General features: G+C 64.3%; 113 protein-coding genes and 2 pseudogenes (2 of these 115 running past the window's edge). 59 read left to right on the forward strand and 56 right to left on the reverse strand.

The genetic code is table 11. From position 1 onward, the window contains the following. The 7 genes from NLY33_RS10240 to NLY33_RS10270 all read left to right on the forward strand — a co-directional run. Positions 1-391, forward strand: the 3' end of a protein-coding gene (locus tag NLY33_RS10240; protein WP_023704221.1) for a M20/M25/M40 family metallo-hydrolase. The gene continues 995 nt to the left of window position 1, outside the view; 391 of the gene's 1,386 nt are visible here — the last part of the coding sequence; the start codon falls outside the window, past its left edge; it ends in the stop codon at positions 389-391. A gap of 77 nt (positions 392-468) precedes the next feature. Then, positions 469-1,089, forward strand: a complete 621-nt coding sequence (locus tag NLY33_RS10245; RefSeq protein ID WP_023698188.1) for a ribonuclease D — start codon at positions 469-471, stop codon at positions 1,087-1,089. Between the two features lie 81 nt (positions 1,090-1,170). Next, positions 1,171-1,377 (forward strand): hypothetical protein, encoded by a 207-nt coding sequence (locus NLY33_RS10250; protein WP_023704220.1) that lies wholly within the window; start codon positions 1,171-1,173, stop codon positions 1,375-1,377. 105 nt (positions 1,378-1,482) lie between these two features. Next, entirely contained in the window at positions 1,483-1,737 is a 255-nt protein-coding gene (locus NLY33_RS10255) for a GlsB/YeaQ/YmgE family stress response membrane protein (protein ID WP_023704219.1), read from the forward strand. A gap of 77 nt (positions 1,738-1,814) precedes the next feature. Beyond that, positions 1,815-1,961 (forward strand): hypothetical protein, encoded by a 147-nt coding sequence (locus NLY33_RS10260; RefSeq protein WP_023686592.1) that lies wholly within the window; start codon positions 1,815-1,817, stop codon positions 1,959-1,961. 204 nt (positions 1,962-2,165) lie between these two features. Next, the gene (locus NLY33_RS10265) at positions 2,166-4,442 is read left to right on the forward strand and encodes a transglycosylase domain-containing protein (RefSeq protein ID WP_023704218.1); all 2,277 of its coding nucleotides are present in this window, start codon (positions 2,166-2,168) and stop codon (positions 4,440-4,442) included. Between the two features lie 130 nt (positions 4,443-4,572). Further along, positions 4,573-5,325 (forward strand): SDR family NAD(P)-dependent oxidoreductase, encoded by a 753-nt coding sequence (locus tag NLY33_RS10270; protein ID WP_023669777.1) that lies wholly within the window; start codon positions 4,573-4,575, stop codon positions 5,323-5,325. A gap of 15 nt (positions 5,326-5,340) precedes the next feature. Here NLY33_RS10270 and NLY33_RS10275 read toward each other — a convergent pair whose 3' ends face one another. Beyond that, a complete protein-coding gene (locus NLY33_RS10275; RefSeq protein WP_023704217.1) occupies positions 5,341-6,261 on the reverse strand; it encodes a zinc-binding dehydrogenase in 921 nt (306 codons plus the stop codon). A 111-nt stretch (positions 6,262-6,372) separates the two neighbouring features. Between NLY33_RS10275 and NLY33_RS10280 the strand changes: the two genes are divergently transcribed. Then, positions 6,373-7,182 carry an AraC family transcriptional regulator gene (locus NLY33_RS10280; protein WP_023704216.1) on the forward strand — a complete coding sequence of 270 codons (810 nt, stop codon included), beginning with the start codon at positions 6,373-6,375 and terminating at the stop codon, positions 7,180-7,182. 21 nt (positions 7,183-7,203) lie between these two features. On the opposite strand, the gene NLY33_RS10285 is transcribed toward NLY33_RS10280, so the two are convergent. From NLY33_RS10285 to NLY33_RS10295, 3 genes are all read right to left on the reverse strand, one after another. Further along, entirely contained in the window at positions 7,204-8,994 is a 1,791-nt protein-coding gene (locus tag NLY33_RS10285) for a cation:proton antiporter domain-containing protein (RefSeq protein ID WP_023704215.1), read from the reverse strand. 187 nt (positions 8,995-9,181) lie between these two features. After that, a complete protein-coding gene (locus NLY33_RS10290) occupies positions 9,182-9,631 on the reverse strand; it encodes a baeRF12 domain-containing protein (RefSeq protein ID WP_023704214.1) in 450 nt (149 codons plus the stop codon). A 165-nt stretch (positions 9,632-9,796) separates the two neighbouring features. Next, positions 9,797-10,051: a hypothetical protein gene (locus tag NLY33_RS10295; protein ID WP_155923307.1), complete on the reverse strand. Its 255-nt coding sequence runs from the start codon at positions 10,049-10,051 to the stop codon at positions 9,797-9,799. Between NLY33_RS10295 and cysG the strand changes: the two genes are divergently transcribed. The 5 genes from cysG to NLY33_RS10320 all read left to right on the forward strand — a co-directional run bounded on the left by cysG (position 10,050) and on the right by NLY33_RS10320 (position 14,887). Next, entirely contained in the window at positions 10,050-11,501 is a 1,452-nt protein-coding gene (gene cysG, locus NLY33_RS10300; RefSeq protein ID WP_023704213.1) for a siroheme synthase CysG, read from the forward strand. The genes NLY33_RS10295 and cysG overlap by 2 nt on opposite strands. Beyond that, positions 11,498-11,791, forward strand: a complete 294-nt coding sequence (locus tag NLY33_RS10305) for a DUF2849 domain-containing protein (protein WP_023669771.1) — start codon at positions 11,498-11,500, stop codon at positions 11,789-11,791. Before cysG ends, NLY33_RS10305 begins: the two co-directional genes overlap by 4 nt. A gap of 35 nt (positions 11,792-11,826) precedes the next feature. After that, a complete protein-coding gene (locus tag NLY33_RS10310) occupies positions 11,827-13,497 on the forward strand; it encodes a nitrite/sulfite reductase (protein WP_023704212.1) in 1,671 nt (556 codons plus the stop codon). Further along, entirely contained in the window at positions 13,472-14,236 is a 765-nt protein-coding gene (locus NLY33_RS10315; RefSeq protein ID WP_023704211.1) for a phosphoadenylyl-sulfate reductase, read from the forward strand. Before NLY33_RS10310 ends, NLY33_RS10315 begins: the two co-directional genes overlap by 26 nt. 117 nt (positions 14,237-14,353) lie before the next feature. Continuing rightward, positions 14,354-14,887 carry a DUF934 domain-containing protein gene (locus NLY33_RS10320; RefSeq protein ID WP_023669768.1) on the forward strand — a complete coding sequence of 178 codons (534 nt, stop codon included), beginning with the start codon at positions 14,354-14,356 and terminating at the stop codon, positions 14,885-14,887. Between the two features lie 317 nt (positions 14,888-15,204). Here the strand turns inward: NLY33_RS10320 and NLY33_RS10325 are convergent, their stop codons facing one another. Both NLY33_RS10325 and NLY33_RS10330 read right to left on the reverse strand, forming a co-directional pair. After that, positions 15,205-16,227 (reverse strand): fatty acid desaturase, encoded by a 1,023-nt coding sequence (locus NLY33_RS10325; protein WP_023669767.1) that lies wholly within the window; start codon positions 16,225-16,227, stop codon positions 15,205-15,207. 84 nt (positions 16,228-16,311) lie between these two features. After that, entirely contained in the window at positions 16,312-16,512 is a 201-nt protein-coding gene (locus NLY33_RS10330) for a hypothetical protein (RefSeq protein ID WP_023669766.1), read from the reverse strand. A gap of 259 nt (positions 16,513-16,771) precedes the next feature. Between NLY33_RS10330 and grpE the strand changes: the two genes are divergently transcribed. Further along, on the forward strand, positions 16,772-17,401 hold the full coding sequence (gene grpE / locus NLY33_RS10335) for a nucleotide exchange factor GrpE (protein WP_023691975.1): 630 nt from the start codon (positions 16,772-16,774) through the stop codon (positions 17,399-17,401). A 117-nt stretch (positions 17,402-17,518) separates the two neighbouring features. Further along, positions 17,519-18,151, forward strand: coding sequence for a trimeric intracellular cation channel family protein (locus tag NLY33_RS10340; protein ID WP_023683056.1), 633 nt, complete (start codon positions 17,519-17,521; stop codon positions 18,149-18,151). A gap of 128 nt (positions 18,152-18,279) precedes the next feature. On the opposite strand, the gene olsB is transcribed toward NLY33_RS10340, so the two are convergent. The 6 genes from olsB to NLY33_RS10370 form a co-directional block, all read right to left on the reverse strand. Continuing rightward, a complete protein-coding gene (olsB, locus tag NLY33_RS10345; protein ID WP_023683057.1) occupies positions 18,280-19,155 on the reverse strand; it encodes a l-ornithine N(alpha)-acyltransferase in 876 nt (291 codons plus the stop codon). 276 nt (positions 19,156-19,431) lie between these two features. Continuing rightward, complete coding sequence (locus NLY33_RS10350) at positions 19,432-21,720, reverse strand: response regulator (protein WP_023698195.1); 2,289 nt, start codon at positions 21,718-21,720, stop codon at positions 19,432-19,434. A 142-nt stretch (positions 21,721-21,862) separates the two neighbouring features. Next, positions 21,863-22,852, reverse strand: a complete 990-nt coding sequence (gene acuI, locus NLY33_RS10355; protein WP_023704210.1) for an acrylyl-CoA reductase (NADPH) — start codon at positions 22,850-22,852, stop codon at positions 21,863-21,865. A gap of 105 nt (positions 22,853-22,957) precedes the next feature. Next, positions 22,958-23,446, reverse strand: coding sequence for a signal peptidase II (gene lspA, locus NLY33_RS10360; RefSeq protein WP_023683060.1), 489 nt, complete (start codon positions 23,444-23,446; stop codon positions 22,958-22,960). Further along, positions 23,443-24,300, reverse strand: coding sequence for a TrmH family RNA methyltransferase (locus NLY33_RS10365; protein WP_023704209.1), 858 nt, complete (start codon positions 24,298-24,300; stop codon positions 23,443-23,445). Before NLY33_RS10365 ends, lspA begins: the two co-directional genes overlap by 4 nt. A gap of 18 nt (positions 24,301-24,318) precedes the next feature. Further along, the gene (locus tag NLY33_RS10370; RefSeq protein ID WP_023704208.1) at positions 24,319-25,401 is read right to left on the reverse strand and encodes an RsmD family RNA methyltransferase; all 1,083 of its coding nucleotides are present in this window, start codon (positions 25,399-25,401) and stop codon (positions 24,319-24,321) included. Between the two features lie 127 nt (positions 25,402-25,528). Between NLY33_RS10370 and NLY33_RS10375 the strand changes: the two are divergent. The 4 genes and pseudogenes from NLY33_RS10375 (at position 25,529) to NLY33_RS10390 (ending at position 27,702) form a co-directional block, all read left to right on the forward strand. Beyond that, positions 25,529-26,226: pseudogene (locus NLY33_RS10375) on the forward strand (helix-turn-helix transcriptional regulator). A 91-nt stretch (positions 26,227-26,317) separates the two neighbouring features. Next, positions 26,318-26,728 (forward strand): VOC family protein, encoded by a 411-nt coding sequence (locus tag NLY33_RS10380; RefSeq protein ID WP_023698200.1) that lies wholly within the window; start codon positions 26,318-26,320, stop codon positions 26,726-26,728. Further along, entirely contained in the window at positions 26,725-27,159 is a 435-nt protein-coding gene (locus NLY33_RS10385) for an EVE domain-containing protein (RefSeq protein WP_023704207.1), read from the forward strand. Before NLY33_RS10380 ends, NLY33_RS10385 begins: the two co-directional genes overlap by 4 nt. A gap of 120 nt (positions 27,160-27,279) precedes the next feature. Further along, positions 27,280-27,702 carry a VOC family protein gene (locus tag NLY33_RS10390; protein WP_023704206.1) on the forward strand — a complete coding sequence of 141 codons (423 nt, stop codon included), beginning with the start codon at positions 27,280-27,282 and terminating at the stop codon, positions 27,700-27,702. On the opposite strand, the gene lhpI is transcribed toward NLY33_RS10390, so the two are convergent. The 4 genes from lhpI to sppA form a co-directional block, all read right to left on the reverse strand. After that, positions 27,692-28,657 carry a bifunctional Delta(1)-pyrroline-2-carboxylate/Delta(1)-piperideine-2-carboxylate reductase gene (gene lhpI, locus NLY33_RS10395; RefSeq protein WP_023704205.1) on the reverse strand — a complete coding sequence of 322 codons (966 nt, stop codon included), beginning with the start codon at positions 28,655-28,657 and terminating at the stop codon, positions 27,692-27,694. The genes NLY33_RS10390 and lhpI overlap by 11 nt on opposite strands. Before the next feature lie 31 nt (positions 28,658-28,688). Beyond that, entirely contained in the window at positions 28,689-29,033 is a 345-nt protein-coding gene (locus NLY33_RS10400; protein WP_023704204.1) for a lipopolysaccharide assembly protein LapA domain-containing protein, read from the reverse strand. A gap of 53 nt (positions 29,034-29,086) precedes the next feature. Next, entirely contained in the window at positions 29,087-29,371 is a 285-nt protein-coding gene (locus NLY33_RS10405; RefSeq protein WP_006200394.1) for an integration host factor subunit beta, read from the reverse strand. An 80-nt stretch (positions 29,372-29,451) separates the two neighbouring features. After that, the gene (gene sppA, locus NLY33_RS10410; protein WP_023704203.1) at positions 29,452-30,408 is read right to left on the reverse strand and encodes a signal peptide peptidase SppA; all 957 of its coding nucleotides are present in this window, start codon (positions 30,406-30,408) and stop codon (positions 29,452-29,454) included. 295 nt (positions 30,409-30,703) lie between these two features. Between sppA and lptC the strand changes: the two genes are divergently transcribed. The 6 genes from lptC to ptsN all read left to right on the forward strand — a co-directional run bounded on the left by lptC (position 30,704) and on the right by ptsN (position 36,097). Then, a complete protein-coding gene (gene lptC, locus NLY33_RS10415) occupies positions 30,704-31,417 on the forward strand; it encodes an LPS export ABC transporter periplasmic protein LptC (RefSeq protein WP_023704202.1) in 714 nt (237 codons plus the stop codon). Further along, complete coding sequence (locus NLY33_RS10420; RefSeq protein ID WP_023683069.1) at positions 31,404-31,988, forward strand: LptA/OstA family protein; 585 nt, start codon at positions 31,404-31,406, stop codon at positions 31,986-31,988. The genes lptC and NLY33_RS10420 overlap by 14 nt, the downstream gene beginning before the upstream one ends. After that, entirely contained in the window at positions 31,985-32,803 is an 819-nt protein-coding gene (gene lptB, locus NLY33_RS10425; RefSeq protein ID WP_023700100.1) for an LPS export ABC transporter ATP-binding protein, read from the forward strand. The genes NLY33_RS10420 and lptB overlap by 4 nt, the downstream gene beginning before the upstream one ends. A gap of 212 nt (positions 32,804-33,015) precedes the next feature. Beyond that, positions 33,016-34,542 carry an RNA polymerase factor sigma-54 gene (gene rpoN / locus NLY33_RS10430; protein WP_023707572.1) on the forward strand — a complete coding sequence of 509 codons (1,527 nt, stop codon included), beginning with the start codon at positions 33,016-33,018 and terminating at the stop codon, positions 34,540-34,542. A 397-nt stretch (positions 34,543-34,939) separates the two neighbouring features. Then, complete coding sequence (gene hpf / locus NLY33_RS10435) at positions 34,940-35,524, forward strand: ribosome hibernation-promoting factor, HPF/YfiA family (RefSeq protein WP_023704200.1); 585 nt, start codon at positions 34,940-34,942, stop codon at positions 35,522-35,524. Between the two features lie 108 nt (positions 35,525-35,632). Further along, on the forward strand, positions 35,633-36,097 hold the full coding sequence (gene ptsN / locus NLY33_RS10440; RefSeq protein WP_023669743.1) for a PTS IIA-like nitrogen regulatory protein PtsN: 465 nt from the start codon (positions 35,633-35,635) through the stop codon (positions 36,095-36,097). Positions 36,098-36,168: 71 nt separating this feature from the next. On the opposite strand, the gene NLY33_RS10445 is transcribed toward ptsN, so the two are convergent. Further along, the gene (locus NLY33_RS10445) at positions 36,169-36,426 is read right to left on the reverse strand and encodes a BQ00720 family protein (RefSeq protein ID WP_023683072.1); all 258 of its coding nucleotides are present in this window, start codon (positions 36,424-36,426) and stop codon (positions 36,169-36,171) included. 64 nt (positions 36,427-36,490) lie between these two features. After that, positions 36,491-36,916, reverse strand: a complete 426-nt coding sequence (locus NLY33_RS10450; protein ID WP_023669741.1) for an Hsp20 family protein — start codon at positions 36,914-36,916, stop codon at positions 36,491-36,493. Between the two features lie 144 nt (positions 36,917-37,060). Between NLY33_RS10450 and NLY33_RS10455 the strand changes: the two genes are divergently transcribed. After that, a complete protein-coding gene (locus NLY33_RS10455; RefSeq protein WP_023698210.1) occupies positions 37,061-38,002 on the forward strand; it encodes a nucleoside hydrolase in 942 nt (313 codons plus the stop codon). A gap of 202 nt (positions 38,003-38,204) precedes the next feature. Here the strand turns inward: NLY33_RS10455 and NLY33_RS10460 are convergent, their stop codons facing one another. From NLY33_RS10460 to NLY33_RS10475, 4 genes are all read right to left on the reverse strand, one after another. Beyond that, positions 38,205-38,819: a LysE family translocator gene (locus NLY33_RS10460; protein ID WP_023704199.1), complete on the reverse strand. Its 615-nt coding sequence runs from the start codon at positions 38,817-38,819 to the stop codon at positions 38,205-38,207. A 97-nt stretch (positions 38,820-38,916) separates the two neighbouring features. Beyond that, the gene (locus NLY33_RS10465; protein WP_031196010.1) at positions 38,917-40,377 is read right to left on the reverse strand and encodes an amidase; all 1,461 of its coding nucleotides are present in this window, start codon (positions 40,375-40,377) and stop codon (positions 38,917-38,919) included. Beyond that, on the reverse strand, positions 40,374-41,282 hold the full coding sequence (locus tag NLY33_RS10470; protein WP_023704197.1) for a ribokinase: 909 nt from the start codon (positions 41,280-41,282) through the stop codon (positions 40,374-40,376). The genes NLY33_RS10465 and NLY33_RS10470 overlap by 4 nt, the downstream gene beginning before the upstream one ends. A gap of 141 nt (positions 41,283-41,423) precedes the next feature. After that, positions 41,424-42,329, reverse strand: a complete 906-nt coding sequence (locus NLY33_RS10475) for a methylated-DNA--[protein]-cysteine S-methyltransferase (RefSeq protein ID WP_023669734.1) — start codon at positions 42,327-42,329, stop codon at positions 41,424-41,426. A 115-nt stretch (positions 42,330-42,444) separates the two neighbouring features. On the opposite strand from NLY33_RS10475, the gene NLY33_RS10480 reads away from it, so the two are divergent. Next, positions 42,445-43,260: a class I SAM-dependent methyltransferase gene (locus NLY33_RS10480; RefSeq protein ID WP_023704196.1), complete on the forward strand. Its 816-nt coding sequence runs from the start codon at positions 42,445-42,447 to the stop codon at positions 43,258-43,260. Between the two features lie 10 nt (positions 43,261-43,270). Here the strand turns inward: NLY33_RS10480 and NLY33_RS10485 are convergent, their stop codons facing one another. Further along, the gene (locus tag NLY33_RS10485) at positions 43,271-43,765 is read right to left on the reverse strand and encodes a DUF2244 domain-containing protein (protein WP_023669732.1); all 495 of its coding nucleotides are present in this window, start codon (positions 43,763-43,765) and stop codon (positions 43,271-43,273) included. Positions 43,766-43,787: 22 nt separating this feature from the next. Between NLY33_RS10485 and nth the strand changes: the two genes are divergently transcribed. Next, positions 43,788-44,621, forward strand: coding sequence for an endonuclease III (nth, locus tag NLY33_RS10490; RefSeq protein WP_023707573.1), 834 nt, complete (start codon positions 43,788-43,790; stop codon positions 44,619-44,621). On the opposite strand, the gene NLY33_RS10495 is transcribed toward nth, so the two are convergent. From NLY33_RS10495 to NLY33_RS10510, 4 genes are all read right to left on the reverse strand, one after another. Then, positions 44,581-46,089, reverse strand: coding sequence for a tripartite tricarboxylate transporter permease (locus NLY33_RS10495; RefSeq protein WP_023683079.1), 1,509 nt, complete (start codon positions 46,087-46,089; stop codon positions 44,581-44,583). The two genes, nth and NLY33_RS10495, sit on opposite strands and share 41 nt — an antisense overlap. Positions 46,090-46,098: 9 nt before the next feature. After that, on the reverse strand, positions 46,099-46,572 hold the full coding sequence (locus NLY33_RS10500; RefSeq protein WP_023686558.1) for a tripartite tricarboxylate transporter TctB family protein: 474 nt from the start codon (positions 46,570-46,572) through the stop codon (positions 46,099-46,101). Positions 46,573-46,666: 94 nt separating this feature from the next. Further along, entirely contained in the window at positions 46,667-47,644 is a 978-nt protein-coding gene (locus tag NLY33_RS10505) for a tripartite tricarboxylate transporter substrate-binding protein (protein ID WP_023704194.1), read from the reverse strand. A 178-nt stretch (positions 47,645-47,822) separates the two neighbouring features. After that, positions 47,823-48,278 carry a DUF2214 family protein gene (locus NLY33_RS10510; protein ID WP_023704193.1) on the reverse strand — a complete coding sequence of 152 codons (456 nt, stop codon included), beginning with the start codon at positions 48,276-48,278 and terminating at the stop codon, positions 47,823-47,825. A gap of 141 nt (positions 48,279-48,419) precedes the next feature. On the opposite strand from NLY33_RS10510, the gene NLY33_RS10515 reads away from it, so the two are divergent. The 3 genes from NLY33_RS10515 to NLY33_RS10525 all read left to right on the forward strand — a co-directional run bounded on the left by NLY33_RS10515 (position 48,420) and on the right by NLY33_RS10525 (position 50,553). Beyond that, on the forward strand, positions 48,420-48,650 hold the full coding sequence (locus tag NLY33_RS10515) for a YdeI/OmpD-associated family protein (RefSeq protein WP_023683083.1): 231 nt from the start codon (positions 48,420-48,422) through the stop codon (positions 48,648-48,650). Between the two features lie 142 nt (positions 48,651-48,792). After that, entirely contained in the window at positions 48,793-49,332 is a 540-nt protein-coding gene (locus tag NLY33_RS10520; RefSeq protein WP_023686555.1) for a GNAT family N-acetyltransferase, read from the forward strand. A 120-nt stretch (positions 49,333-49,452) separates the two neighbouring features. After that, positions 49,453-50,553: an OmpA family protein gene (locus NLY33_RS10525; RefSeq protein ID WP_023704192.1), complete on the forward strand. Its 1,101-nt coding sequence runs from the start codon at positions 49,453-49,455 to the stop codon at positions 50,551-50,553. Here NLY33_RS10525 and NLY33_RS10530 read toward each other — a convergent pair. Next, positions 50,540-51,313, reverse strand: coding sequence for an IclR family transcriptional regulator (locus tag NLY33_RS10530; protein WP_023686553.1), 774 nt, complete (start codon positions 51,311-51,313; stop codon positions 50,540-50,542). The two genes, NLY33_RS10525 and NLY33_RS10530, sit on opposite strands and share 14 nt — an antisense overlap. Positions 51,314-51,519: 206 nt before the next feature. On the opposite strand from NLY33_RS10530, the gene NLY33_RS10535 reads away from it, so the two are divergent. The 5 genes and pseudogenes from NLY33_RS10535 to NLY33_RS10555 all read left to right on the forward strand — a co-directional run bounded on the left by NLY33_RS10535 (position 51,520) and on the right by NLY33_RS10555 (position 56,743). Then, positions 51,520-52,497, forward strand: a complete 978-nt coding sequence (locus NLY33_RS10535; RefSeq protein WP_023686552.1) for a Bug family tripartite tricarboxylate transporter substrate binding protein — start codon at positions 51,520-51,522, stop codon at positions 52,495-52,497. Between the two features lie 125 nt (positions 52,498-52,622). Beyond that, the gene (locus tag NLY33_RS10540) at positions 52,623-53,159 is read left to right on the forward strand and encodes a tripartite tricarboxylate transporter TctB family protein (protein ID WP_023683087.1); all 537 of its coding nucleotides are present in this window, start codon (positions 52,623-52,625) and stop codon (positions 53,157-53,159) included. A 4-nt stretch (positions 53,160-53,163) separates the two neighbouring features. Next, positions 53,164-54,687 carry a tripartite tricarboxylate transporter permease gene (locus tag NLY33_RS10545; RefSeq protein WP_023686551.1) on the forward strand — a complete coding sequence of 508 codons (1,524 nt, stop codon included), beginning with the start codon at positions 53,164-53,166 and terminating at the stop codon, positions 54,685-54,687. Between the two features lie 15 nt (positions 54,688-54,702). After that, a pseudogene (locus NLY33_RS10550) lies at positions 54,703-55,880 on the forward strand (CaiB/BaiF CoA transferase family protein). Beyond that, positions 55,877-56,743, forward strand: a complete 867-nt coding sequence (locus tag NLY33_RS10555) for a citryl-CoA lyase (RefSeq protein WP_031196006.1) — start codon at positions 55,877-55,879, stop codon at positions 56,741-56,743. Before NLY33_RS10550 ends, NLY33_RS10555 begins: the two are co-directional and overlap by 4 nt. Before the next feature lie 6 nt (positions 56,744-56,749). Here NLY33_RS10555 and NLY33_RS10560 read toward each other — a convergent pair whose 3' ends face one another. Next, positions 56,750-57,226 (reverse strand): NUDIX hydrolase, encoded by a 477-nt coding sequence (locus NLY33_RS10560; protein ID WP_023669717.1) that lies wholly within the window; start codon positions 57,224-57,226, stop codon positions 56,750-56,752. A gap of 120 nt (positions 57,227-57,346) precedes the next feature. Next, on the reverse strand, positions 57,347-57,649 hold the full coding sequence (locus NLY33_RS10565) for a hypothetical protein (protein WP_023704190.1): 303 nt from the start codon (positions 57,647-57,649) through the stop codon (positions 57,347-57,349). 218 nt (positions 57,650-57,867) lie between these two features. Here NLY33_RS10565 and NLY33_RS10570 point away from each other — a divergent pair, with 218 nt between their 5' ends. Next, positions 57,868-58,458 (forward strand): invasion associated locus B family protein, encoded by a 591-nt coding sequence (locus NLY33_RS10570; RefSeq protein WP_023669715.1) that lies wholly within the window; start codon positions 57,868-57,870, stop codon positions 58,456-58,458. A gap of 15 nt (positions 58,459-58,473) precedes the next feature. Here the strand turns inward: NLY33_RS10570 and NLY33_RS10575 are convergent, their stop codons facing one another. The 6 genes from NLY33_RS10575 to NLY33_RS10600 all read right to left on the reverse strand — a co-directional run bounded on the left by NLY33_RS10575 (position 58,474) and on the right by NLY33_RS10600 (position 66,679). After that, entirely contained in the window at positions 58,474-59,166 is a 693-nt protein-coding gene (locus NLY33_RS10575; RefSeq protein ID WP_023704189.1) for a response regulator transcription factor, read from the reverse strand. Beyond that, the gene (locus NLY33_RS10580) at positions 59,163-61,895 is read right to left on the reverse strand and encodes a DUF4118 domain-containing protein (RefSeq protein ID WP_286439732.1); all 2,733 of its coding nucleotides are present in this window, start codon (positions 61,893-61,895) and stop codon (positions 59,163-59,165) included. Before NLY33_RS10580 ends, NLY33_RS10575 begins: the two co-directional genes overlap by 4 nt. 67 nt (positions 61,896-61,962) lie before the next feature. Beyond that, positions 61,963-62,529: a potassium-transporting ATPase subunit KdpC gene (kdpC, locus tag NLY33_RS10585; protein ID WP_023704188.1), complete on the reverse strand. Its 567-nt coding sequence runs from the start codon at positions 62,527-62,529 to the stop codon at positions 61,963-61,965. A gap of 12 nt (positions 62,530-62,541) precedes the next feature. Beyond that, positions 62,542-64,635, reverse strand: a complete 2,094-nt coding sequence (gene kdpB, locus NLY33_RS10590; RefSeq protein WP_023704187.1) for a potassium-transporting ATPase subunit KdpB — start codon at positions 64,633-64,635, stop codon at positions 62,542-62,544. 232 nt (positions 64,636-64,867) lie between these two features. After that, on the reverse strand, positions 64,868-66,571 hold the full coding sequence (gene kdpA, locus NLY33_RS10595) for a potassium-transporting ATPase subunit KdpA (protein ID WP_023699137.1): 1,704 nt from the start codon (positions 66,569-66,571) through the stop codon (positions 64,868-64,870). A gap of 18 nt (positions 66,572-66,589) precedes the next feature. Next, a complete protein-coding gene (locus tag NLY33_RS10600) occupies positions 66,590-66,679 on the reverse strand; it encodes a K(+)-transporting ATPase subunit F (protein WP_023669708.1) in 90 nt (29 codons plus the stop codon). A 402-nt stretch (positions 66,680-67,081) separates the two neighbouring features. On the opposite strand from NLY33_RS10600, the gene NLY33_RS10605 reads away from it, so the two are divergent. Next, on the forward strand, positions 67,082-68,872 hold the full coding sequence (locus tag NLY33_RS10605) for a flavin-containing monooxygenase (protein ID WP_023704186.1): 1,791 nt from the start codon (positions 67,082-67,084) through the stop codon (positions 68,870-68,872). A gap of 155 nt (positions 68,873-69,027) precedes the next feature. On the opposite strand, the gene NLY33_RS10610 is transcribed toward NLY33_RS10605, so the two are convergent. Both NLY33_RS10610 and NLY33_RS10615 read right to left on the reverse strand, forming a co-directional pair. Then, on the reverse strand, positions 69,028-70,254 hold the full coding sequence (locus NLY33_RS10610) for an amidohydrolase/deacetylase family metallohydrolase (protein ID WP_023707575.1): 1,227 nt from the start codon (positions 70,252-70,254) through the stop codon (positions 69,028-69,030). 103 nt (positions 70,255-70,357) lie between these two features. After that, the gene (locus tag NLY33_RS10615; protein ID WP_023707576.1) at positions 70,358-70,723 is read right to left on the reverse strand and encodes a RidA family protein; all 366 of its coding nucleotides are present in this window, start codon (positions 70,721-70,723) and stop codon (positions 70,358-70,360) included. A 175-nt stretch (positions 70,724-70,898) separates the two neighbouring features. Between NLY33_RS10615 and NLY33_RS10620 the strand changes: the two genes are divergently transcribed. Beyond that, on the forward strand, positions 70,899-71,384 hold the full coding sequence (locus NLY33_RS10620; protein WP_023669704.1) for a hypothetical protein: 486 nt from the start codon (positions 70,899-70,901) through the stop codon (positions 71,382-71,384). 131 nt (positions 71,385-71,515) lie between these two features. Here the strand turns inward: NLY33_RS10620 and NLY33_RS10625 are convergent, their stop codons facing one another. Beyond that, positions 71,516-71,746, reverse strand: a complete 231-nt coding sequence (locus tag NLY33_RS10625) for a hypothetical protein (protein WP_023669703.1) — start codon at positions 71,744-71,746, stop codon at positions 71,516-71,518. A 146-nt stretch (positions 71,747-71,892) separates the two neighbouring features. On the opposite strand from NLY33_RS10625, the gene NLY33_RS10630 reads away from it, so the two are divergent. The 3 genes from NLY33_RS10630 (at position 71,893) to NLY33_RS10640 (ending at position 75,267) form a co-directional block, all read left to right on the forward strand. After that, positions 71,893-72,534, forward strand: a complete 642-nt coding sequence (locus tag NLY33_RS10630; RefSeq protein WP_023707577.1) for a glutathione S-transferase family protein — start codon at positions 71,893-71,895, stop codon at positions 72,532-72,534. Positions 72,535-72,670: 136 nt separating this feature from the next. Continuing rightward, on the forward strand, positions 72,671-74,173 hold the full coding sequence (locus tag NLY33_RS10635) for a helicase HerA domain-containing protein (RefSeq protein WP_023707578.1): 1,503 nt from the start codon (positions 72,671-72,673) through the stop codon (positions 74,171-74,173). 128 nt (positions 74,174-74,301) lie between these two features. Next, a complete protein-coding gene (locus NLY33_RS10640) occupies positions 74,302-75,267 on the forward strand; it encodes a hypothetical protein (protein ID WP_023707579.1) in 966 nt (321 codons plus the stop codon). Between the two features lie 70 nt (positions 75,268-75,337). On the opposite strand, the gene NLY33_RS10645 is transcribed toward NLY33_RS10640, so the two are convergent. Then, a complete protein-coding gene (locus NLY33_RS10645; RefSeq protein WP_023683102.1) occupies positions 75,338-75,781 on the reverse strand; it encodes an SRPBCC family protein in 444 nt (147 codons plus the stop codon). A 415-nt stretch (positions 75,782-76,196) separates the two neighbouring features. On the opposite strand from NLY33_RS10645, the gene eglC reads away from it, so the two are divergent. Genes eglC through NLY33_RS10660 form a run of 3 tightly spaced genes read left to right on the forward strand, consistent with a single transcriptional unit; the run spans position 76,197 to position 80,705 of the window. Beyond that, positions 76,197-77,621: an endo-1,3-1,4-beta-glycanase EglC gene (gene eglC / locus NLY33_RS10650; RefSeq protein WP_023707580.1), complete on the forward strand. Its 1,425-nt coding sequence runs from the start codon at positions 76,197-76,199 to the stop codon at positions 77,619-77,621. Then, positions 77,622-79,382: a type I secretion system permease/ATPase gene (locus NLY33_RS10655; protein WP_023707581.1), complete on the forward strand. Its 1,761-nt coding sequence runs from the start codon at positions 77,622-77,624 to the stop codon at positions 79,380-79,382. Positions 79,383-79,385: 3 nt separating this feature from the next. Then, positions 79,386-80,705, forward strand: coding sequence for an HlyD family type I secretion periplasmic adaptor subunit (locus NLY33_RS10660; RefSeq protein WP_023707582.1), 1,320 nt, complete (start codon positions 79,386-79,388; stop codon positions 80,703-80,705). On the opposite strand, the gene NLY33_RS10665 is transcribed toward NLY33_RS10660, so the two are convergent. From NLY33_RS10665 to NLY33_RS10675, 3 genes are all read right to left on the reverse strand, one after another. Then, on the reverse strand, positions 80,692-81,006 hold the full coding sequence (locus NLY33_RS10665; RefSeq protein ID WP_023707583.1) for a type II toxin-antitoxin system RelE/ParE family toxin: 315 nt from the start codon (positions 81,004-81,006) through the stop codon (positions 80,692-80,694). The genes NLY33_RS10660 and NLY33_RS10665 overlap by 14 nt on opposite strands. Next, positions 81,003-81,284, reverse strand: a complete 282-nt coding sequence (locus tag NLY33_RS10670; RefSeq protein WP_023707584.1) for a type II toxin-antitoxin system ParD family antitoxin — start codon at positions 81,282-81,284, stop codon at positions 81,003-81,005. The genes NLY33_RS10665 and NLY33_RS10670 overlap by 4 nt, the downstream gene beginning before the upstream one ends. 68 nt (positions 81,285-81,352) lie before the next feature. After that, positions 81,353-82,348, reverse strand: coding sequence for a GlxA family transcriptional regulator (locus tag NLY33_RS10675; protein WP_023707585.1), 996 nt, complete (start codon positions 82,346-82,348; stop codon positions 81,353-81,355). Positions 82,349-82,626: 278 nt separating this feature from the next. Between NLY33_RS10675 and NLY33_RS10680 the strand changes: the two genes are divergently transcribed. The 3 genes from NLY33_RS10680 (at position 82,627) to NLY33_RS10690 (ending at position 85,110) form a co-directional block, all read left to right on the forward strand. Next, a complete protein-coding gene (locus NLY33_RS10680; RefSeq protein WP_023707586.1) occupies positions 82,627-83,775 on the forward strand; it encodes an amidohydrolase in 1,149 nt (382 codons plus the stop codon). An 88-nt stretch (positions 83,776-83,863) separates the two neighbouring features. Next, a complete protein-coding gene (locus NLY33_RS10685) occupies positions 83,864-84,223 on the forward strand; it encodes a hypothetical protein (RefSeq protein ID WP_023704179.1) in 360 nt (119 codons plus the stop codon). 446 nt (positions 84,224-84,669) lie between these two features. Further along, the gene (locus tag NLY33_RS10690) at positions 84,670-85,110 is read left to right on the forward strand and encodes a lipid-binding SYLF domain-containing protein (protein ID WP_023704178.1); all 441 of its coding nucleotides are present in this window, start codon (positions 84,670-84,672) and stop codon (positions 85,108-85,110) included. A gap of 353 nt (positions 85,111-85,463) precedes the next feature. Here the strand turns inward: NLY33_RS10690 and NLY33_RS10695 are convergent, their stop codons facing one another. The 8 genes from NLY33_RS10695 to NLY33_RS10730 form a co-directional block, all read right to left on the reverse strand. After that, positions 85,464-86,444 carry an ABC transporter permease gene (locus tag NLY33_RS10695; protein WP_023704177.1) on the reverse strand — a complete coding sequence of 327 codons (981 nt, stop codon included), beginning with the start codon at positions 86,442-86,444 and terminating at the stop codon, positions 85,464-85,466. 262 nt (positions 86,445-86,706) lie between these two features. Beyond that, positions 86,707-87,678 (reverse strand): ABC transporter permease, encoded by a 972-nt coding sequence (locus tag NLY33_RS10700; protein ID WP_023704176.1) that lies wholly within the window; start codon positions 87,676-87,678, stop codon positions 86,707-86,709. Beyond that, on the reverse strand, positions 87,675-89,225 hold the full coding sequence (locus tag NLY33_RS10705) for a sugar ABC transporter ATP-binding protein (protein WP_023704175.1): 1,551 nt from the start codon (positions 89,223-89,225) through the stop codon (positions 87,675-87,677). The genes NLY33_RS10700 and NLY33_RS10705 overlap by 4 nt, the downstream gene beginning before the upstream one ends. Positions 89,226-89,493: 268 nt before the next feature. After that, a complete protein-coding gene (locus tag NLY33_RS10710; RefSeq protein WP_023704174.1) occupies positions 89,494-90,528 on the reverse strand; it encodes an ABC transporter substrate-binding protein in 1,035 nt (344 codons plus the stop codon). Positions 90,529-90,606: 78 nt separating this feature from the next. Further along, positions 90,607-91,521 (reverse strand): sugar phosphate isomerase/epimerase family protein, encoded by a 915-nt coding sequence (locus tag NLY33_RS10715; RefSeq protein WP_023704173.1) that lies wholly within the window; start codon positions 91,519-91,521, stop codon positions 90,607-90,609. 21 nt (positions 91,522-91,542) lie between these two features. Continuing rightward, positions 91,543-93,078, reverse strand: coding sequence for a mannitol dehydrogenase family protein (locus NLY33_RS10720; protein WP_023704172.1), 1,536 nt, complete (start codon positions 93,076-93,078; stop codon positions 91,543-91,545). Continuing rightward, positions 93,075-93,857 (reverse strand): SDR family oxidoreductase, encoded by a 783-nt coding sequence (locus NLY33_RS10725; protein ID WP_023704171.1) that lies wholly within the window; start codon positions 93,855-93,857, stop codon positions 93,075-93,077. The genes NLY33_RS10720 and NLY33_RS10725 overlap by 4 nt, the downstream gene beginning before the upstream one ends. Positions 93,858-93,936: 79 nt before the next feature. Further along, positions 93,937-94,824, reverse strand: coding sequence for a MurR/RpiR family transcriptional regulator (locus NLY33_RS10730; RefSeq protein WP_023704170.1), 888 nt, complete (start codon positions 94,822-94,824; stop codon positions 93,937-93,939). 86 nt (positions 94,825-94,910) lie between these two features. Here NLY33_RS10730 and NLY33_RS10735 point away from each other — a divergent pair, with 86 nt between their 5' ends. Together NLY33_RS10735 and NLY33_RS10740 are read left to right on the forward strand one after the other, a co-directional pair. Further along, positions 94,911-96,095 (forward strand): Gfo/Idh/MocA family protein, encoded by a 1,185-nt coding sequence (locus NLY33_RS10735; RefSeq protein ID WP_023704169.1) that lies wholly within the window; start codon positions 94,911-94,913, stop codon positions 96,093-96,095. Positions 96,096-96,322: 227 nt separating this feature from the next. Continuing rightward, positions 96,323-96,574, forward strand: coding sequence for a hypothetical protein (locus tag NLY33_RS10740; protein WP_023683121.1), 252 nt, complete (start codon positions 96,323-96,325; stop codon positions 96,572-96,574). A gap of 13 nt (positions 96,575-96,587) precedes the next feature. Here the strand turns inward: NLY33_RS10740 and NLY33_RS10745 are convergent, their stop codons facing one another. From NLY33_RS10745 to NLY33_RS10755, 3 genes are read right to left on the reverse strand one after another with little or no spacing between them, the layout of a single operon-like run. Then, on the reverse strand, positions 96,588-97,451 hold the full coding sequence (locus NLY33_RS10745) for a carbohydrate ABC transporter permease (RefSeq protein WP_023683122.1): 864 nt from the start codon (positions 97,449-97,451) through the stop codon (positions 96,588-96,590). Beyond that, a complete protein-coding gene (locus NLY33_RS10750; RefSeq protein ID WP_023683123.1) occupies positions 97,448-98,338 on the reverse strand; it encodes a carbohydrate ABC transporter permease in 891 nt (296 codons plus the stop codon). The genes NLY33_RS10745 and NLY33_RS10750 overlap by 4 nt, the downstream gene beginning before the upstream one ends. Continuing rightward, the gene (locus NLY33_RS10755; protein WP_023704168.1) at positions 98,338-99,630 is read right to left on the reverse strand and encodes an ABC transporter substrate-binding protein; all 1,293 of its coding nucleotides are present in this window, start codon (positions 99,628-99,630) and stop codon (positions 98,338-98,340) included. The genes NLY33_RS10750 and NLY33_RS10755 overlap by 1 nt, the downstream gene beginning before the upstream one ends. 316 nt (positions 99,631-99,946) lie before the next feature. On the opposite strand from NLY33_RS10755, the gene NLY33_RS10760 reads away from it, so the two are divergent. Genes NLY33_RS10760 through NLY33_RS10790 form a run of 7 tightly spaced genes read left to right on the forward strand, consistent with a single transcriptional unit; the run spans position 99,947 to position 106,261 of the window. Beyond that, positions 99,947-101,221, forward strand: coding sequence for an extracellular solute-binding protein (locus NLY33_RS10760; RefSeq protein ID WP_023704167.1), 1,275 nt, complete (start codon positions 99,947-99,949; stop codon positions 101,219-101,221). 48 nt (positions 101,222-101,269) lie between these two features. Then, entirely contained in the window at positions 101,270-102,202 is a 933-nt protein-coding gene (locus NLY33_RS10765) for a carbohydrate ABC transporter permease (RefSeq protein WP_027049764.1), read from the forward strand. Further along, positions 102,199-103,056, forward strand: a complete 858-nt coding sequence (locus NLY33_RS10770) for a carbohydrate ABC transporter permease (RefSeq protein ID WP_023704165.1) — start codon at positions 102,199-102,201, stop codon at positions 103,054-103,056. Before NLY33_RS10765 ends, NLY33_RS10770 begins: the two co-directional genes overlap by 4 nt. Next, on the forward strand, positions 103,053-103,793 hold the full coding sequence (locus tag NLY33_RS10775) for a PIG-L deacetylase family protein (RefSeq protein ID WP_031195993.1): 741 nt from the start codon (positions 103,053-103,055) through the stop codon (positions 103,791-103,793). Before NLY33_RS10770 ends, NLY33_RS10775 begins: the two co-directional genes overlap by 4 nt. Continuing rightward, positions 103,790-104,665: an ROK family protein gene (locus tag NLY33_RS10780; RefSeq protein WP_023704164.1), complete on the forward strand. Its 876-nt coding sequence runs from the start codon at positions 103,790-103,792 to the stop codon at positions 104,663-104,665. Before NLY33_RS10775 ends, NLY33_RS10780 begins: the two co-directional genes overlap by 4 nt. Further along, positions 104,662-105,432: a GntR family transcriptional regulator gene (locus tag NLY33_RS10785; protein WP_023704163.1), complete on the forward strand. Its 771-nt coding sequence runs from the start codon at positions 104,662-104,664 to the stop codon at positions 105,430-105,432. Before NLY33_RS10780 ends, NLY33_RS10785 begins: the two co-directional genes overlap by 4 nt. 37 nt (positions 105,433-105,469) lie before the next feature. Beyond that, positions 105,470-106,261 carry a sugar isomerase domain-containing protein gene (locus NLY33_RS10790; protein WP_023700933.1) on the forward strand — a complete coding sequence of 264 codons (792 nt, stop codon included), beginning with the start codon at positions 105,470-105,472 and terminating at the stop codon, positions 106,259-106,261. Positions 106,262-106,321: 60 nt separating this feature from the next. On the opposite strand, the gene rsgA is transcribed toward NLY33_RS10790, so the two are convergent. Then, complete coding sequence (gene rsgA, locus NLY33_RS10795; RefSeq protein ID WP_023704162.1) at positions 106,322-107,347, reverse strand: ribosome small subunit-dependent GTPase A; 1,026 nt, start codon at positions 107,345-107,347, stop codon at positions 106,322-106,324. Positions 107,348-107,604: 257 nt separating this feature from the next. Here rsgA and NLY33_RS10800 point away from each other — a divergent pair, with 257 nt between their 5' ends. After that, a complete protein-coding gene (locus tag NLY33_RS10800) occupies positions 107,605-107,742 on the forward strand; it encodes an endonuclease/exonuclease/phosphatase family protein (protein ID WP_023691904.1) in 138 nt (45 codons plus the stop codon). 459 nt (positions 107,743-108,201) lie between these two features. Here NLY33_RS10800 and NLY33_RS10805 read toward each other — a convergent pair whose 3' ends face one another. Continuing rightward, complete coding sequence (locus tag NLY33_RS10805) at positions 108,202-109,797, reverse strand: GMC family oxidoreductase (RefSeq protein WP_023704161.1); 1,596 nt, start codon at positions 109,795-109,797, stop codon at positions 108,202-108,204. Between the two features lie 305 nt (positions 109,798-110,102). Between NLY33_RS10805 and NLY33_RS10810 the strand changes: the two genes are divergently transcribed. Beyond that, on the forward strand, positions 110,103-111,000 hold the 5' portion of the coding sequence (locus NLY33_RS10810; RefSeq protein WP_023683136.1) for a sugar ABC transporter substrate-binding protein. The gene runs 173 nt beyond the window's last position; 898 of the gene's 1,071 nt are visible here — the first part of the coding sequence; the start codon lies at positions 110,103-110,105; its stop codon lies beyond the right edge, outside the window.

Raw genomic sequence — 111,000 nt, forward strand, 5'->3', positions numbered from 1 at the left:
CTCCTTCCGCCTCGTCCACAAGCAGGACCCCGAGAAGGTCCGCGCCGCCTTCCGAAAATTCGTCGAGGCGCGCATTCCCGCCGACTGCTCGGTGGAATTCCACCCGCATGGCGGCGGGCCGGCAATTCAGCTTTCCTACGACTCGCCATTCCTGGCCAAGGCCAAGACTGCGCTGTCGGATGAATGGCCGAAGCCAGCGGTGACAACGGGCAGCGGCGGCTCGATACCGGTGGTCGGCGACTTCCAGACCTATCTCGGCATGGAATCGCTGCTGGTCGGGTTCGGCCTCGACGACGACCGCATCCACTCGCCCAACGAGAAATACGAGCTGACCTCCTTCCACAAGGGCCAGCGCTCCTGGGCGCGCATTCTCGATGCGCTGACGCGCTGAGGAGGCTGGGAAGTTTTCTTGTTGATTTTTCAGCGGATCGCGGCGAGGACGAGTTACGCCGCGATCCGGAGAAAACCATGCCCGACATCCGCTTCCACAAGAACGATCTGCCCGACCTCGCCCACTACAATGTCGACGCGGTGGCCATCGATACCGAGACGCTGGGGTTGAACCCGCACCGCGACCGGCTGTGCGTGGTGCAGATCTCGCCCGGCGATGGCTCGGCCGACGTGATCCAGATCGCGCCCGGCCAGAAGAAAGCGCCGAACCTCGTCAGCCTGCTCCGCAACCGCGGCATATCGAAACTGTTCCACTACGGCCGTTTCGACCTCGCCGTGCTCTACAACGCCTTCGGCGTCATGCCGGAGCCGGTGTTCTGCACCAAGATCGCCTCGCGGCTGACCCGCACCTATACCGACCGGCACGGGCTGAAGGACATCTGCTTCGAACTGCTTGGCGTCGGCCTGTCGAAGGCGCAGCAATCGTCGGACTGGGCGGCCGAGACCCTGTCGCCCGAACAGCTCGAATATGCCGCTTCCGACGTTCTCTATCTGCACCGTCTGCGCGAGGTGCTGGCTGGACGCCTGGCGCGGGACGGGCGCACCAAGGAAGCCGACGCCTGCTTCCGCTTCCTGCCGACGCGTGCCAAGCTCGATTTGATGGGTTGGGACGAAGAGGATATTTTTGCCCACAGCTGATGGCCTTCGGATAACGCTTCCGGCAGCCTTGGAACCAGACACGCGTCGTGGCGTTTCTGTCGACTCAATGAGGGGGATGACGTGGCAGACCGCAAACCGATAGCGTCCGCCCCGACGGATGGGTCCAAGGTCACTGTTCTGTGGAAGGACGGCGCCGGCGTCGTCAGCGAATCCGTCGGGCAATATCGCGACGGCGCCTGGTGGGTCTACACCGACAGCGATACCCAGAAAAAGGTCGACCCGACCAGCTGGCGGCCAGTCTCCAGCGACGATGACGACGATCAATGAGCGCCGCTGGCGGGTGCAACTGCTTTCGCATAGCCTGAAGTGGTTGATATCGAGGCCGATTCGGGGCCTTCCGCTCCGTAGCCTCTCTTCCTGGAGGAACGCGTCATGGGCATCGAAAGCCTTCTCATCTTCATCATAATCGGCGCCATTGCCGGCTGGCTCGCCGGCCTCATCGTCTCGGGCTTCGGCTTCGGCCTCATCGGCAACATCATCGTCGGCATTATCGGCGCCCTGATCGCCGGCTGGCTATTTCCAAGGCTCGGCTTCGCTATCGGCGGCGGCATTCTGGCTGCCATCATCAACGCCACGATCGGCGCCGTCATCCTGCTGGTGCTGGTCAAGGTTCTGAAGCGAGCTTGACGCTCTAAGTTTCATTCAACGCAATTCCTCAGGAGAAAGCCTGTGCTTTCCTGGAATTGCTGCCAAAGGAGCGCGCCGTGAAACAGAACACTCTCTATCTCCTTGTCGGCGCGCTCGTTGTCGTGGTCATCGCGCTCGGTGCATATGTCTATCACGAACAGACCAAGCCCAAGGGCGTCGAACTGAAGATCGACGACAAGGGCATTTCGATCCAGCAGAATTGAAATATTCGGGGTAGCCAGGGCCTCTGCCTTTTGCGGCAGACAGGCCGCGAGGATGCGCCTTTCGGACCCAGTTGGCGGCAGCGGATTTTAGAAATTCTTAAGGAATTTCAGAAGGGTGCATAAACCCTGCTTTAACGCGCCCTTAAACCGCCGCATCTACCCTCCAACCCGAGCGCCATTGATACCGGGAAGACAGCGCAACGCATGGCGAACCGCAGAGACAGTCGCATCGAACCCAGCTTCGAGGGATCGCCAAAGGCGAAATCCGCGGCCGGTTTTTCGGTGAACGAGGAGGATCGGGTCGTGCCGGCCAATCGCAAATCATCTTCGGCGCGCAAAACCTCCAAGGCAAAATCATCGTCACGCGGCAAGCGAGGCAAAGCCCGGCGCGGCCTTTTCGGCGTGATGGCCCGGATGTTCTACTGGTGCTTCGTGCTCTGCATCTGGGGCGGCATCGCCGTGGCCGGCATCGTCGTCTATTACGGCGCCAAGATGCCGGCGGCGACCACCTGGTCGATCCCCGACCGTGCGCCCAACATCAAGATCGTCTCGGTCGACGGGCAACTGCTTGCCAACCGCGGCATGAGCGGCGGCGAGGCGGTCGGCCTGCACGAAATGTCGCCCTACATTCCGGAAGCCGTCATCGCCATCGAGGACCGCCGCTTCTATTCGCATTTCGGCATCGACCCGATCGGCCTGTCACGCGCCATGGTGACCAATGTTCTGGGCCGGCGTTTCTCGCAGGGCGGCTCGACGCTGACCCAGCAACTGGCCAAGAACCTGTTCCTGAAGCCCGACCGCACGCTGGAGCGCAAGGTGCAGGAAGTGCTGCTGGCGCTGTGGCTGGAGCACAAGCATACCAAGGACCAGATCCTCGAAATGTACCTCAACCGGGTCTATTTCGGCTCCGGCGCCTATGGCGTCGAGGCGGCCTCGCGCCGCTATTTCGGCAAGAGCGCGCGCGATGTCACTCTGTCGGAGGCGGCCCTTCTCGCCGGCCTCTTGAAGGCGCCGTCGCGACTGTCGCCGGCGCGGGATCCGAAGGCGGCGGAGGAGCGTTCGCAGCTGGTGCTCGCCGCCATGCGCGACGAAGGCAAGATCAGCGCTAAGGAACTGGCCTCGGCGATGAGCGCGCCGGCAACGCGCGCGCCATCCTACTGGACCGGTTCGGAAAACTACGTCGCCGACACCATCATGGAAGAGCTGCCCGATTTGATCGGCGACGTGCGCAGCGACATCGTCGTCGACACCACCGTCGACCTCAACCTGCAGAAGCTCGCCGAAGAGTCGATCCGCCGGCTGATCGACGAGAGCGGCAAGAAGCTCAATGTCAGCCAAGGCGCGCTGGTCTCGATCGACAATTCCGGCGCCGTGCGCGCCATGGTCGGCGGCTACGACTATTCGACGAGCCAGTTCGACCGCGCCTCCGAAGCACGCCGTCAACCGGGCTCGGCGTTCAAGCCGTTCGTCTATATGGCCGCGCTGGAAGCTGGTCGCACGCCCGACAGCGTGCGCAACGACGCACCGATCAAGATCGGCAAGTGGACACCGGACAATTACGGCGGCAAGTATTTCGGCAAGGTGACGCTGGCGACCGCGCTGGCGAAATCGCTGAATTCTGTCGCGGCACAGCTGACCATGGAGGTCGGCCCCGACGCGGTGGTCGAGGCGGCGCACCGCATGGGCATCCAGTCCGATCTGATCGCCAACACCTCGATCGCGCTCGGCACTTCGGAAGTGACGCCGCTGGAGCTGACATCGGCCTATGTGCCGTTCGCCAATGGCGGCTACAAGCCTGACATCCATTTCATCCGCCGCATCACCACGACCGAAGGCAAGGTGCTCTATGACGACAATGGCGGCAGCGCGCCGCGCGTCGTCAAGCAGAACATTGTCGGCATGATGAACTCGATGATGACTGGCACGGTCGAGATCGGCACGGCGAAGAAGGCGGCCTTCGCCTGGCCGTCTGCCGGCAAGACCGGAACCAGCCAGAATTCGCGCGACGCCTGGTTCGTCGGTTACACCGCAAACCTCACCACCGGCGTATGGTTCGGCAATGATGACGGCACGCCGATGAAGAAGGTCACCGGTGGCGCGTTGCCGGCACAGGCCTGGCACGAATTCATGGTGGCGGCGCATGAAGGCGTGCCGGTCAGGCCGCTGCCCGGGACCTGGAAATCGACGCCTCCAGATACCATCGTGCCCGACGATATTCCGTCAGTCGATAACAATCAGGCGGCGCCGTTGCCTGCCGTGGCCGTCAGCCGTTCGGAGCCTGCTGCCGCGCCGGCACCTGCTGCTGCACCGGCACAAGCACCGGTCCGCCGTCCGGCCGAAACGGTCGATGCCGACGGTTTCAACATGCCGGGCGACGGCGGCACCACGGCCTCGATCAAGCACCCGGTACCGCCGGGCAGCGTCGGCGGCCCGGCCAAGAAGCGGAAAACCTCAATCCTGGATATTCTCGGCGGCGGCTGAGCGGCTCGTCATTCTGGCTTCAAACCAATGGCGAGCTGGCAATCCGTTCCTCATATGAGAGCTGCGGTGACAATTCGGCCTCTCGCCACCTCCGCGGCATTCGGCTACATCTCCGGCCGGAGTGACAGACATGGCTGAGACCGACACCAGAAAAACCATCGTGCTGACCGGAGCCAGCCGCGGCATCGGACATGCTACGGTCAAGCGCTTTTCGCGTGAGGGTTGGCGCGTCATCACCTGTTCGCGCCAGGCCTTTGCCGAGGATTGTCCGTGGCCGGCCGGTCCGGAAGATCACATCAAGGTCGATCTCGCCGACCAGGAAGATGTCGGCATCGCCGTCTCGGAGATCCGTCACCGGCTCGAGGCGCATGGCGGCCAGTTGCACGCTCTGGTCAACAATGCCGGCATCTCGCCAAAGCTCAAGGACGGCAACAGCCGGATGGATTCGATCGACACGCCGATGCATGTCTGGCGCGATGTGTTCCAGGTGAATTTCTTCGCGCCGATCATGCTGGCGCGTGGCCTCTTCAAGGAGCTTGCTGCAGCGAAAGGCTCGATCGTCAACGTCACCTCGATCGCCGGCACGCGCGTGCATCCTTTCGCCGGCACCGCCTATGCGACCTCGAAGGCGGCGCTCGGCTCGCTGACGCGCGAGATGGCGCATGATTTCGGCCCGCACGGCATCCGCGTCAATGCGATTGCGCCGGGCGAGATCGACACCGCGATCCTGTCGCCGGGCACCGACAAGATCGTGGAGACGATCCCACTCAGGCGCCTTGGCGCCACCTCGGAAGTCGCCGACATCATCTTCTTCCTGTGCTCGCAGCAGGCGTCCTATGTGACGGGCTCGGAAATCCACATCAATGGCGGCCAGCACGTCTGAGCGCTGACAGACTGCTCATTCGGCGATGGTGAGAACAGCCTTGCCGCTGAAGCTGCGCTGCCGCAAGGCGTCCAGGGCCTGGGCGATGTCTGTCCACGGCACGGTCATGGACACGCGGGTTTCCAGCTGGCCGGCCGCGACCAGAGCGAGCAGCGAGGCGATGTCCGCGCCAATGGCTGGACCGGATGTGTAGTAGGCGAAAGTCTGAAGCCCCGCTCCCTCATGGCCCGGAACGAATTGTCTGAAGCCAACCGGCGTGAGTTCGCCGCTGCTCGAACCGAACATGACGATGGTGCCGCGGGGGGCGACGCGTTCGATGGCATGGGCGAGGCTTTGGCCGCCGACCGACTCGGTGATCAGAGAGAATGGCCCTTCGGCCAGTTCGATCGACTCGACGACCTCGTGAGCACCAAGACCGCGGAGATCCTCGGCGTGCCGGGCGGCGGCGATTGCAGTCACCGCGGCGCCTTGCTCGCGGGCGAGCTGGATCTGGAAACGGCCGACCGCACCGCTCGCGCCGGTGATCAGGACCTGCTGTCCCGCGAGGTCGCCGCCATGGCGCAAGACCCTTAGGGCCGTCGTGCCCGCCACGGGAAGCGTGGCGGCGGAAACGAAGCTGACCTCGTCCGGGATGACGGCGAGGCGGTCGGTCGGAACGGCGACCTGTTCGGCCCAGCCGGCCTCGTCGACCAAAGCCACAACCCGGGCGCCGACGGCAGGCCCGGAGCCATCGGCTGCCGCCCGCTTGATCACTCCAACCACGTCCTGGCCAGGTATCCAGCCTTCCGGGCGTATGGTGAGCAGGCGCAATTCACCGCGGTTCAACGAGGTTGCGTGGACGCAGACAAGCGCTTCGTTGGGGAGGGGCCGAGGGTCCTCGACCTCGGCGAGACTGATCCGGGTGATGCTCTCGGGAGAGATGACAAGCGCGCGCATGGGAAGCCTTCCTGCCGGTTTGTGACATGCCAGCCACGAACCAGAGTCTATCGACTCCCCGCATCAAAGAATTTAGCTATCACGGCGAATAGTTGCTAAAAGCCATCAATCATGAGACAGCCGCTCCGCTACCCCTGGGTCAATTTCGATGTCGATGATGTGCAGGCACCTGCGATTGCCGTGCGCGTCGACGTTACCGAAACCAAAGCGGAAGTGGCTGCCCATTGGCATCGGAAGGGCCAGCTCGTCTTCGCGCTCGGCGGTGGCGTCACCTGCCGCGTGCCCAGCGGTCTGTGGATGGTGCCGCCGCATTGCGGTGTGTGGATTCCCGGCAGTATGGAACACAGCAACATCGCGACGGCCAATGCGCGGATCTTCTTCGTCTATATCGAGCCGGGAGCCGCCGATCTGCCGGACCGGTGCTGCACGCTGTCGATCTCGCCATTGTTGCGCGAACTGATCATCGAGCTGGCCGATCGCGTGGAGGAGGATGAGGCGAGGGACGGGCTCTTGACCACGATCCTGCTTTCGGAACTGCCGCGCATGCCGGTCCAGCAGCTGCATCTGCCGATCTCCGCCGAGCCGCGCTTGCGGCGGATCGCCGATGCGTTGGCGCAAGACCCTGCCGACCGCAGCACGCTTGCAGAGTGGGCCAGTCGCGTCGCGCTCTCAGAAAGCAGTCTCGCCCGTCTTGTGGTGAAGCAGACCGGCCTGAGCTTCGGCCGCTGGCGCCAGCAATTGCATCTGATCGTCGCCATAAGGGAGCTGGCCTCGGGTGCGAGTGTCCAGCAGGTTTCGGGCGATCTCGGTTACGGCTCCGTCACCGCCTTCATCACCATGTTCAAGAAGGCGCTTGGCAAGCCGCCGGCAAAGTATCTCGCCAGCGTCGCGCACAATGGCGGCTCCGCCTTCGTTGGATGATCGATGCGCCTGTGGCAAGCCTCAGGCCGGAGAGGGTTCAATGGCTTCGGGGCGCGGCATTGGCTTTGGCCCCAGCACTTCTTCGACAATGCCGCGGGCGATTTCGCGTTCACCCATGATGACGGTGTCGGCGCCGAGCCCCTTCAGGTGCTCGACCTCGGCATCGGAATGGGCTCGCGCGATGACGTTGATGCCGGGGTTGGCGGCGCGTGCCCTGAGTACGATCTGCCCGGCCTCGAAGGCGTTGGGTATGGCAAGGATCAATCGCCTGGCGCCCTGCGGATTCGCGGCGGCGAATACACCTGCATTGGCCGCGTTGCCGGAGACGATTTCGGCGCCGTCGTCTCTGAGCCTCGCCAGCGTCTTGTCGGCGTCCTCGATGACCAGGAAGGGCAGCGATGCCTGTTTCAGCGCCGCACCGACCAGGCTGCCGACGCGGCCGTAGCCGATCAGGATGGTGTGGCCCGAAAGCGTTGTGCGTGGCGGTGGGCCATTCTCTTTTGCCGCGGCGGCCACCGAGGCCACTTGTCCGGGCTGCGTCGCCGGGCCGACCGGCTTGGCCTCTTCCGGTGGTGCTGCCTTGGCGGCGCGCGCGTCCAGCCACGGCTTCATCCAGTCGAGGGCAAGGAACATCAGCGGATTGACCAGGATCGACAGGATGGCGCCTGCCAGGATCAGGTCGCGTCCCTGTTCGGGCAACAGTTTCAGCCCGACGCCGAGCTCGGCCAGGATGAAGGAGAATTCGCCGATCTGCGCGAGGCTGGCCGAGATCATCAAGGCGGTTCCCAGCGGATAGCGGAAGGCGATGACGATGACGAAGGCGGCCAGCGACTTGCCGATGACGATGATGGCCAGCGTCGCCAGGATCGGCCAGCCATTGCTCATCAGGCTGAACGGATCGAACAGCATGCCGACCGAGACGAAGAACAGCACCGAGAAGGCGTCGCGCAGCGGCAGCGATTCCTCCGCTGCGCGGTGGCTGAGTTCGGATTCGCTCATGATCATGCCGGCGAAGAAGGCGCCAAGCGCCAGCGAGACGCCGAACAGTTTGGCGGCGCCGTATGCGACGCCGAGCGCGATCGCCAGCACCGCCAGCCGGAACAGTTCGCGCGAGCCGGTATGAGCGACATAGTGCAGGATCCACGGAATGACCCGGCGGCCGACCACCAGCATGACGACGACGAAGGCGACGACCTTGGCCAGCGTGAGCCCGACGACACCCCAGATGCCGTAGCTGGCCGGCAGCGACAAAAGGCTCGCATGGTCATCGACCTGCGGCTGGCCGCCGAGCACGCCGGCCAACGCCGGCAAAAGCACCAGCGCCAGCACCATGGCGAGGTCCTCGACGATCAGCCAGCCGACGGCGATGCGGCCGCGCTCGGTCTCGATCAGCCGTCGCTCCTGCAACGCGCGCAACAGCACCACTGTGGACGCGACGGAAAGCGCCAGACCGAAGACTAGGCCGGCGCCCATCGACCAGCCGAGCATCCAGGCAAGGCCGGCGCCCAGCGCGGTGGCAAAGCCGATCTGGACAATGGCGCCGGGTACGGCGATGGCGCGGACGGAGAGAAGATCCTTCAGCGAGAAATGCAGGCCGACGCCGAACATGAGCAGGATGACGCCGATTTCGGCCAGCTCATTGGCAAGGCCGGCATCGGCGACGAAGCCGGGCGTGTTCGGCCCAACCAGCACGCCGGCGACGAGGTAGCCGACCAGCGGTGGGATGCGAAAACGGTTGGCGAGCGCCCCGAAGATGAATGCCAGCCCCAGACCGGCGACGATGGTGGCGATAAGGGGCGTGTCATGCGGCATTGTCTATGGAGCGCCTTTCGGGAAATGTCGGGTGTGCGCCGCCCGAAGCCGCCGCCTTTTTCAATATGGTGGAGGGGGTGCGGGCGACGCAACCCGCAAGACGTAAATTGGTGGCCAGAGGCACCGAAAACGAAAGGCACGCGCAGCAAAACCGCTGCGCGCGCCAATAGCGAATTATCGATGAGCGTCACGCCGCCTGCAGCATGGCCTCGATGTCGATCAGCGGGCGGTTGGTCAGTGTCTTTGGGATCTCCGCCTGCACCTTGTCAGTGACTTCCTTGTGCAATTTCTTGCGCATGGTGCCGAGCACCAGCGGCGGCGCGACCAGCACGATGTCGTCGAAGATGCCGTGATGGGCGAGCTTGTAGAGCCGGTCCGCAATCTCTTCGGCAAAGCGTTCCTTGCCCTGCCGGTGCCAGTCGGTTTCCTCAACCGCGCTGCGATGCACAGAGGGGCCGTCATTGTAGCGGCCGGGACTGTCGCTGCCTTGTTCGCGCGTTGCCGGATTGTCCTGGTTCATCTCCTGGAAGAGCTGCAGGTGCGGATAGAGATTGTCGCCCTCGTTCTTCAGGAACAGCGCTTTCTCGCCATCGGCCACCATGACCAGAAGGCCATGTTTCAGGTTGATCTTGCTCATTTGCGGGCTCCTGTTTGAAGGTTCAAATCCAGCCGACGATTGTCTGTTACGGCAGGGGCAGAACGCGTGGCGAAGCGGGAACGTTCCACTTCGTTCGCCGAGATCGCACGCAGCCATATCCAGCCCGATCTAACGTCCATCGGAGCAATGTCCGAGGTGACGGCTTTAATCTACTAAATTAGTAGAATTTAGAAAAAACAATTTTGCAGCTTGGCCGCCTGCCGGATAAAAGAGCCGCAGAACAAGGCCTGCGGCAGCAGCTTGAATCCGCCTGATATGCGGATGTGGAATATTTTTCTCTTGGCCCTTTGGCTTGCGGAAAACCGATTGCCTCCCGTCAGGGGATGCGCGAGTGGGTTCCTTCAGCTTTTTCGCGTCCGCGCCTAAAACTGCCGAATTGTTCCGGAATCTGTTCGTCATGCCGCACACCAATCCCAAGCTCACCGCGTTCCCGGTCTTCATGCGGGTCGAAGGCGAAGCCGTGGCCATCGTCGGCGGCGGAGGCGAAGCGTTGGCCAAGGCGCGGCTACTTGATCAGTCGAGTGCTGTGCTTCGCATCATTGCCGATGTTGCCGACGCCGAATTGCTGAGCTTCATCGCCACGACCGGCGCCATCCGTATCGACGCCCCCTACGACGCCGCGCATCTCGAAGGCGCGGTCCTGGTGTTTGCCGCCAGCGGCGACGAGACGCTCGACCGCCGCGTCGCCCACGATGCGCGCCGCCTTGGCATTCCGGTCAATGCCGTCGACCGGCCGGAGCTATGCGATTTCTTCACCCCGGCGCTGGTCAACCGCGCCCCGGTCGCCATCGCCATCGGCACGGAAGGCGCGGGTCCGGTGCTGGCGCAGATGCTGCGCAGCCGCATCGACCGCATGCTGTCGCCGTCGCTCGGGCCGCTGGCAGCGCTTGCCGCCTCGTTCCGGGGTGCCGCCGAAAAGCTGCTGCCGAAAGGCAACGCCCGCCGCCAGTTCTGGAGCAGTTTTTTCCAGGGTGCACCGGCGCGCGCCGTCGAAGCCGGCGAGCTTTCGCAGGCGCATGACGCCGCCGCCGATCTGTTGCTGTCGAAGGCTCCGGCTTCGGGCCATATCGCGTTGGTTGGCGCCGGGCCAGGTGCTGAGGATCTTCTGACGCTGCGCGCGCATCGGCTTTTGATGGAAGCCGACGTCATCGTCTATGACGCGCTGGTGCCGGAGGCGATCGTCGCCATGGGCCGCCGCGACGCCGAGCGGCTGCCGGTCGGAAAACGCAAGGGATGCCACACCAAGAGCCAGGCCGAGATCAATGCGCTGCTGGTCGATCTCGGCAGGCAGGGCAAGCGCGTCGTGCGGCTGAAGTCGGGCGACCCGCTCGTGTTCGGCCGCGCCGGCGAGGAGATGGCCGCACTGCGCGATGCCGGCATCGCCTATGATGTCGTCCCCGGCGTCACCGCCGCCTTTGCCGCCGCCGCCGACTTCGAGCTGCCGCTGACGCTGCGCGGCGTCTCCTCGTCGATGGTGTTCACCACCGGCCATGATCTGAAGGGCAATTCGCTGCCGGATTGGGCCAAGCTCGCCATTTCCGGCGCCACCGTCGCCGTCTATATGGGCCGCTCGGTCGCCGCCGAAGTCGCCGGACGACTGATCGAGGCCGGCCTGTCGCCGGACACGGCGGTTGCCGTGGTCGAGAATGCCAGCTTGCAGAACCGCCGCCGTTTCCACGGCACACTGGCCGATTTGCCGTCGCTGGAAGAGCGCGCCGATCTGGCCGGTCCGGTGATGACCATCATCGGCGACGCGGTTGCCGGCGCCAACTTTGAACGTTCCGAGCCGCTCGCGGCCCATAACTATGAGGGCGCCGCCAACGCGGCCGACGCAGAGGTCGAGCCATGAAGATACTGACCGCAAACCGCCTCTCCGACGGCATCGCCGTCTGGTACGCCGATGGCGGCTGGGCCGAGACGGTCGACCATGCCGACCTTGCCCATGACCAAGCGGCAGAGGACAGGCTGGAAGCAATCGGCGCCAAGGCCAACGCCAACAATCAGGTTGTCGACGTCAATCTGATCGACGTTGAAGTCATCAATGGCGTCGTCGTGCCGGTACGCTTGCGCGAAAAGATCCGCGCCGCCGGCCCGACCATCCGGGAAGATCTGGGCAAGCAGGCTGCGCGGGCAGCGTAACAAAATACGGGCGGACGCGCCCTGAAAGACGAAACATGTACCGCTACGATGAGTTCGACCACGATTTTGTCCAGGCCCGCGTCGCCGAGTTCAGCGACCAGGTCGAACGCCGGCTGTCCGGCGAGATCACCGAGGATCAGTTCCGGCCGCTGCGGCTGATGAACGGCGTCTACCTGCAGCTGCACGCCTACATGCTGCGCATCGCGGTGCCCTATGGCACGCTGAACAGCGCCCAGTTGCGCATGCTCGGCCACATCGCGCGCAAATACGACAAGGGCTACGGCCATTTCACCACGCGCCAGAACATCCAGTTCAACTGGCCGGCGCTGTCCGACATTCCGGCGATCCTGGCCGATCTCGCCAGCGTCGAGATGCATGCCATCCAGACCAGCGGCAATTGCATCCGCAACGTCACCGCCGATCATTTTGCCGGCGCCGCCGCCGACGAGGTCGCTGATCCGCGCCCCTATGCCGAGATCCTGCGGCAATGGTCGTCTGTGCATCCGGAATTCTCGTTCCTGCCGCGCAAGTTCAAGATCGCGGTGACCGGGGCCGAGCGCGACCGCGCCGCCATCCAGACGCATGATATCGGTCTGCATCTGAAGAAGGACGCCACCGGCGAGCTCGGCTTTGCCGTCTATGTCGGTGGCGGCCAGGGCCGCACGCCGATGGTGGCGCGCAAGATCCGCGACTTCCTGCCGGAAGCCGACCTGCTGTCCTACTGCACCGCGATCCTGCGCGTGTACAACCTCTATGGCCGCCGCGACAACAAGTACAAGGCGCGCATCAAGATCCTCGTCCACGAGACCGGCGTCGAGGAAATCACCCGCCAGGTCGAGGCCGAATGGCAGGAGCTGAAGGACGCCGAGCTGAAGCTGCCGGAAGCCGACATCCGTGCCATCGACGCCTATTTCGCGCCGCCGGCACTGACCGCCCGGCCGGAAGGCGACGCGGCGATCAAGCTGGCGCGGCTCGATTCCAAAAGCTTCTCGGATTGGCTCGACCAGAATGTCGTGACGCATCGCCATCCCGACTATGCCGCGGTGACGATCTCGCTGAAAGGCATCGGCGAGGTGCCGGGCGATGCCACCGACAGCCAGATGGAAGCGGTCGCCGACATCGCCGAGAAATACGCGTTCGACGAACTGCGCGTCAGCCATGAGCAGAACCTGATCCTGCCGCATGTGGCGCGCGCCGATCTCAAGGCTGTCTATGATGCGCTGGTCGATATTGGTCTGGCGACGGCCAATTCCAACCTGATCAGCGATATCATCGCGTGCCCTGGCCTCGACTATTGCGCGCTGGCGACGGCGCGCTCGATCCCGATCGCGCAGGAGATTTCGCTTCGCTTCGCCTCGCTCGAGCGGCAGCGTGAGATCGGCGAATTGAAGCTCAAGATTTCCGGCTGCATCAATGCCTGCGGCCACCACCATGTCGGCCATATCGGTATCCTCGGCGTCGAGAAGAAGGGCTCCGAGCTCTACCAGGTGACGCTTGGCGGATCGGCCGACGAGAACACCTCGGTTGGCGAAATCATCGGCCGCGGCTTCTCTTCGGAAGAGATCACCGACGCCATCGAGCAGATCGTCGACACCTATCTCGGCCTTCGGCTCGGTCCCAGTGAACGTTTTATCGACGCCTACCGCCGTGTCGGTCCCGCGCCGTTCAAGGAGGCGCTCTATGCTGGCGAAACCAAGGCCGCTTGACCGCATCGTCGACGTCGACGACAGCATCGCCGCCAAAGCGGCGGGCTTCGACGCGCTGTATGGACATCTGAGCCCGCTCGACATCATCGAACGCGCGGCGAGCGAATTGTTTCATGACGAGATCGCCGCCGTGTCGTCCTTCGGCGCGGATTCCGCCGTCCTGCTGCATATGATCGCCAAGGTCGACCGCACGCTGCCGGTCATCTTCCTGGACACCGGCAAGCATTTCGAAGAGACGCTGGGCTATCGCGATGCGCTGGTCGCCGATTTCGGGCTGACCAACATCAGGGTGATCAAGCCCGAAGACGCGGCGCTCGAGCGGGTCGATCCGACGGGCAATCTGCACCAGAGCAATACCGATGCCTGCTGCGACGTGCGCAAGGTCGAGCCGCTGGCGCGCGGCGTCGCCCCCTTCCGCGCCTGGCTGACCGGCCGGAAGCGCTTCCAGGCGGCGACGCGAGCCGCGCTGCCGGTGTTCGAGGCGGTCGGCCCGCGCGTACGCGTCAATCCGCTGGCGCACTGGACGACATCCGACCAGGCCGACTACATGCGCGCGCATGCGCTGCGCAAAAATCCGCTGGTTGCGTACGGCTATCTGTCGATCGGCTGCTTCCCGTGCACGCAGCCGGTGCAGCCGGGAGAGGATGCGCGCAGCGGCCGCTGGGCCGGTCATGCCAAGACCGAGTGCGGCATCCATCTGTCGGGACTGGAAGTGTCGCTGACCGACGCATCCCTTTAAGCTATGGTGATATTCAGGTGAGGCTGGCCTGCAACGGCGGCTTCCGCTCGGAGGCCGCCGGTTTCGTGTGGACCGGCTTTCGCGGACTTTCGATTTTTAGGGCTTTAGGAATTTTCTATGACTGAACAGACCACAGCGGAGACCCGCCTCTGGACCCGGACGGGTTTTCGCGAAGACGAGTGGACACATGCCGAAAGTGCGGATGCACTGGCGGGCAATGGCCGCTTCATCCTGCCGTTGCAGGCATTTCTCGGCCTCGATGCCGAGGTGCGGCGCTCGGCCAAGGAGCGGCTGGGCGTCGCATTGCTGCCGGGCGACCAGCTGGAAAAGATCGTGGATCTGCTCGACCAGCTGTCGCTGGTGGCGCTGGCCTTTCCGGCCTTCAGCGACGGCCGCTCGTTTTCCAAGGGCGAATTGCTGCGCAGCCGCTACGATTTCGAGGGCGCGGTCCGCGCCACGGGCCAGGTGCTCGTCGACCAGCTGCCGCATATGCTGCGCCTCGGCTTCGACGAGTTCGAGATCTCCAACCCGGTTCTGCTGAAGCGCCTCGAAGAAGGCCGCACAGGCGGGCTGGGCCTTTACTATCAGCCGACCGAAGCGTCGGAGCCGAAGGGGCCGAAATACTCCTGGCGGCGCGTTCGCAACAGCTGACGCGACGGTAATTCCGCCTGTCTTTACAGACTGTGATCGGGCCTTCTCCTGGCTGTCCGGACGGAAATATCCGCCGGGCGCGAGGGAGGAATCGGCGCTCATCGGCGGCAACACCAATGCACCGTCCATCATGATCGCCGAAAAGGCGCCTGACATGATCAGGGCTGCAAGGTCTGGATGCGCGAGGAGCGCAAGGCTGCCTGAGCCGGTTTTTGGGAGATGCCGCCGCGCCTTCGGTGCGGCGGTTTTTTTCTTTGTCTTACGGAATTCCCAAGCGAAAGCCCGGAAAACCGCCTCACACTTTGCTGGAATTGCTTTTAGGCCAAGGCCCGCGCTTCGCGAAACGAGACCAGCTTGCGGCGGTTCTCGTCCCACAACGCAAGCTTGACGCAGCGCAGGCTGTCGAGGAGCGTGACGCGGCCGATGCCGCGCAGTTCGGGATAGTCGCGCAGCACTTCCTGCAGCCGGTAGCCCGGCACCTTGGCCGAGAGATGGTGCACGTGATGGACGCCGATATTGCCGGTGAACCAGTTCAGCACCGGCGGCAAATCATAATAGGACGAGCCGTGCAGGGCGGCACGCTGGAATTCCCACTCTTCGTCCTTCGCCCATTCCGTCTCCTCGAACTGGTGCTGGACGTAGAACAGCCAGATTCCGGCCGATCCGGCCAGGATCACGATCGGCAAATGGACGATCAGGAAAGCGCCGGGGCCGACCAGCCAGATAAGCAGCGCTGCCGCGACCGCGATGCCGAGATTGGTGGTCATCGACGACACCCAGGGCGTCAGGCCGCCGCGCATCATGCCGACCGGCAGCCTCTGCTCGAAGATGAACAGCCAGATCGGGCCAAGGCCGAACATCACCAGGGGATGGCGGTAGAGACGATAGGCAAGGCGTCCCCGCCAAGACAGCTGCCGGTATTCAGCAACCGTCAACGTCCTGATATCGCCCATGCCGCGCTCGTCAAGATTGCCGGCGCTGGCGTGATGGGTGGCGTGCGCGCGCCGCCAGCAATCGTAAGGGGTCAGCGTCAGCACGCCGAGCGCGCGGCCGATCCAGTCGTCGGCAGTGCGGTTGGCGAAGAAGGAGCCGTGGCCGCAATCGTGCTGGATCATGAAGATCCGCACCAGAAAACCGGCGGCGGGAAGGATCAGGATCAAGCCCCACCAGTGGCCATAGGAATAGGCTGCCGAAGACAGCGCCCACAGCGTAACGAAAGGAATAAGGGTGATGGCGAGTTCAAGAGTGCTGCGTCGCCGGTCGGGCTTCTTGTAGCGCGCCAGGATCTTCAACCAGGCGCGCTTGCTGTTGGCGGCCGTCTCGGGGGAAATCATGTTCATCAGGAAGCATAGGCGGGGCGTCCCGCTGCCGCAAGGAAAAGCTCACGCAAAATTACTGCGCGTAATTGTCGCGCGATAGCATCGCTATTGACGGCGTTGGCCGCCGGCCATGCTGGCTTCTATGCCGTCCAGCCGATCGAGCAGGTCCCGGAAACGGGCGGGAATGTCGGCCTCGGTGCGGAAGGCCGGCAAGGTGCGCAAGAAGCGCGTCGTCGCCTCGGTGCCGAACTGGCGCCTGATGTCGGCGGCGAGCTCTTCGCTTCTGTTGCCAGTATTGCGGTCCATTGTCTCAAATCCTGTGTCGGTGTCAAAACTCCTCCAAGCTTTGAATGGTTCCCCATAGCGGGGTATTGGCAAGCAAAGGCTGCCGTTACGGTAAAGTTTGAATTAATTTTGAACGTCTTTGCGTCCCGCACCAAGTCCGACGGGCAGCCCGCAACATTGCCTGCTGTTGGGCGTCCTCCTGGGCTTACCCCTTGATTTTTGGCCGCCAAACCTCGATATCGGGCGCAAATCCAAACCATTCGAACGACGGGAAATGGCGATGAGCGACCAGACAAAAGACGAACGCGCGCCCGAGGATATCGAAACGGCCGAGGCCGAGCGCACGCAAGGCGGCATCGACGGCGACTATGAAGCGCTGGTGCGGCTGCTGAAGGAAAACGAGGAGCTGAAGGACCGCGCGCTGCGGGTCGCGGCCGAGATGGAGAATCTGCGCCGCCGCACCGCCCGCGACGTGCATGATGCGCGCGCCTATGCGGTGGCCAATTTCGCCCGCGACATGCTGTCGGTGTCGGACAATCTGCGCCGCGCACTCGATGCTATCCCCGCCGAGGCGAAAGCGGCCGGAGATGCCGGCTTCAAGGCGCTGATCGACGGCGTCGAGATCACCGAGCGCGCCATGCTGTCGACGCTGGAACGGCATGGGGTGAAGAAGCTCGAACCGGAAGGTGAGAAGTTCGACCCGAATTTCCACCAGGCAATGTTCGAAGTGCCCAATCCCGATGTGCCGGCCAACACAGTCGTCCAGGTCGTGCAGCCGGGCTATTCGATCGGCGAGCGCGTGCTGCGGCCGGCCATGGTCGGGGTCGCCAAGGGCGGCCCCAAGATCGCGGCCACCGAAGCGCCGGTCGAGCCGGGGCCGGTGAACGAGCAGGCCGAGAAGGATGCGTGAGTAGGATAGGGAATAGGGAATAGGGAATAGGGAATAGGGAATAGGCAGGCGTATCAATCGCGCGGCTTCGTGTTATTCATTCTTTCCCTAATTCCCAATCCCTACTACCTCATGTCCCTGACACCCATCGACCTCCTCGACTATGCTGGCGTCGCCGTCTTTGCCGCGACCGGGGCGTTGGCGGCTTCGCGCAAGCAGCTCGACATCATCGGCTTCCTGTTTCTGGCCAGCGTCACCGGCATTGGCGGCGGCACGCTTCGCGACGTCATCCTCAACCTGCCCGTCTTTTGGGTCGCCAACTCCGGCTATGTGCTGGTTTGCGCGGCGGTTGCGGTGCTGGTCTTCTTCATCGCCCACCGCGTCGAATCCCGCTGGAAATGGCTGCTCTGGCTCGACGCCATCGGATTGGCGGCCTTTTCCGTAATGGGCGCGGCCAAGGGGCTGGCCATCACCGGCTCGCCGGTCGTCTCCGTTGTTATGGGCGTGTTGACCGCCACATTTGGCGGCATCCTGCGCGATCTGCTGGCCGGCGAGCCATCGGTGCTGCTCAGGCCCGAAATCTACGTCACCGCCGCACTCGCGGGCGCCGGCCTCTACACACTTGGCGATCTTGCCGGCCTGCCGCCGCTCGCCTCGGATATTGCCGGCTTCGTCGCGGCTTTCCTGGTGCGCGGCGGCGCGCTGAAATTCGGCTGGACCTTTCCGTCCTACAAGAGCCGCCCGGGACGGCGACCGGAGGATATTCCGTAGGGAGAGGGAATAGGGAATAGGGAATAGGGAATAGGGAATAGGGAATAGGGAATAGGGAATAGGGAATAGGGAATAGTCAGCAATTCGCGGCAGCCTTCACTACTGCCTACTGCCTACTGCCTACTGCCTCACGCCGCAAAGCGCTGCGCTTCCCCGCCATAATAGTTGACGTAGCGGGCGCCGATTTCCTTGACCGGCATCACCACGAACACATCGACGGTGGAGAACTCACGGTCGATGACGCAGCCGTCGCCGATGCGGGCGCCGACGCGCAGATAGCCCTTGACCAACGGCGGCATGGCCGCAATCGCCGCCTTGGCGTTGACCGCCTCGATCGGCATCAGGTCCATCGAGCAATAGCGCCCGGAGACCGCCCGCACATCCCAGGCGGAGTTGGTCCGGCAGTGATGGGCAAGGTAGGTGAGCGCCTCGGCATGCGCAGCCGGCACCGTGCCAGGGAACGAGGCACAACCGGTCATCACGCCGATCTCATAGTGGTTGATGTAGGCCCAGATGCCTTGCCACAGCGCCTCGATGGTGCGCTTCGAGCGGTATTCCGGCAGCACGCAGGAGCGGCCGAGCTCAAGGAAGCGCTGGCCAGGATGGCGGGCGATCAGCTTGGTCAGTTCGAACTCGCCTTCGGAATAGAAGCCGCCGGCGGTCGCGGCAATCTCTTGCCGCAGCAGGCGGTAAGTGCCGACGATGCGGCGATGCTCGGGGCCGGAGATCGAAGTGTCCAGCACGAGGAGATGGTCGCACAGCGGGTCGAAGCGGTCGGCGTCGCGGCGGTCCTGCGCCTGGAACAGGTCCTTCCTGGCGCCAAGCTCGTCATAAAACACCCGGTAGCGCACTTCCTGGGCGGCGGCGATTTCGGCCTCATTGCGGGCAAGCCGCACTTCGAGATTGCCGATACGGCCCAGCGGTGCGCCTGTTGCGACGGCATCGGCGTTCCGCGCGGCGAGCAAAGCGCCGCCTGCGCTGGGCCGAGTGTCACATTCCGGCATAACTGTATGCACGAGTGATTCTCCTTCGAGCCATCCCTCTTGGCACGGGGATACGGTGTAGGTGCAACAGGATTGTGACAGTACCGTGATACGGCGCGACGGGCAATACTTCGTCGGCTGGCGAAAACCCTCATTCGGCTACCTACGTGACGCGAGGATTGCGCCAGCGTCGCCTTGAAGCGCGTCGCGCTGGGACGATTCACGCGACGCGCTTCAAGTCTTTGTTTTGTGCATGTCGTCTTCTCAAAACCGGGGCCACTTTTGAGCGACATGAATTCAGGCGGCCACCTGGCCCTCGACGGCATGGACCAGCGCGTCGGGATCGAGCGGCTTGGTGACAAAGCCGCTGGCGCCATGGGCGAGCACGGTGTGGCGGGTCTTTTCCTGGCTGTCGGCCGAAAGCACCATGATCGGAACCGGCGGCACAGCCATTTCCTCCTCGTGGCGGCGGATGGCGGCGATCGCGTCCAGCCCGTCCATAACCGGCATGTGCAAATCCATCAGCACCACATCGAAGCGATTTTTCAGCCCGGCTTCGGTCACCGCCTCGACCGCGGCCTTGCCATTGCCGACCACTTTCACGCGGTGTCCCGCCTTCAAAAGCGTGGCGCGGGCAAGCATGGCGTTGATGTCGTTGTCTTCGGCGATCAGCACCGACAAACCTTGCTGGCGCCCGCCATGGGCACGAAGCGAGGACGCGCCGGTCTTTTCCGGCTTGGGCGGCGGCAAGGCAGGGGCATGACTGGTCAGCAGCACGCGCAGCAGGGTTTCGCCGCGCACCGGCCTCGCCAGGAAGGTGGCGTAGCCGTTGGTGCGGAATTCGCCAAGCATGCCGCGGTCGGTCGGCGCGATCAGCGTGATCGCCTCGCAATCGGCAAAGCCACTCTGGCGCAGGCGCTTGAGCAGTCTGCCGTCGCCGTCCTCCAGGGCCGCGTCGATCAACAGCACATCGCAATGTTCGGCGAAGGGCGTCGCCTGGGAAGCGGTTGCGGCGACGTCGACGGCGCCGCCATGGGCGCGGATGGTGCGGGCGATGGCGTCCGCCTCGACGGCGTTCTTCGACACGATCACGGCGCGCCGGCCGGCCAGGATGTTCTGCCGGTTCTGCGGTGCTTCGGTTGCTCCTGCGGCCGGGATCTCGAAGACGAATTCCGATCCCTCGCCAAGCCGGCTCGACACCGAAATGGCACCGCCCATGGCGGCGACCAGGCGCCTCGATATGGCCAGACCGAGGCCGGCGCCGCCATGGGTGCGGGTCGAGGTGCCGTCGGACTGTTCGAACTCCTCGAAGATGCGCTCCATATCCTCTTCGCGCAGGCCAGGGCCGGTGTCGGCGACGGTGAAGCAGATGCGGTCGCTGGTCTCGGTGCGGGCCCGTGCAACCGAAACCAGCACGCCGCCGGTGTCGGTGAACTTGATCGCATTGCCGATCAGGTTGAGCAGCACCTGCCTGACTCTTCCCGGATCGGCCATGATCATCTGTGGCACGTCGGGCTCGACATGACAGCCGAGGCCGATGTTCTTGGCGAAGGCTTTCGCCGCCATCAGTTCGATGATGTTGTCGGCAATTTCACGCAACGATGTCGGCTGCGGTTCCGGGTCGAAGCGGCCGGCCTCGATCTTGGAATAGTCGAGCAGGTCTTCGATGAGCGCCAAAAGCGCGCTGGCCGAGGTCGAGACGGCGCCGACATAGGTGCGCTGCTCGGGCGACAGATTGGTGTCGGCCAGTAGCTTGGCCATGCCCATGATGCCGTTCATCGGCGTGCGGATCTCATGGCTGACGGTGGCGAGGAAGCGCGACTTGGCCTGGCTGGCATATTCGGCGCGCTCGCGCGCGGTGATCAACGAGGATTCGGCGCGCTTGCGGGCGGTGATGTCACGGGCAATCGCCCGGTGCGAGACGGCGCCGCTATCCTTGTCGCGCACCGACAGTTCGATCCACGAGAACCAGCGCGGACCGTTCGGCGTGCGGATGGAGACGTCGGTGGAACTCAGGCATTCGTGATCCGAAAAGGCGGCGTCGGGAACGATACCGACATCGATGCCGAGGTCGGCCAGAGTCCTGCCGGCAAGGTCGCGCTGATCGGTTCCGACGAGGCCGGCGAAAACCATGTTGGCATAGACGATGTGGCCGTCGCGGTCGCGGTGGACGACGAGATCGCCGAGCGCATCGATCAGCCCGCGAAAACGCTCCTCGCTCTCCTGCATCTCCCACATGCGGTCGGCCAGCGTCTCGATCTCGGCGCGGCTGCGCGCGGCGGTTTCGTCGAGCAAGGCCGTCGCGCGGTGGACGGTGCGGCGGTTGCGCAGGTGCATGGCGACGCCGGCAACGCCTGTCGCCAGCAGGCCGAGGGTGATGAAGATCGGCGCACCGGTGAGGTGGGAGAGGCCCGCCAGCACGACACTGGCGACCACCGTCAGGAACGGCAGGCCCTCGGACGTGGGGCGCGGCAAATCCGGCGCCAGCGGCGGCGCGGCAACATGCTGCCGCTTGGGCGTCGCCGGGTTCGGCCCGTCGATGCTTTCGGCGCGGCTCTTCTCTTTCCTGGCGGACTCCGCGATCATGCGGAACTCCTTGCCAGATAGAGATTATGGAAAAGCGCGGCGGATCGTTCGAATTTTAGCGGTCATGCATTTTTGGCGGTTTTCCGCATCGCCTGATCTTTTCCGAAACCTGATTCCCTTTCGGGATCATGCTTCGGGAGCCTCACATATCGACAACCACGCGGCCCCTGATCTTGCCCTCGACGATGTCATGGGCGGCGGTGATGATGCCGTCGAAGCCGATGGTCGTCGACAGGCCGGCGAGCTTCTTGAGATCAAGATCGCTGCCGATGCGGCGCCAGGCTTCCAGCCGCACAGCCTTTGGCGCCATCACTGAATCGATGCCGAGCAGCGAGACGCCGCGCAGGATGAACGGGGCGACGCTCGACGGCAGATCCATGCCACTCGCCAGGCCGCAGGCGGCGACCGCGCCGCCATAGGCGGTCATCGACAGCACATTGGCCAGCGTGTGGCTGCCGACGGCATCGATGCCGCCGGCCCAGCGCTCCTTGGCCAGCGGCTTGGCCGGCTGGGAGAGTTCCTCGCGCGAAATCACTTCGGCGGCACCGAGGTCGATCAGATAGGAGCTTTCGGCGTTGCGGCCGGTCGAGGCGATGACGTGATAGCCAAGGCTGGACAGGATCGAGACCGCGACCGACCCAACGCCGCCGGCTGCACCCGTCACCACCACCGGGCCGCGATCCGGCAGGATGCCGTGCCGCTCCAGCGCCATGACGCTGAGCATGGCCGTATAGCCGGCGGTGCCGACCGCCATCGCATCGTGCGCGCTGATGCCGTCGGGCAACGGCACCAGCCAGTCGCCGTTGACGCGCGCGCGCCCGGCATAGGCGCCGAAATGCGTCTCGCCGACGCCCCAGCCATTGAGGATGACCTTGTCGCCCTTGCGCCAGTCGGCATGCGATGAGGAGAGGACGGTTCCGGCGAAATCGATGCCCGGCACCAGCGGCCAGCGGCGGATCACTGGCGCTTTCCCAGTGATGGCCAGCCCGTCCTTGTAGTTGACCGTCGTCGCCTCGACCGCGACAGTTACGTCGCCTTCCATCAGATCGGCTTCGCTGAAATCGACGATCTCGACCGATTGCTTCTTTTCGGCGTCGCGCGAAACGAGGATGGCTTTGAAGGTTTCAGGCATCTCTTCTCCTCGGCTTCGCAAAGGCTGGCGGTCGGCATTGGCTGGCTCTGGCCGAACTGTGCGGCGACCGTCCGGCGAGGTCAATTGGTCAAAAGAGTCGGGCCGTCAGGCTTCTGGGCCTTGCGGCTTGGCCTCGCGCCGCCAGCCGATGAACTCGTCGAAGACGACCAGCGCCGCGCCGACCGAAATGAAGGCATCGGCAAGGTTGAAGACGGCGAAGGACCATACCGGCGTGTGGAATAATATATAGTCGATGACGTGGCCGTAGACGGCGCGGTCGATCAGATTGCCGATCGCGCCGCCGATGATCAGGGCAAAGCCGATGCGGGCCAGCACATGGCCGGAGGGCGTGCGCGTCGCCAGATAAAGCACGAAGGCAACGACCACGACCGCGATGACGACCAGGCCGGTGTCGCCGAAGGACGAGAACATCGAGAAGGCGATGCCGGTATTGTAGGTGCGAAACAGCGCCAGGAATGGCACCAGGTCGAGCTTTTCCTGGAAGACGAGGCCGGTCTCGATCAGATGCTTTATCCACTGGTCGAGCGCGATTGCCACCATCACCAGCAGCGCATAGGGAGACCATGATTTCACGATGTGGCGTCCTCGGGGGCAAGTTTCAGCGCGCCGCGGCGGATCTCGAACAGCATGATTCCGGTGGCGACCGCCAAATTGAGTGAATCGGCGCGGCCGGCCTGCGGAATCCGCAGCAGCCGGTCGCAGCTTTCCGCCAGATTGTCGGGCAGGCCCTGCTGCTCATTGCCCATCATCAAGAGCACCGGTCCTCGGGAGAAATCGACCGAGCGGTAGTCGACCGCACCCTTCAGATGGGTGCCGACCACCAGGCCCGAGAAGCTGTTTCGCCAAGCCAGAAATGCTTCCGCCGTCGCCTTGGTCACCGGCACGGCGAAGATCGAGCCCATGGTGGCGCGCACGGTTTCGACCGAAAACGGATCGGTGGTTTCGCCGACCAGGATGACGCCCTTGGCGCCGACGGCATCGACGGTGCGGATGACGGTGCCGAGATTGCCGGGATCGCGCACCCGGTCGAGCGCCACCCAGACATCGCCGTCGTGAGTGCGGATGTCTCTTAACGGCAGCAGTTTCTGCCGGAAGACGCCGACCACCATTTGCGGATTGTCGCGGCGGGTGATGGCGACCAGCACTTTTTCGGACACTTCCAGCACCGTGCCGCCGGCTGCGACCGTGCGCGCCGCCACCTTTTCGACCGCCGCATTGCCGCGTCCCGCCTTGGCGAAGACCAGCGTCCTGATCGACCAGCCGAGGTCGAGGGCGTCGATGACCAGCTTCAGCCCTTCGGCCATGAAGGCGTTCTGCTGGTCGCGGAATTTCTTCTGGGCGAGCGCCTTGATGTCCTTGATCAGCGGATTGGCAAGGCTGGTGACTTCCTTGACTTGCCCCGGCGCGCCGATGTGCCGTTCGTTCATTCAAATCCCCACGGCATTTCAGGCCACCCAGCGCGAAAACAGCGATGTCGACAGCGCCCGGCCGGCGGATTGCTCGCGGATGATCAGTTCGCCTGATTCAACGGTGCCGCCCATGCCGGCAAAGGTGTCGCGCATCAAGGCATGGATGGCGAAGAAGGAGGCGCGGATGGAATAGGCGGTCAGCACCACGGTGAGCGGTTTCGGCGTCAGGATCGCGCGGCAAAGATCGGTCAGGCCGGGCAGGTCCTCGAACAACTGCCAGACCTCGCCCTTGGGGCCGCGGCCATAGGCGGGCGGGTCGAACAGGATGATGTCGTAGCGGCTGCCGCGGCGCTCTTCGCGCTCGGCGAATTTCACAGCATCGTCGACGATCCAGCGGATCGGCTTGCTGCCGAGACCGGCCATTTCCTGGTTTTCGCGCGCCCAGCCGACCGCCTTCTTGGAGGCATCGACATGGGTGACCTCGGCACCGGCGCGGGCGGCTACGAGAGACGCGAGCCCGGTATAGCCGAACAGGTTCAGCACCTTGACCGGGCGGTTGGCCGCCGCGATCAGGCTGGCCATATGGTCCCAGTGCGAAGCCTGCTCGGGGAAGACGCCGACATGGCGAAACGAGGTGAAGCGGCCGAGATAGTCGATGCCGTCATGCTTCATCGGCCAGGTCTCGCCCAGCGGTACCTTCGGGAACCGCCAGCGGCCGATGCCTTCCTCGTCGGTGTCGCCGGTGAAGATGGCGTCGGCTCGGTCCCAGTCCCTGGCGGGCAAGGCCTTTTGCCAGATCGCCTGTCCCTCGGGCCGCACGATGCGGTAGGGGCCGTATTGTTCGAGCTTCTCGCCGGCACCGCTGTCGAGCAGTGCATAATCCTGATTGGGCGCCACTTCGAGGATCACCGGCAGGCGCTCAGTGGGCAGGATGCCTTCGCGACGCGCCAGGATACGGGGGGCGGGCTTCGGATCAGACCGGTCGTCCGGTTTTGTTTCGTGGCGTTGCTGTCTGGCTTCGGGTCGGATTGGTACGGTCTCCGGCTGCGGCCGCGCATGTTCGGTCCTGCCTTTTGCGGGCGGACGGTTGTCGCGGCGTTTGTCGCGAAAGGACTTCAAGCAGGAGCGTCTCCGGAGGCGGCAGGCCGCTTTTGGCATAGGGTCACCGGCTGCGCAAACAAAATGGTCCAGCGTGCGAATGTCTGAGGTGGTGGACCTCGCTGAGGAAACAGGCAAATCTCGAATCATGTCCCGTTCCGAACGCCTGCTCGACCTGATCCAGATCCTGCGCCGGCATCGCCGGCCGGTGAGCGGTCGCACGCTTGCCGGCGAGATGGACGTTTCGATCCGAACGCTCTACCGCGACATTGCCACGCTGCAGGGGCAAGGCGCGCCGATCGAGGGCGAGGCTGGGCTGGGCTATGTGCTGAAACCCGGCTTCATGCTGCCGCCACTGATGTTCACCGACGAGGAGATCGAGGCCATCGTTCTGGGATCGCGTTGGGTTGCCAGACAACCGGACAAGCGGCTGTCGGCCGCCGCCACCGACGCGCTGGCCAAGATCGCCGCTGTGCTGCCGGATGATCTGCGCGAGGACCTCGATGCGACCGCGCTTTTGGTCGGGCCGCACGGCGATGCTGTCGAAAGCATCGACCTTGGCCTGGTGCGCCAGGCGATCCGCAACGAGAGAAAACTCGGCTTTCTTTACCGCGACGCCGGCGGCGCCGCCTCCGAGCGCTTGATCTGGCCATTCGCGCTCGGCTTTTTCGACAAGGTGCGGGTGGTGGTGGCCTGGTGCGAGACGCGGCAGGATTTCAGACATTTTCGCTCCGACCGGATGTCGGGGCTCAACACCACGGATACCGCTATCCGCGTCGTCGGCAGGCGCTGCTGAAGGAATGGCGCGCGACGCTGGACGCACCGAAGCGCCAGCCTGGCGCTTAATGCTCCTTTCCACGCGCCCACAAGACTCTGCTGCCAGAATCTGACAGTGGGGTCACCTATGCTCCTCCAATCGAAACCCTGGAGAGCAGACATGAACACCCCCAATTTCGTCATCCTTTATGTCGACAGCCCGGAGCGGAGCGGCGCCTTCTACGGTGCGCTGCTGGGACGCCAGCCGGTGGAGACGTCGCCGACCTTCGTGCTGTTCGTGCTCGACAATGGCTTCAAGCTCGGCCTGTGGTCGCGCCACACGGTGGAGCCGTCGGCCGCGGCCGCGGGCGGCGGTGCGGAGCTCGTCTTCGCGTTGGACCGGCCTGATGCGGTGGACGCCGCCTACACGGACTGGGCAGGACGCGGCTTGACCATTCTGCAGACGCCGACCGACATGGACTTCGGCCGCACCTTCGTTGCGCTCGATCCCGACAAGCACCGGCTGCGCGTCTACTGGCTGAACGACGGAGAACAGGCCAATGGGGAACAGGCCAATGGAGAACAGAAATGAGTGCGCACTGGATCGCGGTCGCTTCCGCCGAACATGTCCGGCGCGGCCGCGAGGCCGGCTTCATGCAGGTCAACCACGGCAAGGCGGCACCTTTGCGCCGCATCAAGCCCGGCGACGGTGTGGTCTACTACTCGCCGACCACAATTCTGCGAGAGAAAGACGGCCTGCAGGCCTTCACGGCAATCGGCACGGTGCGCGAAGGCGAGCCTTACCAGGGCGACATGGGCGGTGGCTTCACGCCGTTCCGCAGGGATGTCGAATGGGCAAAGGCCGAGGAAGCGCCGATCAAGCCGCTGCTCGAGCAGCTCGACTTCACCGCGGGCAAATCGAACTGGGGTTATCAACTGCGCTTTGGCCTGTTCGAAATTACCGCGCATGATTTCGCGCTGATCGCCGAGGCGATGGGCGCAAAGGCCATGAAGGCAGGCTGAAGCATCCAGCCGCCGGATCGGCAAGGCAGCGTGACAAGGCTGCTGACACCAAGTTATCAGCAGCCTTGTGCGACAAGCGATTGTCTTCAGATAGCGACGCGCTTGCCCCAGGAGAATAAGATGGACTTCGTCTCGATCCGCATCATTACCGACCAGATCAAGCCCTTGGTGGCATTCTACGAGACGATCACCGGGCTTACCGCAACCTGGTTCACAGACGATTTCGCCGAACTGGCAACGCCGTCCTGCACACTGGCGATCGGCAGCACCCGCACGCTGGCCCTGTTCGGAACTGACGTGGCGCAGCCGGCCGCCAATCGCTCAGCGGTCATCGAGTTTCGCGTCGCCGATGTTGATGCTGAGTACAGCAGGCTGGCGAAAATTATCGGCGATTTCGTACAGACGCCGACGACGATGCCATGGGGTAACCGGTCGCTGCTGCTGCGCGATCCCGATGGCAATCTGGTGAACTTCTTCACCCCGGTCAGCGCGGAAGCGATCAGGAAGTTCGATCGCAGAACCGGCGCAGACGCTACTGCTTGAGCGCGTTGTAGACGGCAATGCCGGCGGCAAGGTCCTCAAGCGCGGCGCCGACCGACTTGAACAGCGTGACCTCAGTGGGGCTCTGCCGGCCCTGTTTTTCCCCGCGCGCCAGCTCATGCAGATCGGCGACGATGGCTTCCGGCTTCAGCACGCCGGAGGCGAGCGGCTGGACGATGTCGCCGGCTTCCTTGGTGGCGCCGGCGCGGGTGTCGACATAGACGCTGGCGCGCGCGATCGCGTCGTCGTCGCTTTCGCGCATGGTCGGCGTGAAGCCGCCGACCAGATCGACATGCGCGCCCGGCTTGAGCAGCGCACCCTTGACCAGCGGCGTCGTCGTGATCGTCGCCGATGAGACGATGTCGGCCTCGGCGAGTTCGGCGTCGAGATCGCTTGCGGCCTCGGCGCTGAAACCGTCCGCGCGCAAATCAGCCGCGACCTTTTCGGCATTGGCGGGCGTGCGGTTCCAGATGCGGATGGTCTTGATCGGCCGCACCGCGGAGTGCGCCTTGGCGAGGAACGGCGACAGCGCGCCGGCGCCGACCACCAGAAGCCGCGATGCGTCCTCGCGGGCGAGATAGGAGGCCGCCACCGCCGAGGCGCAAGCGGTGCGCCACTGTGTCAGCCGTTGGCCGTCGATCAGCGCTTCGGGCTCGCCGGTGGCGCCGTTGAGCAGGAGGTAGAGCCCCATTACCGCCGGTTTGCCGATGGCGTTGTTGTCGGGCGATACGGTGACGATCTTGACGCCGATATGACCCCCGACCGACGTGCCGGCCGCATGGAAGTCGGTCCACGCCGGCATCAAAAGCAGCGTGGATGTGGCACCGTCGGGCCGCTCGACCCCGTGATGATGGCGGACGGGTTGCACAGCACCCTCGCGGAAGGCCGCGCGCAATGTCTCGACCAGCCCGGGAAAGGTCAGCGCCTGGTCGACAGCGTCGGCCGAAATGGTCAGCATGCAAAACTCCGCGAAGATAAAAGCGCCGGCTTCAGGCCGTTGGCTTCGGCAGCGCCGGCCCCTGGCCCGAGCCTTGCGGTGCGGCGGGTACCCGGCTGACCGCCTGGCGCAAATTCTCGGCCTCGACGCCGCGCTGGCGCGCCAGCTTGCGGTAGCGGCCCTGCTTGACCCAGGTCGCCAGGCTGCCGACGACCATGCCGATGGCGAGCGCCACGAACAGGAAGATGAACAGCGGCAAGGTCAGCGTCAGTTTCGGATTGCCGGGGTTGAACGGGTCGAGCGTGAAGGCGACCAGCTCGCGGTTGGTGACGGCCAGCGCAATCAGGATGACGGCGAGCGGCACGAAGACTACGATAAGTATGAAGCGGTTCAACATAGAAATTCCCTGGAGAAGGCAGGCCTTGATAACGCCGGCGCGTTGGTCCGCGCCTACTTGCCGCCATTCAGCCTTTCACGCAATTCCTTGCCGGTCTTGAAGAACGGCACCCACTTCTCCTCGACCTCGACGGATTCGCCGGTGCGCGGGTTGCGGCCGGTGCGGGCAGGGCGATTTTTCACCGAAAAAGCGCCGAAGCCACGCAACTCGACCCGATTGCCTTCCGCCAGGGCATCGGTGATCTCGTCGAAGATCGCTCCCACGATGTTTTCGACGTCGCGCAGGAAAAGATGCGGGTTGCGCGTGGCAATGATCTGCACAAGCTCGGATTTGATCATCAGAAAGGTCCCCGTGAAAGCGCTGCGGTCAAATTATCAGGATGATTTTATTTGCTTTTTTACTCGCCCCAACCGGCAGATCAAGGGTGCCAGACGGAAACGAGACCGTCAAGAAACAAGCGATCCGCGCCAATTTCGTGAAGCACGTCGCTGCCGGCCTCCGACATGCCGAGCGCGCTGCCGACGCTGCGCGCTATTGCTTTCGAGAACAGGAAGCCGCCACGCCGCTCGGTGTCCTTCCATTCCACCACCTTGAGCTTGGCGTCGACACCCTTGGTCGCCAGCCAGTCGATCGCCACGCTCTCGCCGCCGACAGCGTCGATCAGACCGTTGGCAAGGCCCTGGCGGCCGGTGAAGATCGAGCCGTCGGCAAGGGCCAGTGCCTGATCGCGGGTCATTTTGCGGCGCTCGGCGACGATGCCGACGAACCAGTCATAGCTGTCGAGGATGAGCTTGCGGACCATGGCTCGCTCGTCTTCATTGGTCGGCTTGAAGGGCGAGGGCGATGCCTTCAGCGGCGAGGATTTCACTTCCTCGAGCTTGATGCCGACCTTGTCCATCAGACCGCTGACATCGGGATACTGGATGAGCACACCGATCGAGCCGACGATCGACGTCTTGCGGGCAACGATATGGTCGCTGGCACTGGCGATCATGTAGCCGGCCGATGCGGCCAGCGTGCCGACCTCGGCCACCACCGGCTTGTCGGCGGCAAGCTTGCGCACCTCCTCGTAGATCGATTCGCCGCCGACCGTGGTGCCGCCGGGCGAATCGATCGCCAGGATGACGCCCTTGACCTGCGAGGATGTGCGGATGGTTTCCAGCCGCTTGATCAGTTCCTCGTCCTCGGTGATGGTGCCTTCGATCCTGACCTTGGCGATGTGGTCGACGGAAGAACCGCCGAGGTCGCCCCCATAGAACCAGCTTGCAAGCGCAATCACCCCAAGGGCCACGATGGCAATGGCGGCGCCGCGCCAGAAGGTCAGCTTGCGCCGCAAGCGGCGGCGGTCGATCAGGTCGTCGGCTCTCAGTGCCATGGTCTGCCTCACAGTCGGTGGGAAGCGATGCTTTTAAAGCAAGCGTCCGCGCCCGGCTACCTCTTCCTCAAGAGCGTGCGACGAAGCGACCTTCACGACGGAGGCATTTCAGGAAAAAATGACGCGGCGCGTTCGTTTCTGCTATGAAGTGAGGAAATTGTGTCGCCTGAGTTCCGTCTGTAAAACAGCGGCCGTCACATTTTTGCGGTTTTCCTCCGCTTGTGCTTGCTTGCGGGGGCCGGCAACCCACCTATAGCAGGTGTTTTGGCGGACAAGGGTTTATTAGAAGTCAGTCATGCTTGCGCGATCGAACGAACCGACCAATGCCGATGCGGCCTTGGCGCCCACGGCGCCAGCGGGCACGCGCGGCGACGCCTTCGACCGCGCCCAGCGCCACTCGCGCCGCGTGCGCGTGCTTAAGTTCGCCGTGCCGGTGCTTGCCGCCGGGATCGCGGTTGCGTTTCCGGTCTATTCCTATCTGGCGGCGCCGATCAACATTTCGATACAGGCAGACGGCACCGCTTTCGCGGATGGCAAGCTGGTGATGGCCAATCCGAAGCTCAACGGCTTCACCAAGGACAAGCTGCCCTATTCGCTGACGGCCTTGCGCGCCATCCAGGATGTCGGCAAGCAGGACATCATCGAACTCGAAGGCATCCATGCCAAATTGCCGCTGACGGCCGACAATGTGGCGACCGTCGACGCCAAGCGCGGCATCTACAACAGAAACGCCAACACGATGGACATGACCAGCAACGTTACCGTCACCACCACCGACGGCGTCGCTGCCATCTTCAAATCGGTCTTCCTCGATATGGGCAAAGGCTCTATGAAGACAGGTGATGCGGTCGATGTCAGCCGTAACGGCTCGCGGATCACCGCGGGTTCAATGTCGGTCGAAGACAATGGCAAGGTCATCGTTTTCGAGAACAAGGTAAGCGTTCACATCGATCCGGCCACTATGAAGGCGGCAGAGGCAAAGAGCGGAGAAACGAATGCGTCCCAGTAATTCGGCACGGCTTGTCGCCGCAGCCTCGGCCTTGCTGTTGCTGGGTATGGCGCCGTCCTGGGCTCAGTCCAGCGCCAGCAGCCAATCCGGGCTCAAACTGTCGGGCGACCAGCCGATCCAGATCGAGAGCGACAAACTTGAGGTCCGCCAGGCCGACAGCATGGCGCTGTTCAGCGGCAACGTCACCGTCACGCAAGGGCCAACGCTGCTCAAGGCCGGCAGCATGGAGGTCTACTACGTCAAGGACCCCAACGCCGCCAAAGGTGCTGCCGCCGGCGCTTCGGCTATGACCGGTTCGGCCAATATCGACCATCTGGTGGTCAAGAACAAAGTCTACATCAAGTCGAATGACCAGATCGCGACCGGCGACAACGCCACGTTCGACATGAAGACGCAGGTGCTTGTTCTGTCGGGCAAGGAGGTCGTCTTGTCCCAAGGACCCAACGTCCTCAAGGGCTGCAAGCTCACCGTGCAGATGAAAAGCGGCCTGGCTCAGGTCGATGGCTGCGGCGGGCGCGTCATCATGTCGATGACGCCGCCACCGAAATCCGAGGCCCCGAAGCCCGAATGACTGGCGTATCTTCGCTGCTGACCCGCCTTCCGGGACGGGCGGCCAGTAAACTTGCTGCACCGGCCACAGTCACCGTCGATTCCGCGAAGTTCAAGGGCACCCTGATCGCCAAGGGTCTGACCAAGAGCTACAAGGGCCGCAAGGTGGTCAGCGGTGTCACCATCGGCGTGCGCGCCGGCGAGGCTGTCGGGCTGCTCGGGCCGAACGGCGCCGGCAAGACCACCTGTTTCTACATGGTCACCGGCCTGGTGCCGGTCGATGAGGGCACGATCGAGATCGACGGTTTCGACGTCACCTCGATGCCGATGTACCGCCGCGCCCGCCTCGGCATCGGCTATCTGCCGCAGGAAGCCTCGATCTTCCGCGGCCTGAATGTCGAGCAGAACATCCGCGCCGTGCTCGAAGTGGTTGAGAAGGACCGCAAGGTGCGCGAGCGCAACCTCGACGAACTGCTCGAGGAATTTCACATCAGCCATCTGCGGAAGTCGCCGTCCATGTCGCTGTCGGGTGGCGAGCGGCGGCGTCTTGAGATCGCCCGAGCTTTGGCGACGCGCCCGGCCTACATGCTGCTCGACGAGCCGTTCGCCGGCATCGACCCGATTGCCGTCGCCGACATCCAGCAGCTGGTTCGTCATCTGACGGCGCGCGGCATCGGCGTGCTGATTACCGACCACAATGTGCGCGAAACGCTCGGCCTCATCGACCGCGCCTACATCATCCATGCCGGCCAGGTGCTGACGCATGGCCGTGCCGACGAGGTGGTGGCGAACCCCGATGTGCGCCGGCTCTACCTCGGCGAAGGTTTCACGCTCTGAGCGTGAAATTTGTTTCCTGACGTGATTTTTGCCGCCCCGCCGGGCTTTTTCTCCGGTTTTGCGTGAGATAATGCTTCCGTAGGGGCCTTTTGCCATCGTTCGCCTTGACAAGCAAAAGCCGGGCCAGTTTCTATGGAAGGTCGGAAAATTCATTTTCCGGCAGCTTCTGATGTGTAGGCTTCCGGGTGCAGAAGGGCGTTTGAAACCGAACCATGGCGTTGGCGGCGAAACTACAGCTACGACAATCCCAGTCGCTGGTGATGACGCCGCAGCTGATGCAGTCGATCAGGCTGTTGCAGCTCACCCATGTCGAGCTCGACCACTTCATCGACGACGAGATCGAGCGCAATCCGCTGCTGGAGCGCGCCGAGCCCCAGGATGACGCCGCAAGCGACCAGGTGCAGAAGGGCGATGCCGCTCCTGAGCCTGCCGCCGATGGCGACTGGTTCGAAAACGAGACGGCGTGGAGCGCCGAAGCGATCTCCGACAAGCTCGACAGCTCGCTGGAAAATCTGTTCCCCGACGATCCCGGCACCAGCGAGCGGCTCGGTCCCGACCTGACGGCGCAGTGGAAGTCGGCCACCGGCAATGGTTCGTCCGGTTCGTCCGAAGGCTTCGACGTCGGCGACATGGCCGCTGCGGCGATCACGCTGCGCCAGCATGTTGGCGAGCAGATCGCGCTTGCCTTTGCCGATCCGGCCGCAAGGCTGATTGCAGCCGAACTGGCCGACGGCCTGGACGAGGCCGGCTATCTGCGCGCCGATCCCGCCGAGATCGCCAAACGGCTCGGCGCCGATCAGGCGATGGTGGCCAATGTGCTGGCAGCCTGCCACACATTCGAGCCGGTCGGCCTGTTTGCGCGCGACCTTGCCGAATGCCTGTCGCTGCAGCTTGCCATGCGCGATCGTCTCGATCCGGCGATGAAGACGCTGGTCGGCAACCTCGAACTGTTGGCGCGGCGGGATTTCCAGACGCTGAAGCGGCTTTGCGGGGTCGACGAGGAGGATCTCCTCGACATGCTGGCCGAAATCCGCGCGCTCGACCCGCGCCCGGGCATGGCGTTTTCGGGCGGCGCCAGCGACGCCATCGTCGCCGATGTCGAAGTCCGCGCCGCCAATGACGGCAGCTGGACGGTCGAGCTCAATGCCGAGACGCTGCCGCGCGTGCTTGTCGATCACATCTATTTCGCCCAGGTCTCGCCGCATGCGAAGAATCAGGCGGAGAAGGATTTCCTGGCCGAATGCCTGCAGAATGCCAACTGGCTGACGCGCAGTCTCGACCAGCGGGCAAAGACGATCCTGAAAGTGGCGTCGGAAATCGTGCGCCAGCAGGACGCCTTTCTCGTCCATGGCGTGCGTCAGCTCAGGCCGCTCAACCTGCGCACGGTGGCCGATGCCATCGGCATGCATGAATCGACCGTCAGCCGGGTGACGGCCAACAAATACATGCTGACGCCGCGTGGCGTGTTCGAGCTGCGTTATTTCTTCACGGCTTCGATCGCGGCGTCGGGCGGCGGTGATGCGCATTCCTCGGAAGCGGTGCGCGACCGCATCAAGCAGCTGATCGACGAGGAAAAGCCCGCCGATGTGCTGTCCGATGACGCAATCGTCGATATGTTGAAGGAAAGCGGCGTCGATATTGCCCGGCGCACGGTGGCCAAGTACCGGGAGGGTATGAATATTCCCTCGTCGGTGCAGCGGCGGCGTGAAAAGCGTGCTCTGGCGAGCGCGGGGCGCTAGGTCTGCTTGCCCGGCAAGGCTTTTGCTATGGCTGGATTCCACAACTTTCCGACCTTAAAGCGCATCGCGCTGAAACGGATTCATACGACGCGCTTTAAGTCTTTGTTTTGATGCATGTCGTTGTCCCAGAACCGCAGCGCACTTCTGGGCGACATGCATTAATTGACAAGCTGCAATGAAGTGTCTAGAAGCCCGCCCGCATGAGACGGGCTCGCGGCCCGCATGCGGATGGTCCGTCACGATGAAGGCCACGGGACGGCCAAGAAGGCGGATTGTGATCAACCGGAAAGTTCGGATCTAAAATCGGCGCGAGTTGACGCCGCAAAGCTTGTGCGCACGGATCACGAGTATAAACTCTGGCCAGTTTGAAGCCTGAGCAAGGAAGGTCAGTTTTCAGATGAAATTGCGCATATCGGGTAAACACATGGATATCGGCGATGCGTTGCGTACGCGCATTACCGATCGTGTCGGCGAGGCGATTGGAAAATATTTCGATCGCGGTTTTTCAGGGCACGTCACGGTCATCAAATCGGGGTCGCGTTACTCGGCCGATTGCATGATCAGGCTGGATTCCGGCGCTTCGCTGCAGGCAACCGGCGATTCCCAGGATCCGACACTTGCCTTCGAGGCGGCCGCGGACCGCCTCGAAACCAGGCTGCGGCGCTACAAACGCCGTCTGAAATCGCACAATTCAGGCAATGGAAATGGCGAAATCACCGACATCGCCTATACGGTGATGGCGCCGCTGACTGATGACGATGAGGACATTCCGGAGGACTACGCCCCGGCCATCGTCGCCGAATCAACCATGACGCTGCAGACCATGTCGGTCGCGTCGGCGGTCATCGAACTCGACACCAAGGACAGCCCGGTTTTCGTCTTCCGCAACGCCGGAAACGACCACCTCAACATCGTCTATCGGCGGCCGGACGGAAATATCGGCTGGATCGACCCGTGGACGACCAAAGTCGCACAGGCGTGACGACAACGACAATGGTCGCACAGGTGACGACAATGGTCGCACAGAGATGATAGCCAGCCGCGCGAGGGGCGAGGACTGGTGACGGCAGGCGAATAAGGGATTTCAAACATGGATCTGAGCGATCTTCTCAACGTTCCGGCGATCTTGCCGGCGTTGAAGGCGAACTCCAAAAAGCAGCTTTTGCAGTTGCTGTCCGAGAGAGCGGCGGCGATTTCCGGCATTCCGGAGCGCGAAGTGTTCGACACCATCCTGCAGCGCGAACGGCTGGGCTCCACCGGCGTCGGCAACGGCATCGCCATTCCGCACGGCAAGCTCGCCGGGGTGAAGCGCATCGCCGGCGTCTTTGCCCGGCTGGAGACGCCGGTCGATTTCGAGGCCCTGGATGACCAGCCGGTCGATCTGGTGTTCTTGCTGCTGGCCCCGGAAGGCGCCGGCGCCGATCACCTCAAGGCACTGTCGCGCATCGCCAGGGTTTTGCGCGACGCCGACACGGTGGCCAAGATCAGGGGCACGCGCGACGCGGTCGCCATCCACGCTCTGCTGTCGGACACGCAAGCCTCGCACGCCGCCTGAAGTTCTTTGGAATTAAGTCTTCCAGGGGCCGCCGAAGGCGGCCCTCTCCATTTCAACCGCCAGCAGTCGCCTTAGTGAATGGCGACAGTGGTCAGGTCGTTTTCCATGGCGCCGGCCAAAGCCCGGTCTTTCGCATCCGAAAGCAGGATCGGCTGGCCGTTGGCGGCAAACAGGGCCCACAGGACCATACCAGGCGCTATTTCGCCGAGGTTGGGGAAGCGCCCGAGCAGCTCGTCGCTCGAGACCTTCCGGAGATAAGCGACCGAGCCTTCGCCGAGATGGGCGAATTCGCCGCTGGTCATGGTGATGGTTTCGTCAGTTCTGGTCATTTCAAGCCTCCTTGGCGCGAGGACGCCGCTCAAGGCCATCCCGCATGAGAGCCATCGGTAAAGATCAGTCTTTCACCGATATATTTATTTTCCGTACCAGCCGTTCGGTATCCGGCCGATCGAGATCGATCGACAAAAGGCCGTTCTTCAGTTCCGCTGCGATCACCCGCATGCCGTCGGCCAGCACGAAACAGCGCTGGAATTGGCGCGCGGCGATGCCGCGATGGAGGAATTCGCGCTCGGTGTCGTCGGTTTGACGGCCGCGCACGACCAACTGGTTTTCCTCCGTGGTGACATCGAGATCGCTTTCGGCGAAACCCGCGACAGCCAGCGTAATGCGCAGCCTTTCGGCCTTGCCGTCGGCACCGCTGAGGCGCTCGATGTTGTAGGGAGGATAGCTGTCACCGGATTTCGCCAGTCGTTCCAGGGTCTTTTCCATGGCATCGAAACCAAGGAGAAGCGGGCTGGAGAAGGGCGTCATTCGGCTCATGTTACACTGTCCTCTTTGGAGCGACATAAACTGGAAAAACCCGGATGGCATTTTTCCCGATGGTCTTGATATGGTCCGCGCCGCGGCCAAGTTCAAGCCGCCGAACACCCCCGCCAAAAAGACTCCCCCGCATAAGGAAATGAAATGCCCCAGACCCGCAAGATCATCATCGACACGGATCCCGGCCAGGACGATGCCGTCGCCATATTGCTGGCGCTCGGCAGCGCCGAGCTGGAGATCGTCGGCATCTCTGCTGTTGCCGGCAACGTGCCGCTGAAATTGACCGAAAAGAACGCCAGGAAAATCTGCGAACTGGCGGGACGGCCCGATATCAAGGTCTATGCAGGCGCCATCCGCCCGTTGGCGCGCGAACTGGTCACCGCCGAGGAAGTGCATGGCAAGACCGGCCTCAACGGCCCGCAACTGCCCGATCCGAAGATGAAGCTGCAGGGCCAGTATGCGGTCGACTTCATCGTCGAGACCCTGATGAAGGAAGAGGCCGGTACGATCACCCTGTGCGCGCTCGGCCCGCTCACCAATGTCGCGCTGGCGCTGATCCGTGAGCCGAAGATCGCGCCGCGCATCAAGGAAATCGTACTGATGGGCGGCGGTTTCTTCGAAGGCGGCAATGTCACGCCGACCGCAGAATTCAACATCTATGTCGATCCGCAAGCCGCCGACCTGGTGTTCAAATCCGGCATTCCGATCGTCATGATGCCGCTCGACGTCACCCACAAGGCGCTGACCACGGCCAAGCGCACGCAGGCCATCCGCCAGCTCGGCACCAGGGTCGGCACCGCGACGGCCGAGATGCTGGAGTTCTTCGAGCGCTTCGACGAGGAGAAATACGGCACCGATGGCGGCCCGCTGCACGACCCCTGCGTCATCGCCTATCTGTTGAAGCCGGAGCTGTTCAAGGGCCGCAACTGCAACGTCACCGTCGAAACCACCTCCGAACTCACCATGGGCATGACCGTGATCGACTGGTGGGGCGTGACCAAGCGGCCGAAGAACGCCATGGTGATGCGCGACATCGACCATGACGCCTTTTTCGCGCTGCTGGTGGAGCGGTTGGCTCGGCTTTAGCTCTGTCTTTCCTTTCTCCCCATTGTGGGTTCCGAAGGGACGGGGCGAGACAAGTGGCTCGCCCCCGGGCGGTGTCGCCGAAGGCGACGGAGAGGTGTTCCAGGAAACGCCAGCGTCTCACTCCGCTGGAACACCCCTCAACCGTCTCGGCGCTATCGCGCCGATCCACCTTCTCCCACAAGGGGAGAAGGAAAAGGCGCCGTTACTTCGCCTTTGAAAACGCCAGCCACACGCCGCCGCCGACCAAAAAACTGCCGCTGATCCTGGACATCAGCTTGATGCGGCTGGCCGAGAGCAGGCGGCCGGCGCGGCTGGCGGCGAGCGCGTAGGTCGAGTCCGAGACGGCGGCAAAGATCATGGCGGTAAGGCCCATGACGACGATCTGCAGGGTGTAATTGCCCTGCGGGGCGATGAATTGCGGGAAGAAGGCGCCGAAGAACACCAGGGTCTTGGGGTTGCTCAGCGCCACGAGCAGGCCCTGCAGGAAGAAGCCGCCGCGCGGCTTTCTCGCGGTGCCGTCGGCATTCAGCGCGCCCTTGGAACGGAACATCTGCACCCCCATCCAGATCAGATAGGCGGCGCCGATCAGGCGTACCCATTCGAACCAGTGGCCCATGCCCGATATCAGCGTGTTGAGGCCGATGCCGACAATGGCGATCATCACGGCGAGCCCGGCCTGCGTGCCGGCGACATTGGCAAGGCCGGCGCGGTAGCCATGGCGGATGCTGTTGGCGATGATCAGCGTCACAGTCGGACCGGGCACCAGGATGATGACGATGCAGGCAAGGACATAGGCGGCGTAGAGTTCCAGCGACATGGGGATTTCCTCGAGGATGCGCTTAGGCGGCTGGCTGCAATCAATGCATGGCGGCGGGGCTGGTGCAAGCCGGTCGCAGACCGTGCCGCCCCTCGCGTCAGGACGCCCCCACCTGCCAAGGCAAGGTCGCCTCATAGGCCGCTCCGGCCCTGAGCACGGCGAGGTCGCCGCGCGGCCGGCCGATCAACTGCATGCCCATGGGGCGGCCTTTGTCGTCGAAGCCGACAGGCACGTTGAGCGCCGGACAGCCGCCGAGCGTGGCGAAGGCCGAAACCTGCATCCAGCGATGGTAGCTGTCCATGGCGCGTCCGGCGACCTCACTTGGCCAATGCGTGCCGACTTCGAAAGGAAACACCTGCGCCGTCGGCAGCGCGATGAGATCGAAGTGCTCGAACAGCGACAGCAGCGTCCGGTGCCAGGAGGTGCGGATGACCGAGGCCGCGCGGATCTGCGGCGCCGTCAGTCGCATGGCGTTCTCCACCTCCCAGACGGCTTCCGGCTTCAGCAGGGCGCGCTTGTGCGGGTCGTCATAATGGACTTTCAGCGCCGAGCCGCTGCTCGCCTGCCGCAGCGTCACGAAGGCTTGCCACAGTGCCTCGAAATCGAAATCCGGCAGCAAGGGCTCGGTCAGGAAGGATGCCTCCGCGAAGCGGCCGAGTGCGGCCTCGCACAGGTCGAGGATGCCAGGCTCTACCGGCAGGTGACCGCCGAGATCACCGAGCCAGCCGACGCGGCCGCCGCTTGCCGGCGTTGCCAGCCCTTCGAGGAACGAACCAGGCTTTTCCCAGGACAAGGGCGCATGCGGACGGTAGCCCGCCTGCACATCGAGCAGCAGCGCCATGTCCCTGATGCTGCGGCCCATCGGTCCGTCTATGCCCATCTGGGCATGAAAGACTTCAAGATCCGGCCCGCCGGGGACAAGGCCCTGCGACGGGCGGAAGCCATAGACATTGTTCCACGCCGCCGGATTGCGGAGCGAGCCGCCGAAATCGCTGCCGTCGGCGACCGGGACCATGTCGAGCGCAAGGGCGACCGCTGCGCCGCCGCTCGAGCCGCCGGCGGTCAGCGCCGGATCGAACGCGTTCAGCGTCGGTCCGAAAACATTATTGTAGGTGTTGGATCCCAGCCCGAATTCGGGAACGTTGGTCTTGCCGATGATGATGCCGCCGGCCTTGCGGATGCGCTCGACGAAGAAATCATCCTCCTGTGGCACGAAATCGGCGAAGATCGGCGAGCCGAAACTGGTCCTCAAGCCGCGCGTCATGGCGAGGTCTTTTATCGCCATCGGCAGGCCAAACAGCGAGCCGGCCGGCCCGCCTTGCGCTAGATGCGCGTCCGCCGCGTCGGCCTCGCGCAGGATGTCGGAGCGCTCGCGCAACGAGACGATGGCGTTGACCAGCGGGTTTACCGCGTCGATGCGGTCGAGGAATGCGGCGACCAACTCGCGCACGGACAGGCGGCGCAGCCGGATCGCCTCGGCCAGGTCGACAGCGGACATCCGGCAGATGTCGCCGGCGGGGGGCACGGCGTGCTTCGTTGCGGGGCGCAGGGCTGTCATCCGGCGTTGTTGCGCAGGGCGGTGTCGACATCCGCCGCCAGCGGGATGGCCGGCTGGGCGCCGGGCTTCAGGCAGGCGAGCGAGCCGGCGGCTGCGGCGCGGGTGAGAGCCTGCTCCAGCGGCAGGTTGGACGCCAGCCCGGCGGCGAGATAACCGCAAAAAGTATCGCCGGCCCCGACGGTGTCGACCGGCGTGATCTTCAGCGCCGGCACGGTCAGGAAATCCTCCGGGGTCGCCGCCAGCACGCCGTCGCCGCCGAGCGTGACGACGATGGTGCGGCCGGTTTTGCCGGCGAAGTCGCGCATGCGCGCCGGGCGGTCGCGGCCTTTCAGCGACAGCGCCTCGCCGTAAAGGTCGAATTCGGTTTCGTTGGCGACGGCGTAGTCGGCCTTGCCGAGCAACGCTGCCGCCTCGCTACGGAACGGCGCGGTGTTGAGCACGGTGACGGCGCCGGCGGCGCGTGCGGCGTCAAGCGCTGCATCGACGGTCTGCAGCGGGATCTCGTGCTGCAGCAGGACGACGTCGCCCTTCGCAAGGAAAGCCTTGGCGAGATCGCCGGGCAGCACCGAATCATTGGCGCCCGGCACGACGGCGATGACATTCTCGCCATCGGCGCCGACGAGGATCAGCGCCGTGCCGGTGGAGGCGAAGCTCTGGCCGACGCCGGAGAGATCGACCTTGCCGGCCACGAGCAAAGCGAGGGCTTCGGTTGCGAAATTGTCCTTGCCGACGGCGCCGACCATGCGCACCTTGGCGCCGGCGCGCGCCGCAGCCAGCGCCTGGTTGGCGCCCTTGCCGCCGGGCGCGGTGGTGAAGCCGGAGCCGCGAACCGTCTCGCCCGGCGAAGGCAGGCGGTCGACATTGGCGATAAGGTCGAGGTTGATCGAGCCGACAACGATGATCAAGAAAGCCTCCTGCGGAATGCGCGGGAAGCTAACCTGTAAGCCGGCGGCTTGCCAGAGCGTGCGGATGTTTTGCGCCGGGAGCTCGCAAAAAGAAAAACACCGGCGAAGGGATTTCGCCGGTGTTGTTTGATGCGGGCAGCTTCAGGACGCGGTCTGGCCCGCTTCCCAACCGAGGATGGCGCGTTTGCGGGTCAGGCCCCAGTGGTAGCCGGTGAGTGCGCCGGACTTGCCCAGCGCCCGATGGCAAGGGACGACGAAGGACAATGGGTTGGCGCCGACCGCCGCCCCCACCGCCCGGCTGGCGTTTGGCGCGCCGATCCTGGAGGCGATCGAAGAATAAGTGCAGGCCTTGCCCATCGGGATCCTGAGCAGCGCGTCCCAGACGCGCAGCTGGAAGTCGGAGCCGATCATCACCACGCGCAGCGGCTGGTCGGCGCGCCACAATGTCGGATCGAAGATGCGCGCCGCATAGGGCTGGGTGGCGCTCATGTCCTCGACATAGGTGGCGTTCGGCCAGCGGCCCGACATGTCGGCGAAAGCCGCCCGCTCGCCGCCCGGATCGTTGAAGGCGAGCCCCGCAAGGCCACGGTCGGTGACCATGATCAGGGCGATGCCGAAGGGCGAGATGTGGTAGCCGTAGCGGATGGTCAGGCCGGCGCCGCGCGTCTTGTAGTCGCCCGGCGACATCGCCTCGTGGGTGACGAACAAATCGTGCAGCCGGCCGGGGCCGGACATGCCGAGTTCGAACGATGTTTCGAGGAGCGGCATGCCGGAATCGAGCAGTTTGCGGGCATGGTCGAGGGTGACCGCCTGCAGGAAGGCTTTTGGCGACAGGCCGGCCCAGCGGGTGAACAGCTTTTGCAGGCCCGTGGGTGTCTCGCCGACATCGGCTGCCAGGGCTTCCAGCGAGGGCTGGTCGCGATAGTCGAGGCTGATCTTCTCGATGGCGCGGCGCACGACCTCGTAGTCGCTGCCCTCGGGGGTGATGTCGTGCTGCAGGATCGCTGTCGGTTTCATCTGCGTATTCATGGTCATCTGGGCGTTCATGGCAATATCTCCTTGACCGCGAATATCGGTCTTTCCGCCCCTTGCAACCACCCGAAACTTGCCTTGTTGCCGCCTGTTCCCAGATAAATACTGGATTGCGCCCCGGGAGATGCCAATGGCCGGCGAAAGGGTGAATCTGAGCGGAGCAAGGGAGACCTTGCTGATGACGCTTTATGGCAAGGCACTGGAAAGCCGGCTGCCGCATTCGCTGCTCGGGGATCGCTTCGCCGACGAGGCCGTGCGCAAGATCGACTATGATTTCTCGCGCCTCAAGGTCGACACCAATCTCGGCATCGGCCTGGCGATCCGGGCCAAGACGTATGATGTCCGCGTTCAGGACTTCATCGCCAGAAATCCCGGCGCCATCGTGCTGCATCTCGGCTGCGGGCTCGATACGCGCATTTTCCGTGTCGATCCACCCGAAGGCGTGGAGTGGTTCGATGTCGATTTTCCGGATGTCATCGCGCTCCGGCGCAAGCTTTACCCGTCCCGGGACCACTACCACCTCGTCGGCTCTTCGGTAACCGACCCAGACTGGCTGGCAGAAGTGCCGCGCAATCGTCCGGCCGTCGTGGTGATGGAGGGGTTGACGCCTTATCTCCCGGTAGAGGAGGGGCCACGGCTGCTGTCACGCCTTGTCGCGCATCTTGCCGGCGGCGAGCTGATGTTCGACGCCTACAGCCACTTCGGCCTGAAGATGCTGCGCCTCAATCCGACCATCAGGGCGACGGGCGCCGAGGTTCACTGGGCGATCGACGACCCGCAGGTACTGGAGCGTGCCGTTCCGAAGCTGCGCTTTGTCGACGATATCTCGGCCTACAGCGCGGAACGCACAGCGCATATGAGCTGGTCCGCAAAACTGTTCATCGGGCTCTGGAGACACATTCCCGCATTGCGCAAGGTCGGCAGGATTTTACGCTACCGGTTCTGACGCGCCGGCTCTAACGCGTCCTGGCTTTTGTCAGAGCACGTGAAAATGCAGTGGCAAAACTCTCGCGGGAGTCAGGGTCCAGGAATGACCCGATCGGCACATTCTGTCCTTGTGCTTCCACCGTCATCCTGGTGATGCCGATCTCGGCATGGCGAGCGACGGAAAAGCGTGCCCAGAACGGGTTGAAGCGATGCGCTTCCGACTTTCCCGAGGGCGCCGTCTTGCGGATGTCGAGGCTGGTGCGCGACACCGACACTTCCTCGCGGGCACGGGCGGCACGATAGTTGGCGCGGAAGGCGATGTAGACGGCGATGACGTCGAGGCCGAAGAAGCCGAACACCGGCCAAGCGCCGCGCGACAGGAAAAACGCCCCGGTCACCACCCAGCCGAACAGCAGCGCGCCCATCAGCACGGCAAAGCCGGTGCGGCCCAGCGAGCGGTGCGGTGTCAGCAGCGCCTGGAAGAATGGCTCGTCGGCCTGAAACGAGGCGTTTGTGTCGCTCATCCCAGGATATTATAGGAGGGATATGGCCAGCCCCAAGTCCAAAAATCTTTCCCTATCCAAAAGTGAACTGCCGCCCGGGCGGCGCGACGGCTCGAATGCCAAGCCGCGACCGCGGCCGGCGCGGCTCCGTTCGCTCTACAGCGCCGCCGAGGTGCATGAGATCTTCCGGCGGTTTTCGGTGCAGCGGCCCGAGCCGAAGGGCGAGCTCGAGCACGTCAACGCCTTCACGCTGCTGGTGGCCGTGGTGCTGTCGGCGCAGGCGACCGATGCCGGCGTCAACAAGGCAACGCGGGCGTTGTTCAAGGTCGCCGACACACCTGAAAAGATGCTGGCGCTGGGCGGAGCCAGGGTCGGCGAGTACATCCGCACCATCGGACTCTGGCGCAACAAGGCCAAGAATGTCGTGGCGCTCTCGGAGGCGCTGATACGCGATTACGGCGGCGAGGTGCCCAGCGAGCGCGATGAGTTGGTCAAGCTGCCGGGGGTCGGGCGCAAGACCGCCAATGTCGTGCTCAACATGGCATTCGGCCAGCACACGATGGCGGTCGACACCCATATTTTCCGCATCGGCAACCGCCTCGGCCTGGCGCCAGGCAAGACCCCGGAGCAGGTCGAGGAAGGGCTGCTGCGGATCATTCCGGATGAGTATATGCGCCATGCGCATCACTGGCTGATCCTGCATGGCCGCTATGTCTGCAAGGCGCGCAAACCCGATTGCCCGGCCTGCGTCATTGCCGATCTCTGCAAGGCCGAGGTGAAGACGACCGATGTGCCGGCGCCGCTGGTGGAAATCGCGGCGCCCGGCGTCCCGACAACTAGCTTTCCTCCACGAACACCTCTTCGCGCTTCTTCTTGACCGACGGCAGGAAGACGACGACGAGCACGGCCAGTGCGACGAGCAGCAGGCCGGCGCTGATCGGCCGCGTCACGAAGGTCGAAGGGTCGCCGCGCGACAGGATCATGGCGCGGCGCAGGTTTTCCTCGAGCAGCGGGCCGAGCACGAAGCCGAGCAGCAGGGGGGCGGGTTCGCAGCGCAGCTTGGTCAGGATGTAGCCGAGCAGGCCGAAGAATGCCACCGCGTAGAGATCGAAGGCGTTGGTGTTGACGCTGTAAACGCCGATCGAGCAGAACGCCATGATGATCGGGAAGAGCACATAATAGGGGATCGTCAGCAGCTTCACCCACAGCCCGATCAGCGGCAGGTTCAGCACGATCAGCATCAGATTGCCGATCCACATCGAGGCGATGATGCCCCAGAACAGCGCCGGCTGCTCGATCGCGACATTGGGGCCGGGCACGATGCCCTGGATGATCATGGCGCCGATCATCAGCGCCATGACCGGATTGGCCGGAATGCCCAGCGTCAGCATCGGAATGAAGGAGGTCTGGGCGCCGGCATTGTTGGCCGATTCCGGTCCGGCGACGCCGGCAATGGCGCCCTTGCCGAACTCCTCCGGGTGTTTCGACACGCGCTTTTCGACCGTGTAGGAGGCAAAGGCCGCAAGCACCGCGCCGCCGCCGGGCAGGATGCCGAGCGCCGAACCGATGATCGTGCCGCGCACGATGGGCGCGGCCATCGCCTTGAAGTCGTCGCGGGTCGGCATCAGGCCGGAGACCTTTTTGATCATCACCGAGCGCTCGTGCTCGTTTTCGAGATTGCGCAGGATCTCGGCAACGCCGAAGACGCCGACCGCCACCGCGACGAAGTTCAGCCCGTCGGCATATTCGCGGATGCCGAGCGTGAAGCGCGGCGTGCCGGTGTAGATGTCGGTGCCGACAATGCCGAGCAGCAGGCCGAGCACGACCATCGCCAGCGCCTTGACGATCGAGCCGTGGGCGAGCGCGATGGACGAGACGAGGCCGACGATCATCAGCGAAAAATATTCGGCCGCGCCGAATTGCAGGGCTATTGCCGTCAGCGGCGGGGCAAAGACGGCGACGAGAAAGGTCGACACCGTGCCGGCGAAGAACGAGCCGATCGCGGCGATCGCCAGAGCCGCCCCGGCGCGACCGTTCCTGGCCATCTGGTAGCCGTCGATGGCGGTCACGGCCGAGGAGGATTCGCCGGGCATGTTGATGAGAATGGCGGTGGTCGAACCGCCATACTGGGCGCCGTAGTAGATGCCGGCCAGCATGATGAGGGACGAGACCGGGTCGCCGATCTGGAAGGTGATCGGCAGCAGCATGGCGATGGTTGCGGTGGCGCCGATGCCGGGCAGGACGCCGATCAGCGTGCCGAGCAGAACGCCGATGAGGCAAAAACCCAGATTGGCCGGCGTGGTGGCCGTCGAAAAGCCGAGTTCGAGGTTCCTGAGGAGGTCCATCTCAGCGCCTCACAATGCCAGCCATTGGGGCAACCAGGGGCCGAAGCGCTGGAATGGCAGCCCGAGCGCGTAGCTGAAGACCAGCACCGAAAACAGCGTCAGGCCGGCCGACAGCAGAAGTGCCGTCAGCGGCTTCATGCGGGCGCTGGCAAAAGAGGCGATCAGCGCCGTCAGGAAGATCGACGGGACGAAGCCGAGGCCGCGCACGGTCATGCCGAAAAAGATCGGCGCCGGCAGGATGAACAGCATGCCGCGCCACGCAATGGGGCCGATCGGCTCGCCCTCGACGCGCACCGCCTGGACGAGGATGATGGCGCCAAGCACGATCAGCACGATCGCCAGCACCAGCGGGAAATAGCCCGGTCCCATGCGGAAGGCGGTGCCGATTTCGAGGCCGAGCGATTGTATCGCGAAAAAGGCGCCGAAAAAGATGAACAGCGCGGCGCACAGGCCGTTTGTCCTGTCGATGGCGAAAGGTTTCATGGCGGTCCTCCCTGACCCTTGCGACGGCTGCCGTTGCAAATGTGAAACGGACGTCGAAGCGAAAACGGGGCGCCGGCAGCGCCCCGTTCAAGCCTCAGTCGGCGTATTGGCCGGCGGCTTCGATGATCGGCTTCCAACGCGTGATCTCGCCTTCCAGCTTGGCCTTCAGCGCTGCCGGCGTCGCGTCGGACTCGGACGACGGCTTGGTGCCCAGTTCGGCAAAGCGGGCGATGACGTTGGGGTCCTTCAGCGCGACCTGGAGCGATTTCGACAGTCGGCCGGTGATCTCGGCCGGCGTGCCCTTCGGCGCATAGAGGCCGTGCCAGATGCTGACCTGCACCGCGGGCAGGCCGGCTTCGATGGTCGTCGGCACGTCCTTCAGCACGTCGAGGCGTTCCGGCGTGGTGACGGCATAGGCCTTGATCGTGCCGCCCTGGATCTGCTTGGTGGTGTTGGTGGTCTGGTCGCACATAATGTCGACTTGGCCGCCGAGAAGGTCGGTCATGGCCGGGCCGGTGCCCTTGTAGGGTACGGTGACCAGCGGCGTGCCGATGGCGCTCATGAATAGCATGCCGCACAGATGCGAGGCAGCGCCGATGCCGGCATTGGCTACAGTGATGGTGTCCTTGTTGGTCTTGGCGTATTCGACCAGCCCTTTCAGGTCGGCCGGCTCCAGGTCCTTGCGGGCGACGATCGCCATCGGCACCTCGGTGACGAGGCCGACATACTCGAAGGCGTTCAGCGTGTCATAGGCGAGTTTTCTGTAGAGGGTCGCGCTGGTCGCCATGCCGATGTGATGGAGGAGCAGCGTGTAGCCATCCGGGTCGGCGTTGGCGACGCGGCCGGCGCCCAGCGTGCCGCCGGCGCCGCCGACATTTTCGACGATGATCTGCTGGCCAAGATCCTTCGACATGGCTTCGGCGACGAGCCGCGTAACCGTGTCGGTCGGACCGCCGGCCGCAAACGGCACGACGACGGTGATGGTGCGCTCGGGATAGGTCTGTGCGCTGGCGGCGAACGAATAAAGCGAGACGGCCGCGGCGGCGGCCAGGGCGGCTACAATTTTCCTCATCGTAATTCTCCTCCCAGGATATCAATCTCCGATCGCTGTGCAGGTCAGGCAGCGACGGTGCAACAAAGGCAAGCTAACAGATTGTCGCCTGACGCAAACTGCAAAATACAGCCGTGCGCAACCATGGCGATCAGTGCGGAGTATGCCCGGCGGAGATGGGTTTGGTGTTGGCGTTGCTTCAATAACCGTAGCCGCGCGCCATCGCCGCCGCGAAGATCGGGATCAGCAGGAAGATGAAGGCTTCGGCGCGCACATAGGTCTTCACCGAGGCGAGTTCCGCCACCGGCACCTGAAAGCCGGGATTTGCACTGGCTTGCCGCTTCCAGGAGATGAAGCGGATGGTCGGGATGATCGACAGCAGGCCAACGATGCCGAATGCCGCCATCTTGGCCCAGAACACCCAGTTGTAGACGTAGAATTCCCAGCCCTTCAGGCCGTAGATGACGCGGCAGATGCCGATGATGATGATCAGCATGGCGATGATGCCATAATGGCGGTCGATGCCGGCAAGCCGCTTGAGCGTGGCGGCGGAGAGGTCGCCGCGGATCAGGACAAATTCGGCGCCGATGATGCCGGCCAGCGACAACACCAGCAGATGATGGAAAATGGCAAGCACGAGATCGGTGGTGTCCATGGCGTTCTCCTCCCATTGGCGGTATCGAGACCGGCCCTTGCCGGACCGGTTGCGAAAGGTAGCATCGTTCGGCAGAATTCCCAGAGGCGGACCTGGGTTGGACCATCGGCGTCGCCATCCTGACAGCTGGGGTTTTCTGAAATGACCGGACTGAAGCGCGCCCTGAACCCGATGCCGGACGACATCCGCATCGCCCTGACCGAAAAAGGACTGACAGCGGCCTACGAGGCGCGGCCGGACTACCAGAAGAACGATTATCTCGGCTGGGTCGCCCGCGCCAAACGCAGCGACACCAGGCAGAAGCGGCTCGACCAGATGCTGGACGAATTGCGGCGCGGTGGGCTCTACATGAAGATGGTCTGGCACGGCTGAAAGTAAGCCGACGCTGTTCGCTTCGACCGTCTGGTCGCGCCAGGCCGTTCGGAAGCTTCCCTGGCTGAATGATGATCCGGCTTGGCCCTTGTCCGGGCGCGCTGGTTTGCTAAACGCTGACCGTCAACGGAGGCAGAGTTTCATGGGCAGTCCAAAAACAGCCGGCGTCCCGGTTCTCGAAACGGAACGGACCATCATGCGGGCGCACCGGATCGAAGATTTCGACGACTATGCCGTCATGTGGGCCGACCCCGTCACCACCCGTTTCATAGGCGGCAAGCCGCGGACGCGGGAGGAAAGCTGGATGCGGTTCCTGCGGCATGCCGGCCTGTGGTCGCTGCTCGGCTACGGCTTCTGGGCGGTCGAGGACAAGGCCAGCGGTCGCTTCATCGGCGAAGCCGGATTCCACGACCTGAAGCGCGACATCGAGCCGTCGCTCGAGGGCATTCCGGAAGCCGGCTGGGCGCTGGCGCCGCAAGCGCATGGCAAGGGTCTTGCCAGCGAAGTCGTCAGAAGGGCCCTGGCCTGGGGCGACGAAACCTTTGCCGGCGCGAGAACCGTCTGCATCATCGATCCGGAAAACACCGGCTCGTTGAACGTTGCGGCAAAGTGCGGCTACACCAAGGTCCTGGAAACCACCTATCACGACGGGCTGACGATCCTGCTCGAACGGCGGGTGTGAAGCGCTTCATCGACGCAATTTCCACGTTCTGCCAGGGTTGGCTATTCTAATCTAGCTACGCAATTCCTGTGGGAAAACCGCTCACACTTTTCCTGGAATTGCTCTTTGGGGGAGCCGACCATGCGTGCGATCAATGCGATATTTCTGAAGCTTTTCTGGGCGGGGCTGCTGCTCCTGGCGGCCGTGCAACTGGCGGGCGCCGATGCGACGGTGCCGACCGCCGACATCGAGGGCGGTGCCGACAATCATCTGGCCAAGCGCTACGAGGGGTCGTTCATCGTCTCCTACGAAAAATTCGCCTATACCGATTTTACAGTGCCGCTGTCGCCGCTGAAGCCGAGCGCCGATCCGGATGCCCGTGACACGATGAACAACCGTGTGTTCGCGCCGGACAAGAAGGCTGAGGTCGAAGGCGCGCTGACCCGCATCGCCTATGTGCTGCCGGCCGGGCGCTCCCCGCTCGAAGTGCTGCGCAACTACCAGGATGTGATCGCGGCCGCCGGCGGCGAAGTCCTGTTCGAATGCAAGAAGGAAGAGTGCGGCGGCGCCGCCGACCGGTCGTCGAGCGGTGGCGGCGGCGACATGAGCCTGATGATGTATTTCTTCCATGAAAGCGACGTCAAGGACGCGGCCTTTTCCAATGGCGCCTGTGCGGTAACCACCGGTATCAACGACCAGCGCTTCTTCGCTGCCAAGGTGCCGCAGGATGGCGGCGACGCCTATGTCACTGTTCAGGCCTATTCGCTGATCGACGACCTCTACTGCAAGGAACTCAACGGCCGCACCATCGCCGTCGTTCAGGTGCTGGAGCCCAAGGCGCGCGACAAGAAGATGGTGGTGGTCGAAGCGGCCAAGATGGCGGATTCGCTGTCGGCCACCGGCTCCATCTCGCTCTACGGCATCTTCTTCGACACCGACAAGGCCGACATCAAGCCGGAATCGGAACCGACGCTGAAGGAGATCTCGACGCTTCTGACCAACGAGCCCGGTATGGCGGTGATCGTCGTCGGTCATACCGACAACCAGGGCGCCTTCGACTACAATATCGATCTGTCGTCGCGGCGGGCGCAGTCGGTGAAGGCGGCGCTGGTCTCGAAATACGGCATCGATGGCGGCCGGCTGACCGCCGCCGGCGCCGGCATGATGGCGCCCGTCGCCAGCAATGACGGCGAAACCGGCCGCGCCAAGAACCGCCGTGTGGTGCTGGTCAAGGCGAACTGAGGCCGATCACGGTTTCAGCGCCGGCTAGGCGCGCTGCCTGCTCCAGCATCGAGGCATCCTCGCCGAAGGCGCGGGTGGCGCGAGCGGCGGCCTCCAGCAGGTCCGGTGTCATGCGGCGCAGGAACGCCGTGTCGACGCGTGTCGACGGGCCGGCGAGCGTCAAGGCGCCGAGCAGAACGCGGCCCGGTCCGAACACCGGCACCGAGACGCCCGCCGTCTCAGGGTCGCGGTCGCCGATCGACAGATAGTGGCAGGCGTTGCGGATGGTCTCGTATGGTTCGCCCGGCTGGCCTGAAAACGCTGCCAGCACGCGGCCGCCAGAGCCGGTGAGCAACGGCAGCAGGTCGCCTTCCCGGATCGTGTAGCGGATCGGGTGCTTGGATTCGACGCGGTAGAGACAGGTGCGGGCGTCGCCCGAGCGGACATAGAACGCCACGCTTTCCCAGCTGCGTTCGGCAAGATCGCGCATGATCGGCAGCAAGATGTCGACCGCCACGACCGAGCGCTGGTAAAGCGCGCCAAGCCGGAAGGTGGCGGGTCCGATGCGGTAGCGGCCATCGTCGAGCCGCTCCAGCAACTGCCCACGCAGCAATGAGTTCGCTAGCCTCAAAATGGTGCTTTTGTAGAGCCCGGTGCGCGCCGCGATCTCGGCCAGGCTGAGCGAGCGGTCGGCGGTCGCGAACGCGTCGAGAATGGCGATCGCGCGGTCGAGCGCGGCAACACCATCGGCCGGCAACGGCTGGGATCGCGCTTCGGTCATCTCACGAACAGTTTCATTCCAGTTTACCTGCTCGGACAAAGGCCGGCCGAAGCGATTGTGCCGCACATCCATGGTTCTGTCTAGTAGAACAGCGTTCCTGTTGACAGAACGTACCGAAATCGGCATGAATTTTTGCCGAGCGGGTCTGTTTTCAGGCTACGTTTCTGGCAGGCACCGGAGGAGGTGTCGTGATTTGGAGGAATCCCATGCTGAACAGACGCAGATTTTTGATGAGCACCGCGGCCGCAGGCGCTGCCGGATTCGTTGCAACGCATTTGACGCCCGCCCTCGCTCAGGATGCACCGCAGATCCAGATCTTCGTGCCGGCCGCGCCCGGCGGCGGCTGGGACCAGACGGGGCGCACCATCGACCAGGTGCTGCGCAGTGAAAAACTGATCTCCGGCTCGCAGATCACCAATGTCGGCGGCGCCGGCGGCACGGTCGGCCTGCCGCAGTTCATCAGCCAATGGAAGGGCAAGGGCAATTCGCTGATGGTGGCCGGCATGGTCATGGTCGGCGCCATCATCGCCAACAAATCGGCCAACAACCTCTCCGAAGTGACGCCCATCGCTCGCCTCACCGGCGAGTTCGAGGCGCTGGTGGTGCCGGCGGATTCGCCGTTCAAGACGGCCGGCGATTTCGTCGCCGCGCTCAAAGCGGATCCGACCAAGGTTCCGGTGGCCGGCGGCTCGGCCGGTGGCTCCGACCACATCCTGTTCGGGCTGATCGCCAAGACGGTCGGCGTTCCGGCAACCAACCTCTCCTATGTGCCTTTCGCCGGCGGCGGCGAGGCGCTGTCGGCGCTGCTCGGCAACCAGGTGGCGGCCGGCATTTCCGGCTTCGGCGAGTTCTCCGAGCAGGTCAAGGCGGGCGCGCTTCGGCTGTTGGCGATCTCCGCCGACAAGCGCCAGGACGGCATCGACGCACCGACGATGAAGGAAGCCGGCATCGACGTCGAACTGTTCAACTGGCGCGGCGTATTCGCACCGCCAGGCGTCTCCGACGCCGACAAGGCGGCGATGGTCACGATGATCGAGACCATGGCCAAGAGCGATGCCTGGGCAGCCGAATGCAAGAACCGCAACTGGACCCCCATCCTTCTGACCGGCGACGATTATGCGAAATTCCTCGTCGACGACACCGCCCGCATCACCGCGATCCTCAAGGATCTCGGCCTCGCCTGATGTCTTCAGGGGCGGCCACGGCCGCCCCTTCCGACATTAGCCTGCGAGATGGACATATCATGCGCTGGGAGTGAAACTGCGGATGCGGCCGGCGGGAGGATGCCGGCCATCTCGGGAGGACATCGATGAGCACCAGCGACCAGCAGCCGGCGCCCCCGCGCCTTGCCATGCCCGAATTGTTGATCGGCATCGGGCTTCTCGCCTGTGCCGCGGCCGTGGCGTGGCAGACCCTGGCGATCCCGGTTTCGCCGCTCTATTCCAAGGTCGGGCCGACCGTCTTCCCCTACATCACCATGACAGGCATGATCGTGCTTTCGCTGCTGCTCATCGTCGCCGCGCTGCGCGGCGGCTGGCAGCCGCAGGAGGAAAAGGAAACGCCGACCGACTGGAAGGCCATGGGCATCGTCGTTGCCGGCCTGGTCGCCAATCTGGTGCTGATCCAGCCGCTCGGCTTCACCGCCGCCTCGGTCATCATGTTCGTGCTCGTCTGTTATGGCTTCGGCAGCAAGCACACGCTGCGCGATGCGCTGACCGGCCTGATCCTGGCGCTTGCCGCCTATTTCGGCTTTGCCAGGGCGCTCGGCGTCAACATTGGCGCCGGCTTCATCGAAAACCAGCTGAACACGGTGATCGACGCGATCATCGCCACTGCGAGGGGCTGACGCCATGGAGACGCTCGGCCATCTCGCCCACGGATTTTCCGTCGCTTTCTCGCCGATGAACCTGCTGTGGTGCCTGGTCGGCACCACGCTCGGCACGGCCATCGGCGTGCTGCCCGGCCTCGGGCCGGCGCTGACCATCGCGCTGCTGCTGCCGATCACCTACCAGGTGGCGCCGGAGGCGTCCTTCATCCTGTTTGCTGGCATCTATTACGGCGCCATGTATGGCGGCTCGACGACCTCGATCCTGCTCAACACGCCGGGCGAAAGCGCCACCATCGTCACCGCGCTGGAAGGCAACAGGATGGCCCGCTCGGGTCGCGGCGGCGCGGCACTGGCGACCTCGGCGATCGGCTCCTTCGTCGCCGGCACCATCGGCACGATGGGCGTCGCCTTCCTGGCCCCGGTGGTGGTGAAGTTCGCGCTCGCCTTCGGGCCGGCCGAATATTTCTCGCTGATGGTGCTTGCCTTCATCACGGTGTCGGCGGTGCTCGGCTCGTCCTCCGTGCGCGGCCTCACCAGCCTGTTCATCGGTTTCGTCATCGGCATGATCGGCGTCGACCTGCAGACGGGACAGCCGCGCTTCACCTTCGGCATGAACGAACTGCTCGATGGCGTCGATGTCATCATTGCCGCGGTCGGCCTGTTTGCCGTCGGCGAGACGCTCTACATGGCCTCGCGCCGCTATGCCGGCAAGGACGAGATCGTGCCGCTCAAGGGCTCGCTCTACATGACCGCGGCCGAATGGGGGCGCTCGTGGAAGCCATGGCTGCGCGGCGCTTTCATCGGCTTCCCGATCGGCGCCATGCCTGCCGGAGGCGCCGAGATCCCGACCTTCCTGTCCTACGCCATCGAAAAGAAGCTGTCGAAGCACAAGGAGGAGTTCGGCACGGTCGGCGCCATCGAGGGCGTTGCCGGACCGGAAGCCGCCAACAATGCGTCTGCCGCCGGCGTGCTGGTGCCGATGCTCACCCTTGGCCTGCCGACCTCGGCGACCGCCGCAATCATGCTGTCGGCCTTCCAGAGCTACGGCATCAATCCGGGACCGCTGCTGTTGACGACGCAGGCCGATCTGGTCTGGGGCCTGATCGCCAGCCTGTTCATCGCCAACGTCATCCTGGTCGTTCTCAACCTGCCGCTGATCGGGCTGTGGGTACGGCTGTTGAAAATCCCGGCGCCGCAGCTCTATGCCGGCATCCTGGTGTTCGCCACCGTCGGCACCTACGGCATCTCGCAATCGCCGATCGACCTCGTCATCCTCTATCTCCTGGGGGCCGCCGGCTTCCTGATGCGGCGCTTCGATTTCCCGACCGCGCCGGTCATCATCGGCATGATCCTGGGGCCGCTTGCCGAAACGCAGTTCCGCCGGGCGATGACGATCTCGAACGGCGACTGGTCGGTGTTCTACACCCACAAGCTGTCGCTGGTGCTGCTGATCCTTGCCTTCATCGGGCTCGCCGGTCCGCATATCTGGGCCTTCATCGAGCATCGGCGCCGGCGCGGACCCGAGCATGTGCCGGGCGATGCCTGAGCGACCTGGAGCATCATGACCGATCTGCTTGCCGGCATCCGCATTCTCGACCTGACCAATGTGCTGGCGGGCCCTTATTGTGCCTACCAGCTGGCGCTGCTCGGCGCCGATGTCATCAAGGTCGAGACGCCGCAAGGCGGCGATCTGGCGCGCCAGCTCGGCGCCTCGCCGGCGCTCAACGAGGCGGGGATGGGCGCGTCGTTCCTGGCGCAGAATGCCGGCAAGCGATCGGTGGTGCTGGATCTCAAAAGCGAAGCCGACCGCGAACGCTTCCTCGATCTCGTCGCCTCCGCCGATGCGCTGGTCGAGAACTTTCGACCGGGCGTGATGGGGCGGCTGGGGCTTGGCTATGAGGCGCTGAAAGCGGTTCGTCCGGGTCTCGTCTATTGCGCCATATCGGGGTTCGGCCAGACCGGGCCGATGCGCGACAATCCGGCCTACGACCAGATCATCCAGGGGCTGTCCGGCATCATGAGCATCACCGGCACGCCGGAGACCGCACCCTTGCGGGTCGGCTATCCCGTCGCCGACACGCTGGGCGGGCTGGTCGGGGCCTTCGCCATCGCCGCGGCGCTGGTCAAGCAGAAGACCTCGGGCGAGGGCGCGTTTCTCGATGTCTCGATGCTCGAATGCACGCTGTCGGCGCTGGGCTGGCCGGTGTCCAACTATCTGACCGCCGGCGTCGAGCCGCAGCCGATGGGCAATGAGAACATGACGGCTGCGCCCTCCGGCGCGTTTCGCACCGGCGACGGCCTGCTCAACATCGCCGCCAACAAGCAGGAGCAGTTCGTCACGCTTTGCCGGCTGATCGGCCAGCCGGAACTGGCCGACGATCCGCGCTTTGCCGAGCGCGAGACGCGCAAGCAGAACCGCGCTGTGCTGAAGGTGCTGATCGAGACGGCCTTGGCGAGCGCCTCGGCCGCAGCCTGGGAGGAAAAATTCAACCGCGCCGGCGTGCCGGCGGGCCGGGTGCTGACGATCCCCAAGTGCTTGGCGAGCGCCAGGTGGTCGAGCGCGACATGACCACGCGTTTCCAGGGTCTGCCCGGCATGGCGCAGCCGCTGACCGTGGTGCGCGGCGGCTTCATGGTCGATGGCGCGGCACCCTTGCCGGTCCTGCCGCCGCCTGTGCTGGGCGAGCATATGGACGAGGTTTTTTCCACCCTGCCGCCGCGCGCCAGGAGAAGCGCGTGAGCGAGAGAAAAACCGGCCGCGAACGCGGCGAGGAATGGTGGCAGACCGGCATCATCGAGATGAGCCCCGGCATTATCCGGCTGCGCGGCTATGAAATCCAGGAGCTGATCGGCCGCGTCAGCTTTCCGGCCACGATCTGGCTGATGCTGCGCGGCGAATTGCCGAGCGAGGAGCAGGCGGCGCTGCTCGGCATTGCGCTGGGGGCGGCCGTCGACCACGGGCCGCAGGCGCCGTCGATCGCCATTGCCCGCATGGCCATCACCTGCGGCGTCGGCATCAACAGCGCCATGGCGTCCGCCGTCAACGTGCTGGGTGACGTGCATGGCGGCGCCGGCGAACAGGCGCTGTCCTTCTATGGCGACATTGCCGTGGCACTTGACCAGGGTGTTGCGCTGGACCAAGCCGTAGCCGCACGGCTCGACCGTTTCTTCGCCGAGGAGAAAGGCTATGTGCCGGGATTTGGCCATCGCTTCCACCCGGTCGATCCGCGCGCGCCGCGCCTGATCGCAGTGACGCGCGAGTTTGCCGCGCGCGGCGTCGTCAGCGGACGCTTTGCCGACATCGCCGAGGCCGTCGAATCAGAGGTGGCACGGCGCAAGGGGAAGAAAATACCGCTCAACATCGACGGCGCCACCGCCGTCATCTATGGCGAGCTCGGCTTTCCGCCGCCGTTGACGCGCGGCCTGTTCGTGCTCTCGCGCTCGGTCGGCATCCTGGCGCATGCATGGGAACAGTCGCAGCAAAGCGAGCGCAACAAAGGGCCGCTGCCGCGCGAATGGCTGTGGGCCTATACGGGCACGCCGCTGCGGCCATTTCCCGCTGAGGGGGATGAGGGTCCCGCTGAAGGGGACGAGGGCAAGTGAGGTTGGTCAGGCCGGGTCCGGCACTGCCGGCTGAGGCGGCGCCAGGTTGGCCATCAGCGTCGAGAGATCCGGCTCATCGATGAGCAACGCCGCGTCCTGCGGCTTGAGCCATGCCCGCTGGCGGCTCTTGGCCTCCTGCCAGTTGGCCAGTTCCTCGGACACCTCCAACAGATAGACGACGACGTCGACGCGCACAAAATTGTGCTCCAGCCGTTTCCAGTAGGAATAGCTGCCGGCAGGCGCCTTGCGGGTCTTGCCGAGCACGCCGGCTTCTTCGCGCGCCTCGATGGTGGCGGCCTTGCGCCCGCTCTTTCCTTTCATCGGCCAGCCCTTGGGCACGATGAACCGCTTCGTCGCTCGCGACGTCACCAGCATCACTTCGAAATTGCCTGAAACGTCCAGACGAAAGGGAATGGCGGCGACCTGGCGAATGCGTTCGCCTCGCCTTGCCTTGCGTACCGCCTTTTTCTTCGTCGTCGCCATGTGCTGAAAATCCGGTCGGCGGGCGCACCGCCGCACGCCGCCTGCAAACCCTGATATGCCCGCGAGGCAATGAGCATTTTTAGTAAATAAGTCGACTAAGTAAATCGCAAGCGACCGATATCAACGGCAAACACGCACAATCTGGTTGTTGACGATCTGAATCGGACAAGCTTGCCGGACGACGGGCACTTCGGGGCGCGGCTGCGGCACGATCCGACGGTCCTGCTCGCGATATTGCTGCTGCTGTTGCTGGAACTGCTGCCGCTGCAGGCTGTTGCGCAATTGCTGCAGCTGGTTCTGCTGGATCAGCCGGTTGGCGCTGGGATTGACGGACTGAGCCGCAGCAGATTGCATGATTCCGGCGAGCGTTGCCACCGCCAGCATTGCCGACATCAGAACTGTCGATAGGCGAAGCGTCGACATCAGTTCGTTCCCGTACAGATATAACCTCCTCTCTATATAGGGCGTTCGTCTCGATCTGCCATGGGCGGGTCTGCCATGGGCCGATCTGCCACGGGTTGGCGAAATCCCTGAGGAAGCGGCCTGGCCGCACTTGACAGAAAAGATCGATTGACCGCTCTATCGGGCGCGGATCTCGGGCTCAATCGCTGCTGACTCGAGGCACAATCGGGAGCATATTGATGAAAAGCAGGCAAGTATATTTCGCGGCGCTACTGGGCAGCATCTGTATTCTTGGCCCGGTGGCAGTCGCGGCGCAAACCAAGACCGACAAGGCGGCGCCTGCCGCCGCAGCGCCCGCCCCTGCTGCCGGCCCGACATTGCCTGGCGGCGCCTCGGCGCTGTCCGAGACACATGGCGACTGGACGGTCAATTGCCAGGTAACCGGCACGGCCAAGGTTTGCAGCCTGTCGCATCAGCAGTTCAACAAGCAGTCCAACCAGCGCCTGCTGGCGATCGAGCTGTCGAGCAAGAGCGGCGAGGATGCCGCCGGAACGCTGGCGCTGCCGTTCGGCCTGGCGCTCGCCAAAGGAGTCAGCCTGACCATCGACGACCAGAAGCTGGAAGGCAGCTTGCCGTTCAACACCTGCCAGGCCGTCGGCTGCCTGGTGCCGGTGGCGTTCGATGCCAGCGTCACGCCGCTGCTCAAGGCAGCCACCACGCTGAAGATCGACGCCTTCGCGGCCGACACCGGTCAAGCGGTGAGTTTCACTATCCCGCTCAACGGCTTCGGCGGCGCACTGGCACGGACCGCGGAACTCTCGGCGGACTGAGCGGAAAACGTCCGGTCACTCAACCTCGCGCAGCCGGTACCCCACCCCGGTTTCGGTGGTGATGTAGCGCGGCTGGTCGGGCGACTTTTCGATCTTCTGCCGGAGCTGGCGGACATAGACCCTCAGATACTGCACGTCGGTCGAATCGCCCCACACCTGCTTCAGAATGAAATGGTGGGTCAGCACCTTGCCGGCATGCTGCACCATAATGCGCAATATGTCGTACTCCTTGGGGGAGAGCTTTATCTCCTTGCCTTCGACCTTGACGATGCGCTTGACCAGGTCGACGCTGAGATCGCCGGTGTGGAACACCGGCTTTTCGCCCTGCTGCTGGAATTTGTGGCGCAGCGCGACGCGGATGCGGGCGACCAGCTCGTTCATGCCGAACGGCTTGGTGATGTAGTCGTCAGCGCCGAGTTCGAGCGCCGCGACGATGCCGGCTTCGTCGGTGCGGCTGGACAGGATGACCACGGGCACGTCGAGGCCGTCGCCGCGCCATTTGCGCAGGAGGTCGAGGCCGCCCATGCCGGGCAGGCCGAGATCGAGCAGGATCAGATCCGGCTTTTGCGCGTCGACGAGTTCGATCGCAGCGTTGGCGTTGGGCGCTTCGCTGACCGCATAACCCTGGCTGCCGAGGCCGACGCGCAGCAGTTTGCGGATCGGCGGCTCGTCATCGACGACCAGTATGCTGACGTTGGAATTTGTCATGCCGGATCACCAGATGCTTGCTCGTCCACACCTGATACGTCCGTATCGGACGATTGTACCAACCTCGGCATGCGGATTGTGAAGACTGCGCCCGGGCGATCGCTGCGGTTCGCCGCCATGATCGTGCCGCCCATCGCCTCGATGAAGCCCCGGCAGATCGACAGGCCGAGCCCGGTGCCGGCCTGGACCTGATCGCGCTTGCGCACCCGGTAGAAGCTGTCGAAGACGCGCTCCAGGTCGGCGGGCGGAATGCCCGGTCCCTCATCCATGATCTGCAGCGCGACGGAGCCATTGTCGGCCCAGCCCTGCAGCCGGATTGTCGATCCCTGTGGCGCGTATTTCGCGGCATTGTCGAGCAGATTGAACAGCATCTGTTCGAACAGCACGGGATCAAGCTTCAGCATCGGCAGGTCGGCCGGAACATCAACCTCGGTCTTGTGCCCGGCAGTGATCTTGCGCGCCCGTTGCAAGGCCGAGCCGACGACATCGCCGACATAGTGGAGAGCAAAATTCGGCTCCATGGCGCCGGATTCAATCTTGGTCATGTCGAGCAGATTGGCGATGAAGCGGTTCAGCCGTTCGGACTCGTCGAGCACGGTGGTCAGCAGCTCGGCCCGATCGTTCTCGGGCAGTGCCGGCGCAAATTCCCTGAGCGTGCCGGCCGCGCCCATGATGGCCGCCAGCGGCGTCTTCAGATCATGCGAGATCGACGTCAGCAGTGCCGAGCGCAAGCGGTCGGCCTCGGCCGCCAGCCTGGCGCGATCGACATCGGCGACCAGCTGGATGCGCTCGATGGCAACCGCCGCCTGATCGGCCAGCGCGTCGAGCAGGCGCTGTTGCTCGGGCGTCAAGAGCGGCCCCTGCTTGTCATTGTCGAGGCCAACGACGCCGATGGCGGTACGGCCGGTCCGCAAGGGCAGGTAGAGCCGTTTTGCCCCGGGCAGGGTATCGGCGCCACGGCCGGCAGCCCGGTTGTGTTCCCAGGCCCAGCGTGCAGCCGCGATGTCGGCCTCGGCCAGCGTGTCGTCGGGGGGATAACCGGCCTTGACGGTGATCGTGCCTTCTTCCGGCAACAGCAGCACTACGCGCAGCTTCAGCATCGAGGCGATCTGGAACGCGGTGGCCCACAAAACGTCGTCGAGCGTGCCGGCGCCGGCGAGTTTCTTTGAAAAGAGGTAGATGTCCTCGGTGGCCCGGGCGCGTGAACGGGCGGCGGCTGCCTGACGCTGCACACGCGCCGTCAGATTGCTGGCGATGACGGCAACGACGAGGAAGACGGCGAAGGCAACGATGCTCTCCGGATCGCGGATCGTCATCGTGTAGCGCGGCTCGAGAAAGAAGAAGTTGAAGGCAATGGCGCTGAGGAAACAGGCGTACAGCGCCGGCCACAGGCCAAAGGTCACTGCCGATGTCAGCACCGCCAGCAGAAGCACGCTGGCAAGGTTGCGAACGTCGAGGAACTGATCGAGAACGGCACTGACGGCAAGCGCGCCGGCGACATAGACGGTCGAGAAAAGATAAGGCCAGATTTGAAATGGCGTCTGCTCGGCCGCCGCCTTGACCCTCGACGTGGCCTCGTTGTCGCGCTCCGTTCCTGAAATGACATGGACGCTGATATCGCCGGCATTGCGGATCAGATCGTAGGTGAGCGAGCCCTCGATCAGTTCGCGCCAGCGCGAGCGGGTCGGCCTGCCGACGACGATATGGGTGAAATTGTTCACTGTGGCGTGGCGGACGATGTCCTGGGCGACGTTCTGGCCCGGAATGGTCGTCACCTCGGCGCCGAGCTGCTCGGCCAGGCGCAAGAGCGTGGCCAGCTGGTCCTTGTCTTCCTCCGACATGCCGGCCGAACGCGGCGTGTCGACATGCAGCGCCGTCCACGGTGCGCGCAGCCGGTCGGCCAGCCGGCGCGCATAGCGGACACGAGACGCTCCGCCCGGACGCGCATCGACGCAGACGAGCACCCTTTCGCCCGCCGCCCAGGGGCCGGGAATGGCGTGCGACTGCATGTGGTTGAGCAACTGCTCGTCGACGCGCTGGGCGGTGCGGCGCAGCGCCAATTCCCGAAGCGCGGTCAGATTGCCCGGCGAGAAATAGTTTTCGACTGCGCGCTGGGCAGTGTTGGGGAAATAGACCTTGCCCTCCTTCAGCCGCTTGATCAGGTCGTCGGGCGTGAGGTCGATGATCTCGATGTCGTCGGCCTGGTCGATGATGGAGTCCGGGACCGTTTCGCGCACCCTGACGCGGGTGATCTGTGCCACGACGTCATTCAGGCTCTCGACATGCTGGATATTGAGCGTGGTGTAAACGTCGATGCCGCGCGCAAGGATTTCCTGGACGTCGAGATAGCGCTTGGGGTGGCGGCTGCCGGGTGCGTTGGTGTGGGCGAGTTCGTCGACGAGCACCAGCGCCGGCCGGCGGGCGAGGATGGCGTCGATGTCCATCTCATTCAGCACGCGGTCCTTGTAGTCGACCTTCTGGCGCGGGATGACCTCGTAGCCGTCGACCAGCGCCAGTGTTTCCTTGCGGCCGTGGGTCTCGACGACGCCGATCACTACGTCGACGCCGTCGGCCAACCTGGCGCGGCCGGCCATCAGCATTTCATAGGTCTTGCCGACGCCGGGGGCCGCGCCGAGAAATATCCGCAGACGGCCGCGCTCTTCCCGTTCCGCATGCTCGAGCAGCGCGTCCGGAGAGGGTCTGGTATCGTTGCTTCTGGCGTCCGGCATCAGGCTCGATCATGAACGGCGCCGAGGATCGTGTCGATCCCCGGCCCCTGGCTTCAGAGATTGTCTCTCACTGCTTGGTATCGTCCAGTGCCAGGTTGAGCGCCAGCACATTGACGACCGGCTCGCCGAGGAAGCCGAGTTCGCGGCCTTCGACATGGCTGTCGACAAGCGCCTTGACCTTGGCTTCGTCGAAGCCCCTGGCCTTGGCCACCCGAGCGACCTGGAAATAGGCGGCGTCCGGGCTGATGGCGGGGTCGAGGCCGCTGCCGGACGTCGTCACCAGATCCATCGGCACCGGCTGGTTCGGGTTCTCCGCCTTCAGCTTTGCAACATCGCCCTTGATGCGGTCGATCAGCTTGGGGTTGGTTGGACCGAGATTGGAGCCGCTGGACGCTGCGGCGTTGTATCCGTCGCCGGCAGCCGAGGGGCGGCCATGGAAATACTTGTCGTCGGCAAAGCCCTCGCCGATCAGTTCGGAGCCGATGACCGTGCCGTTTTTCTCGATCAAGCTGCCATTGGCCTGGTGCGGAAACAGCGCCTGGGCGATGCCGGTCATGCCCAGGGGATAGATCAGGCCGGTCAAAACGGTGAAAAAGACGATCATGATAACAGCGGGTCTTATCTGAGTGAGCATGGACGTATTTCCTTAAGCGAGGCCGAGGCCGGTGACGATCATGTCGATCGCCTTGATGCCGGCGAAGGGAACGATGATGCCGCCGAGGCCGTAGACCAGCAGGTTGCGGCTGAGCAGCGCGCCGGCGCCGATGGCGCGGTATTTGACGCCTTTAAGCGACAGCGGGATCAGAGCGATGATGATCAGCGCGTTGAAGATGATGGCCGACAGGATGGCGCTCTGCGGCGTCGCCAGATGCATGATGTTGAGCGCTTGCAGGGGGCCGATTGTATGTCCCGGCGCAACGTAGAAGACGGCAAACATGGCCGGGATGATGGCGAAGTATTTGGCGACGTCGTTGGCGATCGAGAAGGTCGTCAGCGAGCCGCGCGTCATCAGCAGCGCCTTGCCGATCTCGACGATCTCGATCAGCTTGGTCGGGTCACTATCGAGGTCGATCATGTTGCCGGCCTCGCGGGCGGCAACCGTGCCGGTGTTCATGGCGACGCCGACATCGGCCTGCGCCAAGGCCGGCGCGTCGTTGGTGCCGTCACCGCACATGGCGACCAGCTTGCCCTTGGCCTGTTCGTCGCGGATCAGCTTCAGCTTGTCCTCGGGCGTGGCCTGGGCGAGGAAATCGTCGACGCCGGCTTCGGCTGCGATCGCCGCCGCAGTCATCGGATTGTCGCCGGTGATCATCACGGTGCGGATGCCCATTTTGCGCAGTTCGGCAAAGCGCTCGCGGATACCACCCTTGACGATGTCCTTGAGGTGGACGACGCCGAGCAGGCGGCCGTCACGCTCGACGGCCAGCGGCGTGCCGCCCGACTTGGCGATCTCGTCGGCGATCGCCTGGAGATCCTTGACGGTGTCGCTGCCGGGGCGCGCGCCGTGAGTGGCCGATGTCGACTGGCTGACATAGGCGAGAACCGAATCGACGGCGCCCTTGCGCACCGACGAGCCATCGATGTCGACGCCGCTCATCCGGGTCTGCGCGGTGAAGGGCACGAAGCTGGCATGCAAGGTTGCCATGTCACGGGCGCGGATGGCGTATTTCTCCTTGGCCAGCACGACGATCGAGCGTCCCTCAGGCGTCTCGTCGGCGAGCGAGGCGAGCTGCGCGGCATCGGCCAGTTCCTGTTCGGTGACGCCCTTGACCGGGCGGAATTCGGTGGCCTGGCGGTTGCCGAGCGTGATGGTGCCGGTCTTGTCGAGCAAAAGCGTATCGACGTCGCCCGCCGCTTCGACGGCACGGCCGGACATGGCCAGCACGTTGAAGCGCACCAGGCGGTCCATCCCGGCAATGCCGATGGCCGACAGCAGGGCGCCGATGGTGGTCGGGATCAAGGTGACGAACAGCGCGACCAGCACCGTCACCGGGATATAGCCGCCGGAATAGGAGGCAAAGCTCGGGATCGTGGCGGTGGCCAGCACGAAGATCAGCGTCATGCCGACGAGCAGGATGTTGAGCGCGATCTCGTTGGGCGTCTTCTGGCGCGAGGCACCCTCGACCAGCGAGATCATGCGGTCGAGGAAGGTGTGGCCGGAGGCGGCTGATATGCGCACGCGAATCCAGTCGGACAGAACCTGCGTGCCGCCGGTGACCGCCGAACGGTCGCCGCCGGATTCGCGAATGACGGGTGCGGACTCGCCGGTGATTGCCGCCTCGTTGACCGAGGCCACGCCTTCGATCACTTCACCGTCGGACGGGATGATGTCGCCGGCTTCGACCAGCACGATGTCGCCAACCTTCAGGCTGGTGCCGGGCACCAGCTTGAACCTGGAGCGGTCTTCGCCGGCAAGCAGCTTGGCCTGGGTTTCGGTGCGCGCCTTGCGCAGCGAATCGGCCTGCGCCTTGCCGCGGCCTTCGGCGACGGCCTCGGCGAAGTTGGCGAACAGCACGGTGAACCACAGCCAGATGATGATCTGCAGCGTAAAGCCGAAATCGCCGCCGCCGGTGGCGAGATCCTTGACGAACAGGACCGTGGTAAGAAGCGAGACGATGGCGACGACGAACATCACCGGGTTCCTGACCAGCGTGCGGGGGTCGAGTTTCCTGAAGGCGCCGCCGATGGCCGGCCACAGGATGCGGGCATCCATGATGCTCGCGGATTTGGACTGGCTCATTTGGTGGCTCCAGTATCTGAACTGTTGGCCGGCACCGACCGATCGGATGCCGAAAAGAGGGGCGGCGGACCATAGGCCAGCAGCCAGATCACGATCATGACTGCCGCGAGGCCGAGGAAGGTAGATACGCTGGGGAAGGGAGGGGGCGTTTCCTCCCCCTCATTGCCGGCTCGTGGGCCGGCTCGCGGCCGGGCCTTCATGCGTTTTGGGTAGAACCAGGACATGACAAGCCTCAGAATGTCTGGCCGTTGATGGCAGCCAGGTGCTCGACGATCGGTCCGATCGCCAGTGCCGGGAAGAAGGTCAGGCCGACGACGATCAGGATGACGCCGACGAGCAGGCCGACGAACAGCGGGCCGTCGGTCGGGAAGGTGCCGGCGGAAGCCGGAACCGTCTTCTTCGTCGCTAGCGAGCCGGCAATGGCAAGCGCTGGAATGATGACGAAGAAGCGACCCACCCACATGGAGATGCCGAGCGTGATGTTGTACCAGGGCGTGTTGCCGGAAAGGCCGCCAAAGGCCGAGCCGTTGTTGGCCGCCGCCGAAGTGTAGGCATAAAGAACCTCGGAGAAGCCATGCGGACCGCCATTGGCCATCGAGGCGACGGCGCTTGGCAGCACGACCGCTATTGCCGTGAAGACCAGCATGACCAACGGCAGAGCGAGGATGGCGAGCATTGCCATCTTGACCTCCTTGGCCTCGATCTTCTTGCCGAGATATTCGGGCGTGCGGCCAACCATCAGGCCGGCGACGAACACGGTGATGACGATGAACATGACGATGCCGTAGAAGCCGGCGCCGACGCCGCCGACGATGACTTCGCCGAGCTGCATGTTGAGCATCGGGACCAGGCCGCCAAGTGCTGTGAACGAGTCATGCATGGCGTTCACCGCACCGCAGCTCGCAGCCGTGGTGATGACGGCGAATAGTGCCGAAGCGGCAATGCCGAAGCGGCTCTCCTTGCCTTCCATGTTGGCGCCGTCGACGCCCAACGCATGGACCAGCGGATTGCCCGCGGCTTCCGCCCAGTAGCAGATAACGACGCCAGCGATGAACAGCACACCCATCGTGGCCAGGATCGCCCAGCCCTGGCGCTGGTTGCCGACCATGCGGCCGAAGACGTTGGTGAGTGCAGCACCCAGCGCGAAGATCGTCACCATCTGGATCATGTTGGAGATGGCGTCGGGGTTTTCGAAAGGATGCGCGGCATTGGCGTTGAAGAAGCCGCCGCCATTGGTGCCGAGCATCTTGATGGCGACCTGCGAGGCGACCGGCCCAAGGGCGAGCGTCTGCTTGGCGCCCTCCAGCGTGGTGGCGTCGACATAAGGCCCGAGCGTCTGCGGCATGCCGAGCCAGACATAGACAAGGGTGAGCACGATGCTGAGCGGCAGCAGGATGTAGAGCGTGCAGCGGGTCATATCGACCCAGAAATTGCCGATCGATTTGGCCGAGGCGCGGGCGAAGCCGCGGATCAGCGCCACCGCAATGGCAATGCCGACGGCGGCGGACATGAAGTTCTGAACAGTCAGGCCCGCCATCTGCACGAGGTAGGACAACGTGCTTTCGCCGCCGTAATTCTGCCAGTTGGTGTTGGTGACGAAGCTGACGGCAGTGTTGAAGGCGAGATTGGGTTCGACCGATGCCATCCCGGCCGGATTGTAAGGCAGGACGCCCTGCAGGCGTTGCAGAAAGTACAGCACCAGGAAGCTGGCAAGGCTGAAGAAGATGATTCCTGCCGCGTAGGTCGTCCAGTGCTGCTCCTCGCGCTCGCTGGTTCCCGAAATGCGGTAGAGGCCGCGCTCAACGGGCCCGAGTATGGGCGAGAGAAAGGTGCGATCGCCATTGAAGACGCGGTACATGTAGCCGCCGAGCGGCTTCACCAGCAAAACGACGATCCCGCAATAAACCAGGATCTGTATCCATCCGTTGAGTGTCATGGGTTTCCGTGCCTTGCTTCAGAAGCGTTCTGGGCGAACGAGGGCGTATGTCAGGTAGACGAGCAGGAACAAGGTCACGCCGCCACCGAGGATGTAATCGACAAGCATGGTGCGATCCTTCCGCTTAAAGAGCGTCGCAAGCTTTGATGTAGGCGAGGGAAAGACCGAAGAACAAAGCCTCGATCCCGATGACGACGATGTCCATTTGTGTTGGTCCTTGCTTCTGCTTGTATTTGGCGCCAGCGACTGGCGAGCCAGAAATTCCATGAGAACGGCCCGCCGTAACTCTGGGGTCACGGCGTCCGCAGCGTTTTGCTCGAGATGGAATATGGACCCGATCGCCATAAAGGTTCGAGACGGGGCCGGGAGGAAAGATATAAAATTCCTATAAAGATTTCCGGGAGATGGCTCCGTTCCGGGCCGCTAGAAACCGACGCCATGATATCGCGACCCCTCTTGCGGCGGCTCCGTCTTTCGAAACAATGGGAACGCAAAACGAGGGAAAAACAGATGCTCGACATGGCACCATCGAAACAGGCGGCGACATGGCTTTGCGCGCTTGCACGGGCGCTGGAAGCTGATGACGCCGAGGCGGCCGCCAACCTGTTCGTCGAGGATTGCTACTGGCGCGATCTGCTGGCTTTCACCTGGAACATCACCACGATGGAAGGCCGCGATGAGATCCGCGACATGCTGCAAGCGACGCTGGCGGAAACGAAGCCCTCACACTGGACGCTGTCCGGCGAGGCGACCTCGGATGAGGGCACCGTCGAGGCCTGGTTCACGTTCGAAACGGCGGTCGCGCGGGGCGAAGGGATTGTGCGCCTTACGGACGGCCGCTGCCGGACCTTGTTCACGGCGGTGCGTGAGCTCAAGGGGTTCGAGGAACAAAAGGGACCGGCGCGGCCGCTTGGTATCCGTCACAAGGCCGATCCGAAGCGCGAAACCTGGGCGGAGGCGCGGGCGCGCGAGACGCGCGACCTCGGCGCCACCGAGCAGCCCTATTGCCTGGTGATCGGCGGCGGGCAGGGCGGCATCATGCTCGGCGCGCGGCTGAGGCAGCTCGGTGTGCCCACCATCATCATCGAGAAAAATGCGCGCCCCGGCGATTCCTGGCGCAACCGTTATCGCTCGCTCGTGCTCCACGATCCGGTCTGGTACGACCATCTGCCCTACATTCCGTTCCCGGAGAACTGGCCGGTGTTCACGCCCAAGGACAAGATGGGCGACTGGCTGGAGATGTACACCAGGGTGATGGAGCTCAACTACTGGGTCGCCACCAAATGCCTCAGCGCCAGCTATGACGAGGCCGAGAAGGTGTGGACTGTGGTGGTCGACCGCGTCGGCCGGCAGATCACGCTGAAGCCGAAGCACATTGTCTTTGCCACCGGCGCCTATGGCCCGCCACGCCAGATCGCGCTGCCCGGCGCCGAGACCTTCAAGGGCGAACTCCTGCATTCCAGCCAGTATGCAAGCGGCGAGAAATTCCGCGGCAGACGTGTCGCTGTCATCGGCGCGGCAAGCTCGGGGCACGATGTCAGCGTCGACCTCTGGGAGAGCGGCGCAGACGTCACCATGATCCAGCGGTCGCCGACGACAGTGGTGAAATCCGACACTCTGATGGAAGTCGGCTTCGAGATCTTCTCGGAAAAGGCTTTGGCGCGCGGCATCAGCACCGACAAGGCCGACCTGATCGTCGCGTCCACGCCGTTCGCGCTTGTACCCAAGGGCCAGCGGGATCTTTACGAGGTGATCAAGGCACGCGACGCAGACTTCTACGACCAGCTACGCGCCGCCGGCTTCGCCATCGATTTCGGGGAGGACGAGACCGGGCTGTTGATGAAGGCCTACCGCACCGGCTCCGGCTACTACATCGATGTCGGCGCCTGCGAACTGATCATCAATGGCGAGATCAAAGTGAAGAGCGGCGTCGGCATCAGTTCATTGACGCCGACCGGCATCCTGTTCGACGACCGCAGCGAGCTGGCCGTCGATGCGATCGTCGCCTGTACCGGCTACCAGTCGATGAACGAGACCGTGGCGGCCATCGTCTCGCGCGAGGTCGCCGACAAGGTCGGGCCATGCTGGGGCCTCGGCTCCGGCGTCAAGGGCGATCCCGGTCCTTGGCAAGGCGAGCTGCGCAACATGTGGAAGCCGACGGCGCAGGACGCGCTGTGGTTCCACGGCGGCAATCTGGCGCTGTCGCGGTTTTACTCGAAATATGTGGCGCTGCAGATCAAGGCGCGGATGGAAGGGATTGCGACGCCGGTGTTTGGGGCGGTGAGTAACGCAGGGCGCTAGCGATCTCCTCCCCCCTCGAGGGGGAGATGTCGCCGAAGGCGACAGAGGGGGTCGCCACGCGTGGAGCGCTGACCTTCATTCTCGGCAAGGAAGGTCGCGTCCGGTCGAACCGACCCCCTCTGGCCTGCCGGCCATCTCCCCCTCAAGGAGGGAGATTATCCACGCCCGAAATGCCGTGCCGCGACCTCGACATGCGTATGTGCCGCATGCGGCGCGAAGCGCTCGGTCTCGTTGTGGTCGGGCGCTTCGTTCGGCCACCAGACACCGCCGATAACAATGCCTTCTGAGACCAGCCGCTGATCCGCGATCAGCGCCGCACCGACCGCATCGACGAAGGTAAAGCGCCCGGGGCGCAGTCTCAGCACCGCGACATCGCCGACACCGCCAACTTTCAACGTCCCAAGCTCCGGCCTGGCGATCGCCTCGGCTGGCCTTTGCGTGGCGGCGCGCAGCACCTCGACCAGCGGCATGCCCAGCGCCATTAGCTTCGACATGCAGACCAGTATGTCGAAGGCCGGACCGTCGACGCAATAGAGATGCACGTCGCTGGAGATGACGTCGGGCGCGAGGCCCTCGGCCAGCATCGCTTTCGCCACGGCGAAGTCGAACGATCCCATGCCGTGGCCGATGTCGAAGATGACGCCGCGTTCGCGGGCCAGCCGCATGTCCGGCCGCACCGCGCCGGAGGCGAAGACCGGCGCGTTGGGGAACGGGCGAAAACAGTGCGTGAGGATGTCACCCTTGCGCAGCCGCGGCAGCACTTCGGAGCGGCCGGGCGGCGGCTCGTCTATATGCGCCATCAGCGGCAGGCCGGCCTGGTCGGCGGCTTCCAGCGCGAGATCGACCGGCGCGATGCCGCTGGCGCCGCCGGCATGCTTGCCGGAGCGCACTTTTACGCCGACGACGACATCGGCGTGCTCGCGCACCGCAGCCACCGTCTCGCGTGGCTCGCAGAGCCTGAGATCGCTGCATTCGCCGACAGAGACGCTTTGCGAGAAGCCGAATATGCCGGCAAAGGAGATGTTGACATAGGCCAGGATGCGCACCTTCGAGCGCTCGATGACATGGCGGCGAAAGCCCAGAAAATTGCCGGCGCCGGCGCTGCCGGCATCGATGAAGGTGGTGGTGCCGCTCTTGGCCGCCAGCCGGTCGGCGTCGACGCCAAGCGAGGTGCCGCCCCAGTAGACATGGCTGTGCAGGTCGATGAGGCCGGGTGTGACGATGCAATCACGAGCATCGACTATCTTGGTGGCGTGCTCGGCATCGATCGCCGCCTCGATGGCCACGATGCGTCCGCCCGCAACGGCGACATCGCGCGGCGCGTCCAGGCCCGAGGCCGGATCGATCAGGCGGCCGCCCTTGATCAGGAGATCGAACTGCATCGGCGCCTGCCTCTCTTCGTTTTGGGGCATGATCTCTGGACAAAACGGTTTCCGTTTGTCCGAGAAAACCGGTTTCCACTTTTCGAGATCATGCCCCGACTGGTCAAACCGGCCGGTAGGCGACGGCTTCGACCTCGATTTTGATATCGATCATCAGCCGCGATTCGACCGTGGTGCGGGCCGGCGGATTCTTCGGGAAGTGCTTGGCGTAGACGGCATTGAAGGCGCCGAAGTCGCGCGCGTCCTCGAGCCAGACCGTGGTCTTGACGACATCGTCCATGGTGCAACCGGCCAGCGCGAGTGCCGCCTTCACATTCTGCAGCACCTGCTCGGTCTGCTCGGTGATGCCGCCCTTGACCACGATGCGGTCGCTGTCGACCGGCACCTGGCCTGAGATGTAGACGAAATCCCCGGCGCGCACGGCCGGCGACAGCGGCACGTGGGATGTTCCAAAACACTCTTTAGGCAAAGGAAACTCCTGTTCAGAATGGCGGGCCGCGCCCCGTTTTCGACGACCGCTCTACGCCTGTCCCGGTGATCCTCATAGGGGGCTTTTTGGAAAGCAGCATTTTTCCAAACGCGTGTTGCTTTATCGCAGGCTCGCCAGCATCTTGCGCGTCGCATTTTCCCGACAGGAGATTTCAATGACCTTCGACAAGAACCCGTTTCCAGAGGGCGATGCCGATCGCCACGCGCTCTGGGAAATGTTGGTGCGGCGCGACATCGACGCCTTTATCGGTCAGGACTGGTCGATGGTCGAGGATGATTTCCTCGCCGACAGCTTCTTCGGCATGCATGCGCATTTCCTCAGCGATGCCGACGCCTGGCGTCTGCAATTCCCGAGCCTTGCCGTCTATCGCGACGAATGGCTGCGCCAGGCCAAGGAGACGGCGGCGGCCAGATTCGCCGAGCCGCTGCGCGAGGCGCTGTTTCGCGTCACCAACATGCGCGACATCGATGTCGATGGCGACCGCGCCGTGCTGCACAAGAAGTTCAACGGCTCGGTGGCCAAGGCCGATGGCAGCGTCGACAAGCTGAAATGGCAGACGCTGTATTTTTGCAGGAAGGTGGCGGGCCACTGGAAGATCGGCGGCTTCGTCGGCTACATGCCACATCCCTTGGGGATCTGAGGTTTACCCGCTTATGCTATTGCCGGCTTCGCGCACGAAGACGTCCGCTTCCGGGCTGCAGCTGTAAAAGCTCGCCAACCGAACCCACTCGAGCTCAAGCGAGTTGAACGGGACAGGTTCGTCCCACAGGGCTAGCGGGAGCGGTGGTCGAACACGACCGCCATGGTCTTACCAATTGCCGCCATGACGACGAGTTCGACGAGATCGTCGTCGCTGTCGACACAGGTTGGATCCATGCGGCGGATGGCGTCGAGCGCCGCTCTAGTCGAGACGGTATCGCCGGCGCGGAATCTGGAAAGCGCAGAGGAAACAAGGTTCTGGGTTGTCACGTCGATGACAGGTACGCTCGGCACTACGTTCATGGCTTCCTCCTGCCAAGAACCCTCTCCCGAAGGAAATAATACGCCGAACGACGGCGTGTGCCAGCGGAATCGTGGTCCGACCAGATTGCCGGGAGGGCACGTTTGCGTGTTTGATAGGGTCGAGCCCACAGCGTCCAGGACCGGATATGAAACTGTACTTCAGCCGCAATCCCAATCCGCGCCTTGCGGTAGCAACGGCACGTCATCTGCAGGCCAAGGTCGAGTGTGAGTTCGCGGCACCCATGGCGCCCCGGCAGGCTGAGCGGTTTCGTCAGCTCAATCCCAATCTTACCCTGCCGATATTGGCATGGACGGGCGGCAGCCTGTGGGAAGCCGACGCCATAGCCTGCCTTCTGTCGCGCGAAGCGGGTTCGGATTTCTGGCGCGGCGGCGGCGACCAACCCGACATGATCCGCTGGCTGAGCTGGGGCAAGGAAAATTTCGTGCGGGCCTGCGACACCGTGCATTTCGAGCGCGGAACCAAGCAGCGCTACGGGATTGGGCCCGTCGACCAGACCAAGGTCGAGGAGGGGCTGGCGGAGTTCCGCATCGCGGCAGCGATTCTCGAGGCGGAGCTCGCCAAGCGGCCATGGCTTGTGGGCAAGTCGCTCTCCTATGCCGATTTCCGCATGGCGACGTTTTTGCCGTTCAACGATCCAGCCGGCCTGCCGCTGGCGGACTATCCCTCTGTTCTGGGTTGGTATCGCCGGCTCGAAGCCATCGATGCCTGGCGCGATCCCTTCGACGGGCTGGACGCGCCGCTTCTGCCGCCGGTCAACTCCGCTTGATGTGCTTCCCTTTGGGCAGATGGGCTGATGTGTGGCGCTTTGGCAGCATAGGTGTGGAACAGCGGGCGAGTTGCCATGGCGCGCTCGACGGCTCGCGGCCGGGTTGATAAGCCCTGTCCGCAAGGAGAGTCGTGACATGACCGTAGCCATCGAGATGGGACAGACGACGGCGGGTGCGTCGGTGGCGCTCGACCTTGAGGAGCTGCTGGCGACCCGGCTTCTGGTGCAAGGCAATTCCGGCTCCGGCAAATCGCACCTTTTGCGCCGGCTCCTGGAGCAGAGCGCGCCCTGGGTGCAGCAGACCATCATCGACCCGGAAGGCGATTTCGTCTCGCTGGGCGACCATTACGGCCATCTGGTCATCGATGCCGAGGAGCATACGGAGCGTGGCCTGCAAGCAGCCGGCGAGCGGGCGCGCATCCACCGCGTCTCCACCGTGCTCAATCTCGAAGGGCTCGATGCCGAGAACCAGATGCGGCGCGCCGCTGCCTTTCTCGGCGGGTTGTTCGAGGTTGCCCGCGAGCATTGGTATCCGATGCTGGTGGTGGTCGACGAAGCGCAGCTGTTCGCGCCGGCCGTGGCCGGCGAAGTGTCCGACGAGGCGCGAAAGCTCTCGCTCGGCGCCATGACCAATTTGATGTGCCGCGGCCGCAAGCGCGGCCTTGCCGGCATCATCGCCACGCAGCGGCTGGCAAAGCTCGCCAAGAATGTCGCGGCGGAGGCGTCCAATTTCCTCATGGGCCGTACCTTCCTCGATATCGACATGGCGCGCGCCGCCGACCTTCTGGGCATGGAACGGCGTCAGGCCGAGGCGTTTCGAGACCTGGAGCGCGGGCACTTCATGGCGTTGGGCCCAGCGCTGTCGCGCCGCCCGCTCGGCGTGCGCATCGGCCAGACCGAGACCAGCCCGCGCAACGGTACGCCGCGGCTGATGGCAATGCCGGAAACAGCGCTCGAGGACGCACGGGCCATCATCCTGGCAGCGCCGCCGCCCGAGACGATGCGCGCGCCGCGCCGGATGGCGTCGCCCGATTTGCTCGACCAGCTGATGGCGGCGAAGTCTGCGGCGATGGAGATCCGCCCGGAACCTGCGGAACCGGCGGTAAGCGCCGAGGATATCGCCGACCGGCGAGAGCGGGTGGACCGTGTCCTGCGCGCCATCCTGGCGCAGCCCGATGCGGGTTTCCGCGTCATCGGCGTGCTTTATCAGGAGTTCGTCGTCCGCTGCCGCATCGAAGGCCTCGCTTCGGTGGTGCCGGACCTCTCAGAATTCCGTCGCATGCTGACGCGTGCCCGCGCCGGGCTCGGCGCCGACATGGCAGGCGATGACGCCTGGCAGGACGTTTCCGTGCGCGCCTCGCTGCTGCCCGAGGACATGCAGGGCGTGTTCATGATGATCGCCCGCGCCGCCAAGGAGGGCTGGCCGTGCCCGAGCGACGCGGCGATCGCGCGCGCCTACGGCTCGCATTCGCTGCGCCGCGCCCGGCGGCTGCTCACCTATATCGAGGAGCAGGGCCTCATCGTCTGCCAGCTCGACGGCACCGGCCGCCGCACGGTGACGCTGGTCGAGCTCGCCTGGGCGACGGCGCCGGGCGACCCCAATGCCGCGGAGGCGGAACAGGGCAGCCTGGCGCTCTGAAAGGCGAACAGGCAGCTACCTGACTTGCTTGCGCGGTTCTGAACAAGATGTGTTTCGCCGATCGGCGCGCGACGATTTATGATGGGTTTCCGAGAATCGCAGAACGGTTCGGGCGGGAGGGTTGTCCGGTGCGGTTGAAATCTCTGGCTGTCTTTGTCTTTGGCCTCCTCGCCATCGCCGGCATCGCCTTGACGATGTCTGCCCGGTCTTTTGCCGCGTCCTCCGATATACCGGCTTGGCTGCAGGCCCATGTCGGCAATGACGACGGCGAGATTTCGCAAGTGGTGCTGGAGCGGGCGCGCGCGCTTTACCTGAAAAAGGTCGCGCAAGGCCCGGTCCACAATGGCTGCTATTTCGCCATGGATGCGACGCGCCCCGGCGATCTCGGCAATGGCGTGCTAGGGCGGCGCTACTACGTCATTTGCGAGGCCAAGCAGTCGTTCAGGGCGATCTCGTCGGGCCATGGCGGCGGCCGCAATCTGAAGGGCGTGGTCGATTTCTCCAACGGCAAACGCTGCGCGAAAAACTTCGGCAATGCCCTGGACTCGTCCTTGACGACCGGCGGCGCCTATATGACCGGCGAGGCAAAGACCTCATTCAAGGGTTTTTACCGCATCGGCGCAAAAAAGGACCAGGCGCTGCTGCGCACCTTCATCCAGTTCGACGGTGAGGGAGAGACGGCGAACGCCAGGCAGCGGGTGATCGGTGGCCACGCGGCGCGGCTGTTGCGCGGCATGTGCCTGCGCAAAAACCCGAACAGCTCCTATGCCGACCATGACGGCTTCGTGCCATACGGCAAGCTGGTGGATTATGCTGGCGGCCGCAGCAATGGCTGCACCAGCTGGTCGCCGTCCGACGCCGACCAGATCATTTCGATGGTGAAGGGCAATCCGACGACGCTCTATATCTACCCGGAATCGCGCGACATCACCGCCGTTGGTAAATCGGGCGCCTATTGGAATGCGTCCTGCCTGAAGGAGATCGGCAAGCCGAAATTCTGGCCGCGAAAGAGCCTTGAGCCGATCATCGCGCAATACGCCAAGGACAACCCGCCACCGCCGCCGCAACCGTTGCCGATCTGCACCGGGCCGTGAGGGATGAGTCCTCGGCTCGGCATTGTCGGCGGCGCGGACTGGCTGGGCGGCGCCGCCGATCCGATGGGCTCTACTGATTGATCTCGGGTTCGACGAGCTTTGCCAGATTGCGCAGCGACTCCTGCCAGCCGAGATAGCAGGCTTCAGCCGGAATAACGTCCGGAATGCCGGCCTGCGTGATGTCGAGTTCCGTGCCGACCGACACTTTCTTCAGGAGCACGGTCACTTCGATCTGGCCGGGCAAATTGGGGTCGTCGAACCTGTCGGTGTAGCGCAGGCGCTCGCCGGGAACGAGTTCGAGATATTCGCCGCCGAAGGAATGGCTGCCGCCCGTCGTGAAGTTTCGGAACGACATCTTGAAGGCGCCACCGACTTTCGCGTCGAAGCTGTGTACCGTGCAAGTGAAGCCGTTCGGCGGAAGCCATTTCGCCAGCGCGTCGGCTTCTGTGAATGCGCGGTAGACCTTCTCCGGGCTGGTCGTCAGAACGCGGTGCAAACGTACGGTGCTTGGCATCTCTTCGGTATCCTTTGTGGTTTCGTTGTTCGATGCCCCAAGGACGGGTGAACCTCACCCGGTCCGACATAGCCTGTCAAATTTTCTTGAGCCCTTTGCCCGCGGCCATCCGCCCGCGACTTCGACCGCCGCCTCAGGCAGGCGGTCGTGTCGCGTCAAATTGCATGCATCATTGACAGGTTGCCTAACTTTTCGGCGCGGATCTCACAATTTATTAAAATTGTAAGTCTCTCCTACAAAGTTGTATTAGGATCAGCTTAACGCCTTCGGCATTATCTATTAAATGATGGGCGACGATCTCCTTGGTGTACTATAGAATGATTCCCTGGAACGACGGATCAATTTAAGAGTTGATCCGAAATGGTCGCTCGAAGGTTGTCGAACGACCAAGGCAGCACGCGCAAGGAGTGTCGGAATGACCACAGTCCTCAACGCCAAAGGCATTCCACTTCCGTATACCGGCGCTTCCACCCATTGGTTCTCGGCGACTGGAGGCGCGCCTTACCGCTACGGCACCTCGGGCAACGATTCCTTCTGGGGCGACACCAACGTCAAGGTCACCATGTATGGCGGCGCGGGCGACGACTATTACCATCTCTATTCGACGATCAACAAAGCGGTCGAGAACTACGGCGCGGGCGTCGACACGATCGATACCTGGATGAGCTACAAGCTGCCCGCGAATTTCGAGAACCTCGTCGTCACCGGCGACGGCCACTATGCCTTCGGCAATGGTCAGGACAACATCATAACGGGCGGCGCTGGCAGCCAGACGCTGGACGGCGGCAAGGGCAATGACGTCCTGATCGGCGGCGCCGGCGCCGACACCTTCATCATCACCAAGGGCAATGGCAGCGACCTGATCTCCGATTTCGGCGCGACCGACACGGTGCGCCTCAACGGCTATGCTTTCACCTCGTTCGAGGCCGTCCACGCCAATATGGTCCAGGTGGGATCGAACGTGCAGCTGAACCTCGGCTCGAGCGAGGTGCTGGTGTTTCACAACACCACGATCGACAAGTTTCAGCCCGGGCAGTTCGAGCTGCCGATCGACAAGACCGGCATGACGCTGTCCTTCAACGACGATTTCAACACGCTGAGGCTGTGGAACGGCCAGAGCGGCATCTGGGATTCCAATTTCTGGTGGGGGGCGCAGAACGGCAGCTCGCAGCCCCAGAACGGCGAGCTGCAATGGTATATCGACGCCAATTATGCGCCGACCAGCTCGGTCCATCCGTTCAGCGTCGCAAGCGGCGTGCTCACCATAACCGCGGCGCATGCGCCCGACGACATCAAGCCGCTGATCAACAATTACGAATACACTTCCGGCATACTGACGACGCACGACACCTTCTCGCAGACCTATGGCTATTTCGAAATGCGGGCCGATCTCCCGGAAAACGCCGGCGCGTGGCCGGCCTTCTGGCTTCTGCCCGAAGACGGTTCATGGCCCCCGGAACTCGACGTGATCGAAATGTATGGGCAGAACCCGAATGCGCTTCTCATGACCGCGCACACAAATGAGACGGGAACCCACACCGCGGTCGGGTCGACGGTGAATGTCTCCAACACCGACGGCTATCACACCTATGGCCTGTTGTGGACGCCGGACAAGCTGGTCTGGACCTATGATGGCGTCCAGGTCGCGGAAGCGGCGACGCCGTCCGATATGAACAAGCCCATGTATATGCTGGTCGACCTTGCGGTCGGCGGTCAAGCCGGCGCGCCGCCCGACCATCTGGCGACGCCCGCGCAAATGAAGATCGACTATATCCACGCCTATACGCTGAACGATTTGCAGCAGAGCCATCTGAGCACGACAGCCGAGCACGCGGTCTAGATGTCACGGGACCGCGCGCCACTCAGGGATGCGGCCATCGGCCTGCGCCCGGTTTTCCTGCGCGGCATCGCCGATATCGGCATCTTTTCGTTGCTGATCAACATCCTTCTCCTGGTGATCCCGCTCTATCTGCTGCAGGTCTATGACCGGGTGTTGCCGTCCTCCAGCGTCGAGACGCTGCTTTATCTCTCGGCCATGGCGGTCCTCGCGCTCGCCTTCCTCGGCCTGCTGGACGCGGTCCGCGCCATCTACGCGCAGCGTGTTGCGGCCACCGTCGACCAGAAACTGGGCGCGCGGACATTCGCCGCCTCGCTTGGCGCCAGACATGCCGGCAGCGGGCTGTCGCCGCTGAACGACCTTGCCACGACTTGCGCCTTCATCAGGTCGCGCGGCGTGGCGGTGTTGTTCGACCTGCCGTTTGCGCCCGTCTTCCTGGCCTTGCTCTATTTCATCCATCCCGTCCTGTTCTGGCTGACGCTCGCCGGCGCCGTGCTGCTGTTTCTCCTGGTTGTGGCCAACCAGCTTGCCATCGGCAGGAACGATGCCATGTCGGCGGAACGCTCGGCGGTGGCCAGCCAGGCGGAGCAGGCCTTCGCCCGCAACACCGACACGCTGCGCGCCATGGGCATGGTGCAAAATGCCGCCGCGGTCTGGGGACAACACGTTGCTGAGGCGCTGACCCTGCATGACCGTTCCGGAAGCGCCAATGCGATCTTCAGCGCGACGTCGCGGGCGCTGCGCATGATGCTGCAACTGGCGATCCTCGGCGCCGGCGCGTGGCTGGTGCTACAAGGGCAGATGACCGCCGGCATGATCTTCGCTTCGTCGCTGGTGTCGTCGCGCGCGCTGCAGCCGCTCGACCAGCTGATCGGATCCTGGCGGCAGATCGTCGACGCCAAGCGATGCTGGAAGCGGCTGGACACCGCCCTTGCGGCGCAACCAGCGCAGGGGCGCAAGCTCGCACTGCCCGATCCATTGGGCGCGATTTCGGTGCAGGATCTGTTCTTCATCGCGCCGACTGCGGCTTTCGGCACGGAGCCCATCCTCAAGCGGTTGAATTTTGCCATCGGCGCCGGCGAAGCGGTGGCGATCGTCGGCCCGAGCGGGGCCGGCAAATCGACGCTGGCGAAATTGCTTGTGGGCGCGCTGCAGCCGACCGGCGGCGCGGTCAGGGTCGACGGCGCCGACCTGAGGAGCTGGGACGAAACCCAGCTTGGCAGGCATATCGGCTATCTCGCGCAGGAGGTGGAGCTTTTCCCGGGATCGATCGCGCAAAATGTCGCCCGCTTCGAACCCGACGCCGATGACGCCGCGATCGTCGAAGCGGCCAGGCGCGCCGAGGCGCATGAGCTGATTCTCACGCTGCGCGACGGCTATCAGACCATGATAGGCCCGTCGCATACCGTGCTGTCGGGCGGCGAGCGCCAGCGGATAGGGCTGGCGCGCGCCTTCTACGGCAAGCCACGCATGCTGGTGCTGGACGAGCCCAACGCCCATCTCGACGGCAGTGGGGAGGCGGCGCTCGAAGGGATGCTTTCGGCCGCGCGAAGTGTAAGCGTCACGACAGTCGTCATCACGCATCGCCCTTCGATCGCCGCGGCCTGCGACCGCGTCATGGTCCTGCGCAACGGCATGGTCGAAGCTTTCGGCCCTGCGAGCGAGGTGCTGAGGCAACCGGCGGCCGGCAAGGCCGGGAGCGCGGTGGTGACAGGCTCGTTCGTGCCGACCGTGCGCCCGCACAGCGTCCGCTTCGGGTCATAGACGATGATGCAGCAGAGCCTCGCCTTCGAAGGTCGACCGCGCACCGACTTCCGCCGCATGGCCGTCGTCGGCTACGTGGCCATAGCGCTCTTCGTCGGCTGCTTCGGCTATTGGGCGGCGAACGCGCCGCTCTCCGGCGCGGTGATCACCTCCGGCACGATCTCGGCGACGGGCGGCAACATCCTCATCCAGCACCCCGAGGGCGGCATCATCGAGCAGTTGCTGGTGCATGAAGGCGACCGCGTGCAACAAGGCGAACCGCTGGTCCTGCTCGACCGCAGGGCGGCTCAGACCGACCTCAACCGGCTGACCAGACAGACGATCGCGCTCAGGGCAAGTGCCGCGCGACTTGAGGCCGAGCGCGACGGATCGGACAGGCTGGCGCCGATCGCCGAAGCAGCACCCGCGCCGTTCCAGCGCGATTTCGACAATCTGGTGCACGAACAGCAGAAGGAGTTCGAGGCCAGGCTCGCCCGGTTCCGCTCCGAGCAGTCGATCCTGGCGCAGCGCGTCGCCATGCATCGTGAGTCGGCGCTGGGACTGGAGGCGCAGAAACTCGCCATCCAGCAACAGGCCGAGATCGTGAAGAAGGAACTCGGCATCAAGACCGGCCTGCTCGACAAGGGTCTCACCAACCGCAGCGAATATTCGCAGCTTCTGCGCAGCGAGGCCGATCTGGTCGGCCAGGCCGGCGCGCTGGAGGCGGATATCGCAGCGACCAAGACGCAGATCGTCGAAGCCCAGGCGCAGGTCGAGCGCGCGACCACGCAGCGCGTCGAGGACGCGCTGACCAAGCTCGACGAGGTTCGCACCAGCCTGGCCGACATCGGCGAACAGATCACCGCAGCCGAGGCGGTGCTGGGGCGCACGACGATCAAGGCGCCGGCAGCCGGCATCGTGGTATCCTCGATCTACAACTCCAAAGGCAGCGTGATTGCGCCGGGGCAGAAGATCATGGAGATCCTGCCGACCGCGTCGGGCCTCATCGTCGACGCGAAGCTGCGGCCGAAAGACGTGGACCTGGTTCGCGTCGGCCAGCCGGCGAAGCTCAGGCTGTCCGCCCTGAACGCGCGCCTCACCCCTGAGGTCCCGGCTACGGTGACGCAAATTTCCGCCGACCGGCTGATCGATGAAACCACGCATGAGGCGTATTTCCGCGCCAGGCTGAAGATCACCGACACGCTGCCGCAGGGCGTGAAAGCCGAGCAGCTTTACCCGGGAACGCCGGTCGAGGCGTTTATCAGCACCGGCGACCGAACCTTCCTCGAATATCTGGCGCGGCCGATGCTGGACTCGTTCGCGCGGGCGTTCACGGAGCGATAGGCGCCAACTCGTCCTCCCAGTTGACGCCGCCGTAGAACACCCTGAGAATCACCACCTGGTCGCCTTCTACGGTGAAGGCCACAGTCAGGCGGCGCTCGAAGCCAACGATGCAAAGCCCCGGCCGCACATCATCCCTTAGGGTTCCGCGTTCCGAGGCATAGTCGAGACCCAGGCAAAATCGCTCGATCCGCTCGATGTAGCGAAGGGCGGTGAGGTTGCCGGATGCGTGAGCGACCGTATCGTATATCCATAACAGGTCCGTCTGGGCTTCCGGCAAAAGGACAACATGCCGGCGCTTCACACGTTCCCCTTGAGGCGAGCTGCGTGATGTGCGCGAATGCTTTCAAAAGACTTGTCGGCCGGGATGGCCTGGGAGGGGTCTGCCTTCCACCTATCATAGGTCGGCGCGACCTCCTCACGCAGCCAGCGCTCCACAGCGGCGTCGCGTTCCTGCAATGCGCGAAGACCGGCGCGGATCACTTCACTGCTGGTCGCGTATGTGCCGGACCGAACGAGCTGGTCGATGAAAGCAGCCTGCTCGGCCGGCAGGCTGAAGGTGCGTTTTTCGGTGGCGGACATGGATCCCTCCTATCAGGTTGGTATGATATTATCATACCAACGGCGAGATCGCACGCCCCAATATAGGCTTAGGGACCGCTCCCCTTGCCGTCGGCAAAGACACCGGACATTCGGTTCGGATGCCTGAGATGGGTCGGCGTGATACCGGTCTGATGGCGGAAGACACGGCTGAAATGGCCGGCATTGGGAAAACCGCAGCGGTAGGCGATGTCGCCGATTGCCAAGTCGCTCCCCTCCAGCAGCGACTTGGCCTGATGTACGCGCAGCGCAAGATAGGCGGCCATCGGGCCGATGCCGAGCTCGGCGCAGAACAGCCGCTCAAGCTGGCGCCGGGATAAATGCAACCGGCCCGCGATCTCGGCGACCGACAGCGTCTCCTGGAGATTGCTTTCCATCAGAAGCAGCGCCCGTTTCACCGCTCGGCTCGACGCGGCCGGAAAGAGATCGCCGACGGGCTGCACATCCAGGCTCGAGCGGATGCGGTCGAGCACGAGGATCTTGGCGGCTTTTTCCGCAGCCTTGCGGCCGATGAACTGCGACACGAAATGGCCGGCAAGGTCGGCCGCACCCGTGCCGCCGGCGCAGGTCGAGCGGCCCCTATCGACGGAAAACAGGCTGTCGGCATGGGCGTTCACGTCAGGGAATTGGCTGCGGAAATCCTTGATATGGAACCAGCTGACGGCGGCACTGTAGCCATCGAGCAGGCCGTAGCGCGCGAGCACGAAGCTGCCGGTGCAGAGTGCCGTCAGCGGCACGCACTTTTCGGCCGCCCGCAACAGGAAGGCCTCCTTTTCGGAGCTGAGGCTGCGGTTGGTGTCGAGCAGACCGCCGACCACGACGACATTGTCGAACTCCTGCGGATTGCCGATCGCCTTGGTCGGCAGCAACTCGACACCGCAACTCGCGCGGATCGGCAGGCCACGCTCGCCGACGATCTCCCAGTCGAACTCGATCCGGCGGCTGCGGTCGCCTTCATCGCCGGCCAGCCGCAGCGTGTCGATGAACAGCGACAGCGGCGACAGCGTGAAGTCGCGAACCAAGAGAAACGCAAACCGCCTGGCCATTGTTGCTCCGAAACGTTCCTTCGGGTGGATGGAAGCAAAGATGTCGCACAGGCGAGCACGCGGCGCTTTTCAGGAGAAGCCACCGGATGTCGGAGATGAGATCGACGGCCTCAGTGCGGAGCTGGAAATTCTCTGGGTTGTGTGGTGGTCATGGGATGTCGTCATCTACGCTCACACAAGACAGGCAGATGGACCAGTGGAATTGATCAGCATGGCACGGCGTGAGAAAAACCCTATCGTGTTTGTGTAACCTGCAGCACCAAAGCGGAGCCCAAGCCATGACCCTCACCAATCGCGATATCATCGAGCTGACGGCATGGCGCCGCAAGCTGCACCAAAACCCGGAAATCTCCAACGAGGAAGAACAGACCGCCAAGGAAGTCGTCAGCTTCCTCGCCGATACAGCGCCGGACAAGGTGCTGACCGGCCTCGGCGGTCATGGCGTGGCGGCGGTCTATGACAGCGGCCAGGCGGGACCGACGGTGCTGTTCCGCTCGGAGATCGATGCGCTGCCGATCGAGGAGCTTTCGGGCGTCGAGCATGCCTCGCAGGTGCCGGGAAAATCGCATATGTGCGGCCATGACGGCCACACCGCGATCCTGGCCGCACTTGGCCGCCAGCTCGGGCGTGAGCGGCCGGCCCGCGGCCGCGTCGTCTTGATGTTCCAGCCGGCGGAGGAGACCGGCAATGGTGCGGCCGGCGTCGTCGCCGATCCACGCTTTGGCGAGATCGCGCCGGACTTCGCCTTCTCGCTGCACAATCTGCCGGGCGTGCCGTTCGGCGAGGTGCGGCTCAAGCCCGGCGTCGTCAACTGCGCCTCGCGCGGCATCCGCATCGTGCTGGAGGGCAAGACCGCGCATTCCTCCATGCCCGAAACCGGCGTGTCGCCGATGCCGGCGGTGAGCGAGCTCATGCCGCTGCTGCCGGCGCTCGGACGCGGCACCTTTGCCGACGATGTTTTCAGCATGGTCACCGTCACCCATGCGACGATGGGCGAGGCCGTGTTCGGCATCGCGCCCGGCTACGCCGAGGTGTGGGCGACGCTGCGTACAAGGCGCGACGAGCGCATGGCGGAACTGGTCGCGGCGGCGGAAGCGTTGGCCACCAGGATCGCGGCCGAGCACCGTCTTTCCGTGCACTGCGATTATCATGAGATTTTCGTCGCCAGCGTCAACGCTCCAGACGCGGTGGAACATCTCAACCGCGCGCTGGACGAAGAGGGCGTCGCGCGCAGCGAGGAAGCCTTGCCGATGCGCGCTTCGGAAGATTTTGGCATCTTCGGCCACAAGGCGAGGTCGGCGATGTTCTTCCTCGGCGCGGGCGAGCGCACCCCGTCATTGCACAATCCCGATTATGATTTTCCCGACGATCTGATCCCGATCGGTTCGAAGATCTTCATGCGCACGGCGCGCAACCTGCTGGGGTGAGCGGCCCTGCAAAATCCGCATCCTGAAGCTGCCTTTTTCCCGCTGGAATCGTCTTGTAGTCGCCTCCTACATTAGGAGGGGCTTTTGGATGAGAATTGCAATGGTCGTCGCGTTGACTGCGACAGTGGCAGGGTGCGTATCGTCTCCGGTCCAGTATGGAGCCTCGCTCTCGACCCAAGACCCGAAATGGGCGACGCCGGAATGCCAGCAGGCCCGCACCGATGCCATGAATTACGACGCGCGCGAGAGGGAGCATCCGGGATGGGCCGCCGGGGTCGTGCTGGGGCCATACAGCATGGGTCTGGTGGCGGCCATCAAGGAGCATGAGCAGCAGCAGCGAAGGCTGTTGGCGCGCGAGGTGCATTTGCAGTGCTCAAGCCTGCCGCTGCCGAAGGATTTGGACTTCGATCCGCAAATCTACGCACCAAAGCCGGGGAAATATCCGTAGGGCTGGGATTGGTTTGCACAGGGACAATAGCGGAGGCTTGCGCCCTACGAATACCCCCACCCTCAATCCCTCCCAACAAGGGGGAGGGAGACTAGGTTGGCGCTGATTTCCGCAAAACCGTCTAAGTCGACTTAAAAAAGGGCTGGGCGTGCGGCAGCGTTCCCTCCGCCTTGTGAGGGTCCGAAGGACGGGCGAAACCCTGGCTCGCCCCGGCAAGTTAGAGTGGTGGTCCTCTTCGTACAAGCTCATATGCGATAGCCCTTGCCCCGAGGCATTGGCATTGCCAGCTCTGTATGAAGCGCTCCTCCGCTCTCCCCACCAGCTTTGCGCCTTGACCCACCGAGGGCTCTCCCTGGAACCAAATCCAAGCCTAAACTGTTCAAGTTGGTTACGACGCCGACGAGCCCTGCCGGTTGGGCAAGCGGCGCACTTGAGGAGCTCCCATCATGACCATCTCGTCCAGCTTTCATTCGCTTGCGGTTGCGGCCATCGCCACTGTTGCCGTCGGGGCGGCCAGTGCCGCGCATGCCGATAGCGGCACGATCCGCTTTGCCGTCTACAAGGCGGCCTTCTTCGTCGGCGGCTCGGGCGGCGAGGGCACGCTTACCTTCCACGGCCGCTCCTATCCCATCACGATCGGCGGCGTTTCGGGCGGCTTCGCCTTCGGGGTTTCCAAGACCTATTTCCGGGGCACCGTGCGCCATATCCGCAGGGTGCGGGATGCGACCGGCGTTTATGGCGCGGCCGGCGGTGGCGGCGCGCTCGGCAAGGGGGCGCAGGTGATCGTCATGACCAACGACAAGGGCGCCCAGCTCGAGCTTACCGGCCGGCAGGTGGGCCTGCAGGTGAATGCGGATCTGAGCGGGATGGCGATTTCGTTGAAGTAAGGGGCGTTGCGTCTGGGTGGGCAAGGTCGCCCAGGATGGTGGCAATCAGTAGGTCGGTCCCCCACTCCGTCTCGGCTTCGCCGAGCCACCTCTACCCCCACTTTCGTGGGGGAGAGGAAACGCTAATTTTGGAAGTCGCGGCTTCAAAGGCTTAGGTTCTGCCTCAAGAAAAACTTGGATTTCCTTCCTATGAAAGCTTGGCATTTCCTCTCCCCCACGGACGTGGGGGTAGAGGTGGCTCGGCGAAGCCGAGACGGAGTGGGGGCTGGCGCTGCCGTAGGCGATAGCCTTGCGCTTCTGACGGGTAAGCCTGGCTTGCAGCGCCGGACCGGCGCCACTACTGCCGCCAGCCCCTACCGCTCCTCCACAATCCGCAAATACGCCGCCGTCACGAACAGCACGATCAGCCCGAACAAGATCCGCCGTGCCCCCTCCGGCATCTGCAGGATGGTCAGCAGTGTTGTCAGCACGGTCAGGATCAGGGCGCCGATGATGGTGCCGGTGTAGCCGCCGCGGCCGCCGAAGATGGAGGTGCCGCCGATGACGGCGGCGGCGACCGAGGGCAGCACCAGCGGTTCGGCGAGCGACAGCGACGGCGCCTTGATCAAGCCGATATAGAGCAGGCCGGTGATGCCGGCGAGCACGCTGGAGGTGACGTAGAGCGCGGTGATGACCTGCCAGTATTGCACGCCCGACAGGCGGGTCGCGCGCTCATTGTCGCCGACGGCGTAGAGCAGGCGGCCGAAGCCGGTGCGGGCGAGCGTGAAGACGATGAGGGCGGCGAGCGGCACGAACAAAAGCAGCGCGTTGGGGAAGCCCCATGTCACGCCGGTGCCGAGCCAAGCCAGGAAGTCGGGGATTTTTGCGCCCGACGCGATCACCGTGCGCTGGTAGACCTGCAGGCAGCCGGTGCCGATCAGGCTGGTGCCCAGCGTCATGATCAGCGGGTGGACGCGGAAGACGCCGACGCCGATGCCATTGACGAGGCCGATCAGCACCGCCGGCATCATCGCCAGGAGGAACGCCACCGCCGGATCCTGGTTGACCACTTGCGTGGCCATGATGAAGGCGCTCATCGTCGCCACCGTGCCGACCGACAGGTCGATGCCGCCGGTCAGCATGGTTATGGTCTGGCATCCCGAGAGGATCGCCAGCGGGATGGCGAATTTGATGGTGTTGGCGATCCAGCGCTCGTTGACGATGCCGGGGCGCAGGACCTGCAGGATTATAACCAGGATGGCGAGCAGGACGATCAGCGGGATGAGCGGGCGATCGGCCATGAAGCGCTTTATGCGGCGGCCGAAGGGGACCGGGGTGATGGCGGTGGTGCTCATGGGGCGGCTCTTGCTCGCGATGAGGTTTGCAAGGTGCGGCAAGTTGGCGAGGACAGTGCTCTACGGCGCCCCCCTCTGGCCTGCCGGCCATCTCCCCCACTTGTGGGGAGATTGGCAGCTTCATCGCCTCGCTCATTCTTGCAAGGTTGGAGATTGGCGAAGGTCGTCGCGACATCCAATCTCCCCCCTTGTGGGGGAGATGTCCGGCAGGACAGAGGGGGGCGCGAAGGAACGCCGACGTCTCTCTGCGACAGCCCTCCCATCATTGCCGCCCCCGCATGGTGATAAACGCGCCGAACATCACCACCGCCACCATGATCAGCCCCTCGATAATAGCCGTGACATTCGGGTCGATAGCGAGCAGCGTCAAATCCGTGCGCACCAGGCGCAACACGAAGACGGCGACAATGGGGCCTAGCAGGCCGCCCTTGCCGCCGCCGAGGGCGACGCCGCCCAGCACCACGGCGGCGACGCTGGCCAAGAGATAAGGGCCGGGGATGGGGGCGCCGATGCCGGTGCTCATGGTCAGCGCCAGGCCACCGAAGGCGGCGAACAGGCCCGACAGCGCATAGGCGATGATACGGGTGCGCTTGACCGGCACGCCGGAGCGAAACGCCGCCAGTTCGCTCGAGCCGATGGCGTAGATGGAGAGGCCGAGGCGCGAGCGCCGCAGCGGTATCCAGATGACGCAGAGGCACACGATCAGCACCAGCAGCGCCTTGGGCAGCCAGGCATCTACGGCGTCGGGCAGGCCGGGGATCGGTACGGTGCCAGAGATCAGCGCCTTCAGCCATTCGGCGATGCCGCCGCCCGGCGCGTCGAGTACCAGCAGGGCTGCACCCTGCAGCACGAACAGCATGGCCAGCGTCACGACAATGTCGGGCACGCGGGTGACGACGATGAGCAGGCCGTTGAGTGCGCCGAGCACGAAACCCATGGCCAGCACGAAGGGCACCACGAACAGCGCGTATTCCTCGCTCGCGCCATTCATCATCGACGCCGCGGTGACGCTGGTCAGCGCCATCATGGCGGCGACCGACAGGTCAATGCCGCCGGCGATGACGACCACCGTCTGCGCGGCGACTGCGAAGGCATAGGGCAGAACGGCGCGGGCGAGCGAGCCGAAATCATTGCTGCCATAGGCCGGCTGGATGATCCTGGTGGCGATGAACAGGACGATGAGCAGGGCGAACAGGCCGACAACCCAGCCCTGGCGGCGCAGGAAATGGCTCATGGCGTCGCCTCCGGCGAAGCCGAAGTGTTCGCGGTCGGATCAGCCAATATGCCGATATCGGCCTTGGCGCCGCGCGGCAGGCCGTAGGCGGCGCGCATCAGCGCCGGCTCGTCGGCCTCCTCGACCGGAAAAATGTCGACCAGGCGGCCGCCGAAGATGACGATGACGCGGTCGCAGACGCGCTGCACCTCCTCCAGCTCCGAGGTGTAGAACAGCACCGACTTGCCGTTGCCGGCGAGTTCGCGCAGCAGCTTGTAGATCTCCTGCTTGGTGCCGACATCGATGCCGCGCGTCGGGTCGAAGCACAGGATGGTGCGGGCATCCGCCGCGATCCAGCGGGCGATGGTCACCTTCTGCTGATTGCCCCCGGACAGGCGCTGCACCTCGCCTTGCGCGCGGGTGTCGATCTGCAGCCGCTCGATGGCGCTGAGCACGGTCGTGCGTTCGCGGCGCCTGTTGATCGGGCCCCAGTTGCGCAGCGCGGCACTGAAAGGCAGCGCGATGTTTTCGCGCACCGAGCGCTGCATGGCGAGCGCTTCCGAGCGGTCGCCCGGCACATAGGCAATGCCGGCGCGGATGGCGTCGATCGGATGCGAGAATTTCACCGGCTGGCCATCGACTTCGATCGTGCCGCCGGAGGGCCGGATCGAGCCGGCAAGGGCGGCGAACAACTCGTCCTGGCCCTGGCCTTCGAGCGCCACGACGCCGGCCACCTCGCCGTCGGCGAGATCGAAGGAGACATCGCTGAGCTTGGCGCCGACGCGCAGGTTTCGCACCGAAATGCGCGGCCGGGTGGTCGCGGGCGCGGCCTTCTCGGCGGCGCTGCGGGCGGCGACATGAGTTTTCACGATACGGGTGCCGAGCATCAGCTCGACGATCTTTTCCTCGACGCCCGGCACGATGTCGACGACGCCGACGGTCTCGCCGTCGCGCAGCACGGTGGCGCGGTCGCATAGTGCGGAGATTTCGACGAAGCGGTGCGAGATGAAGATCACGGCGCGGCCTGAATCGCCCTGGCGGCGCACCACTTCCAGCACCTTTTCGGCGAGGTTGGCGGGCAGGGCCGCCGTCATCTCGTCAAGCAGCAGCACGTCGGGCCCGACGGCGAGCGCCCGCGCCAGGTCGAGCACGCGCAGCACGGCCAGCGGAATGTCGCGCGCGGTGTCGCGCAGATCGAGGTCAAGAATGCCGAGCTCGCGCACCCAGGCGCGGAACGGCTCGACCGGCGTGCCGGTGAGCCTGAGATTGGAGAGAACGTCGAGATCGGGGATCAGCGACGGCTCCTGGTAGACCGGCAGCAGCCCGGCGCGGCGCGCGGCGGCGGGCGAGCGAATGTCGCGCGCTTCGTCGCGGATCAGGATGCGGCCGGCATTGGCGGGAATGGCGCCGGTCAGGATCTTTACCAGCGTCGACTTGCCGGCGCCATTGGCGCCCATAAGCGCGTGGACTTCGCCGGGCCGGACGGAGAGCGACGCGTTGCGCAAGGCCGCGACCGCGCCGTAGTTCTTGGCGACGCCGGTGGCGTCGAGGAGGGGGCTGGTGGTCAAATCGATGTCCGCATCAGAAATTCTCTTGCTGGCACTCTACGGCGCCCCCCTCTGTCCTGCCGGACATCTCCCCCACTTGGGGGGAGATTGGCAGTTCCGGCGCCGTCCCTCGTCTTGCGACGTAGAAAATTAGCGAAAGCCGAGATGACAGCCAATCTCCCCACCCGTGGGGGAGATGTCCGGCAGGACAGAGGGGGGCGCCGTAGAGCGCTAGTCTGTGTGGCGAGGACGGCCGTTCGCCGTCCTCGCCAGTTCATTCAAACCAGGCTTACTCCCCCGGCCCCTTGCAGGCCACGATCTGCTCCTTCGTGTAGGTCGTCCACTCCGGGATCGAGATCGAGACCGGCCATTCCGGGCTCAGCGACGGGTCGGCGGCTGCCTTCAGCTTGGCCTTGCCTTCGTCGGTGGCGTTGTCCCACAGCTGCGGGTCGACCAGCACTGTCTGCTGCGCCGGCTTCTTGCCGTCGAGGATCTGCAGCGCCAGCGTCACGCCCGCGCCGCCGATCGAGCCGGGGTTGGTGACGGCTGCACCGACGAGACCTTTCACCGAGCTCAGCTGGCCGACGAAGCCGGCATTGTCGGCGCCGACCACCGGCACCAGCGGCGCCTGCGATTCGACCAGCGCGTCGACGATGACGTTGTCGATGCCCGACGTCCACACGCCGTTGAACGGCGTGCCGGTGGCCAGGAACGACAGCATCTGCTGCTTGGCCTGATCCTGCTGCCAGCCGGTGAAGACTTCCTGCGCCACCTTCACGCCGGGGTTTTCGGCCAGCGCCTTCTTGAAGCCTTTGTCGCGATCGCTATCGGCCGAGGCGCCGGCGGCGCCGCGCATGTAGAACACTTCGCCCTTGCCGCCCATCTGCTGGAACAGCCATTTGGCGCCGAGATAGGCATACTGTTCCTGGTTGTTGGAGATGATGTAGGCCGACGGTTCGGTCACCGCTTGGTCGACGGCAACGACGACGATGCCGGCCTTGGTGGCTTCTTCCAGGCCCGCCTTGATGCCGGCGGGATCAGCGGGGTTGACGACGATGGCGTCGACCTTGGCGCTGATCAGATTGCGAATGTCTTCGAGCTGGCCGGCGGCATCGGTGTTGCGGTGGGCGATGTTGAGCTTCGTCACTTCGCCCGAAGCCAGCGCCTGCGCCTTCATGGCGCAGACCATTTCCTCGCGCCAGCCATTGCCCTGCACGGTGTTGGAAATGCCGATCGTATATTTGGCTTCGGCCGACGACACGCCCATCGATGCCAGCAAGGCAGCGCCCGCAAGCAACGGGACCATGGTCAGTATTTTCTTCATGTCAGTACTCCTCCACATTGTTGTTTTTCGTCTCAGGGCCAGACCCTTCGGCAGGATCGGACCAAGTCATTCACCTCGTCATTTGACGAAGGGGCGCAGCACGTCGCGGGCGAGCAGGAAGCCCCGCTTCACCGCATCGTCGTTGCCTTCAAACCGCCTGTCCTCATGTTCGATGATGACCGAGCCGTCATAGCCGGCGCGGTAGAGGCCGGAGAAGAAGCCTCTCCAGTCGACATCGCCCAATCCCGGCATGCGCGGCACCTGCCAGCCTATCCCGGCGGAAAGAATCCCGCGCTCATACAAACCATCATGATCGATCATCAAATCCTTGGCGTGGACATGCAGCATGTAGGGGCCGAACTCCCGGATGAAGCGGCCCTGGTCGATCATCTGCCAGACCAGATGCGAGGGGTCGAAATTCATGCCGACCTCGCCGCCCCAGGCCTCGAGGATGCGCCGCCAGATGTAGGGCGAATAGGCGATGTTGTGCCCGCCCGGCCATTCGTCATAACTGAAGATCATCGGGCAGTTCTCGAAGGTGAGTTTTACCCCGTGATCGCGCGCATAGGCGACGGTCTCGGGCCAGACTTTCAGCGCGTCCTGCCAGTTGACGTCGACGGTCTTCGAGGCATCGCCACCGCAGAAGGTGTTGACCACCGGCACGCCCATATTGGCGGCCAGCACGATGACCTTCTTCAGATGGCCGATGACGGCCTCGCGATGGGCGGGGTCCGGATGCAACGGGTTGGGATAGTAGCCGAGGCCGGAGACCGTCAGCTTCTTCTCCGTCAGCGAAGCGACGATCTCCTTGGCCTGCGCGGGCGAGGTGGAAGCGGCATCGATATGGCTGGTGCCGGCATAGCGTCGCGTCGCGCCGGATGTCTTCGGCCAGCAGGCGATTTCCAGCGCCTCGAAGCCGGCCGAGTGCGCCCAGTCGGCGACCTCGCCAAGCGGCGTCTCCGCAAACGGTGCTGTAAGCACTCCAAGTTTCATTCTGCCTCCCTAGACCGACGACTATAATGCCGATTGTTTGGATCGCTTCAACCTCGCGACCTCATCTTGTTCGAGACTGTGCCGGACAGCCGCCATCGGATCGTCCGACAGCAGGTCGCCCAGCGCCGATATCACGGCCGCGCGGAACGTATCGTCGGCGGCAAGGCCGGGGCCGAATATCCCGTCGATGGCAAGGATGGCGGACACCAGCGCGCTGGCATCGTGACCGGTCGCGTCGGCGATTGCGGCGACCTTGCCGGCATAGGGGTCCGACACCGGCCAGCGTCTGCCGAAACGTCCCGAGGCCTGGATCAGATAGGCCATCCAGCCGGCGACCGGCACCGACAGCAGCCCGATGCTTTGGCCCTGGCTCAGCCGGTCGCGGATCGGGTTGAGCAGGCGCTGGACGATCTTCTGCGAACCGTCGGTCGCGACCTGGTGGTTGCGGTGGCGGATCGCGGTGTTCTTCAGCCGGGCAAGGCTCTGCTCGACATAGGCGAGCGGCAGGACGCCGGATACCGGCATCAGCGTCGGCACAGTCTCCTCGACCAGCATGCGCCTGATGAAGTCCGACAGCAGCGGGTTGGCTATGGCATCCGATGTGTGCTCGAGCCCGGCCAGCACGCCGAGCGTAGCCAGTGTCGTCTGGGCGCCGTTCAGCACCCGCATCTTGAGATGCTCGAACGGCGTGACGTCGTCGACGAAGGTGGCGCCGACCAGATCCCAGCGCGGCATGCGGCCGGCGAATTTTTCCTCGATCACCCACTGCCGGAACGGCTCACCGACAGCGACGGCGGCATCGTGGTAGCCGAACCATTGTTCGACACTATCGAGGTCATCCTGCGTCACCGCCGGCGCAATGCGGTCGACCATGGCCGAGGGGAATGCGACGTTGGCCGCGATCCAATCGGCCAGCCCATTGCCGCGCGGTTCGGCAAAGCTGCGCACGACGTTGCCGAGGATGACGCCATTGGCCGGAATGTTGTCGCAGGACAGCAGCGTCAGCGGCCGCCCATGCGTGGCCCTGCGCTGCTCCAGCGCCCGCACCAGCAGGCCGGGGACGCTGCGAGGCGTCTCGGGGTTGGCGAGGTCGTGGACGATATCGGGATGGCCAAGGTCGAGTTCGCCGCTGGACGGGACGTGGCAATAGCCTTTTTCGGTCACCGTCATCGTCACCAGCTCGATATCGGGTGAGATCAGCACACCCAGCGCCGGTGCGGCACTCTCCTGGCTGTCGACCACCCGGACGATGCTGCCGATCACACGTGCCTCGATATGGCTGTTCTCGCGGATCAGCCTTGTGTACAGCCCGCCCTGCCGTCCCAGCGTGTCGGCAAGGCTGGGCGGACGGATGTTGATGCCGACGATGCCCCAGCGGTCGAAGCGCAGCGAGATGAGATCGTCGGTGTATTCGGCCTGGTGGCAGCGGTGGAAGGCGCCGACGCCGAGATGCGCCATCCCTGCGGCAAGCACGGTGCGATCGTAGGACGGTGTCTGCACCGATGCCGGCAAGCGATCGAGCAGCGCCGGCCCAAGCGTTTCGGTGGAAGCGCTCACCGGTTCGCCCCGATCACCGCCTGCTCCTGGTCGATGACCGCGCCGGTCATCGGGCCGGCCGCGTCGGACAGCAGGAAGACGGCGAGGCTGGCGATGTCGTCCGGCGTCAGCAGCCGGCCGAAAGGCTGCGCGGCATTGGCCTTGTCGAGCCAGCCGGGGCCGTTGCCCAATGTCTCCGCCTGCATGATGCGTTCGGCCGGCGTGTCGGTCCAGCCGACATTGATGCCGTTGACGCGGATGCGATCGAAACGGTGGGCGTTGGCGGCGTTCCTGGTCAGCGTCGCCAGCGCGCCCTTGGTGGCGGAATAGACGGCGAGTTCCGGCGAACCGCAATGGGCGTTGATCGACAGGATGTTGAGAATGGCGCCGCCCTGTCCGCGCTGCTTCATGTCGGCAATCGCCGCCTGCATCAGGAAGAACGGCGCGCGCGTGTTGACGGCAAACAGCGCCGCCCAATCGTCGAGGCTGGCGTCGAGGAAAGAGGCGCGATCGGTCAGGCCGGCGGCGTTGACCAGCGCATCGATGCGGCCGAAGCGCTCGATGCAGGCCTGCGCCAGAAGGGTGGGGGCGTCAGCATCGGCAAGGTCGGCGGTGACGAAGATGGTCGGCGTGCCCAATTGCGAAAGCTCGGCCGCCACGGCCTCGCCACGCGCCCTCTCGCGCCCGGTGACCAACAGCCCGGCGGCACCGGAACGCGCCAGCGTCTCGGCAATGGCGCGGCCAATGCCTTGCGTCGACCCGGTGACCAGAGCCACCTTGCCGTCAAGCCGGATCTCCATTCCTCCTCCCGGGAATAAAGTTTCTATTTTGAGAAATATGGAACGACAATTCCCGATAGTCAATTGGACCAGTGATGCCTCATTCGCCGCGCCGCGCCGCCACGCCATGGACCAGCGCCATCCCAACGGCGAGCGAGGCCGCCAGTGAGCGGAAGCCGGCAAAGTCGGATTCCACCACTTCCAGCCAGCTGTCCGAGAGCGGGATCAGCGGGCTGAAGGTGCTGTCGGTGACGGTGACGATACGCGCCTTGCGCTCATGCGCCACCGCGACGAGATCGGGCGTGATCGAATTGTAGGGGCTAAACGAGACAGCGAGCACGGCATCCCGGCCGCTGATGCAGCCGATCTGGTCGAGTGCGGAGGAGCCGACATTGTCGACCAGCACATTGCGCACGCCCTGCTGCGACAGTGTCAGGGAGAGATAGGCGGTGACGGGAAAGGCGCGCTTGGAGCCGATGACATAGATCAGCTCGGCGGCCGCCAGCAGCGCCACCATCTTGTCGAAACTCGCGACATCGAAGCCCGCCTCGATGCGGCCAAGCGAGGCCTGCGACGCGCCGACCATGCCGTGCAGGAAATGCAGATTGGGCTCGGTCTCGGTGCGCGGTTCGCCGCGCCCTTCCGGCCATGAGCCCTTGATGTGCTCCTTGAACAGGCCCTGGAAATCGGAAAAGCCAGAATAGCCGAAGATCTGGGCAAAGCGCACCAGCGTCGAGGGCTGCACGCCGGCCTGTGCCGCAACCTGCGCGATGGTGCCGAGCGCGACGTCGCTCGGATGCTGCCACAGGAAGATTGCCACCTGGCGCAGCCGCTTGGGGAAATGCACCGTGCCCGACGACAGCACCGCGCGCAGCTCCTCATAGGTCTGCGGCTGGATGTAGCCAAGCGCGGCCAGCGAGCGCCCGCGCTTGCGCGTCGCCGCCTCGTCGGTGCTGGACCGTCCGGATGCCTTGCTTGCCCCACTCATGATTTCAGGCTAGCGCGACACGATCGTTTTACAATATGAAAATTGGAAATCATGTTCGAAAGCGGTCTGCCGGGAGGAGCTTGAAAATGGTCTACGCAACATCGGACGGGTCGGCCGGCAAGCGGCTGCGGGTCGGCATGGTCGGCGGCGGCCGCAACGCTTTCATCGGCGCGGTGCATCGGCTCGCCATGCGCCTCGACGACCAGATCGTGCTGGTCGCCGGCGCGCTGTCGTCGGACCCGGAAAACGCCGCCGCATCGGCCGCCGAGATCGGCATCGCGCCGGATCGCAGCTATGCCGACTATCGCGAGATGGCGCGAACCGAAGCAGCGCGGCCGGACGGCATCGAGGCGGTGGTCATCGTCACGCCCAACCATCTGCACGCGCCGATCGCCACGGCCTTTCTCGAGGCCGGCATCGACGTGATCTGCGACAAGCCGCTGTCGACGACGCTGGCCGATGCAGAGGCACTGGTGGCGCTGGCGCGGGAGAAAAAGCGTCGCTTCGTCGTCACGCTCAACAACACCGGCTACGCCATGGTCCGCCAGGCGCGCGAGATGGTGGCGGCGGGCGCGCTTGGCCGCATGGTGTCCGTGCATGGCGCCTACATCCAGGACTGGCTGACCAAGCCGATCGACGCCGAGGGCCAGAAGCAGGCGGAGTGGCGCACCGATCCGGCGCGCGCCGGGCAGTCGGCGGTGCTGGCCGACATCGGCGTGCATGCCTTCAACCTGGCAAGCTATATCTCCGGCTGTGAGGCCGAGGCGGTGTCGGCGGATCTGTTCACTGCCGTGCCGGGACGCCGGCTCGACGACAATGCGCATGTGCTGGTGCGCTGGACCGGCGGGGCGCGCGGCACGATCCTCGCCAGCCAGACCTCGCCCGGCCACTACAATGATCTCTCGGTGCGCATCTATGGCGACAAAGCCGGGCTCGAATGGTCGGGTGGCCGGCCGGAGGAATTGCGCTTCTCCATCTACGGCGAGGAGACCCGCACGCTGGTGCGCGGCGGCCATGGCTCGACGACGGAAAGCCAACGCGTGTCGCGCATGCCGGCGGCGCATCCGGAAGGCTATATCGAGGCCTTCGCCAATTTCTACCGCGACGCCGCCGATATCATTCGCGCCCATCGCTCTGGTGGGGTGGTGGATGCGGCGCGCGCAGCGCAGGTGCCCGATGTGGTGGAGGGCGCGCGCGGGGTGAAGTTTGTTGCGGCGGCGGTGGAGTCGAATGCAGCGGGTGGGGCTTGGACGGCGGCAAGGTTTGGGTGAGGACGGGAGCTGCCGTGGTTCAGCGGTAGAAGCAATCACCTGGGGGACTGGCGCTGCCCTAAGGGATTGACCTGCCGAAGGCGCTACCGCCGCCGCAGCAGACCTGGCAGCGGCGGGGCGCCAAGTACTCTTCGGTCGCTTTACTGGGCAAAACGCTGCTATGCATGTGTTAATCATGATATGGGTTGTTCATTGTCAGAGCATCGGCCCAGCCGTATTCGGTAACAATGCGCAACTTGTCTCTCTTCCTTGCTGCCAGCCTCGGCTGCCTCGTTCTCTCGGCGGTTTCCTTCGGCGCTCCGCAAGGCCTGCTCGTCACCCTGTTCCCGGACAGCAATGCAGCGAAGGTGGCGCAGTGCAGAAGCCTACTCAAAATCCGTTTCGACACGGGCGAATGGCCGGACAAGGGCGCGGCTGACTACATGCGCTATGACGAGTGCTACTATCTGATCTGTGGCGGAACCAGGCCGAGCGCTTGAAGGCTTGGTGCAGCTATCCCTTGATCGCCGAGCCGACGATGGAATCGACGAAGAAGCGCTGCAGGACGGCGAACAGGATGAGCGGCGGCAGCACGGCCAGCGTCGCGCCGGCCATCACCAGGCCGGTGTTGACCGCGCCCCTGTTGTAGCTCAGCAACCGGCTCAGGCTGATGACGATCGGATAGGCGTCGGCATTGCCCTGCAGCACGGTCAGCGGCCACAGATAGCTGTTCCAGTGATAGACGAAGGCGAAGAGGGCCAGAGCCGCGATTGCGGGGGCGACGCTCGGCGCGACGATCTTGTAGAGGATCAAGAACTCCGAGGCGCCGTCCATGCGCGCGGCGTCGATGAGCTCGTCGGGCACGCCGGAGATGAACTGGCGCATCAGGAAGATGCCGAAAGCATTGGCGAGATTGGGCACGATGATGCCGGCGAGGCTGGCGTTGAGGCCGATCGAGCCGACCAGGCGATAGAGCGGGATCAGCGTCACGATCGGCGGCAGGAACATGGTGGCGATCAGCACAGAAAACAGCAGCGACTTGGCGGGGAAGTGGTATTTGGCGAAGGCGTAGCCGGCCATCATGCTGGTCAGCAGAATGCCGGCGGTGGTGATCGAGGCGATGACCAGAGAATTCCACATCGAGCGGCCAACATTGACCACGCCCGACACCTTCTCATAGGCGTCGAAGCTCGGCGTAAGGGGGATCCACACCGGCGGCACCTGCATGCTCTCGGCCGGCGTCTTGAGGCTCGACAGCACCATCCATACCAGCGGGAAGGCCGAGGCGACGGCGACCAGCAGCATCAGCGTCGCCAGCAGCGCCTTGCGGCCGGACGGGCGCCGGCGCGACAGCCGGCTCGACGATCCCGCGCTCATTCGTCGTTCTTCCGGTTGGCGAAGGCAAACAGCGCGCAGACGACGACAATCAGCGAAAGCATCAGCATGACCGCCATGGCCGAACCCAGTCCACCCTGCGCACGCTCGATGCCGACGCGGCGGATGTGGTAGGTGAGCACATTGGTCGAGCCGACCGGCCCGCCCTGCGTGATCAGGGCAACCGGCTCGAACACCTGCACGGCGTTGATGATGGCGATGACGGCGCTGAACAGAAGCGTGCGCCGCATCAGCGGCAGGGTGATGAAGCGGAACTGCTCGAAGCGGCTGGCGCCATCGAGCTTCGCCGCCTCGTAGAGGCTGCCTTGGATCTGCGTCAGCCCGGCGATCGCCAGCACGGTGAAATAGCCGACCTGCTGCCAGACATTGAGGAAGACGATGGAGATCAGCGCCGAGCGCGGTGACGACAGAAAGGGCTGTGGTCCCACGCCGATTAGACCGAGCATCTGATTGAGCGGGCCTTCGCTCGGCGAATAGAGTTTCGACCAGACCAGCGCCACGGCGATCATCGGCACCATGTAGGTGGCAAACAGCACCGTGCGCAGCGCCGTGCCGCCGGCGACATCGCGCTGGTAGACCATCAGCCCAAAGGCCACCGACAGCGGCAGGATGAGGATGACGGAGAGCGCGGTGTAGATCGCGGTGTTAGCCAGCGCGCCCTTGAAGTCGCGGCCGACCGAGGAGACCCCAAAAATCTCGCGGAAATTGTCGAGGCCGATAAAGCCGGCGCTGGAAAACGGTGTCTGCGTCGACCAGTCCTGGAACGACAGCCAGACGGTGAGCAGCATCGGCAACAGGACGAAGATGCCGATCAGCGTCACGGCGGGCGCCAGCATGATGCCCGCCGAGGCACGGTACCTCTGAATCATTATTTGGCGGCGCGCTCCAGGATCGAAATGGCGTCGGCCTGCGCCGTCGCCTGCGCATCCTTGGCCGAGACCTGGCCATACTGCAACGCCTCGAGCGTCTGCTGCAGCGATTCCGAGAATTCCTGGCCGCCGGGCACGACAGGGAACGGCTTGGCATCGGTGAGCACGCTGACATAGCCGGAGAGGAATTCCGAGCCGAGCTTGTCTTTGTGCGCCTCGATGTCGGAGAGGCGTGAGGGCAGGATGCCCATCGACATCAGGATATCCGACATCGCGGAAGCACCGTTCTTGCCGGACTTTGGATTGTTCAGCCAGGCGAGGAAGTCCCACGCCGCCTTCTGCTCGGCGGCACCTGCATTGGCGTTGACCACGGTCATCCAGGAGTAGGATATCGAATGCGGCTTGTCGCCGCTCGGGCCGACGGGAATCGGCGCCGTTGCAATGTCGGCGAACTTGTCGCCCATGCCGGCCTTCAGCGCGCTCTCCCACCAATTGGCCATGATGATCATGCCGGTCTTGCCGGAGACGAAATTGTCGAGGAAGGGGCCGGTGGTGTTGGCGTCGGCTGTCGCCATCGAAGGCACGCTGGCGCCCGACTTGATCAGGTCTTCATAGAGCTGGAAAGTCTCGGCGGCCTGCGGGCTGTCCAGCACCGGCTTGCCGTCCTTGACCAGGTCGCCGCCATTGGAGACCAGCAGCGAGGCGAAGGGGTGGACGACGCCGGCGGCCCAGGAATTGATCATGCCGAACCCTTGCCGTCCCGCATCCTTGTTGGTCAGCTTCTTGGCCGCGTCCTTGAACTCGTCCCAGGTCTTGGGTGGCGCCGCGATGCCGGCCTGCTTGAACAGCGCCTGGTTGTAGTTCAGCGCGTAGACGTCGATTTCGTTGGGGATGCCGTAGAGCGTGCCGCCGGCCGAAGCGGCGCTGGTGATGCCCGCCGGCCATGCGCCCTTGACCTCGCCGGCCACCGCATCGGGGGCGGGCGCGACCAGCTTGTCGCGGGCGAGTTCCGGCAGCCACAGATCGTAGATGCCGCCGATGGTCGGGCCGTCCGCGCCACCACCTTGCGAGCGCAGCGTGGTCAGGAGATCGCCGAAGGGAACGGCGCGCACGGTGACACTGACATCCGGATTGGTCTTGGCGAAATCCTTGGCTGCGGCTTCCAGCAGCGCGACCGTCTCCGGCGACCAGTGGGTGAGGTAGGAGATGTTGACCGATTGCGCCCAGCCGGTGGCGGGCAGGATGGCGAGGCCCGCGGCCAGTGCCAGTTTCGAAGTCCAAGCAAACGACATTCCTCATCCTCCCTATCGGTTCACATGAGGTTATGACAAGTCAGCGCGGCGACGCAAGGGCTTGCTGGCGAAAAAGTCTCACATGGTACGGTCACAGATTTCTTTGCGGCGCTGGAATGTGGATATTTATCGTTAGATAACAAATGGATGCAGGTACTGCAATGTCGTGAGCGGGCCAACACCGCCATTCCTGAGGCGTAGCAGACCCCTTGCGAATACCGCTATGTCGTTATAATGACTTTTGCCGAACCAATGACCTCTCACGGCACGGGAACGCCGCGGGACGCCAAGGACAGAGAACAATGGGAGACTGGCAATGAGCATGCTTTCACTTCACCGGCGCGCAGCACTTGGGCTGATCGGCGGCCTTGCCGCCGCCTGCGCCGGCGTCTTCGCCTCATTGCCGGCGCGAGCCGCCGACAGCACGGTGACGCTGTGGAGCTGGCGCACCGAGGACGAGGCCGCGATGCGCCGCATCTTCGATGCCTTCGAGGCGAAGAGCCCCGGCATCAAGGTCGCCATCCAGTTCACGCCCGATGCCGACTACCAGAACCGGCTGAGTACGGCGCTGCGCGGCGGGCGCGGGCCCGACATCGCCCAGCTCAAGGCCTATGGCGAATTGCAGCCCTTCGTCGAGGCGGGCTATCTCGACGCGCTGGACGACAGCGTGCCGGAGCTGAAGAACATGGAGGACGCAGCGCTTGGCGGCGCGCGTGGCCGCGCTGACGGCAAGCTCTACGGCGTGCCCTACTCGGTGCCGATGATGGGCGTCTTCTACAACCAGGATATCTTCGCCGCCCAGGGCATCGAGATCCCCAAGACCTACAAGGATTTCACCGCCGTCTGCGAGAAGCTGAAGGCGGCCGGCATCACCCCGATCGCCACCGGTGGCGCCAACGGCTCGGCCTGGGAACTGGAGATCGCCGTCGGCGTCGTCGGCCCGACCGTCTATGGTCCCGGCTTCTACGACGAGATGATGAGCGGCAAGGCGACCTTCGAGGATCAGCGCTATGTGGCGGCGCTGAAGCGCTTCGCCGAGCTGAAGCCGTATTTCCCCGACGGCTTCGCCGGCATCGACTACACCACCGCCACGCAGCAGTTCATCGGCGGCAAGGCGGCGATGTTCCTCGGCGGTTCGTTCGAGAACGGCAGCTTCAAGGCGCAGAACCCGAAGCTGAAATTCTCGATCTTCCCGTTCCCCGCCGACGATGCCGGTGCAAAACTCTACACCTCGGCCTTCTCCGACGGCTCCTATGGCCTGGTCTCCGAGAGCCAAAACAAGGAGGCCGCGACCAAGGTGCTGGGCTTCATCGCTTCGGCAGAGTTCGCGCAGATGTTCGCCGACGAGCTCGGCTGGCCGCCGGCCCGCACGGATGTGACGGTGAAGGATCCAGTGCTGGCCTCGATGATGGAGATGGCGAAGAATTCGACGCCCTATCTGACGCTGGTCGGCTTCCGCTGGCAGTCGCCGACGGCGTCTTCGGTGCTGCAGTCGGAGATCATCGACATGGTCGAAGGCAACATCGCGCCGGAGAAGCTGGCGGCCGACATGCAGGCCGCAGTCGCCACCTGGTTCAAGCCGAAGCAGTAGGCGCGGCCGGTCGCAAAGCGGCCGGCCTCTCACGGACCAGAAAAGCGCATGAGCACCCTTCGCCGCACCAGCAGCCTTCGCCGCACGCAGCAGCGCATGGCCGTGCTGTTCACCCTGCCGGCGCTGGCGGTCTATGCGCTGTTCGTCCTCTATCCCCTGGGGATGTCGCTCTGGGGCAGCTTCTTCGTCTGGAAGGGGCTGCGCATGGTCGAGTTCGCCGGCCTGTCGAATTTCTCAAGGCTGTTCGTTTTCCCCAGCGGCGCGCGGCTCTACGGCGCGCTGTGGCACAACACCGCCTGGTTCTTCGGCATCATGCTGTTCCAGAACGGAATCGGGCTTTTGTTCGCCTGGCTGCTGTTCCTGCGCGACAGGGGTGCTGCGTTCTTCCAGTCGGTGTTCTTCTTTCCGGCGGTGCTGAGCCCGGTCATCGTCGGCGCGCTGTGGCGGTTGCTTTTGGCACCGGGCGGCGTCGTCGAATGGGCGCTGAACGGGCTCGGCCTGCACCAGGGCAGCCTGACTGTGCTCGGCAACAGCCACACCGCGCTCGCCATGCTGATCGCCGTCGATGCCTGGAACTGGATGGGCCTGCCGGTGCTGATCTACACGGCAGGTCTGCGGCAGATTTCCGGCCAGATTTTCGAGGCGGCAAAACTTGACGGCGCCGGCAATGCGCGCATGCTGTTCTCGATCGCGCTGCCGCTGCTGATGCCGGCGCTGGGCACGCTGACGACGCTGTCGTTCATCAACACCTTCAACCAGTTCGACATCGTCTATGTCATGCAGGGCGTGCAGGGCAATCCGAGCTATTCGACCGACACGCTGGTGACGTACTTCTACCGGCTGGCCTTCGGCGCGGAAGGTGCTGTCGGCATCACCGATATCGGTCTGGCTTTGGCGCTCGGCACCGTGCTGTTTTTGATCCTCAGCATCGGCACGCTCATGATGCTGCGCTTCTTCGACCGCCGCACGGTGCAGCTATGAGCGCGCTGGCGATTTCGCAAAGACCGGCCATCTCTCGGCAGCTGGCGCGGCTGCCCGGCTGGACGGTGCTGGTCGTTTGGACGGCGGCCGTGCTGTTGCCGCTCTACATCCTCATCGTCTCCTGTTTCAAGACCACGGCCGAGATCTACGACAACAGGCTCGGCCTGCCGCAAAGCTTTGCCCTCGACAATTTCATCAACGCCTGGACGCGCGCCGATCTCGGCCAGAATTTCATCAACAGCCTGATCGTCACGGGCGGCGCCGTCATCCTCACCATCGTCGTCTCGGCGATGGCCGCCTATCCGCTCAGCCGCTACAAGCTTGGCTGGAATGCCATCATGCTCGGCCTGTTCCTGTCCGGCATCATGCTGCCCATCCGGTTGGCCTCGGTCGAACTGTTCACGCTGATGCGCAATCTCGGCCTGCTGGATTCGCTGACCGGGCTGATCCTGGTCTATTCGGCGATCCGCATTCCCTTCGCCGTCTTCATCTTCGCCAATTTCATGCGCGTCTTGCCCTCCGAGTTGGACGAGGCGGCGCGCATGGACGGCGCCGGCGAGGTCCGCATCCTGTTCCAGATCATCCTGCCGATGGTCAAGCCGGCGGTGTCGATCGTGGCAATCTTCACCGCGATCGCGGTGTGGAACGATTTCTTCTTCCCGCTGATCTTCATCTTCGACGACCGCTACAAGACGGTGCCGCTGGCGATCAGCGTCTTCGTCGGCCAGTTCCGCACCGACTGGGGTCTGGTGTTCGCCTCGCTGGCGATATCCATGGCGCCCATCCTGATCATGTATTGTCTGCTGGCGCGCCAGATTCGCGAAGGCGTCGGTACCGGAGGGGGCATGAAATGATCGAAGACAGGATTTATGCGGCGAAATCGATCCTGGTGGTCGGCGCGCACGCCTTCGATGCCGAGGTGATGGCCGGGCCGCTGGCGGCCGCTGCCGTCAAGCGCGGCGCCACGGTGACCTTCCTGCATCTGACCATGGGTGAGCAGGGCCATCCGTACCTGGTTCCCGCGCATTATTGCGTGCAGAAGGAAGAGGAAGCGGGCAGCGCGGCGGAGCGGCTCGGCGTCACCATGCGTGGCTTTGGCCTGCGCGACGGCTTCCTGCCCACAGACGATCAGACGGCGCTCGAAGTGGGCGACATCATTCGCGAGCTGAAACCCGAGATCGTCATCACCCATTGGCATGGCAGTTGGCACAAGGACCATCGCGCCGCCGCGCATTTGACGAAGACCGGTATCTTCTTCGCCGGACTGCCGACCGTTGCCAGCGACCATCCGGCGCACACGCCGCAACTGCTGCTGTTCGGCGAGAACTGGGAGGACGATGACGGCTTCCGGCCCGAGCATCTCGTCGATGTCAGCGACGGGTTCGAGGCCTGGCGCGACGCGGTCATGGAGTATGAGCTGGCGCGCGGCCTGAGCAGCTTCCCCTATGTCGACTATTACAGTTCGCTCTACCGGCTGCGCGGCTGCCTGCGCGGCACGCGCCATGCACAGGCCTTCGCGGCGGCGTCGCATTCGTGGAATGCCGGCAGCGGCCTGTTCTCGCTCCCCTTCGGCAAAGGGTCCGGTCGATGAGGCGGGTACTCGCCATCGATCTCGGCGGCACCAATCTGCGCGCCGCCGTATCTACGGGCGATGTCGGTGCGTTGGAGGCGCTGGGCAGCGAGCCGGCGCCGGCAACCCTTGGTGCCTTCATTGCGCGAATCGACGCGCTGTGCGCTGAGGCCGGGTCGGTCTCAGCGCTTGGTATCGCGGTGCCGGGTCTGGTCGAGGGCTCAATCTGCCGCTGGATCCCCAACTTGCCGTTCCTCGACGGCGCCGATATCCAGCCGCTGTTTCCCAAACTGCGCGTAGCGCTCGGCAATGACGCGCAGATTGCGCTGCTGGCGGAGGCTGTCGAAGGCAGTGCGAAAAACATGTCGGATGCGATCCTGCTCGCCATCGGCACCGGCATCGGTTCGGCGGTGCTGGCCAATGGCCGCATCGTTGCCGGCGCGCATGGCGGCGCCTGCTCGTTCGGCTGGGCCTGCGCCGACGTCAAAGATCATGGCGAGGAGCGCAGCGGCTGGCTGGAGCGCGTCGCGTCGGGCCGGGCGCTTGATGCCCTTGCCGGACAGATCGGCCTTGCCGACGGCCGCCAGCTGATCGCCGCTGCCCAGGCCGGCGAACTGGCCGCACTCACCTTGCTTGAACTGCCGGCGCGACAGCTCGGCACCGCGCTTGCAGGCGCTGTCGCGCTGCTCGATCCGCAAGCGGTTCTGATTTCGGGTGGTTTGGCGGAGGCGCTGGATGTGATCCGGCCGCCGCTGCTTGCAGCGCTGCGACGCCAACTGCCGCCGCATCTGCGCGGCATCGACGTCAAGCCCGGAAAATTCGGTCCCCGCGCCGGCCTCGTCGGCGCGGCGCTGGCCGGCGCCGTTGGGCAAGGGTGGAGGCAGGTGCGATGAGCGAAGCAAGCTTTCAGCAGCCGGACCGCAGACGGCCGGAGCCGCTCTGGTATCAGGTCGAAGAGGCGATCCGCGCCATCGTCAAGAGCGGCGAATGGGCAACGGGCGACCAGATCCCGGCGGAGGACAGGCTGTGCGCCCTGTTCGGCGTCAGCCGTATCACGCTGCGCCACGCGCTGCGCAATCTCGAGGAGGCCGGGCTGCTCAGGCGCGAACATGGCCGCGGCACGTTCGTGCGCTCGACCACGCTGGTCGCCGGCACGCGCGAGCTGACCAGCTTCACCCAGGAGATGGGCAATATGGGCGTGGTCGCGGGCTCGCGTCTGCTCGACTGCAGCCTGACCACCGCCAACGCGGCGGCTGCCGGCGCGCTGGAGATCGAAGAGGGCGATCCGGTGGTGCGCATTCGCAGGCTGCGGCTCGGCAACAACGAGCCGATCGGCATCCAGACGGCGCAGCTGTCGGAGGTGCGCGTGCCGGGCTTCCTCGATGCCGGCCTGCTGCAGGGCTCGCTCTACGAGGCGCTGGAGCGCCATTACGGGATCGTGCCGGTGGCCGCGCGGGAGAACTACCGGGTCGGCGCGGTCGGCGCGGCGGACGCCGAACTGCTCGACCTCGCCGTCGGCAGCCCGGCCTTCGTCGTCGAACGCATCACCACCGACGAGCGCGGCCCGTTCGAATTCACCGTCTCGATCATGCGCGGCGACCGCTACGAAATCCGCTCGACGCTGCGCGCCGGACGCGTGCCACTGAACCCGAGAAGCTGATCCATTCCAGACCGACACAGCAAACAGGAGTATCCACGTGTCCGATCTCTACATCCACCGTCTCGCCGCCCTCATCGACCAGGCTGCGAAAGCCAATGAAGAGGCCTTTGGCCAGGCCGCCAGCCGCTTTGCCGACTCCCTCGAGGGCGGCGGGCTGGTGCATCTCTATGGCTCCGGCCATTCGGTGCTGCCGGTGCAGGAAGTGTTTCCGCGCTATGGCAGCTATGTCGGCTTCAACCCCCTGACCGACCCGCGCGTGATGTGGCACAATGTGCTCGGCGCCGGCGGCGTGCGCGAGCTTTTGTGGCTGGAGCGTACGGAAAAATACGCCGAAAAATTCCTCGACCATCAGCCGCTCAACAAGGGCGATTCGATCATCATCTTCGGCCATAGCGGCCGCAACTCGTCGGGCATCGACACCGCGCTATACGCCAGGAAGCGCGGCATCTTCGTCGTCGCGGTCACCAGCAAGAACAATCTGGACAAACCGGCGACGCATTCGTCCGGCAAGCGGCTGGCCGATGCCGCCGACCTCGTCATCGACACCTGCTCGCCGATCGAGGACGCCATCGTGCCGGTCGAGGGCTGGAGCCGGCCGGTGTCGGGCTCGTCGACGGTGCTTGCCATGATCCTGGCGCATGAGCTGATCGCGCGCACGGCCGAGCAGCTCGCCAAGCGCGGCATCGAACTGCCGGTCTTCGCCTCGCCGACCATTGCCGGCGTGACGCTGCACGACACCGACGTCATCTACGGCGTCTACCGCGAGCGCATGCTGGAGGCGCAGCAGAAGCACCTGCCGACCTTCCAGGCAACGATGCGCGGAGAGTGAAAAAAGGGAGGCCCGGCACATGCCGGGCCTCCGAAGTCTCGTTCCTCAATTCCTATCCGCTCAACGCCGCTTCGGGCGGCCCGCGGGCGATTTGTTGCCGCGCGGCCCGCTCTGAACCGGCGTGTTGCCCTGGTTTTCCTCCGACAGCTTGCGCCAGCGGGCAAGGCGCTCGGGGTCGAGCGTACCCGCCTTCAACGCAGCCTGCACCGCGCAGCCCGGTTCGTGGACATGGGTGCAGTCGCGGAATTTGCACAGCGGTGCGAGCTCGGTGATTTCGGCAAACAGCGTGTCGATGCCGGAGGCGACGTCGCTGACATGCAGTGTGCGCATGCCCGGCGTGTCGATTACCCAGCCGCCGCCGGCAATGGCGTGCAGCGATCTGGCTGTGGTGGTGTGGCGACCCTTGGCATCGTGTTCCCGGATGCCCGCGGTCTGTTGCGGCGATTGCTGCGCCGATCCGGCCAGCGTGTTGACCAGCGTCGATTTGCCGACGCCGGAGGAGCCGACCAGCGCCACCGTCTGCCCTGCGCCACACCAGGGAGCAAGCGCCGCTGCGGCATCGGCGACGCGCGGGTTCAGCGTCACTACTGGCAAACCACGCTGAAGGGCGGCAGCCTGGCTTTGGTATCTCTCGACATCGTCAGCGGTGTCGGCCTTGGTCAGCAGGATCACCGGCGTCGTTCCGGCCTGGTTGGCCAGCGCCAGATAGCGCTCGAGCCGGGCGATGTTGAAATCGGCATTGCAGGACGTCACGATGAACAGCGTGTCGACATTGGCCGCGGCCAGCTGCGGGATCCTGCCTCCCTGTGTGCGGCGCTCCAGCACCGTCTTGCGGGTCAGGCGGCGGCGCAGCAGATGCGTATGCGGCTCGACCAGCACCCAGTCGCCGACGGCGTAGTCGCCGGTGTTGGCATTGGCCGGCAGCGTCAGATCCACTGGCCCTGCCCGGGACAGGCCGGCCAGGCGGTCGCGGTGCACCGAGGCGATGCGCGTCGGCACGAGGTCTGCCTCATCGGCTTCAAGCTGGTCGCCGAAGAAATCCGTCCAGCCCAGGCTTGCGAGGGAAGCCGTCACGGTTTTGACCACGGCGACGGCGTCACAGACATCGGAGAGTATCCTTTGGCAAAATGGGCGCGGACCCTCGGGGCGGTTGTTCAAGCCGTGTATGGGCGGCATGGCGGCATTTGGCAAGCCGAACCGCGCCGATGGCCGAGCCGTTTCGCGCACCACGTTGGAACGCATCGCGGCGGTGGTTCGCTGAACGTCACCAGACACGGAATCCTATCGTGGCACCTATCCGCGTCGCGTGCGTCGAGGGTCGTTCAACATTGAGGAAAAGTCCTATGCGCTTACGCGTCGTTACTCTCAATGTCTGCAACACGGAAGGCGAACCGGAGCGCCTGGCGGCCATCAACCGGGAGCTGAGGCGGCTCGACCCCGATCTGTCGCTCTCCAGGACGTCGTCCAGACAGCCGATGTGAAATCCCTCGATACGCTGCCGATGGTCTTGATTTGCATGCCACGCATCAGGCCTCGTCGTCGACCTCGAAGTTGGCAGGGACGGCTGAGGATGGCAGGTCGAGAAGCCTGCCAAAAGGGGGAGGGGGATGGCCGGTACCGCAGGGGGCGGGGGGTTGGGATGGGGTTGCCTGAAGCACCGGCCAAAGCGGGACAAGTCCCACGCCCACAAGCTAGCAGAGCTTGGATCGGTTCATATGGTGTGATCGCGGAACTGGCGCAAAAGCGCTTTCACATCCCCGCGCAGGCGTCGGCAACGAGCCCGCAACCGGGGGTTTCCTGTCGGTTGGTGGGTTGCGCAAGCGTCGGTTGAAGGCGCTGCGGGAGGCTGTCGTTTTTAGTGCGGTTCGAGTGCTATGCGCTCAGCGACAGGTGCTCAAGGCAGGGCAATCGCGTGGCGCCACCACATGCGATTGTCCTGCTTACGCCACCGGCAGCGTTCGCCCCGCAATCAGATCCGCAGCCTTCTCCGCAATCATGACCACGGCGGCGTTGGTGTTCGACGACACGATGCTTGGCATGACCGAGCTGTCGCAGACACGCAGGCCTTGCAGCCCGCGCACGCGAAGCTCGGGGTCGACGACGCTGTCGGCATCGCCGCCCATCCGGCAGGTGCCGACTGGGTGATAGGCGCTGCGGCCATGTTCTCGGGCGAAGGCTTCGAGTGCTGAGCGCCCCTGCATCGCCTTGCCGGGCAGATGCTCGCGGCTGATGTATCTGGCGAAGGCTGGCTGCGACAGGATTTCGCGGCTGATCTCGATGCCGTCGATGGCGCGTTCGAGATCATAGCGCTCGGCGAACGGGTTGGGGTCGATGATGGGCGCATCGCGCAGGTCCGCGGACTTGAGCGTGACGCTGCCGCGCGAACGCGGGCGCACATGGTAGGAGTTCAGCGTGCAGCCATTGCCGCCGGGAACCGAGCCGATGCCTTCCTCGACGCCGGCGCCGGGCAGGAAATGGAACTGGATGTCCGGCGTCTTCTCCGCGCGGTCGCCCCACCAGAAGCCGCCGGCCTCGACGATGTTGGAGGCCACCGGCCCCTTGCCGAACAGCGCATATTCAAGACCGGCAACCGCCTGCCAGCGCTTCTTCTTGTAACGGTCGATGCCATGCGGTCCGTTGAGCTCGGCGACGACATCGACGTCCATGTGATCGTGCAGATTCTGGCCGACGTTTTTGGAATCGTGGACCACCTCGATGCCGTGATGGCCGAGATGCACGGCCGGGCCGATGCCGGACAGCATCAGCAATTTCGGCGAGCCGATGGCGCCGGCGGCGACGATGACTTCGCGCTCGGCGCGGAGCAGTTCGGTGCGGCCATTGACGATGATCTCGACACCGATGGCGCGGCCGTTCTCGACCACGATGCGGCTGACGGAGGCGTCGGTGCGTAGCGTCAGATTCTTGCGGCCGAGCGCCGGCTTCAGATAGGCGACCGCCGTGCTCGAGCGTTTCCCCCGACGCGTCGTCGTCTGGTAGAAGCCGGCGCCCGCCTGCTCACCGGCGTTGAAGTCGGCGCGGAAAGGAAGGCCCGCCTGCTGCGCCGCCTTGACGAAGATGCGGGTCAGCGGATGCGGCGCGCCGCTGGAGACGCCGAGCGGGCCGTCAGTGCCGTGCTGCGCATCGGCAAAAGTGTCGTTGCCCTCGGAGCGGACGAAGTAGGGCAGCACGTCGGCATAGCTCCAGCCGGCACAGCCATTCTCAGTCGCCCAGCCGTCATAATCCTCAGGGCAGCCGCGGGTGAACACCTGGGCGTTGATCGAGGAGCCGCCGCCCAGCACGCGGGCCTGCGGATAGACCATGGTGCGGCCATCGATCTCCTTGCCGGGCGCGGTGTCATAACCCCAGATCAGCGGCCCCGACGTCATCTTGAAGAAGCCGACCGGCAGATGGATGTAGCGGTCGGTGTCGGGCGGACCGGCCTCGAGCAGCACGACGGACACGTCCGGGTCCTCGCTCAGCCGGGCGGCCAGAATGCAGCCAGCCGAACCGCCGCCGACAATGATGTAATCCGTCATTTCCACTCCCGGGTTCTCTTTGTTGGAGCATGATCTCCGGACAAAACGGTTTCCCGATTTGTCCGAGAAAACCGGTTCCCACTTCTAGGGATCATGCTCCGGCGGGCGATGAAAATCACCGCCCCTTCCTCTTGCGCGCGACGATCTCAAGTCGCTTGTGCCACGTCAAGAGAAAGGGTATGGTTATCGTGTTGAAGGGTTGTCGTACAAGTGGAGGAGCTTGACGACCCTCACCAGGAGGTCCCGGCCGCGCTCCCCGCGCAAGATGCCGGGCGGAACAGAATTCAATCGGGAGGATTCGAGGTATGAACGACACGAAGAATTTTGCGGTCAACCGGCGCACGCTGATGATGGGCGCCACCGCCGGCGTGGCGGCACTCGCCATGCCGAGCGTGCTGCGCGCGCAGGACAAGCCGACGCTGGTGACGTCGATCCGCTCGCTGTCCAACCCCTATCACGCGGTGTGGAAGACCGGCGCGGAAGCGTATGCCAAATGGGCCGGGCTGGAACACGTCACGCTGGTTTCGGAAGGCAACAGCGAGAAGGGCATTGCCGACATCAAGGCGATGCTGGCCAAGACCGGCGGCAACATGGTGCTGAATTCCGATCCCAACGACACGCCCGATGCGCGCCCGATCGTCGAGGCCTGCGCCAAGGCCGGCGCCTATGTGGTGACGCAGTGGAACAAGCCTGGGGATCTGCACCCGAAGGATTTCAACCCGAACTATGTCTCGCATATCGAGTTCGACGGCATCGACAGCGGCAAGACCATCGCCGAGATCCTGTTCAAGACCATTGGCGGCAAGGGCGGCATCGTCGCACTCGGCGGCCTGATCTCGACCACGGCGGCGATCGAACGCAAGAAGGGCCTCGATGCGGCGCTCGCCGCCAACCCGGACATCAAGCTGCTCGACTTCCAGGTCGCCAACTGGAAGTCGACCGAAGCCTTCGACCTGATGGGCAATCTGCTCACCCGCTTCGGCGACGACATCAAGGGCATCTGGGCCGCCAATGACGATATGGGCTCCGGTGCACTGGAAGCGCTGCGTGCCGAAAATCTCGCCGGCAAGGTGCCGATCGTCGGCGTCGACGGCATCAAGACGGCGGTCGATGCGGTGCGCACCGGCGAGTTCGCCTGCACCGTCACTTCGGATCCGTTCTGGCAGGGCGGCATGGGTCTGGCCATCGGCTACAACGCCAAGA

This window comes from Mesorhizobium sp. C432A, from assembly GCF_030323145.1.
Lineage (GTDB): Bacteria > Pseudomonadota > Alphaproteobacteria > Rhizobiales > Rhizobiaceae > Mesorhizobium.

Coding starts and splice junctions, on each gene's coding strand:
- NLY33_RS10285 (WP_023704215.1), bottom strand. CDS start 8,994: ATGCCGCATGACACGCCCCTTATCGCCACCATCGTCGCCGGTCTGGGG.
- NLY33_RS10275 (WP_023704217.1), bottom strand. CDS start 6,261: ATGCGCGCGCTTGTCATCTCTCCCGAGAGCATCACCCGGATCAGTCTC.
- NLY33_RS10565 (WP_023704190.1), bottom strand. CDS start 57,649: ATGTCGACGCTTCGCCTATCGACAGTTCTGATGTCGGCAATGCTGGCG.
- NLY33_RS10455 (WP_023698210.1), top strand. CDS start 37,061: ATGCCCCAGACCCGCAAGATCATCATCGACACGGATCCCGGCCAGGAC.
- hpf (WP_023704200.1), top strand. CDS start 34,940: ATGAAATTGCGCATATCGGGTAAACACATGGATATCGGCGATGCGTTG.
- lptB (WP_023700100.1), top strand. CDS start 31,985: ATGACTGGCGTATCTTCGCTGCTGACCCGCCTTCCGGGACGGGCGGCC.
- NLY33_RS10545 (WP_023686551.1), top strand. CDS start 53,164: ATGGAGACGCTCGGCCATCTCGCCCACGGATTTTCCGTCGCTTTCTCG.
- kdpC (WP_023704188.1), bottom strand. CDS start 62,529: ATGCTCACTCAGATAAGACCCGCTGTTATCATGATCGTCTTTTTCACC.
- NLY33_RS10255 (WP_023704219.1), top strand. CDS start 1,483: ATGGGCATCGAAAGCCTTCTCATCTTCATCATAATCGGCGCCATTGCC.
- NLY33_RS10290 (WP_023704214.1), bottom strand. CDS start 9,631: ATGAGCAAGATCAACCTGAAACATGGCCTTCTGGTCATGGTGGCCGAT.
- NLY33_RS10500 (WP_023686558.1), bottom strand. CDS start 46,572: ATGAAACCTTTCGCCATCGACAGGACAAACGGCCTGTGCGCCGCGCTG.
- NLY33_RS10580 (WP_286439732.1), bottom strand. CDS start 61,895: ATGCCGGACGCCAGAAGCAACGATACCAGACCCTCTCCGGACGCGCTG.
- NLY33_RS10800 (WP_023691904.1), top strand. CDS start 107,605: ATGCGCTTACGCGTCGTTACTCTCAATGTCTGCAACACGGAAGGCGAA.
- NLY33_RS10280 (WP_023704216.1), top strand. CDS start 6,373: ATGAGACAGCCGCTCCGCTACCCCTGGGTCAATTTCGATGTCGATGAT.
- NLY33_RS10295 (WP_155923307.1), bottom strand. CDS start 10,051: ATGACGAACAGATTCCGGAACAATTCGGCAGTTTTAGGCGCGGACGCG.
- NLY33_RS10680 (WP_023707586.1), top strand. CDS start 82,627: ATGACCCTCACCAATCGCGATATCATCGAGCTGACGGCATGGCGCCGC.
- NLY33_RS10400 (WP_023704204.1), bottom strand. CDS start 29,033: ATGTTGAACCGCTTCATACTTATCGTAGTCTTCGTGCCGCTCGCCGTC.
- NLY33_RS10265 (WP_023704218.1), top strand. CDS start 2,166: ATGGCGAACCGCAGAGACAGTCGCATCGAACCCAGCTTCGAGGGATCG.
- NLY33_RS10645 (WP_023683102.1), bottom strand. CDS start 75,781: ATGCCAAGCACCGTACGTTTGCACCGCGTTCTGACGACCAGCCCGGAG.
- kdpA (WP_023699137.1), bottom strand. CDS start 66,571: ATGACACTCAACGGATGGATACAGATCCTGGTTTATTGCGGGATCGTC.
- NLY33_RS10575 (WP_023704189.1), bottom strand. CDS start 59,166: ATGACAAATTCCAACGTCAGCATACTGGTCGTCGATGACGAGCCGCCG.
- NLY33_RS10625 (WP_023669703.1), bottom strand. CDS start 71,746: ATGAACGTAGTGCCGAGCGTACCTGTCATCGACGTGACAACCCAGAAC.
- NLY33_RS10450 (WP_023669741.1), bottom strand. CDS start 36,916: ATGAGCCGAATGACGCCCTTCTCCAGCCCGCTTCTCCTTGGTTTCGAT.
- NLY33_RS10675 (WP_023707585.1), bottom strand. CDS start 82,348: ATGGCCAGGCGGTTTGCGTTTCTCTTGGTTCGCGACTTCACGCTGTCG.
- grpE (WP_023691975.1), top strand. CDS start 16,772: ATGAGCGACCAGACAAAAGACGAACGCGCGCCCGAGGATATCGAAACG.
- NLY33_RS10405 (WP_006200394.1), bottom strand. CDS start 29,371: ATGATCAAATCCGAGCTTGTGCAGATCATTGCCACGCGCAACCCGCAT.
- NLY33_RS10735 (WP_023704169.1), top strand. CDS start 94,911: ATGGTCTACGCAACATCGGACGGGTCGGCCGGCAAGCGGCTGCGGGTC.
- NLY33_RS10755 (WP_023704168.1), bottom strand. CDS start 99,630: ATGTCGTTTGCTTGGACTTCGAAACTGGCACTGGCCGCGGGCCTCGCC.
- kdpB (WP_023704187.1), bottom strand. CDS start 64,635: ATGAGCCAGTCCAAATCCGCGAGCATCATGGATGCCCGCATCCTGTGG.
- NLY33_RS10475 (WP_023669734.1), bottom strand. CDS start 42,329: ATGAACGCCCAGATGACCATGAATACGCAGATGAAACCGACAGCGATC.
- NLY33_RS10315 (WP_023704211.1), top strand. CDS start 13,472: ATGCTGGCGAAACCAAGGCCGCTTGACCGCATCGTCGACGTCGACGAC.
- sppA (WP_023704203.1), bottom strand. CDS start 30,408: ATGGCACTGAGAGCCGACGACCTGATCGACCGCCGCCGCTTGCGGCGC.
- eglC (WP_023707580.1), top strand. CDS start 76,197: ATGACCACAGTCCTCAACGCCAAAGGCATTCCACTTCCGTATACCGGC.
- cysG (WP_023704213.1), top strand. CDS start 10,050: ATGCCGCACACCAATCCCAAGCTCACCGCGTTCCCGGTCTTCATGCGG.
- NLY33_RS10605 (WP_023704186.1), top strand. CDS start 67,082: ATGCTCGACATGGCACCATCGAAACAGGCGGCGACATGGCTTTGCGCG.
- NLY33_RS10245 (WP_023698188.1), top strand. CDS start 469: ATGCCCGACATCCGCTTCCACAAGAACGATCTGCCCGACCTCGCCCAC.
- NLY33_RS10660 (WP_023707582.1), top strand. CDS start 79,386: ATGATGCAGCAGAGCCTCGCCTTCGAAGGTCGACCGCGCACCGACTTC.
- NLY33_RS10765 (WP_027049764.1), top strand. CDS start 101,270: ATGAGCACCCTTCGCCGCACCAGCAGCCTTCGCCGCACGCAGCAGCGC.
- NLY33_RS10740 (WP_023683121.1), top strand. CDS start 96,323: ATGCGCAACTTGTCTCTCTTCCTTGCTGCCAGCCTCGGCTGCCTCGTT.
- NLY33_RS10745 (WP_023683122.1), bottom strand. CDS start 97,451: ATGAGCGCGGGATCGTCGAGCCGGCTGTCGCGCCGGCGCCCGTCCGGC.
- NLY33_RS10730 (WP_023704170.1), bottom strand. CDS start 94,824: ATGAGTGGGGCAAGCAAGGCATCCGGACGGTCCAGCACCGACGAGGCG.
- NLY33_RS10445 (WP_023683072.1), bottom strand. CDS start 36,426: ATGACCAGAACTGACGAAACCATCACCATGACCAGCGGCGAATTCGCC.
- NLY33_RS10685 (WP_023704179.1), top strand. CDS start 83,864: ATGAGAATTGCAATGGTCGTCGCGTTGACTGCGACAGTGGCAGGGTGC.
- NLY33_RS10485 (WP_023669732.1), bottom strand. CDS start 43,765: ATGAGCGACACAAACGCCTCGTTTCAGGCCGACGAGCCATTCTTCCAG.
- NLY33_RS10270 (WP_023669777.1), top strand. CDS start 4,573: ATGGCTGAGACCGACACCAGAAAAACCATCGTGCTGACCGGAGCCAGC.
- NLY33_RS10505 (WP_023704194.1), bottom strand. CDS start 47,644: ATGAGGAAAATTGTAGCCGCCCTGGCCGCCGCCGCGGCCGTCTCGCTT.
- NLY33_RS10775 (WP_031195993.1), top strand. CDS start 103,053: ATGATCGAAGACAGGATTTATGCGGCGAAATCGATCCTGGTGGTCGGC.
- NLY33_RS10305 (WP_023669771.1), top strand. CDS start 11,498: ATGAAGATACTGACCGCAAACCGCCTCTCCGACGGCATCGCCGTCTGG.
- acuI (WP_023704210.1), bottom strand. CDS start 22,852: ATGCCTGAAACCTTCAAAGCCATCCTCGTTTCGCGCGACGCCGAAAAG.
- NLY33_RS10380 (WP_023698200.1), top strand. CDS start 26,318: ATGAACACCCCCAATTTCGTCATCCTTTATGTCGACAGCCCGGAGCGG.
- NLY33_RS10350 (WP_023698195.1), bottom strand. CDS start 21,720: ATGATCGCGGAGTCCGCCAGGAAAGAGAAGAGCCGCGCCGAAAGCATC.
- NLY33_RS10385 (WP_023704207.1), top strand. CDS start 26,725: ATGAGTGCGCACTGGATCGCGGTCGCTTCCGCCGAACATGTCCGGCGC.
- olsB (WP_023683057.1), bottom strand. CDS start 19,155: ATGCCGGAATGTGACACTCGGCCCAGCGCAGGCGGCGCTTTGCTCGCC.
- NLY33_RS10420 (WP_023683069.1), top strand. CDS start 31,404: ATGCGTCCCAGTAATTCGGCACGGCTTGTCGCCGCAGCCTCGGCCTTG.
- lptC (WP_023704202.1), top strand. CDS start 30,704: ATGCTTGCGCGATCGAACGAACCGACCAATGCCGATGCGGCCTTGGCG.
- NLY33_RS10320 (WP_023669768.1), top strand. CDS start 14,354: ATGACTGAACAGACCACAGCGGAGACCCGCCTCTGGACCCGGACGGGT.
- NLY33_RS10535 (WP_023686552.1), top strand. CDS start 51,520: ATGCTGAACAGACGCAGATTTTTGATGAGCACCGCGGCCGCAGGCGCT.
- NLY33_RS10750 (WP_023683123.1), bottom strand. CDS start 98,338: ATGATTCAGAGGTACCGTGCCTCGGCGGGCATCATGCTGGCGCCCGCC.
- NLY33_RS10805 (WP_023704161.1), bottom strand. CDS start 109,797: ATGACGGATTACATCATTGTCGGCGGCGGTTCGGCTGGCTGCATTCTG.
- NLY33_RS10760 (WP_023704167.1), top strand. CDS start 99,947: ATGAGCATGCTTTCACTTCACCGGCGCGCAGCACTTGGGCTGATCGGC.
- NLY33_RS10710 (WP_023704174.1), bottom strand. CDS start 90,528: ATGAAGAAAATACTGACCATGGTCCCGTTGCTTGCGGGCGCTGCCTTG.
- lhpI (WP_023704205.1), bottom strand. CDS start 28,657: ATGCTGACCATTTCGGCCGACGCTGTCGACCAGGCGCTGACCTTTCCC.
- NLY33_RS10310 (WP_023704212.1), top strand. CDS start 11,827: ATGTACCGCTACGATGAGTTCGACCACGATTTTGTCCAGGCCCGCGTC.
- NLY33_RS10570 (WP_023669715.1), top strand. CDS start 57,868: ATGAAAAGCAGGCAAGTATATTTCGCGGCGCTACTGGGCAGCATCTGT.
- NLY33_RS10390 (WP_023704206.1), top strand. CDS start 27,280: ATGGACTTCGTCTCGATCCGCATCATTACCGACCAGATCAAGCCCTTG.
- NLY33_RS10695 (WP_023704177.1), bottom strand. CDS start 86,444: ATGAGCACCACCGCCATCACCCCGGTCCCCTTCGGCCGCCGCATAAAG.
- NLY33_RS10770 (WP_023704165.1), top strand. CDS start 102,199: ATGAGCGCGCTGGCGATTTCGCAAAGACCGGCCATCTCTCGGCAGCTG.
- NLY33_RS10600 (WP_023669708.1), bottom strand. CDS start 66,679: ATGCTTGTCGATTACATCCTCGGTGGCGGCGTGACCTTGTTCCTGCTC.
- NLY33_RS10715 (WP_023704173.1), bottom strand. CDS start 91,521: ATGAAACTTGGAGTGCTTACAGCACCGTTTGCGGAGACGCCGCTTGGC.
- NLY33_RS10460 (WP_023704199.1), bottom strand. CDS start 38,819: ATGTCGCTGGAACTCTACGCCGCCTATGTCCTTGCCTGCATCGTCATC.
- nth (WP_023707573.1), top strand. CDS start 43,788: ATGGCCAGCCCCAAGTCCAAAAATCTTTCCCTATCCAAAAGTGAACTG.
- NLY33_RS10700 (WP_023704176.1), bottom strand. CDS start 87,678: ATGAGCCATTTCCTGCGCCGCCAGGGCTGGGTTGTCGGCCTGTTCGCC.
- NLY33_RS10725 (WP_023704171.1), bottom strand. CDS start 93,857: ATGGAGATCCGGCTTGACGGCAAGGTGGCTCTGGTCACCGGGTCGACG.
- NLY33_RS10525 (WP_023704192.1), top strand. CDS start 49,453: ATGCGTGCGATCAATGCGATATTTCTGAAGCTTTTCTGGGCGGGGCTG.
- NLY33_RS10330 (WP_023669766.1), bottom strand. CDS start 16,512: ATGGACCGCAATACTGGCAACAGAAGCGAAGAGCTCGCCGCCGACATC.
- NLY33_RS10515 (WP_023683083.1), top strand. CDS start 48,420: ATGACCGGACTGAAGCGCGCCCTGAACCCGATGCCGGACGACATCCGC.
- NLY33_RS10560 (WP_023669717.1), bottom strand. CDS start 57,226: ATGGCGACGACGAAGAAAAAGGCGGTACGCAAGGCAAGGCGAGGCGAA.
- NLY33_RS10520 (WP_023686555.1), top strand. CDS start 48,793: ATGGGCAGTCCAAAAACAGCCGGCGTCCCGGTTCTCGAAACGGAACGG.
- ptsN (WP_023669743.1), top strand. CDS start 35,633: ATGGATCTGAGCGATCTTCTCAACGTTCCGGCGATCTTGCCGGCGTTG.
- NLY33_RS10465 (WP_031196010.1), bottom strand. CDS start 40,377: ATGACAGCCCTGCGCCCCGCAACGAAGCACGCCGTGCCCCCCGCCGGC.
- NLY33_RS10690 (WP_023704178.1), top strand. CDS start 84,670: ATGACCATCTCGTCCAGCTTTCATTCGCTTGCGGTTGCGGCCATCGCC.
- rpoN (WP_023707572.1), top strand. CDS start 33,016: ATGGCGTTGGCGGCGAAACTACAGCTACGACAATCCCAGTCGCTGGTG.
- NLY33_RS10325 (WP_023669767.1), bottom strand. CDS start 16,227: ATGAACATGATTTCCCCCGAGACGGCCGCCAACAGCAAGCGCGCCTGG.
- NLY33_RS10510 (WP_023704193.1), bottom strand. CDS start 48,278: ATGGACACCACCGATCTCGTGCTTGCCATTTTCCATCATCTGCTGGTG.
- NLY33_RS10655 (WP_023707581.1), top strand. CDS start 77,622: ATGTCACGGGACCGCGCGCCACTCAGGGATGCGGCCATCGGCCTGCGC.
- NLY33_RS10780 (WP_023704164.1), top strand. CDS start 103,790: ATGAGGCGGGTACTCGCCATCGATCTCGGCGGCACCAATCTGCGCGCC.
- NLY33_RS10480 (WP_023704196.1), top strand. CDS start 42,445: ATGGCCGGCGAAAGGGTGAATCTGAGCGGAGCAAGGGAGACCTTGCTG.
- NLY33_RS10530 (WP_023686553.1), bottom strand. CDS start 51,313: ATGACCGAAGCGCGATCCCAGCCGTTGCCGGCCGATGGTGTTGCCGCG.
- NLY33_RS10620 (WP_023669704.1), top strand. CDS start 70,899: ATGACCTTCGACAAGAACCCGTTTCCAGAGGGCGATGCCGATCGCCAC.
- NLY33_RS10630 (WP_023707577.1), top strand. CDS start 71,893: ATGAAACTGTACTTCAGCCGCAATCCCAATCCGCGCCTTGCGGTAGCA.
- NLY33_RS10785 (WP_023704163.1), top strand. CDS start 104,662: ATGAGCGAAGCAAGCTTTCAGCAGCCGGACCGCAGACGGCCGGAGCCG.
- NLY33_RS10670 (WP_023707584.1), bottom strand. CDS start 81,284: ATGTCCGCCACCGAAAAACGCACCTTCAGCCTGCCGGCCGAGCAGGCT.
- NLY33_RS10495 (WP_023683079.1), bottom strand. CDS start 46,089: ATGGACCTCCTCAGGAACCTCGAACTCGGCTTTTCGACGGCCACCACG.
- NLY33_RS10635 (WP_023707578.1), top strand. CDS start 72,671: ATGACCGTAGCCATCGAGATGGGACAGACGACGGCGGGTGCGTCGGTG.
- NLY33_RS10610 (WP_023707575.1), bottom strand. CDS start 70,254: ATGCAGTTCGATCTCCTGATCAAGGGCGGCCGCCTGATCGATCCGGCC.
- NLY33_RS10540 (WP_023683087.1), top strand. CDS start 52,623: ATGAGCACCAGCGACCAGCAGCCGGCGCCCCCGCGCCTTGCCATGCCC.
- NLY33_RS10365 (WP_023704209.1), bottom strand. CDS start 24,300: ATGAACGAACGGCACATCGGCGCGCCGGGGCAAGTCAAGGAAGTCACC.